The organism is Corynebacterium uropygiale, assembly GCF_021568315.1.
Taxonomy (GTDB): Bacteria; Actinomycetota; Actinomycetes; order Mycobacteriales; family Mycobacteriaceae; genus Corynebacterium; species Corynebacterium uropygiale.
Map to the genome: position 1 here is coordinate 622,612 of NZ_JAKGSI010000001.1, position 113,578 is coordinate 736,189.

At 66.5% G+C, this 113,578-nt stretch carries 104 protein-coding genes, 2 tRNA genes, 1 other RNA gene and 1 pseudogene (1 of these 108 cut by a window edge); 56 read left to right on the top strand and 52 right to left on the bottom strand.

What is annotated here, in order from left to right; translation table 11 throughout:
* Positions 1–350 precede the first annotated feature (350 nt).
* Complete coding sequence (locus L1O03_RS02990; protein ID WP_236117920.1) at positions 351–728, bottom strand: hypothetical protein; 378 nt, start codon at positions 726–728, stop codon at positions 351–353.
* Positions 729–845: 117 nt separating this feature from the next.
* A complete protein-coding gene (locus L1O03_RS02995) occupies positions 846–1,247 on the bottom strand; it encodes a hypothetical protein (protein WP_236117921.1) in 402 nt (133 codons plus the stop codon).
* A 336-nt stretch (positions 1,248–1,583) separates the two neighbouring features.
* On the opposite strand from L1O03_RS02995, the gene L1O03_RS03000 reads away from it, so the two are divergent.
* From L1O03_RS03000 to L1O03_RS03030, 7 genes are all read left to right on the top strand, one after another.
* Positions 1,584–2,495 carry an exonuclease domain-containing protein gene (locus L1O03_RS03000; protein ID WP_236117922.1) on the top strand — a complete coding sequence of 304 codons (912 nt, stop codon included), beginning with the start codon at positions 1,584–1,586 and terminating at the stop codon, positions 2,493–2,495.
* Positions 2,496–2,565: 70 nt separating this feature from the next.
* Positions 2,566–3,162 carry an isopentenyl-diphosphate Delta-isomerase gene (gene idi, locus L1O03_RS03005; RefSeq protein WP_236117923.1) on the top strand — a complete coding sequence of 199 codons (597 nt, stop codon included), beginning with the start codon at positions 2,566–2,568 and terminating at the stop codon, positions 3,160–3,162.
* 215 nt (positions 3,163–3,377) lie between these two features.
* A complete protein-coding gene (locus L1O03_RS03010) occupies positions 3,378–5,030 on the top strand; it encodes an alpha-keto acid decarboxylase family protein (RefSeq protein WP_236117924.1) in 1,653 nt (550 codons plus the stop codon).
* Between the two features lie 213 nt (positions 5,031–5,243).
* Positions 5,244–6,794 (top strand): xylulokinase, encoded by a 1,551-nt coding sequence (locus L1O03_RS03015; protein WP_236117925.1) that lies wholly within the window; start codon positions 5,244–5,246, stop codon positions 6,792–6,794.
* A 3-nt stretch (positions 6,795–6,797) separates the two neighbouring features.
* The gene (locus tag L1O03_RS03020; RefSeq protein ID WP_236117926.1) at positions 6,798–7,400 is read left to right on the top strand and encodes a 1,2-dihydroxy-3-keto-5-methylthiopentene dioxygenase; all 603 of its coding nucleotides are present in this window, start codon (positions 6,798–6,800) and stop codon (positions 7,398–7,400) included.
* A complete protein-coding gene (gene mtnC, locus L1O03_RS03025) occupies positions 7,401–8,123 on the top strand; it encodes an acireductone synthase (RefSeq protein WP_236117927.1) in 723 nt (240 codons plus the stop codon).
* Positions 8,120–9,859, top strand: a complete 1,740-nt coding sequence (locus tag L1O03_RS03030) for a glycerol-3-phosphate dehydrogenase/oxidase (protein WP_236117928.1) — start codon at positions 8,120–8,122, stop codon at positions 9,857–9,859. The genes mtnC and L1O03_RS03030 overlap by 4 nt, the downstream gene beginning before the upstream one ends.
* An 82-nt stretch (positions 9,860–9,941) precedes the next feature.
* Here L1O03_RS03030 and L1O03_RS03035 read toward each other — a convergent pair whose 3' ends face one another.
* Both L1O03_RS03035 and L1O03_RS03040 read right to left on the bottom strand, forming a co-directional pair.
* Positions 9,942–10,133 carry an antitoxin gene (locus L1O03_RS03035; protein WP_236117929.1) on the bottom strand — a complete coding sequence of 64 codons (192 nt, stop codon included), beginning with the start codon at positions 10,131–10,133 and terminating at the stop codon, positions 9,942–9,944.
* An 82-nt stretch (positions 10,134–10,215) separates the two neighbouring features.
* Positions 10,216–11,892, bottom strand: coding sequence for an FUSC family protein (locus tag L1O03_RS03040; protein ID WP_236117930.1), 1,677 nt, complete (start codon positions 11,890–11,892; stop codon positions 10,216–10,218).
* A 235-nt stretch (positions 11,893–12,127) separates the two neighbouring features.
* Here L1O03_RS03040 and L1O03_RS03045 point away from each other — a divergent pair, with 235 nt between their 5' ends.
* Entirely contained in the window at positions 12,128–13,405 is a 1,278-nt protein-coding gene (locus L1O03_RS03045; protein WP_236117931.1) for an alpha/beta fold hydrolase, read from the top strand.
* Positions 13,406–13,554: 149 nt separating this feature from the next.
* Here L1O03_RS03045 and L1O03_RS03050 read toward each other — a convergent pair whose 3' ends face one another.
* The gene (locus L1O03_RS03050) at positions 13,555–14,496 is read right to left on the bottom strand and encodes a ribokinase (protein ID WP_236117932.1); all 942 of its coding nucleotides are present in this window, start codon (positions 14,494–14,496) and stop codon (positions 13,555–13,557) included.
* A gap of 50 nt (positions 14,497–14,546) precedes the next feature.
* Positions 14,547–15,011, bottom strand: a complete 465-nt coding sequence (locus tag L1O03_RS03055) for a CAP domain-containing protein (protein ID WP_236117933.1) — start codon at positions 15,009–15,011, stop codon at positions 14,547–14,549.
* A gap of 47 nt (positions 15,012–15,058) precedes the next feature.
* On the opposite strand from L1O03_RS03055, the gene thpR reads away from it, so the two are divergent.
* Positions 15,059–15,625: an RNA 2',3'-cyclic phosphodiesterase gene (thpR, locus tag L1O03_RS03060; protein ID WP_236117934.1), complete on the top strand. Its 567-nt coding sequence runs from the start codon at positions 15,059–15,061 to the stop codon at positions 15,623–15,625.
* Here the strand turns inward: thpR and L1O03_RS03065 are convergent.
* The 5 genes from L1O03_RS03065 to L1O03_RS03085 form a co-directional block, all read right to left on the bottom strand.
* Positions 15,615–17,129 (bottom strand): dipeptide ABC transporter ATP-binding protein, encoded by a 1,515-nt coding sequence (locus L1O03_RS03065; protein WP_236117935.1) that lies wholly within the window; start codon positions 17,127–17,129, stop codon positions 15,615–15,617. The genes thpR and L1O03_RS03065 overlap by 11 nt on opposite strands.
* Complete coding sequence (locus L1O03_RS03070; protein ID WP_236118057.1) at positions 17,126–17,941, bottom strand: ABC transporter permease; 816 nt, start codon at positions 17,939–17,941, stop codon at positions 17,126–17,128. Before L1O03_RS03070 ends, L1O03_RS03065 begins: the two co-directional genes overlap by 4 nt.
* Before the next feature lie 71 nt (positions 17,942–18,012).
* Entirely contained in the window at positions 18,013–18,969 is a 957-nt protein-coding gene (locus L1O03_RS03075) for an ABC transporter permease (protein ID WP_236117936.1), read from the bottom strand.
* Entirely contained in the window at positions 18,956–20,551 is a 1,596-nt protein-coding gene (locus L1O03_RS03080) for an ABC transporter substrate-binding protein (RefSeq protein WP_236117937.1), read from the bottom strand. Before L1O03_RS03080 ends, L1O03_RS03075 begins: the two co-directional genes overlap by 14 nt.
* 42 nt (positions 20,552–20,593) lie before the next feature.
* Entirely contained in the window at positions 20,594–21,382 is a 789-nt protein-coding gene (locus L1O03_RS03085; RefSeq protein WP_236117938.1) for a GntR family transcriptional regulator, read from the bottom strand.
* A 95-nt stretch (positions 21,383–21,477) separates the two neighbouring features.
* On the opposite strand from L1O03_RS03085, the gene L1O03_RS03090 reads away from it, so the two are divergent.
* Both L1O03_RS03090 and L1O03_RS03095 read left to right on the top strand, forming a co-directional pair.
* Complete coding sequence (locus tag L1O03_RS03090) at positions 21,478–22,830, top strand: TRAP transporter large permease subunit (protein ID WP_236117939.1); 1,353 nt, start codon at positions 21,478–21,480, stop codon at positions 22,828–22,830.
* A 28-nt stretch (positions 22,831–22,858) separates the two neighbouring features.
* Positions 22,859–23,095: a hypothetical protein gene (locus tag L1O03_RS03095; protein ID WP_236117940.1), complete on the top strand. Its 237-nt coding sequence runs from the start codon at positions 22,859–22,861 to the stop codon at positions 23,093–23,095.
* Here the strand turns inward: L1O03_RS03095 and L1O03_RS03100 are convergent.
* The gene (locus L1O03_RS03100; RefSeq protein ID WP_236117941.1) at positions 23,065–23,829 is read right to left on the bottom strand and encodes a GntR family transcriptional regulator; all 765 of its coding nucleotides are present in this window, start codon (positions 23,827–23,829) and stop codon (positions 23,065–23,067) included. The genes L1O03_RS03095 and L1O03_RS03100 overlap by 31 nt on opposite strands.
* 49 nt (positions 23,830–23,878) lie before the next feature.
* On the opposite strand from L1O03_RS03100, the gene L1O03_RS03105 reads away from it, so the two are divergent.
* From L1O03_RS03105 to L1O03_RS03115, 3 genes are all read left to right on the top strand, one after another.
* Positions 23,879–26,773: an FAD-binding and (Fe-S)-binding domain-containing protein gene (locus L1O03_RS03105; protein WP_236117942.1), complete on the top strand. Its 2,895-nt coding sequence runs from the start codon at positions 23,879–23,881 to the stop codon at positions 26,771–26,773.
* Complete coding sequence (locus L1O03_RS03110) at positions 26,770–27,705, top strand: AEC family transporter (protein WP_236117943.1); 936 nt, start codon at positions 26,770–26,772, stop codon at positions 27,703–27,705. The genes L1O03_RS03105 and L1O03_RS03110 overlap by 4 nt, the downstream gene beginning before the upstream one ends.
* 74 nt (positions 27,706–27,779) lie before the next feature.
* The gene (locus L1O03_RS03115; RefSeq protein WP_420830275.1) at positions 27,780–29,678 is read left to right on the top strand and encodes a BCCT family transporter; all 1,899 of its coding nucleotides are present in this window, start codon (positions 27,780–27,782) and stop codon (positions 29,676–29,678) included.
* On the opposite strand, the gene L1O03_RS03120 is transcribed toward L1O03_RS03115, so the two are convergent.
* The 7 genes from L1O03_RS03120 to L1O03_RS03150 all read right to left on the bottom strand — a co-directional run bounded on the left by L1O03_RS03120 (position 29,675) and on the right by L1O03_RS03150 (position 39,549).
* Entirely contained in the window at positions 29,675–30,694 is a 1,020-nt protein-coding gene (locus L1O03_RS03120) for an LLM class flavin-dependent oxidoreductase (RefSeq protein ID WP_236117944.1), read from the bottom strand. The genes L1O03_RS03115 and L1O03_RS03120 overlap by 4 nt on opposite strands.
* Entirely contained in the window at positions 30,666–32,060 is a 1,395-nt protein-coding gene (gene brnQ, locus L1O03_RS03125) for a branched-chain amino acid transport system II carrier protein (protein WP_236117945.1), read from the bottom strand. The genes L1O03_RS03120 and brnQ overlap by 29 nt, the downstream gene beginning before the upstream one ends.
* A 56-nt stretch (positions 32,061–32,116) precedes the next feature.
* Positions 32,117–33,259, bottom strand: a complete 1,143-nt coding sequence (locus L1O03_RS03130; RefSeq protein WP_236117946.1) for a MalY/PatB family protein — start codon at positions 33,257–33,259, stop codon at positions 32,117–32,119.
* A gap of 17 nt (positions 33,260–33,276) precedes the next feature.
* The gene (locus L1O03_RS03135; protein WP_236117947.1) at positions 33,277–35,145 is read right to left on the bottom strand and encodes an ABC transporter ATP-binding protein; all 1,869 of its coding nucleotides are present in this window, start codon (positions 35,143–35,145) and stop codon (positions 33,277–33,279) included.
* A gap of 116 nt (positions 35,146–35,261) precedes the next feature.
* Positions 35,262–36,422, bottom strand: a complete 1,161-nt coding sequence (locus L1O03_RS03140) for a phosphotransferase (RefSeq protein WP_236117948.1) — start codon at positions 36,420–36,422, stop codon at positions 35,262–35,264.
* Between the two features lie 3 nt (positions 36,423–36,425).
* Positions 36,426–38,225, bottom strand: coding sequence for a maltose alpha-D-glucosyltransferase (gene treS / locus L1O03_RS03145; protein ID WP_236117949.1), 1,800 nt, complete (start codon positions 38,223–38,225; stop codon positions 36,426–36,428).
* A gap of 10 nt (positions 38,226–38,235) precedes the next feature.
* Complete coding sequence (locus L1O03_RS03150) at positions 38,236–39,549, bottom strand: carboxylesterase family protein (RefSeq protein WP_236117950.1); 1,314 nt, start codon at positions 39,547–39,549, stop codon at positions 38,236–38,238.
* A gap of 31 nt (positions 39,550–39,580) precedes the next feature.
* Between L1O03_RS03150 and L1O03_RS03155 the strand changes: the two genes are divergently transcribed.
* The 3 genes from L1O03_RS03155 to L1O03_RS03165 are packed head-to-tail and all read left to right on the top strand — an operon-like array spanning position 39,581 to position 41,930.
* On the top strand, positions 39,581–41,629 hold the full coding sequence (locus tag L1O03_RS03155) for a M3 family metallopeptidase (RefSeq protein ID WP_236117951.1): 2,049 nt from the start codon (positions 39,581–39,583) through the stop codon (positions 41,627–41,629).
* Positions 41,630–41,803 carry a hypothetical protein gene (locus L1O03_RS03160; RefSeq protein ID WP_236117952.1) on the top strand — a complete coding sequence of 58 codons (174 nt, stop codon included), beginning with the start codon at positions 41,630–41,632 and terminating at the stop codon, positions 41,801–41,803. It abuts the gene before it with no gap.
* Complete coding sequence (locus L1O03_RS03165) at positions 41,790–41,930, top strand: hypothetical protein (protein ID WP_236117953.1); 141 nt, start codon at positions 41,790–41,792, stop codon at positions 41,928–41,930. The genes L1O03_RS03160 and L1O03_RS03165 overlap by 14 nt, the downstream gene beginning before the upstream one ends.
* Positions 41,931–41,937: 7 nt before the next feature.
* Here L1O03_RS03165 and malQ read toward each other — a convergent pair whose 3' ends face one another.
* Positions 41,938–44,058: a 4-alpha-glucanotransferase gene (gene malQ / locus L1O03_RS03170; RefSeq protein WP_236117954.1), complete on the bottom strand. Its 2,121-nt coding sequence runs from the start codon at positions 44,056–44,058 to the stop codon at positions 41,938–41,940.
* A gap of 202 nt (positions 44,059–44,260) precedes the next feature.
* Here malQ and L1O03_RS03175 point away from each other — a divergent pair, with 202 nt between their 5' ends.
* From L1O03_RS03175 to L1O03_RS03215, 9 genes are all read left to right on the top strand, one after another.
* Complete coding sequence (locus L1O03_RS03175) at positions 44,261–46,030, top strand: AMP-dependent synthetase/ligase (RefSeq protein ID WP_236118059.1); 1,770 nt, start codon at positions 44,261–44,263, stop codon at positions 46,028–46,030.
* 204 nt (positions 46,031–46,234) lie between these two features.
* Entirely contained in the window at positions 46,235–46,927 is a 693-nt protein-coding gene (locus L1O03_RS03180) for a hypothetical protein (protein ID WP_236117955.1), read from the top strand.
* A gap of 2 nt (positions 46,928–46,929) precedes the next feature.
* Positions 46,930–48,108, top strand: a complete 1,179-nt coding sequence (hemW, locus tag L1O03_RS03185) for a radical SAM family heme chaperone HemW (protein ID WP_236117956.1) — start codon at positions 46,930–46,932, stop codon at positions 48,106–48,108.
* Between the two features lie 48 nt (positions 48,109–48,156).
* On the top strand, positions 48,157–49,194 hold the full coding sequence (gene hrcA, locus L1O03_RS03190; protein ID WP_236117957.1) for a heat-inducible transcriptional repressor HrcA: 1,038 nt from the start codon (positions 48,157–48,159) through the stop codon (positions 49,192–49,194).
* Positions 49,195–49,313: 119 nt separating this feature from the next.
* Positions 49,314–50,462, top strand: a complete 1,149-nt coding sequence (gene dnaJ / locus L1O03_RS03195) for a molecular chaperone DnaJ (protein ID WP_236117958.1) — start codon at positions 49,314–49,316, stop codon at positions 50,460–50,462.
* Positions 50,459–51,214, top strand: coding sequence for a 16S rRNA (uracil(1498)-N(3))-methyltransferase (locus L1O03_RS03200; protein ID WP_236117959.1), 756 nt, complete (start codon positions 50,459–50,461; stop codon positions 51,212–51,214). Before dnaJ ends, L1O03_RS03200 begins: the two co-directional genes overlap by 4 nt.
* Positions 51,215–51,262: 48 nt before the next feature.
* The gene (locus L1O03_RS03205) at positions 51,263–52,309 is read left to right on the top strand and encodes a PhoH family protein (protein WP_420830276.1); all 1,047 of its coding nucleotides are present in this window, start codon (positions 51,263–51,265) and stop codon (positions 52,307–52,309) included.
* The gene (gene ybeY, locus L1O03_RS03210; protein ID WP_236117960.1) at positions 52,306–52,872 is read left to right on the top strand and encodes an rRNA maturation RNase YbeY; all 567 of its coding nucleotides are present in this window, start codon (positions 52,306–52,308) and stop codon (positions 52,870–52,872) included. The genes L1O03_RS03205 and ybeY overlap by 4 nt, the downstream gene beginning before the upstream one ends.
* Positions 52,872–54,221, top strand: coding sequence for a hemolysin family protein (locus L1O03_RS03215; RefSeq protein ID WP_236117961.1), 1,350 nt, complete (start codon positions 52,872–52,874; stop codon positions 54,219–54,221). The genes ybeY and L1O03_RS03215 overlap by 1 nt, the downstream gene beginning before the upstream one ends.
* Here L1O03_RS03215 and L1O03_RS03220 read toward each other — a convergent pair.
* Positions 54,218–54,823 (bottom strand): hypothetical protein, encoded by a 606-nt coding sequence (locus L1O03_RS03220; protein WP_236117962.1) that lies wholly within the window; start codon positions 54,821–54,823, stop codon positions 54,218–54,220. The two genes, L1O03_RS03215 and L1O03_RS03220, sit on opposite strands and share 4 nt — an antisense overlap.
* Positions 54,824–54,901: 78 nt before the next feature.
* On the opposite strand from L1O03_RS03220, the gene era reads away from it, so the two are divergent.
* The 4 genes from era to L1O03_RS03240 all read left to right on the top strand — a co-directional run bounded on the left by era (position 54,902) and on the right by L1O03_RS03240 (position 58,426).
* A complete protein-coding gene (gene era / locus L1O03_RS03225; protein ID WP_236118061.1) occupies positions 54,902–55,819 on the top strand; it encodes a GTPase Era in 918 nt (305 codons plus the stop codon).
* The gene (gene recO / locus L1O03_RS03230; protein ID WP_236117963.1) at positions 55,820–56,560 is read left to right on the top strand and encodes a DNA repair protein RecO; all 741 of its coding nucleotides are present in this window, start codon (positions 55,820–55,822) and stop codon (positions 56,558–56,560) included.
* Positions 56,561–56,642: 82 nt separating this feature from the next.
* Positions 56,643–57,314 carry an isoprenyl transferase gene (locus tag L1O03_RS03235; RefSeq protein WP_268913775.1) on the top strand — a complete coding sequence of 224 codons (672 nt, stop codon included), beginning with the start codon at positions 56,643–56,645 and terminating at the stop codon, positions 57,312–57,314.
* Between the two features lie 17 nt (positions 57,315–57,331).
* Positions 57,332–58,426, top strand: coding sequence for a VIT1/CCC1 transporter family protein (locus tag L1O03_RS03240; RefSeq protein WP_236117965.1), 1,095 nt, complete (start codon positions 57,332–57,334; stop codon positions 58,424–58,426).
* 42 nt (positions 58,427–58,468) lie between these two features.
* Here the strand turns inward: L1O03_RS03240 and L1O03_RS03245 are convergent, their stop codons facing one another.
* Positions 58,469–58,912 (bottom strand): Fur family transcriptional regulator, encoded by a 444-nt coding sequence (locus L1O03_RS03245; RefSeq protein WP_236117966.1) that lies wholly within the window; start codon positions 58,910–58,912, stop codon positions 58,469–58,471.
* Between the two features lie 126 nt (positions 58,913–59,038).
* Positions 59,039–59,563, bottom strand: a complete 525-nt coding sequence (locus tag L1O03_RS03250) for an ArsR/SmtB family transcription factor (RefSeq protein ID WP_236117967.1) — start codon at positions 59,561–59,563, stop codon at positions 59,039–59,041.
* A 385-nt stretch (positions 59,564–59,948) separates the two neighbouring features.
* On the opposite strand from L1O03_RS03250, the gene L1O03_RS03255 reads away from it, so the two are divergent.
* Genes L1O03_RS03255 through L1O03_RS03265 form a run of 3 tightly spaced genes read left to right on the top strand, consistent with a single transcriptional unit; the run spans position 59,949 to position 62,349 of the window.
* A complete protein-coding gene (locus L1O03_RS03255) occupies positions 59,949–61,334 on the top strand; it encodes a glycine--tRNA ligase (RefSeq protein WP_236117968.1) in 1,386 nt (461 codons plus the stop codon).
* 1 nt (position 61,335) lies between these two features.
* Positions 61,336–61,866, top strand: coding sequence for a hypothetical protein (locus L1O03_RS03260; RefSeq protein WP_236117969.1), 531 nt, complete (start codon positions 61,336–61,338; stop codon positions 61,864–61,866).
* Positions 61,867–61,875: 9 nt separating this feature from the next.
* Positions 61,876–62,349, top strand: a complete 474-nt coding sequence (locus L1O03_RS03265; RefSeq protein WP_420830277.1) for a hypothetical protein — start codon at positions 61,876–61,878, stop codon at positions 62,347–62,349.
* Here L1O03_RS03265 and L1O03_RS03270 read toward each other — a convergent pair.
* Positions 62,346–64,391: a TPM domain-containing protein gene (locus L1O03_RS03270; RefSeq protein WP_236117970.1), complete on the bottom strand. Its 2,046-nt coding sequence runs from the start codon at positions 64,389–64,391 to the stop codon at positions 62,346–62,348. The genes L1O03_RS03265 and L1O03_RS03270 overlap by 4 nt on opposite strands.
* A 77-nt stretch (positions 64,392–64,468) precedes the next feature.
* Here L1O03_RS03270 and L1O03_RS03275 point away from each other — a divergent pair, with 77 nt between their 5' ends.
* Together L1O03_RS03275 and L1O03_RS03280 are read left to right on the top strand one after the other, a co-directional pair.
* On the top strand, positions 64,469–65,188 hold the full coding sequence (locus tag L1O03_RS03275) for a YdcF family protein (RefSeq protein ID WP_236117971.1): 720 nt from the start codon (positions 64,469–64,471) through the stop codon (positions 65,186–65,188).
* A 12-nt stretch (positions 65,189–65,200) separates the two neighbouring features.
* Positions 65,201–66,490 carry a deoxyguanosinetriphosphate triphosphohydrolase gene (locus L1O03_RS03280; protein WP_236117972.1) on the top strand — a complete coding sequence of 430 codons (1,290 nt, stop codon included), beginning with the start codon at positions 65,201–65,203 and terminating at the stop codon, positions 66,488–66,490.
* On the opposite strand, the gene L1O03_RS03285 is transcribed toward L1O03_RS03280, so the two are convergent.
* Positions 66,487–66,732, bottom strand: a complete 246-nt coding sequence (locus L1O03_RS03285) for a hypothetical protein (RefSeq protein WP_236117973.1) — start codon at positions 66,730–66,732, stop codon at positions 66,487–66,489. The genes L1O03_RS03280 and L1O03_RS03285 overlap by 4 nt on opposite strands.
* Positions 66,719–67,159: a guanyl-specific ribonuclease gene (locus L1O03_RS03290; RefSeq protein ID WP_236117974.1), complete on the bottom strand. Its 441-nt coding sequence runs from the start codon at positions 67,157–67,159 to the stop codon at positions 66,719–66,721. The genes L1O03_RS03285 and L1O03_RS03290 overlap by 14 nt, the downstream gene beginning before the upstream one ends.
* A 41-nt stretch (positions 67,160–67,200) precedes the next feature.
* Here L1O03_RS03290 and dnaG point away from each other — a divergent pair, with 41 nt between their 5' ends.
* Positions 67,201–69,120 carry a DNA primase gene (gene dnaG, locus L1O03_RS03295; RefSeq protein WP_236117975.1) on the top strand — a complete coding sequence of 640 codons (1,920 nt, stop codon included), beginning with the start codon at positions 67,201–67,203 and terminating at the stop codon, positions 69,118–69,120.
* A 26-nt stretch (positions 69,121–69,146) separates the two neighbouring features.
* On the opposite strand, the gene L1O03_RS03300 is transcribed toward dnaG, so the two are convergent.
* Complete coding sequence (locus L1O03_RS03300) at positions 69,147–69,389, bottom strand: hypothetical protein (RefSeq protein ID WP_236117976.1); 243 nt, start codon at positions 69,387–69,389, stop codon at positions 69,147–69,149.
* 173 nt (positions 69,390–69,562) lie between these two features.
* Here L1O03_RS03300 and L1O03_RS03305 point away from each other — a divergent pair, with 173 nt between their 5' ends.
* Positions 69,563–70,396, top strand: a complete 834-nt coding sequence (locus L1O03_RS03305) for a YwiC-like family protein (RefSeq protein WP_236117977.1) — start codon at positions 69,563–69,565, stop codon at positions 70,394–70,396.
* 92 nt (positions 70,397–70,488) lie between these two features.
* On the opposite strand, the gene L1O03_RS03310 is transcribed toward L1O03_RS03305, so the two are convergent.
* Positions 70,489–70,564, bottom strand: a tRNA-Asn gene (locus L1O03_RS03310).
* Positions 70,565–70,676: 112 nt separating this feature from the next.
* On the opposite strand from L1O03_RS03310, the gene L1O03_RS03315 reads away from it, so the two are divergent.
* Positions 70,677–71,498, top strand: coding sequence for a serine hydrolase domain-containing protein (locus tag L1O03_RS03315; protein WP_236117978.1), 822 nt, complete (start codon positions 70,677–70,679; stop codon positions 71,496–71,498).
* Positions 71,499–71,689: 191 nt separating this feature from the next.
* Positions 71,690–72,097, top strand: a complete 408-nt coding sequence (locus L1O03_RS03320; protein WP_236117979.1) for a nucleoside triphosphate pyrophosphohydrolase family protein — start codon at positions 71,690–71,692, stop codon at positions 72,095–72,097.
* On the opposite strand, the gene L1O03_RS03325 is transcribed toward L1O03_RS03320, so the two are convergent.
* Positions 72,094–72,921 (bottom strand): HAD-IIA family hydrolase, encoded by an 828-nt coding sequence (locus L1O03_RS03325; RefSeq protein WP_236117980.1) that lies wholly within the window; start codon positions 72,919–72,921, stop codon positions 72,094–72,096. The genes L1O03_RS03320 and L1O03_RS03325 overlap by 4 nt on opposite strands.
* A gap of 15 nt (positions 72,922–72,936) precedes the next feature.
* The gene (locus L1O03_RS03330) at positions 72,937–73,236 is read right to left on the bottom strand and encodes an acyl carrier protein (protein ID WP_236117981.1); all 300 of its coding nucleotides are present in this window, start codon (positions 73,234–73,236) and stop codon (positions 72,937–72,939) included.
* Between the two features lie 66 nt (positions 73,237–73,302).
* On the opposite strand from L1O03_RS03330, the gene L1O03_RS03335 reads away from it, so the two are divergent.
* Complete coding sequence (locus tag L1O03_RS03335) at positions 73,303–74,343, top strand: alpha/beta fold hydrolase (protein WP_236117982.1); 1,041 nt, start codon at positions 73,303–73,305, stop codon at positions 74,341–74,343.
* An 87-nt stretch (positions 74,344–74,430) separates the two neighbouring features.
* On the opposite strand, the gene aceE is transcribed toward L1O03_RS03335, so the two are convergent.
* Entirely contained in the window at positions 74,431–77,166 is a 2,736-nt protein-coding gene (gene aceE / locus L1O03_RS03340) for a pyruvate dehydrogenase (acetyl-transferring), homodimeric type (RefSeq protein WP_236117983.1), read from the bottom strand.
* Between the two features lie 274 nt (positions 77,167–77,440).
* Between aceE and L1O03_RS03345 the strand changes: the two genes are divergently transcribed.
* Both L1O03_RS03345 and L1O03_RS03350 read left to right on the top strand, forming a co-directional pair.
* Positions 77,441–77,848, top strand: a complete 408-nt coding sequence (locus L1O03_RS03345) for a DUF3052 domain-containing protein (RefSeq protein ID WP_236117984.1) — start codon at positions 77,441–77,443, stop codon at positions 77,846–77,848.
* Between the two features lie 130 nt (positions 77,849–77,978).
* Positions 77,979–78,054, top strand: a tRNA-Val gene (locus L1O03_RS03350).
* Between the two features lie 33 nt (positions 78,055–78,087).
* Here L1O03_RS03350 and L1O03_RS03355 read toward each other — a convergent pair.
* Entirely contained in the window at positions 78,088–79,125 is a 1,038-nt protein-coding gene (locus tag L1O03_RS03355; RefSeq protein ID WP_236117985.1) for an SURF1 family cytochrome oxidase biogenesis protein, read from the bottom strand.
* Positions 79,115–79,615 carry a low molecular weight protein-tyrosine-phosphatase gene (locus L1O03_RS03360; protein WP_236117986.1) on the bottom strand — a complete coding sequence of 167 codons (501 nt, stop codon included), beginning with the start codon at positions 79,613–79,615 and terminating at the stop codon, positions 79,115–79,117. Before L1O03_RS03360 ends, L1O03_RS03355 begins: the two co-directional genes overlap by 11 nt.
* 84 nt (positions 79,616–79,699) lie before the next feature.
* Between L1O03_RS03360 and L1O03_RS03365 the strand changes: the two genes are divergently transcribed.
* The 3 genes from L1O03_RS03365 (at position 79,700) to rnpB (ending at position 81,682) form a co-directional block, all read left to right on the top strand.
* On the top strand, positions 79,700–80,884 hold the full coding sequence (locus L1O03_RS03365) for a Nif3-like dinuclear metal center hexameric protein (RefSeq protein WP_236117987.1): 1,185 nt from the start codon (positions 79,700–79,702) through the stop codon (positions 80,882–80,884).
* A complete protein-coding gene (locus L1O03_RS03370; protein ID WP_236117988.1) occupies positions 80,872–81,210 on the top strand; it encodes a hypothetical protein in 339 nt (112 codons plus the stop codon). Before L1O03_RS03365 ends, L1O03_RS03370 begins: the two co-directional genes overlap by 13 nt.
* A 67-nt stretch (positions 81,211–81,277) precedes the next feature.
* An RNA gene (gene rnpB, locus L1O03_RS03375) (RNase P RNA component class A) lies at positions 81,278–81,682 on the top strand.
* Between the two features lie 27 nt (positions 81,683–81,709).
* Here the strand turns inward: rnpB and L1O03_RS03380 are convergent.
* Positions 81,710–83,023, bottom strand: coding sequence for a galactokinase family protein (locus L1O03_RS03380; protein ID WP_236117989.1), 1,314 nt, complete (start codon positions 83,021–83,023; stop codon positions 81,710–81,712).
* A 138-nt stretch (positions 83,024–83,161) separates the two neighbouring features.
* On the opposite strand from L1O03_RS03380, the gene L1O03_RS03385 reads away from it, so the two are divergent.
* Complete coding sequence (locus tag L1O03_RS03385) at positions 83,162–83,353, top strand: hypothetical protein (RefSeq protein WP_236117990.1); 192 nt, start codon at positions 83,162–83,164, stop codon at positions 83,351–83,353.
* Positions 83,354–83,407: 54 nt separating this feature from the next.
* On the opposite strand, the gene L1O03_RS03390 is transcribed toward L1O03_RS03385, so the two are convergent.
* Together L1O03_RS03390 and L1O03_RS03395 are read right to left on the bottom strand one after the other, a co-directional pair.
* A complete protein-coding gene (locus L1O03_RS03390; RefSeq protein ID WP_236117991.1) occupies positions 83,408–85,108 on the bottom strand; it encodes a CYTH and CHAD domain-containing protein in 1,701 nt (566 codons plus the stop codon).
* A gap of 61 nt (positions 85,109–85,169) precedes the next feature.
* Entirely contained in the window at positions 85,170–86,228 is a 1,059-nt protein-coding gene (locus L1O03_RS03395) for a DUF2786 domain-containing protein (protein WP_236117992.1), read from the bottom strand.
* A 146-nt stretch (positions 86,229–86,374) separates the two neighbouring features.
* On the opposite strand from L1O03_RS03395, the gene glnA (L1O03_RS03400) reads away from it, so the two are divergent.
* From glnA (L1O03_RS03400) to L1O03_RS03410, 3 genes are read left to right on the top strand one after another with little or no spacing between them, the layout of a single operon-like run.
* A complete protein-coding gene (gene glnA / locus L1O03_RS03400; protein WP_236117993.1) occupies positions 86,375–87,715 on the top strand; it encodes a type I glutamate--ammonia ligase in 1,341 nt (446 codons plus the stop codon).
* A 40-nt stretch (positions 87,716–87,755) separates the two neighbouring features.
* The gene (locus L1O03_RS03405) at positions 87,756–90,860 is read left to right on the top strand and encodes a bifunctional [glutamine synthetase] adenylyltransferase/[glutamine synthetase]-adenylyl-L-tyrosine phosphorylase (protein ID WP_236117994.1); all 3,105 of its coding nucleotides are present in this window, start codon (positions 87,756–87,758) and stop codon (positions 90,858–90,860) included.
* 39 nt (positions 90,861–90,899) lie between these two features.
* Positions 90,900–91,238 carry a hypothetical protein gene (locus L1O03_RS03410; RefSeq protein WP_236117995.1) on the top strand — a complete coding sequence of 113 codons (339 nt, stop codon included), beginning with the start codon at positions 90,900–90,902 and terminating at the stop codon, positions 91,236–91,238.
* 81 nt (positions 91,239–91,319) lie between these two features.
* Here L1O03_RS03410 and L1O03_RS03415 read toward each other — a convergent pair whose 3' ends face one another.
* Entirely contained in the window at positions 91,320–91,517 is a 198-nt protein-coding gene (locus tag L1O03_RS03415; protein ID WP_236117996.1) for a hypothetical protein, read from the bottom strand.
* On the opposite strand from L1O03_RS03415, the pseudogene L1O03_RS11655 reads away from it, so the two are divergent.
* Positions 91,426–91,806, top strand: a pseudogene (locus L1O03_RS11655) (AAA family ATPase); the annotation flags it as partial. The gene L1O03_RS03415 and the pseudogene L1O03_RS11655 overlap by 92 nt on opposite strands.
* A 199-nt stretch (positions 91,807–92,005) precedes the next feature.
* Here L1O03_RS11655 and L1O03_RS03420 read toward each other — a convergent pair.
* On the bottom strand, positions 92,006–93,415 hold the full coding sequence (locus L1O03_RS03420; protein WP_236117997.1) for an MFS transporter: 1,410 nt from the start codon (positions 93,413–93,415) through the stop codon (positions 92,006–92,008).
* Between the two features lie 120 nt (positions 93,416–93,535).
* Here L1O03_RS03420 and thrC point away from each other — a divergent pair, with 120 nt between their 5' ends.
* From thrC to L1O03_RS03440, 5 genes are all read left to right on the top strand, one after another.
* Positions 93,536–94,981, top strand: a complete 1,446-nt coding sequence (gene thrC, locus L1O03_RS03425; protein ID WP_236117998.1) for a threonine synthase — start codon at positions 93,536–93,538, stop codon at positions 94,979–94,981.
* A 67-nt stretch (positions 94,982–95,048) separates the two neighbouring features.
* Complete coding sequence (locus L1O03_RS03430; RefSeq protein WP_236117999.1) at positions 95,049–95,213, top strand: hypothetical protein; 165 nt, start codon at positions 95,049–95,051, stop codon at positions 95,211–95,213.
* Complete coding sequence (locus L1O03_RS03435; protein ID WP_236118000.1) at positions 95,210–95,752, top strand: NUDIX hydrolase; 543 nt, start codon at positions 95,210–95,212, stop codon at positions 95,750–95,752. Before L1O03_RS03430 ends, L1O03_RS03435 begins: the two co-directional genes overlap by 4 nt.
* Positions 95,753–95,837: 85 nt before the next feature.
* Positions 95,838–95,948 (top strand): biliverdin-producing heme oxygenase, encoded by a 111-nt coding sequence (locus L1O03_RS11595; RefSeq protein ID WP_338026115.1) that lies wholly within the window; start codon positions 95,838–95,840, stop codon positions 95,946–95,948.
* Positions 95,949–95,966: 18 nt separating this feature from the next.
* Positions 95,967–96,482 (top strand): biliverdin-producing heme oxygenase, encoded by a 516-nt coding sequence (locus L1O03_RS03440; protein ID WP_236118001.1) that lies wholly within the window; start codon positions 95,967–95,969, stop codon positions 96,480–96,482.
* A gap of 32 nt (positions 96,483–96,514) precedes the next feature.
* Here the strand turns inward: L1O03_RS03440 and L1O03_RS03445 are convergent, their stop codons facing one another.
* The 6 genes from L1O03_RS03445 to glnA (L1O03_RS03470) all read right to left on the bottom strand — a co-directional run bounded on the left by L1O03_RS03445 (position 96,515) and on the right by glnA (L1O03_RS03470) (position 103,040).
* Positions 96,515–97,936 carry a mannitol dehydrogenase family protein gene (locus tag L1O03_RS03445; protein WP_236118002.1) on the bottom strand — a complete coding sequence of 474 codons (1,422 nt, stop codon included), beginning with the start codon at positions 97,934–97,936 and terminating at the stop codon, positions 96,515–96,517.
* Positions 97,929–99,206, bottom strand: a complete 1,278-nt coding sequence (locus L1O03_RS03450) for an MFS transporter (RefSeq protein ID WP_236118003.1) — start codon at positions 99,204–99,206, stop codon at positions 97,929–97,931. The genes L1O03_RS03445 and L1O03_RS03450 overlap by 8 nt, the downstream gene beginning before the upstream one ends.
* A gap of 149 nt (positions 99,207–99,355) precedes the next feature.
* On the bottom strand, positions 99,356–100,117 hold the full coding sequence (locus L1O03_RS03455) for a DeoR/GlpR family DNA-binding transcription regulator (RefSeq protein WP_236118004.1): 762 nt from the start codon (positions 100,115–100,117) through the stop codon (positions 99,356–99,358).
* A 44-nt stretch (positions 100,118–100,161) separates the two neighbouring features.
* Positions 100,162–101,001 carry a sulfurtransferase gene (locus L1O03_RS03460; protein ID WP_236118005.1) on the bottom strand — a complete coding sequence of 280 codons (840 nt, stop codon included), beginning with the start codon at positions 100,999–101,001 and terminating at the stop codon, positions 100,162–100,164.
* A gap of 96 nt (positions 101,002–101,097) precedes the next feature.
* Positions 101,098–101,430, bottom strand: coding sequence for a hypothetical protein (locus L1O03_RS03465; RefSeq protein ID WP_236118006.1), 333 nt, complete (start codon positions 101,428–101,430; stop codon positions 101,098–101,100).
* A gap of 173 nt (positions 101,431–101,603) precedes the next feature.
* Positions 101,604–103,040, bottom strand: a complete 1,437-nt coding sequence (glnA, locus tag L1O03_RS03470) for a type I glutamate--ammonia ligase (RefSeq protein ID WP_236118007.1) — start codon at positions 103,038–103,040, stop codon at positions 101,604–101,606.
* Positions 103,041–103,175: 135 nt separating this feature from the next.
* Between glnA (L1O03_RS03470) and L1O03_RS03475 the strand changes: the two genes are divergently transcribed.
* Complete coding sequence (locus L1O03_RS03475; RefSeq protein WP_236118008.1) at positions 103,176–103,652, top strand: RDD family protein; 477 nt, start codon at positions 103,176–103,178, stop codon at positions 103,650–103,652.
* A gap of 135 nt (positions 103,653–103,787) precedes the next feature.
* Here L1O03_RS03475 and L1O03_RS03480 read toward each other — a convergent pair whose 3' ends face one another.
* The 8 genes from L1O03_RS03480 to sucB form a co-directional block, all read right to left on the bottom strand.
* Entirely contained in the window at positions 103,788–105,407 is a 1,620-nt protein-coding gene (locus L1O03_RS03480) for an aspartate:alanine exchanger family transporter (RefSeq protein WP_236118009.1), read from the bottom strand.
* Between the two features lie 109 nt (positions 105,408–105,516).
* On the bottom strand, positions 105,517–106,314 hold the full coding sequence (locus L1O03_RS03485; RefSeq protein WP_236118010.1) for a DUF4191 domain-containing protein: 798 nt from the start codon (positions 106,312–106,314) through the stop codon (positions 105,517–105,519).
* Positions 106,315–106,341: 27 nt separating this feature from the next.
* The gene (gene lipA / locus L1O03_RS03490) at positions 106,342–107,421 is read right to left on the bottom strand and encodes a lipoyl synthase (protein ID WP_236118011.1); all 1,080 of its coding nucleotides are present in this window, start codon (positions 107,419–107,421) and stop codon (positions 106,342–106,344) included.
* Positions 107,422–107,494: 73 nt separating this feature from the next.
* Positions 107,495–108,259, bottom strand: coding sequence for a lipoyl(octanoyl) transferase LipB (gene lipB / locus L1O03_RS03495; RefSeq protein ID WP_236118012.1), 765 nt, complete (start codon positions 108,257–108,259; stop codon positions 107,495–107,497).
* Positions 108,260–108,322: 63 nt separating this feature from the next.
* Positions 108,323–108,715, bottom strand: a complete 393-nt coding sequence (gcvH, locus tag L1O03_RS03500; RefSeq protein WP_236118013.1) for a glycine cleavage system protein GcvH — start codon at positions 108,713–108,715, stop codon at positions 108,323–108,325.
* A gap of 20 nt (positions 108,716–108,735) precedes the next feature.
* Positions 108,736–109,848 (bottom strand): glycine cleavage system aminomethyltransferase GcvT, encoded by a 1,113-nt coding sequence (gene gcvT / locus L1O03_RS03505; protein WP_236118014.1) that lies wholly within the window; start codon positions 109,846–109,848, stop codon positions 108,736–108,738.
* A 14-nt stretch (positions 109,849–109,862) separates the two neighbouring features.
* Positions 109,863–112,745, bottom strand: a complete 2,883-nt coding sequence (gene gcvP / locus L1O03_RS03510) for an aminomethyl-transferring glycine dehydrogenase (protein ID WP_236118015.1) — start codon at positions 112,743–112,745, stop codon at positions 109,863–109,865.
* A 193-nt stretch (positions 112,746–112,938) separates the two neighbouring features.
* Positions 112,939–113,578 carry part of the coding region annotated (gene sucB / locus L1O03_RS03515) for a 2-oxoglutarate dehydrogenase, E2 component, dihydrolipoamide succinyltransferase (RefSeq protein ID WP_236118016.1) on the bottom strand (this coding region is incomplete at its 5' end). Its footprint extends 1,097 nt past the window's final position, so 640 of the 1,737 annotated nt are shown.

The window sequence follows — 113,578 nt, forward strand, 5'->3', positions numbered from 1 at the left end:
GCGTGACGGCCTGACGGCTAGCCGTCGAGACGGCTTGACGGCATGACGGCTCACTAAGGTAAATAAAAAACGCGAGGACGCCAGCCAATAACCCAGAGGTCGTTGGTTCGAATCCAGCCCCCGCTACGAGGTCGTCCCCTTTCACTTCGGTGGAAGGGGACTTTTCCTGTCCCTGGGGGGTAACACGACGGGGGAGAAGGTCCACGACGTCGAGACCGAAGAAGTCGGCCGCTGCATAGAGCTCATCGATGGCCTGGATAGCCCCCGGCTGCATCACCACGAAGCATACGCCCGTTGCAAAGGGAAGGGGTCCCCCTCGTCCCTCGCTGTGAAGTGGTGTTCCTCTCTTTCTAGAAGAGGTATTGCTGTTCTTCGGGTGCCCAGCTGTCGAGGTCGGTGGTGTCTTCCTCGTTCTCCTCGGGCACCCACCTGTCGTCCTCCTCGCCGCCGAACGGCTCGGGATGCTTGGCGTAGTACTCGCGGAGGGGGCCGTTGATGTATTCCTCGCGCGCCCACTCAATCACGATTTCTTGGGCTTTGGTCCACGTTTCCATGGTGCATTCTGGGGTTTGCGTCCCGTGGCGAACCTCGGGGTGCTCCTTCCACCACTTCTCCATAAGGTCAGTGAGAAGTCGATCGAAGTAGTCCCCAATTTCATCTTCATAGTCGAGATACAGTTCCCTTACGGTTTCGTCGTCGTAGGGCTGACCGAGTGTCTTCTGAACCATACGGATATCGGAGGGAAATATCATGATTGTGTTCCTTTCTTAGATAGAGCCGTCATGGGGGCTTGACGTGCCCCTTCTATCTAGGGAATTCGGTTCAGGAAGGGGGTTTCCTGTTTTCTAGAACGGGTGGTCCCGTTCTTCGCGTGCCCAGTTATCGGGGTCGTTGGTGTCTTCCTCGTCGTCCTCGGGCACCCACCTGTCGTCCTCCTCGCCTCCGAAGGGCTCGGGGTGCTTGGCGTAGTACTCACGAAGGGGACCGTTGATGTATTCTTCGCGAGCCCACTCAATAGCGATTTCTCGTGCTTTCGGCCAGGTTTCCATGGTGCATTCTGGGGTCTGCATACCGTGGCGCACCTCCGGGTGTTCTTTCCACCACTTCTCCATCAACTGCAGGTGGACTTCATCGAAGTAGTCACCGAGTTCCTCGTTGATTTCTTGGTAGAGCTCTTCAATTGTCTCGTCATCGTAGGGCTGACCGAGAATCTTCTGGGTCCTGCGGATTTCGGTGGGGCCAATCATGATTGTGTTCCTTTCTTGTAGTGAGCCGTCATGATTCCGCGACGGTCCTGGGATGGGCGAAGAAGATCCTCGAGCAGCTGAGGGCTGATCTCGCTGGTCGTCTTCTTTGTCTGGGGAGCATAGAGGGGAGGCTCGCCATGAAGGTCTGCGTCTGTTCGAATAGTGGGGTTCGAATCGCGCTGTGCAGGCCAGATCGTGTTCCTCGTCCCCGGGTGGCCTGATCCCCTCGTGGCCCCTCATCGAGCTGTATCGTGGCGAAAAGGGTGGTTCTTCGCCACCACGGCAGACGCCTGGTGTCTGAGCCGCCATGTAGTTTTCTCTCCCCGGAGGCACCCCGTGCAGGAATTCGTCGCACTTGATTTCGAGACAGCCAATGAACAGCGTTGTTCGGCGTGCTCAGTTGGCCTTGTGGCCTTTGACACCAATGGTGAGGTCAGTGATCGGTTTGATCAGATTCTCCGCCCTCACCCCGACGTGGACTACTTCAATCCCGTCAATACCTGGGTCCATGGAATGACCGCGGCGGATGTCGCGGATGCGCCGCAGTGGTCAGATATCAAGTCCGCCGTCGATTCCTTCATCGGGGACCGGCCGCTTGTCGCGCACAATATGGCCTTCGATGGCTTTGTTCTTTCGGATCTCAATGCCCTCTATGGGTGTGAGGATTATCCGAATCGGCGCTACTGCACGCTACGTCTGGCTCGGAGGCTTCTGGCGGACAAGCTGCAGCGAAAGAGCCTCGACCGCTTATTTGATTATTACTTCCCGGGTGATTCCTTCGCCCATCATGACGCGAGTTCTGATGCGGAAGTCTGCGGCCGCATTTTCGCTCGCATGCAGTCCCAGTGGGGTATTGATTATCTCTCGGAGCTGTGTCCTCCTACCGGATCGGTGAGAAAGCGCGGCTCGACGTCGGGGCGCTCTGTGACGAAACAAGGGCTTGAAGAACTCATTACCCAATATTCCAACCCTGAGGCCCTCGCCGGTGAGACTGTTGTTTTCACGGGGACGCTTCAGCGCGGGCAGCGTTCGGTGATCCAGGCTCTGGTGAAGGAGCTGGGCGGGACCCCCGATAAGAGCCTCACGAAGAGGACCACCATTCTCGTCGTCGGTATTCCGAATCCGGGGGCGTTTGCGGAGGGGGCAACGGCCTCGCGGAAGCTCACGAAGGCGACGCAGCTGCGTGAGTCGGGATCGCCCATCCAGGTGATGAGCGAAGAGGAGTTCTTCCACCGATTGGAAAAATAACGGCCCGTCGCGCTCTGCTGATAGATTCATGGGGAGAAATCGAACGTCGTGGAGTGGAAGGTGTGCCTGGGTGACTCAGGAATTTGAGCATCGTTTCGCCGATGGTGAGGCCGAGATTCAGGTCGAGGTCGTGGACGGGGAGGGGACCGTCCTGGGAACCGTCGGCAAACTTGAGGCCCACGTGCCCCCGGGGATTCTGCACCGCGCCTTCTCTCTCTTCCTTTTTGATCCCGACGGCCGCATGGTGCTGCAACGCCGGGCCGCCACCAAGTACCACTCACCGCTGCTCCTCACGAACGCAACGTGTTCCCATCCGCGGCCGGGGGAGCCCGTCGAGGATGCGGTTCGACGTCGGGCCGCCGAAGAACTGGGCGCGCACCTGGAGGAGCTGCGGGAGGTGGGGATCGTCGTCTACCAGGTGCATGACGAGCGATCTGGCCTCTCTGAGCACGAGTACAACCACGTCTTCGCGGGCAGGGTGGACGCAAGTGCGCTGCGCCCGGACCCGGAAGAAGTGGATGAGATCGTGCTGGTGACCCCGGAGGAACTGGAAGCCCGGCGAGGATCGGAGCCCTTCACCGAGTGGTTCTCTCACGTCTGGGAGCGCGTGGCGCCCGTGGCCGGGGAATTCGGCTTCCGAGCTGGGGATACGCCCGCCGAGGGCTGAACCTGGCCGGGGTGGGCGCGGGCTGAACGTGGCAGGGGTGGGCGTCGAGAATGCGCGGCGGGCAGGCGGAATGCAGGAATTTTGCCAATTCGTGCGAGGCCGCGCGAAACGGCTGACAATGTCCGTGTGACGGGTCTAACATTGCTGGGAGTGCGGAACACCCACCGCGACAACTGTTGACGATCGGCCTATCCGGCCGTAGAGAGGATCAGCCTGTGTCCCACGGATATCGTGTCGGAGATTATCTTTTGGACCGCATTGCGGAATTCGGGGTCAAGGACGTTTTTGGCGTCCCGGGGGATTACAACCTGGCGTTCATGGACATCATTGATGAGCATGACTCGCTGCGCTGGGTGGGCACGGCCAACGAGCTCAACGCCTCCTACGCCGCTGATGCCTATGCGCGCGCCCGGGGGCTCTCCGCGATGGTGACCACCTACGGCGTCGGGGAGCTCAGCGCGATCAACGGCACGGCCGGCAGCTTTGCGGAGTTTGCGCCGGTGCTGCACATCGTGGGCGCCCCGAAGACGACGCTGCAGAAGGAGCACGGGGTGCTCCACCACTCGCTCGGCGACGGCGACTTTGACCACTTCTACGAGATGGCCCGCCACGTGACCGTCGCGCAGGCCAAGCTCACCGCGCAGAACGCGGCGGCGGAGATCGACCGTGTGCTCCGCGAGGTGGTCCTGGAATCCCGGCCGGGGTACATCATGCTGCCGGCGGACGTCGCCGAGGCGGAGATCTACCGCCCCGCCGGGCCGCTCCAGGGCATTGAGCGCAGCTCCTCCCCGGATGCGCTCGACGCCTTCCAGCGCGCCGCGCGGAAGCAGCTGAAGGACTCCTCCGTGACGATCCTCGCGGACCTCATCGTGGACCGGCTGGGGGCTACCGAGGAGCTGCACTCGCTCATTGAGAACACCGAGGTGCCCTACAGCACCTGCGCCTGGGGCAAGTCGCTGGTGGATGAGTCCTCGCCGCGCTTCGCGGGGATCTACGCCGGGGCGGCCTCCCAGGAGCGTGCGCGCAAGGCTGTCGAGGAGGCGGACACCCTCGTGAAGATTGGCGTCATCTTCAATGACTCCATCACCGCCGGCTTCACCGACAACATCGACCCCGAGCGGGTCATCTCCATCGACTCGGGCGTGGCGACCGTCGGCGACGTCATGTTCGCGCCCATCGCGATGCGCGACGCCATCACGGCGCTCAAGGAGATCGCGGCGGAGGAGCCCTGGACCCCGCAGCCCCTCGACGAGCTCCCCGAACCGGAAGCCACCGACGTCGATCCCAACGCACCGCTCACCCAGGATGAGCTGTGGAATCACGTCGCTGCTGGCTGCACCCGCGGGCAGACCGTCATCGCTGACCAGGGCACGAGCTTCTACGGCATCGCGCCGCACTCCCTGCCCACCGACTCCCTCTTCATCGGGCAGCCCCAGTGGGGCTCCATCGGCTACACGCTGCCGGCGACGCTCGGCGCCTGTCTCGCGCGCCCCGACCAGCGCACGGTCCTCCTCATTGGCGACGGCTCGGCGCAGCTCACCCTCCAGGAGCTCGGCACCATGCTGCGCCTGGGGCTCACCCCGTTCATCATCCTGGTGAACAACGACGGCTACACCGTCGAGCGGGCCATCCGCGGCCCCGAGAAGGGCTACAACGACATCCAGCCCTACAACTGGCAGAAGGTCCTGGAAGCCTTCGGCGGCACCGAGGATCAGTGCCTCACCCTCCGCGCGGAGACCCTCAGCGAGCTGCGCGAGGCACTCCAGACCGCGACGGATACCCAGGACAAGCTCGTCCTCCTCGAGGTGTGCACCGAGCGCCTCGACTACCCGCCGCTCCTCCAGGCGCTCGCCGAGAGCGCCAAGTAGGCGGAGGCTCACGCGGGTGCGCTCGCCGGGCCGCAAGCCCACGCGCGCCCACGCTGCCGCACCCCATCTCACCCCCTGAAGGGCCCAGCACTCAGGGGGTTTTGTTCCGCGGGAAAGGGCCCGCTATAGTGGCCAAAAGAACAAAGCGGTCTATTTTTATGTACCGCTTGGTTCGTGTTGGCGACCATAGATGACGAGCACAGGAGGTGGGGCATGCCGAAGCTTCTCGTCGGTGTTGACGTGGGCACTCAAGGCTCCAAGGCCGCGGTGTACACAACGAGCGGAAAGCTCGTCGGCCGGGCCTATAGCCTGCACGACATCCGTTACCCGGGTGCAGGCCGCGCGGAAATGGATCCGGAGCAGCTTCTCGACGCCGCAGAAACAGCGATCCGCCAGGCCGTCGATCAGGCAGCTGCGCGCGGGATGAACCCCCGCGATATTGCGGCCGTCGGAGTGTCGGGAATCCTCGTGGGCCAGGTGCTTCTTGATCGGGACGGGCGAGTCCTCTACCCGCTCATCACCAGCCTTGATACGCGCGCGGAGGACATCGCAGCCCGGGCCGCCCGGGAGTGCGAACCCCTGTGGGTGGAAGAGTCCGGCACGTCGACGCTCGACGCCTACGCCGCCCCGTTCCTGCTCAGCTGGGTTCGGGAGAATGAGCCCGAGGTCTGGCGGGAGGTCGCGCACACGCAGAGCGTGGGGCCGTTCATCGCGGGCCGCCTTGTCGGGCAGCGGCAGCCGGTCATCGACCACACCCATCTGTCCGGGTGGATGGTGGGCTGGGACGCCCGCTCGCGGAGTTTTTCCCCGCGGCAGCTCGACGCCTTCGGCATCCCGCAGGAGATTCTTCCTGACGTCGTGGCCTCGACGGACGTGATCGGGGACGTGACCAGCGAGGTCTCCCGGCGGACGCATCTCCCCGCGGGGACGCCGGTCATTGCGGGCGCCGGCGATGTCATGCAGTCGAATCTCGCGGCGGGACAGGTGCAGCCAGGCCAAGCCGTCGACGTGGCGGGGACGACGAGCATCCTCGCCGTCGGCGTGGAGGGAATCCTCCCTGAGGCGTCTCGACGCCAGGGGTTGCTCTACTCCCTCGGAACGATCCCGGGGCAGTCCTTGTACTGGGGCTATGTGCGCTCCGGCGGGATGAGTTTGCGCTGGTTCCGGGATGAGGTGGCGCGCGTCGGCGAGAATGACGCGGTCTACGCGGAATTTGATGCGCTCGCTGAGGACGTGCCCCCGGGCTCGCACGGCGTCCTCTTCCTCCCGTACCTTGCGGGAGGAAATCCGGACTCCCCCTATGCGTCGGGGACGTGGCTGGGGATGGAATCGGGGACCGATACCGGGATCCTCTGGCGTTCCGCGCTCGAGTCTGTGGCCTTCGAGTACCACAGCATTCTTGGCGCCGTGCGGGACGCGGGGATGGACCTCAGCGAAGTTCTCGTCACAGGGGGAGGGGCTGCGTCGGGAACGTGGAACCAGGTGAAAGCCGATGTCACGGGCGTTCCTTGGCGCGTTCCTGGCCGCGTGGACGGGCCCGTCCTTGCTGATGCGGTGCTCGCCGGAGTGGGCGTGGGCATCTACCCCTCGGTGGCGGAGCCGTTGGAGCAGTGGAACCTCGGCGGCGCCACGCACATTCCGCGCCGTCGATCGCGAGCCCTCTATGAGAAAGCGGCGTGCATTCGAGCGGAACTCTTGGGCGGCCCCATGCAGGAGGTCTTCGCCCGCACCCGTGAACTACGCAATCTTCAAGTGGAAGGATAAAACATGACTCTGCTGGTGATGTGGAAAGATAGCGACCCCACAACGGAGACGCTCCGAACGACGCAGCCCGAGACGATCGCCGAGGTGCTCGGACGCATCGGTGCGCAGTATGAGCAGTGGGATTCGTCGAAGGACCTCGCCCCCGATGCTGATCAGGCGGCAGTTCTTGAGGCCTATGCCGCCGAGGTGCGCGACATCCGTGAGCGCGAGGGATATGACACCATCGACGTCATGCGCCTGCACAACTACGGCCAGCCGGACTTCTGGGAGCAGGCCGCGGCGGGGCGGAAGAAATTCCTCGACGAACACACCCACTCCGATGATGAGGTCCGCTACTTCGTCGAAGGCTCCGGCACCTTCTACCTGCACGTCGGAGACGACGTCTACGCCGTTGTCTGCGAGAAAGGCGATTATCTCTCCGTCCCGGAGGGCGCGACGCACTGGTTCGACATGGGGGAGAAGAACCCCTCCTTCTGCGCGATCCGCTTCTTCCACGACGAGGAAGGCTGGGTGGGAGAATTCACCGGCGAACCCATCGCCCGGCGCTTCCCGACCCACGATGAGTTGGCCGCATCGCTGCCGGGCTCGAGCAGGCAGGACGCATAGATGGCCATCGCGTATGTGCCGCGGCCTGCGGCGATCGTCATCGATATTGAGGGGACGACGTCCTCCACCTGGTTTGTCCATAGGACGCTCTATCCTTTCTCCCGAGCGCACTTTGAGCCCTATCTGTTGAAGGACGCCCCTGCGATCTGGGAGCTTCGGCGCAGTATCTGCGCGGAAGCGGGCCTCAGCGAGGAGTCCTCAACGCAGGAGCTCGTGGAGGTACTCAATGCCTGGCTTGACCGGGACGAAAAACGCACGCCTTTGAAGACTCTCCAGGGCATGATCTGGCGAGACGGGTTTGACAGCGGAGAGCTCACCTCCCACTTCTTCCCCGACGCCGTCCCCACCCTGAGGCGATGGCGCGGCGAAGGGATCCGCCTGGCGGTGTTTTCCTCCGGATCCATCGATGCCCAGCACGCGTGGTTTGGCCACACCCCGGAGGGAAGCATTCTTCCCCTCATCGAATCCCATCATGACACCCGCACCGCCGGGCCCAAGAAGGTGGCGCGCTCCTACGAGGTCATCCGGCAGCAGCTCGGTCTCCCGGCGCAGCGGATTCTCTTCCTTTCCGACCTGGTGGATGAACTGGATGCCGCTGCCGCCGATGGGTGGCTCACGTGCGGGGTGCGCCGTCGCGGAGACCAATACTGGGAGCGCGGAGTGGCCGGGCACCCGGAGATCACCCGACTCGATGAGCTGCACTGGGAGGGAGGGCACCGATGAGCACGGCCCTGCTGCGTCGAGCGCTTCGCCGGCCAGGAGCGGGGGTGGGATGCTCGGCGGCGGGGTGTCCGCGCGTCGACGTCCTCGTGATCGGCGGGGGGATCTCGGGAGTCCAGATCGCCCGGCACTGCGCTGCGCGTGGACTGGCGACGCTCCTCGTGGAGAAGGAGGACTTCGGCTCCGGCACCTCAGCAGCGACGACGAAGGCCATCCACGGCGGGCTACGCTACCTTGAGCAAGGCGATATTCCGGTGGTGGTGGAGTCGCTTCGGGAGAGGCGCCTCCTTGGGCTTGCTGCTCCGCACCTGGTCCAGCCACGAAGCTTCCTGCTCACGGCCTATGACTGGTCAACTCCGCGGGCCCCGATTCTCGGGGCAGGCGTGGGGCTCTATGAGGCGCTCGCCCTGGGGCGCAACCGGGGAATCCTCCGGGACCTGCGGGCCCGACGCCCGCGCTGGGTCCGTCGTGAGGAGCTTCTCACCCAGGTCCCGTGGCTGAAGCGCGAGGGGCTCGTCGGCGCGTGGCGGCATGATGACAGCCTCAACCTCCACCCCGAGCGCCTCCTCCTCGCGATCCTGCAGAGTGCCGTCGACGACGGCGCAGTGGCGCTCAATCACGCCCGCGTGACAGGGCTGCTCCCCGCGCCGCAGCGCGGAGTGCGCGTGCGCGATGAACTCACGGGGGAGAGCGCCGACATCCAGGCGGAGGTCATCATCAACGCGGCCGGGCCGTGGGCGGCGGAGGCGCTGGGTGTTGAGGCGCAACGCAATGGGGTGGCCGTCGCGCAATCCAAAGGCGTACACCTCATGACGCGGGATCTGGGAAACACCGATGGGGTGTATGTCCGCGGAGCGAATGGGCACCACATTGTTGTGAACCCGTGGGATGGGCGGCAGCTCATCGGACCCACGGACACCCCCATGGACGGCAGCCCCGATGATGCCCGGGCTGAGGTGAGCGACATCGAGCTCCTGCGCGAAACCTTTGATTCCGTGGCCGAGACGCCGCTGCGCCGGGAGGACGTCGTCGATACTCTCGTCGGCGTGCGGCCTCTCCTCATGAGTGGCGATTCCACCTATACATCCTCGCGGCGTTTCGACATCATCCCTGGTCAGCCGGGGGTGTACACGGTTCTTGGCGGGAAGTGGACCACGGGACGGGCGATGGGAGAGAAGGTCAGCGCGGAGATTATCGCGCGAGAGGCGGGGCTCCCGCCCACCAAGCGGATCTCCGCGGAGCTTCCCCTCCACGCCAGCATGCGGGGGTATTCGACGATGAGCGAGGCCCTCGACGCGGCCGTGCGGGCGGCCCCGCATCTCGGGCTGGGAAGGGAGCAGAGGGAGCACCTCGCGCGAATGTATGGCGAGGACCATGTGCGCATCCTCGGGCTCGTGGCGGAGCACCCGGAACTGGGGCAGCCGCTCGAGCCACAGAAGCCTCAGGCGGCGGGCGCGAGCGGGCGCGGGTGCCTGGACTGTGCGGCGCAGGTGGTCTATGCCGTCGAGGCTGAGGGGGCATGCACGCTTCGCGACGTGGTGGACCGACGGCTCTCGCTGGGGACCCGCCGGGCGGTGAGCGCAGAAGCCCTGGATGCCGTGTGCCGTGTGCTCGCAACCGTCCTCGGGTGGAATGGCACGCGGCTGCGCGAGGAACGCGAAGCGTATAGCGCGGCACAGCGAGGCCGCGCGGAGATCCTTGACCAGGGCTTTGCGTGTCCTTCCTCGGCGCTCTCGTGACGGGTTTCGCCCCGCACACACGACATCGCCCGGCAGGACCTCTGCCTACCGGGCGATGGAGTAAGGAGTGAAAGCGTCGAGCTTACTGCTCGGGCTGCGGGTCGCCGCCGCCCACCTGCTCGTCGATCTTGTCGCGAACCTGGTGGATCTGGTCGGCCTTGTCCTCGCCGAACTTGTCCTTGGCGGCCTGCTCGGCGCGGTCGAGAGCCTGGTCGGTGACCTGCTCGCCCTTGTCAGAGTTCAGGAATTCCTTGGCCTTGTCCATGAGACCCATGTCGGTACCTCACTTTCGTTCTAAGTTATATAAGCGTGCGGCGCCTACTGTACCAAGCGCTCGCCCGCAGCGCTAGGGGATTTCAGAATTTCGTGGTGGTGCGCGCCTCGCGGATCTTCGTCGTGAGCTGGGAGAGCTCGGTGAGGCTGAGCTCTTCATCGGCGTGGGCGGTGCAGTAGTCGAGGAGGGCGTAGCCGGCTTCCTGGATGGAGGTGTGCTGCGGCCACGTACTCGTGCGGCTCGCGGGGTGGTTCGCGACGAGGGAGGTCACCGCGCGCCGCTCCGCGAGGAGCTCGTATTGGAGATCCCGCCGCTGGGCGAGGGCCTCGTTGGGCGGCATGGTCATGAGCGCGCCGAGGAGCGAGCCCATGGCGCGGTAGCAGCGGTCGACGAGGCGGGCGTAGTGCTTGGGCTCGGAGTTCGGCATCCACAGCCAGAGGAAGAGGAGGGAGAAGAGGATCGCGAAGAAGACCTCGCACACGCGGGAGGTGACGACGGGCAGGAGCGGTAGCGCGATGGAATTGCCCATGAGGAGGGCGAGCGGCGTCGCGAAGATGACGCAGAGAGCATAGTTGCGGGTCACGAAGATCTCCGCGCAGAACTGGCACACCGCGATCGCGGCGAGCAGCGTCCACCCGTGAACCCCCAGCATGTGGAAGGCGCCGAAGAGGATGATCCCCAGCAGCGAGCCGAGCAGGCGGTGCAGGCCGCGGATCGTGCCGGGAAGCTTATCCGGCCCCCACTGGAGGACGAGCATGGCGGAGACGACGGTCCAGTCCGGGCGGTCAAAGCCCAGCGCGATGGTGATCGTTCCCGCCAAGAGGCTCGCGAGAATCACCTTGCACGTCGTGATTGTCGCGTGCGAATAGGGGTGAATAGAGCGGTAGATCCGGTAGAGATGGGACGGCCGCGAGTGCGGGATGGCATTGCGGCTGAGGTCCACGTAGCTGGGGGTTTCCGTCAGCTGGGACTCCTTCTCCCGCGCTGGGGCCATCGTCGAGGCATTCACGAGCCGGTGGTGGGCCGCGACGGTGCGTCGCACGAGGTCCGCCTGGCTCGCGTCCTGGATGCGCCCGCCGCGCACGACGCCGGCGTCGGAGAGCGTCGCCCACGTGTCCGCGAGGGCCGCCTGGGCCTGGTGATTCTTCGCGATCGCGGGCTGCGGGGCATTGATGAAGTCCTCAACGGCCTTTTCCAGCACCGCGACGGCCCGGTACTGCGGGGCCCGGCGGTGGAAGAGCAGCGGCCCGACCCCCATGACGAGGGCGGAGAGGACACCGAAGATCGCCCAAAAGCCCACGTCCACGGGGTTGAGCCCGAGGCGCGCGACCATCGTCGAGCCGCCGCCCACCATGACGATGAAGAAGCTCCCCGGGGGAGGCAGCCGCAGCGCATTCTGGCAGAAGGTGCCGAGGGCGGCGAGGATCGTCGTGTACACCACGATGAGCAGAAGCCACCAGGACGTCCCGTCGCCTGCGATCTCATTCCACGTCACCGTGCCGACGAACGCCCCCGCCATCGACGCCATGACGATGAACACGCCGGCCGTGAGGATGGAGCGCCAGCGGGTGCGCAGCGGCAGCCCTTCCCCGTACACCACGCTGTATCCGCCTGCCGCGATGAGCAGCATCTCCTGGTCCAGGCCCAGCAGCAGGGCCACCGCCGCCGGGACGACGAGCGCCGCCGCCAATTTCAGAGCCGTTGGCCATCGCGGGGCAGGGGAGTGGAAGTTCGTGAAGAGGCGCCACGCGCCTGACATTGTGGGGAGCAGTTCCGCGGGGACCGCATGCGGGGACGGGCTCGACGTATTCACCTATGCACAGACCTCATTTCGTTTCGCATCGACGGCATGGATACGGCATGGAAGACGCGCTGCATCTCGGGAATGGTTCGTGGCCCTCACCCTGCCCTCGCCCCGAGGCAGCACGCGCGCCGACGATAGTGTACGCCTCAGCGTCTGCGCGCTAATCCTGAGCTCGCCTAAGGTGGCGGGCATGACGACGTCCCTCCTCTTCGGTCATCCGGTCCACTGCCATCGTCTTGAGGTCCCGGAGGATTACGCGCACCCCGAGCGCGGCAGCATCCAGCTCTTCGCCAGGGAGATCGCCCCGGCTGAGGCGAGCCCCGACACCCCGACCCTCCTCTTCCTCCAGGGCGGGCCCGGATTCCCCTCGCCGCGCCCCGCAGCGCTGAGTGGCTGGCTGGGTGAGCTTCTCCTCCGGTATCGCGTCGTCCTCCTTGACCAGCGCGGAACCGGGCACTCCAGCCGGATCGACGCCCACGGCCCCATCCCCACGGCCGAGGAGCTGGCCTGTTACCGGGCGGACAGTATTGTTCGCGACGCCGAGGCCCTACGGGAATACCTGGGCGTTCGGCGGTGGACCCTCTTTGGGCAGAGCTTCGGGGGATTCTGCATTACGCACTATCTGTCGGCGTTCCCGGAGAGCGTCGAGCGCGCATATCTCACGGGTGGGCTCCCGGGCATCCGACAGAGCGCCGAGGAGATCTACCGCCACACCTATGCTGCGCTGGCGCGCCGCCACCAGGAGTTCTACCGCCGCTACCCCTGGTGTGAGGATCGCATCCGCGAGATCTGCCTCCACCTCGAGAACGAGGAGGAGACGCTCCCCACCGGGGAGCGCCTGAGCGCCCGCCGCTTCCGGACGATCGGCATTGAGCTCGGGCGGGGTGCTGGGATGGAGAACCTCGCCTACCTGCTGGAAGACCCCTTCCACCAGCGCGGAGGCGGGCGCCGGCTGCGCGGGGATGTTCTGGCGGAGGTCGGGCGTCGAGTCTCCTTCGTGGAGGCGCCCCTCTACGCCGTGCTCCACGAGAGCATCTACGGCGGCACCGTCCCCGGCCCCACCGCCTGGGCGGCGGCCCGCGTGGCCGAGGAGATCCCCGGCTATTCCCCCTCCGCCGATCCCCGCGCCACCGAGGAGCCCTTCTACCTCTATGGGGAACACATCTTCCCGTGGCTCTTCGAGGAGGACCCCGCACTGAGCCCCTTCGCGGGCGTGGCCGAGGAGCTCGCGCAGCGCACCGACTGGCCCTGCCTCTATGACGAGGAGGCCCTCGCCGAGGGGCCCGCCACCTGCGCGGCGGCGATTTACGTCGACGACGTCTTCGTGCCGCGAGAGCTCTCCCTGGAGACGGCCAGCTGCTTCCGGGACCTCCGGCCGTGGATCACCAACGAGTTCCACCACAACGGGATCCACGTGGACGGGGCGCGCATTCTGCGCCGCTTGATCTCCCTGGCGGAGGATTTTTAAGTCCGCCTCAGCGAGTACTATATGCAAGCATGGAATTCCCGCTGGAGTGGATAGATCTCGCCGACTATGTGGACGAGCTCGTCGAAGTTCCGGAAGAACACCTCATCAGCCCGCATATTCTGCCGCGGGTGTATGCCTCCTAGGAGGTCTTAGGACTCTTTCGCGGAGGGGCTGCCGGGAAGCTCGTCCGTGACGGTGGGGTAGGAGGGCTGGGCGCCCTGCCCAGTCACCGCGAAGGCGCCCACGCGGGAGGCGAAGGCCGCCGCGGTGGGCAGATCATCCCCGGCCACCAGGCGGGCCGCGAAGGCCCCAGCAAACGCATCCCCCGCGCCAGTGGTGTCCACCGCGTGGACGGGGACGGAGGGAACCTCGGTGAGGACGGTGCGCTCGCCGTCGCGCTCCGCCACGAGTGATCCGCGGGATCCCAGAGTGAGGACGACGGAGCGGAAGCCCTCCTCGATGAGGGCGCGCGCCATCTCCTGGGGAGTATCCCCGCTGGGTGCGGCGCCGAGCTGCTCGAGGATGAGGCCGGCCTCGTGCTCATTGGCCATGAGGGGATCCGCCTGGCGCAGCGCCGCGGGATCCATGGGGACCACGGGAGCCAGGTTGATGAGCACGCGGGTGCCCGCCTGGGCCGCGATCTCCACGGCCTTCTCATTGCCCGAGGCGGGGATTTCTCCCTGGAGGATGAGGAGGTCGGCGTCGGCGATGGCCTGCGCGTTCTTTTCTACCGCGGCGGCGTCCACCGTCCGGTTCGCGCCGGGCACGACGATGATGGTGTTCTCCCCGTCCTCCGAGACGGTGATGACGGCGAGCCCCGTGACCTCCTCCGTCTCCGCGATGCCGCGAAGGTCCACCCCCGAGGACCGCAGGATCCGGAGGGCCTCCGCCGCGTTGGGGTCGGTGCCCACGGCCCCGACCATGGCCACCTCCGCGCCAAGGAGCGCGGCGGCAACCGCCTGGTTGGCCCCCTTGCCGCCAGGGCTGATGCCCTCGCTGTGCCCGAGGAGCGTCTCCCCGGGGTGGGGGTGGCGCTCGACCCCCACGTTGAGATCAGCATTAATGGATCCGACGACAATCACTCCGCTCATAGGCCCCAGTTCTACCATCGTGAGGCCATGGGCGGAGTGATTTGTGCTGCTTAGCGGCCAAATTCCTGAACAACGATGATCTGGCCGTCCCAGGCGCGGGCGATGCCGATGCCCACGGAGCGGTGAGCACCCACCATGTTGGCCCGGTGGCCCGGGGAGTTCTCCCAGGCGCCCACCGCGTGCTCGACGGCACCGACCTTGGCGATGTTCTCCGCGGACGCGCCGACGAGCCCGAGGTTGGCGTGCTTGAACTGGTTGGTGAGCGCCAGGTACTCGGCCCACGCAGTGGCCGTCGCGTTGAGGCGGGCGTCCTGGGCCAGCGCGGGAAGCCCCTGGGAGGCGCGGAACGCGTTGGTCTGCGCGATGACGGTGTTGGTTTCCGGGGAGATGATCGAGCTGGAGAGCTCGGAGCTGCCCGGGATGTTCGGGGTGCCGGGTGCCGGGGCGGCCTGGGCCGTGATGGGGGCGAGGAGAACCGAGCCAGCCAGCGCTGAGGCGATGAGCGTCTTCTTCATGATTCTTGAAATGAGAAGTGGGGGAGATCTCCCCTAGGGTGACAAGCATGAGGTTATTTGCCGCGCTGCGTCCCGACGACGCCGCCATCGAGCACCTTGTTCAGACGCTTCGGCCCATCCGCCGGGATCTCCCCACGGAGCTGCGCTGGACGGATCCTGATAACTGGCACCTCACCCTCGCCTTCTATGGCGAGCAGCCCGACGGGGCGGTGGAGGACATTGTCGCCTCCCTGGGCCAGGCCGCGATGGCAGCGGAAAACCCCCTCGACCTGCACCTTCGCGGGGCGGGCGTGTTTTCCCACAAGACCCTCTGGGTGGGTGTTGGGGGCGAGACCCGCCGCCTGCGCGCGCTCGCCGCGGACGCGGGTGCCCTTCTCCCCGACACAGAAAGCGAGTGCCGACGCCACCGCGGTCACCTCACGGTGGCGCGCCTCTCGCGCCGGGGCACGCGCCCGGCCCGCTGGGATCCGGTCCTCGATGACCTGGCCCGCGCCCTCGCCGTCTATGTGGGGCCGACGTTCACCGCCTCGGAAATCATCCTCTACCAGTCCCTCCTCGGGAAGGGGCGCGGGGGTGGGCCGCTCTATGAGCCGCTCGCCACGATCAGCCTCTGAGCGTGGGCACCGCGGCGATGAGCTCCCGGGCGTAGTCGCTGGACGGGTGGCGCATGAGCTCCTCGCTGGGGCCGCGCTCGATGACGCGGCCCTGCCGCATGATGAGCATCTCCTCGCACAGGTACCGGGTCACCGTGAGGTCGTGGGAGACGAACACGAGGGAGAGGTCGAAGTCCTCGCAGAGCTTCTCGAGCAGCTCGATGATCGTGCTGCGCACCGTGACATCGAGCGCCGAGACCGGCTCATCCGCCAGGAGGATATCCGGCTGGAGGGCGAGGGCGCGGGCGATCGAGATCCGCTGCCGCTGGCCGCCAGAGAATTCGTGGGGGAAGCGGCGGAGGGCGTCGTCGCCGATGCCGACGGCGTGGAGTACCTCGCGCACGCGCTCGCGGCGCTCGGCCCGGGAGAGGCGCTGGCCGCGCAGCGGCTCGCCGACGATGCTCTCCACGCGCATCCGCGGGTCGAGGGAGCTCATCGGATCCTGGAAGACCATGTGGATGCGCTGGCCTTCGCTTTCGACGCGCCCCTCGGTGGGGGTGTCGAGGCCCGCGAGAAGCCGCAACAGGGAGGACTTTCCCGAGCCGGACTCGCCGACGATGCCCAGGCGCGCGCCGCGCCGGAGCTCGAGGTCCACCCCGTCGAGGGCCGTGACGGGCCCGCCCCGCCGCGCCGGGCGGGGATGCACCTTGCGCAGGCCCTCGGCGCGGAGGACCACCGGGGCGTCCTCGGTGGAGCGCGGCGGGCTGATGCGAGGCTGGGAATGCGCGACGAGGCTGCGGGTGTACTCGTGCTGGGGATCGCGGAGGACCGTCTCGGTGGGGCCGGTCTCCACGATGCGCCCGCGCTGCATGACCACGACCTTCTCGCACGTGCGCTGGACGAGCCCCAGGTCATGAGTGATGAAGAGCAGCCCGGTGCCCTTGCGCTCGACGAGGGTGAGGATGAGGTCCACGATGTGCTTTTGCACCGTGACGTCGAGGGCGGTCGTCGGCTCATCGCAGATGAGGAGGTCGGGGTCGTGAGCCAGGGCCATCGCGATGAGCACGCGCTGGCGCTGCCCGCCGGAGAGCTGGTGGGGGTAGGCGTGCCAGCGGTCCTCGCGAAGCCCCACGTCCTCCCAGAGGGAGCGGGCTCGACGCGAGGCCTCGGCGCCATGCACCCCGTGCACGTGGAGGGCCTCGAGGATTTGGTCGCTCGCCTTCATGAGCGGGTCGAGGGCGGTCATCGGCTCCTGGAATACCATGGCGACGCGCGTCCCGCGGAGCTTCTGCATGGCGGCGTCGGAGCGGGGGAGCTCCTCCCCGGCCAGCCGGATCGTGCCCCGAGCATCGAGGTTCTCGGGGAGAAGGCGCGTGACGGAGAGCGCCGTGAGGGACTTGCCGGAGCCGGATTCGCCGATGAGGCCGACGCGCTCGCCGGGGCCGATGTCGAAGCTGACGTCGTCGAGAATGCCGGGGATGCTGAGCCCGGAGACGCTGAGGGTGGGTGGGGTGCTCGTCGTCATTGTGCACTCCTTCGGGTCATCGTGGAGCGGGGGTCGACGAGGTCGCGGACGCCGTCGCCGAGCAGGGAGAATCCGAGGACAGTGAGGGCGATCGCGAGGCCCGGCCACAGCACGAGGTGCGGGGCCGTCGCCAGGGAGGCCTGCGCATCCTGCAGCATGCGCCCCCAGGAGGGTTGCGGCGGCGGGGTGCCGAGGCCCAGGAAGCTCAAGGCCGCCTCCGCGAGGATCGCGAGGGCAAAGCCGACGGAGATCTGCACGAGCACCAGCCCCGCGATGTTCGGGAGGACGTGGCGCGCAGCGATTTCGACGCCCGGGCGCCCCGCCTGGCGTGCCGCGAGGATGAAGTCCTGCGCCATGACGCGCAGGGTGCCTGAGCGGGCCACCCGCGCGAAGGAGGGGGAGCCGGCGAGGCCGAGCGCGGCCATCGCCGTCCACGTGGAGGGGCCGACGATGGCGGTGGCGATGATCGCCATGAGGAGACCGGGGAAGGCGAGGACGAGGTCCGCGCCGCGCATGACGAGGCTTTCCACCCAGCCGCCGCGCATACCCGCGAGGATACCGAGCGGGGTGCCGATGAGCAGCGAAATCCCGACTGCTACGAGCCCCACGCCGATGCTCGTCTGCGCGCCCACCAGGATCCGGGAGAAGACATCCCGGCCGTAGCGGTCGGTGCCCATAAGGTGCTCGGCGGAGCTGCCGAGGAGCCGGTTCGCCGGGTCCACGTGGGTGGGATCCCACGGGGTCCAGAAGAAGGACACGAGGGCCCCGAGCAGGACCAGCCCAATAATGATCGCCCCAATCCAGGCGGAGATGGGGAGGCCGCGGCGCTGCTGGCGCGGGCGGTGCGCGCTCTGCGGCTGCGCTATCTGAGTGTGCTGAGAGGTCACGACAGTTCACTCCTCACGCGGGGGTCGATGAGGGTGGCCGTCGCGTCGACGAGGAAGTTCACGATGAGAGTGAACGCCACGAGGCACATGACGACGGCCTGGACGAGCGGGAGATCGCGGGTGGACACAGCGTCAACGAGCAAGGAGCCCAGCCCCGGGACCATGAAGACCCGCTCGATGACGACGGCGCCGATGACGAGGCTCGTGAGCTGCACGCCCGCCACCGTGAGCACCGGCAGTGCGGCGTGGCGCAGGCCGTGGCGGCGCAGGGCCGCGCCGAGCGACAGGCCCGTCATCCGGGCGGTGCGAATGTGGTCCTCCGCGATGACGTCGAGAATGGCGCTGCGGATATAGCGGGCGAGGATCGCGCTCTGCACGAGCGTGAGGGAGACCACCGGCAACACGAGGTGCGCGAGGAAAGCTCCGGGGCGATCGCCCGGCACCACCCAGCCCATCGCGGGGAGCAGGCGCCAGTGCAGCGCGAGGATCGCGACGAGCAGCAGCGCGGCGAGGAAATTCGGGATGGCCATGCCCACCTGGCTGGCGGCGGAGACGAGCAGCCCGTCGACGTGGTGTTGGCGTCGGGCCGCCCACATGCCCACGGGGATCGCGATGAGCAGGGAGAGGATCATCGCGCAGCCGCACATGATGGCGCTGACCTGCGCGCGGTCAGCGATCATGGGGCCGATGTCATGCTTGCTGCTCAGGGAGACGCCGAAGTCTCCGCGGAGCATCCCGAGGAACCAGTCGGCGAACTGGGTGAGAAGGGGGCGGTCGGTGCCGAGCTCGTGGGAGAGCTTCGCGACGGCCTCCGGGGTGGCGCTCACGCCGAGGGAGATCGCCGCTGGGTTGCCGGGGATGATGCGCAAAGCGATGAAGATGATGATGCTCGCGGCGATGAGCCCCGCCACCAGCCGGGCGCAGATATGGAGAAGCGGTCTAAGAATCCTCATTGTTCTCCCTGGTCATGCGGAAAAGTTGGAGAGAGTCCGTCGTGATGGTCGGGTGGATGCCGCCGACGCCCGGCCTGCTCAGCACGATGTTCGGCACGTTCATGAGCGTGATCCCGTAGGCGTGGTCCATGATGCGGTCGACGGCGGTGCGCATCGTGGGGACCTCGGCGTCGGCGCTGCCGCGGTCGGCCTTCGTGAAGAGCTCCTGGAGCTGCGGGTCATTGACGCCGAGGTAGTAGGTGGGATCGCCGAAGATGCGGGAGATATCGCGCGGTTCCACGTGAGCGATGAGCGACATGTCATAGTCGTGCTGCTTGTGCACCTCAGAGAGCCACACGGCGGGGAACTCCGTCTTCTTCAGATGCACGCGGAAGCCGACGTCCACCAGCTGGGAGTAGACCACCTCGCTGGCCGCCTGCGCATAGGGGAGGGAGGGCACGGAGATGGTGATCTCCGGGCCGGGATTCGCCTCGGTGCCGTAGCCGGCCTCGCGCAGCAGGTCCCGGGCTTTCTCGGGGTTGTGCTCGTAGTACTCGTGGGGGTCGTACCAGGGGTCGGTTGGCGCGACCGGGGTCCCGCCGGTATCCGTGCCATAGCCCTCCCAAGCTGTGTCGAGGACCGCGCGCCGATCCACCGCATAGGAGACGGCTTTGCGCACGCGCTCGTCGTTAAAGGGGGCGCGCTGGTTGTTCATGCTGAGGAGGAATTCGCCGTTGCTCGTCCCCACGGAGACCTTGGGGGAGGGGTCGATGGAGTCGAGCATCTCCGGGTTCGTGTGACCCCAAATGACGTCGAGGTCCCCGGTGCTTAAGGCGTTGGTCGCGGAGATGGCGTCCGTGAAGAACTGGATGGATGCCTCGTGGAACTCCGGGGCTGTGCCCCAGTAGTCGTCCCGGGCGCGGAAGTGGATGCCCGTGCCGGGGGAGAAGAAGGTCACCCGGTAGGGGCCGGTGCCCAGTGGGTCCGTGCCGATCCGCTCAATCCCCTGGGGTGCCATCATGGCGCCGACGAAGGTCGTCATCCGCCAGAGCCACTGCGTTGAGCGGTGGGAGAGCGTGATGGTGAGCGTGTGCGGGTCCGGGGTAGCGATGTCCGAGATGACGTCGAGCTGGCGGGCGGAGGTGTTGATCCACTCCTCCCGGGCGCGGCGCAGGGAGAAGGCTGCCGTCTCCGAGGTGAAGGGGCTGCCGTCCGAGAACGTGACCTCGGGACGCAGGCGGAAGGTGTAGGTGAGCTCATCGGGGCTCACCTCCCAGGAGCTGGCCAGGCATGGGGCGAGGTGGCCGTCGTCATCGATGGTGATGAGCGTTTCGTACACGTTTCCCATGAGCGCCTGGGGGATGGCGGCCCCGGAGTCCCGGGTGAAGTCCATGCTCATCATCGCTGTGGTTGTCCCGACGCGCACCGTGTCCTCCGCCGAGGCGCTGCCGACAGGGACGGCAGTGTGCCCCGCGGCGCAGCCACCGAGGCTGAGCGCGAGGCAGAGCGCGAAGCCCGCCGCGGCGACCCGGCGGCTGGGGCTCGGGGTGCGACGGCGGGAGGGCGGTTGGGCACGATGGTCGGGGATCCGGAACGGCCTCATGGGGCCTGAGCCTAGAGAGGGCTCAGAGGAGGGGAAGAATCGCTAAACCTGAGAATGTCCGGACAAGTTTCCTGGGGCTGGGGCCGGGGACGCGGCGGCCTTGCGGAGGGAGAGCCGCAGCGGGGAGGCCGTGTGCCGGTGCGTGCTCACGGAAAAACTCACGGCATCCGCGCGATAGTGATAGCTCGAGCTCTCCAGGGGGCGACGGCGCCGATCCCACGCCTGAACCCGCACGCACAGGAGGGGCTCGCCGGGCTGAAGCCCCAGGAGTGGCGCCTCCTCGGCGGGGCAGGGGAGCGCCTCGAGGTGACGCTCAACCTCCTGGTAGTCCACGCCATCGGCGAGGAGCCGGGCATGAAGATCCTCGGCCTCGGGCGGGAGGTCGAGCAGCGGGCGCCCGATCTCCCAGGGGAAGTGAAGGTGCTCGACGAGCACCGGCCGCCCATTCGCCGTGCGCACCCGGCTGATCGCGATGATGTTCTCCCCCTCGCGCACGTCCAGCTCGCGGGCGAGCTCCCCCTCGGCCGGGGCGGGCTCGGCGCGGAGGAGCTCATGCCCGGGCCGGTGCCCGAGCCGCCGGAGGACGGCGCCTGCAGAGATGACCCCTTCGAAGGACTCGTGCGGGGTGGTGTCCACGACGCGCGAGCGGCGCCCCTGGCCGGAGCGGATGAGCCCCTCGTGGCGCAGCGTGTCGAGGGCCTTCCGAGCCGACCATCGCGAGCACCCAAAATGCGCTGTGAGCTCGGCTTCTGTGGGCAGTGGTGCTCCCGGGCGGGAGCTCAAGATGATCTCGCGGAGATACGCGGTGATCTGTTCGTGAATGGCGGGCACAGCAGGCCAGTCTAGCGCCGCTATGTTTTCCCCACAGTGACATGTTACTGTTGCTCGCACCACCCTGAGGACAGACTATGAATGGGGACACCTTTATGGGCATTATTGCACTCCTGGTGTTTATCGCCGTGACCGTCGTGATCAACGTCGGCCTTCGCCGCGATATCGCCGAAGCCCTGCTCGTGGGGCTCATCGCTACCGCCCTCGTCGGCGGAACCCGCGCTCCCGAGCTTCTACTCACCGCGATCGTCAAAGGAGCCCAGTCGGAGGTGACCTTCGCGGGCATGGCCTTCGTCTTCATGGGGGTGGTGGTGCAGGCCACGGGCCTCATCGACCGCCTCATCGGCATCCTCAACTCCCTCTTCGGGAAGATGCGCGGCGGACCCGCATATGTCTCGACGCTCGGCTCCGCGCTCATCGGCCTCATCGCGGGCTCGACGGCCGGAAACACCGCCACCGTCGGGTCGGTGACGATCCCGTGGATGGAGCGGACCGGCTGGAAGCCGGAGCGGGCGGCCACCCTCGTCGCCGGGAACTCGGGACTCGGCGTGGCCCTGCCGCCCAACAGCACGATGTTCATCCTGCTCGCCATGCCCGTTGCGGCCGCCGTTTCCTCCTCGAGCGTCTACGTGGCGCTGGCTTGCGCGGGAGCGTACGCGGTGCTCTACCGGCTCGTCGTCGTGTGGTGGTGGGTGCGCCGTGATGGTGTCCCGCCCACCCCGGAGTCCGAGCGCCAACCGCTCCGCGAGTCCTGGGCGCAGGGGTGGCGCTCGCCGTCGATCTTCCTCGGCATCCTCATCCCGGTGATCCTCACGATCGGGCCGGTCTCCCAGTGGCTCCAATCCGAGGTGCGCATCGGCGCCGACGGGGTCAAGGCGATCTCCATCATCGTGTGGGTTCCGATCCTCATCACGCTTATCGCGCTCGCCGAGGGCTACCGCCGCATCCGCCAGAACAACGCGCACTTCCGCGTCCAGATCAAAAAGGACATGGCCCAGTTCGCGACCGTGGGCATCTCCCTCTTCTCCGCCCTCGGCGCGGCCACCATCATGGAGGAGCTCGGGGTCGGCCCGCAGCTGTCGAACTTCCTCGGCTCCCTTGACCTGCCGCGCTCGCTCATGGTGCTCATCGTCGGGGTGATGGCGGTCATCGTCGCCACGCCGTTGAGCTCGACGGCCACCGCGGCCGCCGTCGGGGCGCCTGCCGTCGCGGCCCTCAGCGCGGTGGGGATCGACCCCGTCGTTGCGATCATCGTTGTGCTGCTGTGCACCTCGACGGAGGGGGCGTCTCCGCCAGTCGGGGCGCCGATCTACCTGGCTGCCGGCATGGCCTCGGCGGATCCCAAGAAGATGTTCATCCCCCTCATCCTCTACTTCGTCCTGCCCATGATTGCGCTGTCCTGGCTGATCGGGATGGGCATTCTCCCGCTGTACGTCCCGGCCGGCTAGGCCCTTGCACCATGAGAAAGGATCTCCGATGACCCGCGTCTTTTCCCTTGTCCGCGTCCTCTTCTTCGTCTTCCTCGCACTCTTCCTTCTCGGCGGGGTGGCCATTGTGGGCGCCCAGGCCCTCGGCGTGCTGCTCCTCAACGGCGGCATGGTGACCGGGGTAAGCAAGACCCTCGCCCCGTGGGTGTTTAGCGCCGCAACGGTGTGCTCGGTGTGCGCCTTCGTCCTGCGCTATCAGCCCTCCGCGGAGAAGCCGCAGACGTAGGCGTTCCAGATGGCCGGCACCGCGGAATCCGGGTCGGGGTGCCCTGCGCGGCGCAGCGCCTGCCGGAGAAGGAGGCGCCCGGTGTTCTCGACGTGCGCGGCCATCGCCTGGCGGGCGCCGGGGGCATCCCCGGCGAGGATGGCCTCAATGACGGGCAGGTGCTCCCGGCGAATGTCCTCCAGAGAACGGGATGTCCCGGCCGTCGAGGGGCCGAGTATGCGCGTGTGGGTGCGCAGCTGCTCGACGAAGCGCCAGCCCCTCTCCGAGCGGCCGGTGAGCACAATGAGCCGGTGCAGCTCGGTGTCGAGGCGGAAGAAAAGCTCGGTGTCATCGGCGGAGGCGGCCGCGTCGAGGTCCTCAAGGAGCGTCTGGGTGGCGGTGCGGAAGGCGTCGAGGGCCTCGGCATCGGCTGCGAGGAGACGCGCGGCCCGGAAAGCGGCGGGGGCTTCGATTCCCAAGCGCAGAGCGAAGATCTCCGCGACATCCTCGGGGTGGGTGGGGACAATCTGGAAGCCGCGATTCTTCGTGAAGCGCACGAGCCCGGCCTCCTCAAGGCGAAGGAGGGCATCGCGGACCGGGGAGCGCGAGACCCCCAGCTGCTCAGAGAGCTGGTAGACGCTGTACCACGTGTCGCAGGGCATGGCGCCGCTGTGGACGGCGTCGCGGACGTACACCATGACTTTCTCGGTGAGAGTGAGCTCCGTGCCGGAGCGATTCACGGGCCAGTGATCCATAGCGATGATCATGCCAGGATGCCCACTCCTGAGTGCTAACATGTTACCCATGTGTTGCGGAGATCACGATCGCGCGGAAACCCAGAGCACGGCCGCGCTCCACGCGCGAACCCGCCTGCGCACGGACATGGGAACGCGGGCGGCCTACACCTCGGATGCCTCCATTTTCCGACGGGTGCCGGCCGCCATCCTCGAGCCCCGCACGGTTCAGGACATCCGCGATGGCCTCGCTATTGCCCGGGCTAAGGGCTGGTCGGTGGTCGGCCGCGGCGGCGGGACCTCCGTCGCGGGCAATGCGATCGGGGAGGGGCTCATCATTGATACCTCCCGCCACTTCCACCGCATCCTGGACATCGACCCCGAGGCGCGCACGGCCACCGTCGAGCCCGGCGTCGTCTGCGATCAGCTCCGCGAGGCAGTGGCGGAGTACGGCCTTACCTACGGGCCGGACCCCTCCACCCATAGCCGCTGCACCATCGGCGGAATGGTGGCCAACAACGCCTGCGGCTCGCACTCCGTGGCGTGGGGGACCGCGGCGGAGAACCTCCTTGAGGTCACGCTCATGCTGGCCGACGGTCGCGAGGTCACCATCGGTGACAAAGGCTGCGATGACCCGGAGATCGACGCCGCCCTCCGCGCGCTCGCCGAGGAGAACGCGGAGATCATCGAGGCGGAGCTCGGCCGCTTCCCGCGGCAGGTCTCTGGCTATGGCCTCCACTACCTGCGCACGCACCCGGCGCGGGCGCTCGCCGGGACGGAGGGCACCGTCGGCATCATGACGCGGCTGAAGGTGAGCCTCGTGCCGGTGCCGCGGGCCACGGCCCTCGCGGTCCTTGCCTTTGACACGGTCTTTGATGCCGCGGCGGCCGCCCCGCAGCTGCGCCTGCCGGGGGTGACCACCATCGAGGGGATGGGAGGGGACCTGCTCGCGGCGCTGCGCTCGAAGAATGGGCAGGATCGGGCGGGGGAGAACCTGCCCGGGGTGGGGCCCGAGGGGGCCGAGGCCGGCGGGTGGCTCTTTTGTGAGGTCGGCGCCGAGACGGCGGAGGAGGCCTGGCGGCAGGCGGCGGCGCTCGTCGAGAAGGTGCCGGTAATGGATTCTGTCGTCGTCGATGATGCCCCGGCCATGCGGGCTTTGTGGCACATTCGGGAGTCGGCGGCAGGGATCGTTACCCGCCTTCCCGACGGCGGGGAGGCCTGGCCCAACTGGGAGGACTCCGCGGTGCCCCCGGAGAATCTGGCCGACTACCTGCGTGATCTCTACGCCCTCATGGCGAAGCATGAGTATGAGGGGATCCCCTTCGGGCACTTCGGCGAGGGCTGCGTCCACGTGCGCATCAGCTTTGACTTTGCCTCCGAGGCGGGCATCGAGCGCTTTCGCACCTTCATGGTGGAGGCCGCCCAGCTGGTGAGCCGCCACGGGGGCTCGCTCTCCGGGGAGCACGGGGATGGGCGCGCCCGCTCCGCGCTGCTCAGCGAGATGTATTCCCCCGAGATGCGCCGCCTCTTCGAGCGCTTCAGCCTCATCTTCGACCCCGATCGCATCTTCAACCCCGGCGTCCTCGTGTGGGCGGAGCCCGTGACCCAGGGGCTGCGCATGGACCCTGGCCAGGCCGCCCACGTCCCCGAGCCGCGCCACCTCTTTCCCACGGACGAGGGCAGCCTGCGCCGCGCCATCAACCGCTGCGTCGGGGTGGGGGCCTGCCGCTCGATGAGCGGGGCCATGTGCCCCTCCTTCCAGATCACCCACGACGAGGTCCACTCCACACGCGGCCGGGCGCGCATCCTCTCCGAGGTGATGCGCGGGGAGACCCTCGACGGCTTCTCCTCGACGGAAGCCCGGGAGGCCCTCGACCTCTGCCTGAGCTGCCGGGCCTGCGCTCACGAGTGCCCGGTGAACGTCGACATGGCGAGCCTCAAAGCCGAGTTCCTCTCCCACCACTACCAGGGGAAACTCCGCCCCCGCGCCCACTACCTCATGGGCCTGCTGCCCTTCTCCATGGCGATCCTTCACCGCATCCCCGGGGCGCCGCGCGTAGTGGACGCGCTCATGCGATCCCAGCGCCTGGCGCCGATCATCGCCCGGGTGAGCGGCCTCGATCACCGGCGACCGCTCATCCGCGTGAGCCCGGTGAGCCTGCGCCGCTGGTGGCGCCGGGACGGCCGGTCCGCCGAGGCAGCGGAGGGGACGCGGCGCGTCGTGCTCTGGCCGGACTCCTTCTCCGCCTCGCTGGACACCCGGCCCGCCCAGGCGGCGGTCTCGGTGCTGCGCACACTGGGGGTTGATCCGGTCCTGCCTTCGGAGTTCGTGTGCTGCGGGCTGACCCTCCACTCGACGGGTCAGGTCGACGGCGCGCGGGCGATCCTCGAGCGCAGCGCACGCGTCATGGCCCCCTACCTCGACGAGGGGCTGCAGGTCATCGGCCTGGAGCCCTCCTGCACCGTCATGCTCCGCAAGGAGGCGACGGGCCTCAGCACCTCCCCGGAGGTAGCACGCCTGGCGAAGGCCACGACGAGCTTCGGCGAGTTCATCGCTCCCCTGGTGGAGGAGGCCCTCCAGCGCGGGGAGGTCGCCGTCGCGAAGGAGCACGTCGCGGCGCTCACCCAGGTGCACTGCCACGAGCGCTCGCTGGGGGACCCCTCGGCCTCCCGGCGGCTCCTCGAGGCGCTGGGTGTGGAGGAATCCCAGATCGAGACGGGCTGCTGCGGCCTCGCCGGCAACTGGGGCTTCGAGCCCGGGCACGCGGAACTCTCCCGCCAGCTGGGGGAGCGGGAGCTCTTCCCGCGCGTGCGGGCGGCCAGGGAGAGCGCCGAGCGCGAGGGGACGCGCGTCGAGATCATTGCCGACGGCTTCTCCTGCCGCACCCAGGTGGAGCAGGGAACCGGAGAGCGGGCGCGGCACATCGCGGAGGTCCTCGACACGATTCTGAGGCCCGCGCCGTGACCCAGGTTCTGAGCGGATTCGCGATCATCCTCGTCGTCATCGGGGTGGGGTGGGTGCTGGCCGCGCGGGGAACCCTCGGCCCGGGCGGGCAGCGGGCGCTCGCGAGCCTCGTCTACGCGGTCGCCACCCCCTGCCTGCTCTTCGACACCATGACGCACTCCGACCCGGCGGTGCTCTTCTCCAGCATCCTCGGGGTGGTGGCGCTCTCGGCGCTGCTCGTGGGGGCGTTCTTCTTTCTGCTCTGCCGTTTTGTGCTGCGGCGCAGCGCGGCGGAGTCGATCATCGGGATGCTGTCGAGCTCCTATGCCAACGGGGGAAACCTGGGGATCCCGCTGGCCGCCTACGTGTTGGGGGACGCGAGCGTCGTCATCCCGGTCATGCTCTTTCAGATCGCCTTCTATGCCCCGCTGAGCCTCAGCGCTCTGGAGGTGTGCACCTCCTCCGGGCGGACCCGCTGGCAGTCGCAGGTGAGGACCGTTCTGGGCAATCCGATGCTGCTGTCCTCGGTGTTCGGATGCGTGGTGACGCTCAGCGGGTGGCGGGTGCCGGCGGTGATTGCGCAGCCGGTGAGCATTCTCGGTGGGGCGTCGGTGCCCCTTGCGCTGCTCGTGTTTGGGATGTCGCTGCGCGGGGCGCGGGTGCTCGGGGAGGAAGGGCGGCGCGTCGACGTCCTGCTGGCCTCAGCGGCGAAAAACCTCCTCCAGCCGTTGCTCAGTGCGGCGCTGGGGGCCTGGGTTTTTGGGATGAGCGGGGAGATGCTGCGGGCCGTCGTCGTCCTGGGGGCGCTGCCCACCGCCCAAAATGTCTATACCTATGCGGTGAAGTTCCGCGTGGGGGAGGAGCAGGCGCGCGATGCCGGGGTGGTGAGCACCCTCGTGAGCGTGCCGGTGATTATGGTGATCGCGCTCCTTTCCCACGGAGTACCCACCTGATCGGGTGGGTCCTGGGGCTCCTGAACTGGGATAATGATGAGACCCCCAAAATCACCCTGCTATGATCATCCTTTATGGGTATTCCCAGACAACCGAACACTGATCAACACGAGCCGCAGGCTCCTACCGACAGAAAGGATCACGACGGGGGGAGCGGCGCCCAGCGACCATTTCTGGGGATCAAATCGGATCCCTTCATTTTCCTGAGCGCCAGCATTTTCATTATCGCGTTCGTCATCCTCACGATTGTGCTGGGGGACAGGGCGCGCACCACGTTCACGACCATCGCCCAGGGACTCCTCAAGAACCTGGGGTGGATGTACATCGGCGGCGTGAGCCTCATGTTCATCTTCCTCATCGGGATCTTCGCCTCCCGCTACGGCCGGGTGAAGCTGGGGGATGATGACGACGAGCCAGAGCACTCCCTGCCCGCCTGGTTCGCCATGCTCTTCGCGGGTGGCGTCGGCGCCGTCCTCATGTTCTGGGGTGTGGCCGAGCCCATCAACCACGTGTACAACGTGCCCCGGGCGGACGTCGAGCCCCTCTCCGAGGCCGCCATCCAGGAGGCTTTCGGCTTCACCTTCTACCACTTCTGCATCCACATGTGGGTCATCCTGGCGCTGCCGGGACTGGCCCTGGGCTACTTCATTTACAAGCGGAAGCTGCCGCCGCGCCTGTCGAGCGTCTTCGCCCCGGTGCTGGGCGGCAAGATTTACTCGACGCCCGGCAAGCTCATCGACACGCTCTCCATCATCGGTACGACGTTCGGCATCGCGGTGTCCGTCGGCCTTGGCGTGCTGCAGATCAACGCGGGCATGCACAAGCTGTGGGGCGTGCCCGAGGTGAGCTGGGTGCAGCTGCTCATCATCCTCGTCATCACGGCGGTCTCCTGCCTCTCCGTCGCGTCAGGGCTGGATAAGGGCATCAAGCTGCTGTCGAACATCAACATTGCGATGGCAGTCCTGCTCCTCATCTTCATCCTCGTGACGGGGCCGACGCTCACCCTCCTGCGCCACACCGTGGAGTCCTTCGGTATCTACGCGGACTTCCTGCCCAAGAACATGTTCTGGTCGGATTCCTTCAACAACAACCCCGGCTGGTTGGGCAAGTGGACGGTGTTCTACTGGGCGTGGACCATCTGCTGGTCGCCCTATGTGGGCATGTTCGTCGCCCGTATCTCGCGGGGCCGCAGCGTCCGCGAGTACATCGCGGGCGTCCTCGCCCTGCCGACGCTCTTCGGCATCATCTGGTTTGCCATCTTGGGGCGCGCAGGCATTGAGATGGAGCTCAACCACCCGGGCTCGCTCACGCAGCCGGTCGTCGTCGAGGAGGACGTGCCGGCGGCACTCTTCAACCTGCTGGCGGAGTACCCGTGGACGGGCGTGGTCTCGGCGTTCTCGCTCATCGTGGTGGTGATCTTCTTCATTACCTCGATTGACTCGGCGGCGCTGGTCAACGACATGTTCGCCACCGGGGAGGAAAACAAGTCCCCGACGTCCTACCGCGTGCTGTGGGCCGTCGTCATCGGCGCGGTGGCCGGAGCGCTGCTGCTCATCTCCCCGGATACGGGGATCGTGACGCTGCAGGAAGTGGTCATTATCGTGGCCTTCCCGTTCTTCCTCATCCAGTTCGTCATGATGTACTCGCTGGTGAAGGGCATGAGCGATGACGCGGCGGCAGGGCGGCAGATCCGCACCCGCCGCTGGGAGAAGACGGACTCCCCGGAGAAACTTGAGGAGCACGAGTCTCGCCCGGCCCCCGGCTACGACGAGGACGGCAACCCGCTGCCCACGCCGGTCCTCGAGCACGATGAGGACGGCAATATCGTCATCCCGGGCAACGTCGTCATCGGCGGTGACCTGGGCGTCAAGGGGGACATGACCGACGACCCCGAGGAGGCCGAGGACATGGCTCGACGCTTCAAGGTCGTCGAGCAATCCCGCCCGCAGACCCGCGAGGAGTGGGACTCCTAGTCCGACTCGGGTCTGCTCAACCCGCTCAACCCGCAGGCGCTCGCCACCATTTCGAGTGAGCGCATGCGGGTCTCATGGCCGGTGGCCTGGAGAGACACCATGATCTCCTGGACGCCGGCCTTTTCTGCGAACTCCTCGCAGCCGCGGCGCAGGTCCTCCTCCGTGCCCAGCACCGAGTAGCGGAACATCTCCCGCACGTTCTCCCCGATGTGGGAGTTCATGAAGGCGTCGAGCTGCGCCTCCGAGACCGGCTGCCCGCGGCCCACCTGCGCGCGCACGCGGGCGCGGATGACCCGCTCGAGTTCCGCCTCGGATTCCTCCCGGCTGGGCGCGCCGATCATCGTGAGCCCGGCGATGGCATAGGGCTCGGGGTAGCGCTCGGAGGGGTGGTAGTTGTTCCGGTAGTAGGAGAGCGCGCCCTCCAGGTGCGTCGGCGCGAAGTGCGAGGCGAAGGCGTAGGGCAGCCCCAGTTGCGCCGCGAGGCTCGCCCCGAAGAGGGAGGATCCCAGCACATAGAGCGGCACCTGGGTGCCCTCCCCGGGGATCGCGCGGACGCCGGGGATGGGGGCGTCGTGGGGGTCGTCGGAGAGATAGCCCTGGAGCTCACGGACATCCTCGGGGAAGGAATCCGCGGCATGAGGGGAACGACGCACAGCCCGGAGCGTATTCATATCCGTCCCCGGAGCCCGCCCGATGCCGAGGTCAATACGGCCCGGATACATCTCCGCGAGCATCCCGAACTGCTCGGCCACAATATAGGGGGCGTGGTTGGGGAGCATGACGCCGCCGGCGCCGAGGCGGATCCGCGAGGTTTGCGCCCCAATATGGGCGATGAGCACCGCCGGTGCGGAGGAGGAAATCCGGGGCATGTTGTGGTGCTCGGCGTACCAGATACGCGAATAGCCCAAGCGCTCGGCGGCTTGGGCTATCTCGACCGAGCGGGCAATAGAGTTTCCAATGCTCTCACCCGGGTCAACGGTGCAGAAATCAATGAGCGACAGCGGCATCCTGGTCATGCTCCGAGGCTACCGCCTCATCCTGGGGATCCCGCGGATGCGCGCGGGAGAGCACGATATCGACGACGAGCATGATGACAAACACCACCGAGACCGGCAGCAGCCAGCCGAGGGATTGGGCGGTGAGTGGGGACCAGCCGATGATCGCATCCCAGAAGGAACCCCAGCCGAGGTCATTGAAGGAGGTCATGGCGGACCACACGACGGCCAGCCACACCGGGGCGTAGATGGCGTAGCGGAAGCGCAGGGAGCCCGGCAACAGGGACTCGATGAGGCTGATGATGATGAGCGTCACGGCCGGCGGGTAGAGGAAGCCGATGACCGGCGCCGCGATGTCCAGCACGGTCTGCAGGCCCATCGTCGCCATGGCCCAGGACATCACGGCGAAGATCACCGCCCACGCGTGGTAGCGCACGCCCGGAAGCAGGCTCTCGAAGAACTCGGAGGTCGCCGCGATGAGCCCGACGGCCGTCGTCATGCACGCGAGCAGGACGATGAGGCCAAAGACCACCTGGCCGGGCAGGCCCATCGTGAGGCGGGCGGCGTCGGTGAGGAGGGCGGCGCCGTCGGCGTACTGGCTCGGTTGGTCGATGATCTGGCCGATATAGCCCAGCCCCAGGTAGATCACCGCGAGGATGACACCTGCGATGAGGCCAGCGCGGATCGTCCCGTGGACGAGCTGGTGGCCCTCTTTGAGACCCCGCATCCGCAGCGAGGAAATCACGACGATGCCGAACGCCAGTGCCGCGAGGGCGTCCATGGTGAGGTAGCCCTCGACGAGGCCCACCGCCGCGGGGGCGGAGGCGAACTTCTCGCTCGGCTCGCCGGGGGTGCCGTGGAACATGCCCATCGAGCAGCAGACGAGCACGACGAGGAGCACGAGCAGCGCCGGGGTGAGGATCTTCCCCAGCTTGTCGACGAGCTTCGTCGGGTTATAGGCGAGGAAGAGGGCGATGCCAAAGAACACCGCGTTGAAGAGCGCCGAGGCGAGCGTCGAGTCCCATCCCGTGATGGGCTGGAGGGCCGTCGAGAAGCTCACCGCGCCCGTGCGCGGGAGGGCATAAAAGGCCCCGATGGAGAGGTAGGCGAGGATCGGAAAGATCAGACCAAAGACGGGGCCGGCGCGGCGGGCGAGGTCCGTCACGCTGCTGCCCGAATTGGCGATGGCGATGATCGCGAGGACAGGCAGCAGCACCGAGGTTCCCAGGAAGCCGAGGATGGCCGGGAGGAAGCTCGTGCCGGACTGTGCGCCCAGCATAGGCGGGAAAATGAGGTTCCCCGCACCGAAGAACATAGAGAAGAGGGTGAAGGAGGTGAACAGGATGATGGCGAAACCGGCGCGGCGCGGTTGGCTCTCAGAAGTCATGCGTCAGCCTTTCTAAAAATGAGATCGGTTGACACTGTACTCCCACCCTGTGAGACTCACGCGCTGGGGGTCAGCGCCGCCTCCAGACGATCCACCGCCTCCTCGAGGATCTCCCGCGAGGTAGCGAAGTTGAGCCGGGCATGGCCCTCGCCCGGGAGCCCAAAGGCGAGCCCCTCATTCATGGCCACCTTCGCGTGCTCGAGGCACCAGGCCGCCGGGTTGCGCCGCGCCTCCTCGGGGAGGGAAGTCTCCCGGAAGTCGAGCCACATGAGGTACGTGGCCTCCGGGCAGCTCACCCGAAGCCCCGGGATCCGGCGGGGAAGCTCCGCGGCCAGCCAATCCCGGTTCTCCCGGAGGTAGGCCAACTGCTCCTCGCGGTGGTCCGAGCGATCGCGATAACAGGCCTCCGCAGCGAAGATGCCCAGGGTCCCCACCCCGTCCGTCACCGGGCCCGGCAGGGTGCTCCAGATCTTAAAGTCCTCCGGGTTGCTGAAGATCATCTGCGCGCACTTCAGCCCCGCGATGTTCCACGCCTTGGAGGTGGCCATCGCCGTTATCGTCACCGCGGCGGCGGTCTCCGAGACCGAGGCCGTGGGCAGGTGCTGGCCCTCGTACACGAGCGGGGCGTGAATCTCATCCGAGATGATCCGGGCCCCGTAGCGATTTGCCAGGTTCGCCAACTCGACGAGGAACTCCCTGCTGAACGTGTACCCCAGCGGGTTATGCGGGTTGCACAGCAGGATCGAGCCCGCACCCTGCTGGAAAGCCCGCTCGATGTCCCCCAGATCCAGGCCGCCCTCCGCGGAGATCTCGATCATGTCCCGGCCCGTGGCCGTGGGCAGGGCGAGGAAGGGCGGGTAGGCCGGCGTCGGGACAATGACGGCGGAATCGGGCGTCGTGAAGTAGGTGATCGCCAGGAAGAGGGAACGCACGACGTCCGGGGTGAGAACAATGTGCTCCGGGTTGGGATGCCAGCCGAACTCCTCCGCGCAGAACTCGGCGAGGGCCTGCTCCAGGTGGTCATTCGCGGGGGAGTAGCCGAAGGACTCGGCCTCCACCCGGTCCCGAAGACACTCCATGACCGCCGGTGAAGTGGCGAAATCCGATTCCGCAATCCACAGGGGAAGCACATCCTCCCCGTACACCGTCCACTTGCGGGTCTGCCTATTCTTCAGTTGCTCAAGAGTAGGGAAATCCATGTCCTGGAGTGTAGTAGTTAGGAGGTGGCGTCCCCCTCATCGTGGCGGCCAAAGCCGAAGGCCCGCAGCCGCTGCCGGTCCGCCTCCGAGGAGCTCGCCGTCAGCTGGAGGAGCTGAGAATAAATGCCGCCCGAGGTGGCGAGTTCCGCGGGGGAGCCGATCTCATCGATCCGGCCGTGGTCGAGGGTGATGATGCGGTCGACGGAGGCGATCGTCGAGAGCCGGTGGGCGATGATGAGCGTCGTGCGGTCGGCCATGAGGTCCTCGAGGCCCGCCTGGACGGTGCGCTCGGAACGGTTGTCGAGGGCCGAGGTGGCCTCGTCGAGAACGAGGATCGGCGCATCCTTGAGCATCGCGCGCGCGACGGCGACGCGCTGCTGCTGGCCACCCGAGAGCCGGAGGCCCCGCTCGCCGATGATCGTGTCATAGCCCTGAGGGAAGGACATGATGAAGTCGTGGGCATTGGCGCGCCGGGCCACCGCCTCGATGTCCTCCTGCGTGGCGCCCGGGCGGCCATAGGCGATGTTCTCGCGCACCGTCCCGGAAAAGAGGCTCGCGTCCTGAAAAACGACGCCGATGCAGGCGCGCAGCTGCGCGGAGCTGAGCTCCTCGACCGGGCGGCCGCATACCTCGAGCGAACCATGCTGCGGGGAATAAAGCCCCAACAGCAGGTTGACCAGGGTGCTCTTCCCGCCGCCGGACTCTCCCACCAGCGCGATCTTCTCCCCGCGCCGGGCCTCAAAGCTCACCCCGCGGACCACCGGATCCTCCTCCGGGCTGTAACTGAAGGTCACGTCATCGAAGCGCACCACGGGGGCAGCCGGGGCGAGCGCCGGGGGCACCGAGTCCTCCAGGTCCGGGGCATCCGAGGCGCGGGTGGCCGCGACGAGCTGCGGATCCGCGGTGGCCTCGAGGGGCTCCGCCATGACCTCGAAGTAGTCGCGGGATCCCGCCACGGCCCGCTGGGCAGAATCGACGATCCAGCTCATCATCGCGACCGGCTGCTTCGTCATCCCCAGCAGCTGGATGAGCATGACCATGTCACCCAAGGAGAAGTGCCCCGCGGCCGTGCGATAAAATAGCAGCAGGTAGAGGCCAAAGAACACGAGGTTCGCCGCCCCGCCGCGCACCACATCCATGGAGTGCCACCAGCGAGACTGCACCGTCGTGGTATCCACCGTGCTGCGGAAACGCTGGCTGAATGAGCCGAGCTCACGAATCTCCGCGACGAAGGACTTGGCTACCTTCACCTGACCCACGACCTCCGCGAAGCGGCCGCCCGCCAGGTCTATCTGGTGGTTCTTGTCCTTCTCCCAGACCAGCCAGCGCCGGGATGTGAGCGTCGTGACCCAAAAATAGATGGGGAAGAGGAGGAAGAGGAGCACCGCGAGCGGCCAATAGTAATAGCCCGTAATCCCCAGGATGGCCACGAGCGTGATGACCATGGGGAAGAAGTTGTTCGAGAAGGAGCGGAGGAACTGGGTCACCTCCGTGATCGAACGGTTGAGCCGCGCGATGATCGTGCCCGTCACCTGCGTGTCGAAGTAGCGCTGGGGGAGGGCGAGCAGCGTCGCGTAGTAGCGGGTGGAGAGGATCTGCCGCATCCGCGCGGCCATGAGATCGCCCAGCCAGCCGCCTGCGTTGCTCATGAGGGTGCGGGCCACATCCGCGGCGAGAAGGCCCAGCCCCAGGAGCAGCAGCGTGCCCATGACCGCGCCCGCCTCACGCTCACCGCTCACCACGGAGACGATGGTGTTCGTCGCCTCGCGGACGAGGAAGGGCGACACGAGAGTGAGCAGCGCCGTCACCACGGAGCTTGCGACCACGCCCAGGTAGTACGGCCACAGCGCGGAGACGCTCCGAAGGATCCGCAGGATAGAGGACACGAGGAAAGACCCTCCTTCAGGAGAAAGTGAGGTGAGTGTGCGCGGGGCGGGGCAGCGCGTGAGGTGGGAACAGCGCGTAAGGCCGCAGGTCGCGCCGGGCTGGGCGCGGGCCCGCGCTAGCCGAGAGCCTTCTCGACCGCCGCGCGCGGAATGTGCGCCCAATCGGGGCGGTTATCCACCTCGTAGGCCACCTCATAGAGCGCCTTGTCCAGGACATAGGCGGTGAGGAAGGGGTCCGCCGGGTCGGCGCCATAGCCCTCGAGCAGCGCGGAGGTGGTCTCCTCCGCCCAGGTGGACGGGGCCTCGACGCTCTGGGACGCATAGTCGATCGAGCGCACGAGCCCCGCCACGTCGCGCACTGCGGCGTCGGGCTGGCGGCGCTCGGCGAGGGGCCGGGCCGGCTCCCCCTCGAAGTCGATGAGCACGTAGCGCTCGGGAGTGCGCAGCACCTGCCCAAGGTGAAGATCACCGTGGACGCGGTGCGCCGGGGTGCTCCCTTCCAGCGAGCGATAGCGCTCCTCCACGCCGGTGGCGAAGCGCTCAAGGTAGGGCACCCGATCCGCGAGGGAGCGGAAGCGCCCCATCAGCTTCGTGGCCACCTCCTCCCCGGTGAGCGCCGGGGCGGGGAAGCCTTCTGCGAGGGCCCGGTGGACGTCGGCCGTGGCCTCGCCCAGCAGCCGCGCGTCCTCGGCGAAGGACTGCCCGGCCTCAGCCCAGCGCAGGGCGCGCTTCCAGCCATCCTCGGAGTCGGCGATGAACTCCTGGGCCACCGCCGTGACATAGGTCTGCCCCTGGAACTCGGTGTCCACCCAGCCGTAGACGGGGGCGACGTGCTCCGTCGGCCCCATCCCGGCCAGTAGCTCGACCTCCGGGTTGATCCCCGGCTCGAGCTTGCGGAAGTACTTGAGGACCACGCGGTCGCGCTGGCCGTCGGAGAAGATGAGCGAGGTGTTGGACTGCTCCCCGGAGAGCTGCCGCCCGTGGAGCCCCGCGGGGAAGGGGCGCAGCTCGTGCCAGGTGCCCCAGCCGGCGGGGGTGCCGGAGCTCAGGGCCTCGCCGAGTTCCGTGGCGCGCGCCCCCAGGACGTCCTCCTCCTTGTCGTTGAGGAGGAGCTGGTAGAGGTCGCAGCTGCCGCCGTGGTGCACGGCCACGAGGCTCAGCTGCTCGCCCTCGGCAGTGGCCGGAGCGCTGAGGAGCACCTCCGTCTCATCGATGGCTTCGGACTTCGCGCCATAGAAGCGCGCGGTGGCGAGAGTGTGGGCGAGCGACTGAGTCACGGTTTAGTCCTCCTCGGACAGGCTGAACCAGAAGAATCCGTAGGGCGGCAGGGTGACGGTCCACTCCCGGTCATACTCGATGACCGGGAAGGACTCCCCACCGGAGAGCTCCCGCGGCGTGGCCCCCGCGAAAGCGCTGAGGTCAAGGGACACCGCCTGCGGCCGCTCGGAGAGGTTGTTGACGCAGAGGAGCGTCTCCCCCTGATATTCGCGAAGGAAGCTCAAGACCGCCTCATTCGCGGAGTCCACCTCCCGGTAGCTGCCCAGGCCGAAGGCCCGGTACTGCTTGCGCACGTGGATGAAGGAGCGCGTCCACTGGAGCAGGGAGTTCCCCATCTGCATTTGGTTCTCGACGTTCACCGTCGCGTAGCCATACTGGTCGTTTTGGATGGCCGGGAGGTAGAGGCGCTCGGGATCGGCCTTGGAGAAGCCTCCGTTACGGTCCGAGGACCACTGCATGGGCGTGCGCACCCCGTCGCGATCGGGCAGCCAGATGTTGTCCCCCATGCCGATCTCATCACCGTAGTAGAGGACGGGGGAGCCGGGGAGGGAGAGCAGCAGCCCGGTGAAGAGCTCGAGCTGATTCCGGTCCCCGCCGAGAAGCGGGGCAAGGCGGCGTCGAATCCCCACGTTGGCGCGCATGCGCGGGTCCTTGGCGTATTGGCCGTACATGTAGGAGCGCTCGGCCTCGGTGACCATCTCGAGGGTGAGCTCGTCGTGATTGCGCAGGAAGATGCCCCATTGCGCGGAGGAGGGGATGTCCGGGGTGTTCGCGAGGATGTCGGAGATCGGCACCCGAGACTGCTGCCGCGCGGCCATGAAGATCCGCGGCATGAGCGGGAAGTGGAAGGCCATGTGGCACTCGTCGCCGACCTCCGGCTCGCCAAAGTACTCGACGACGTCCTGCGGCCATTGGTTTGCCTCGGCGAGGAGCACGCGGCCGGGGTACTCCTCGTCGATCACCTGGCGGACCCGCTTGAGGAAGCCGTGGGTTTCGGGGAGGTTCTCCCCATTGGTGCCCTCGCGCTCGAAGAGGTAGGGCACGGCGTCGAGGCGGAAGCCGTCGAGTCCCAGGTCCAACCAGAAGCGCATGACGTCGAGCATGGCTTCCTGGACGGCGGGGTTGTCATAGTTGAGGTCGGGCTGGTGGGAGAAGAAGCGGTGCCAGAAGTACTGCTTGCGCACTGGGTCCCACGTCCAATTGGACTCCTCGGTGTCGATGAAGATGATGCGGGCTTCGGAGTAGAGCTCCGGATCATCGGACCACACGTAGAAGTCCCCGTAGGGGGAATCCGGGTCCCGACGGGACTCCTGGAACCACGGATGCTGGTCGCTGGTGTGGTTCATGACGAGGTCCGTGATCACGCGCAGCCCTCGACGGTGGGCGTGGTCGATGAGCTCGACGAAGTCCTCGACCGTGCCGAACTCCGGCAGGATCTCACGGAAGTTGCGGATGTCATAGCCGCCGTCGCGCAGCGGGGAGTCGTAGAAGGGCGGAAGCCAGATGCAATCCACGCCCAGCCACTGGAGGTAGTCGAGTTTCTCCGTCAGACCCTTGATGGAGCCAGAGCCGGAGTTCTTCGGATCGTAGAAGGCCCGGACGAGGACCTCATAAAAGACCGCGTCCTTATACCACTCGGGGTCGCTGCGTTCCCAGGGGTTATCGCCGGGGGCAGGGGCCGGGGTGTCATAGTCCTCCGACTCGTGCTCGACGAGGTAGCCTTCCTCGTCAACATGAGGCCGGGGCGCAGTCTTTGCTGGCTTCGGGGTCGTGTTGTCACCGGGATAGAGGCTCTGGGTCATAGCAACAACTTTAGCGGGTGACCCCATAGGCGCCCCGGATGTGGCCGAGGGGATCCTTTCGCAACGTGCTCCTCGCGTGGCCTTCCTCCCGGCCCGCTCCGTGGACCTCGAGGACCGCCCGGTCCCTCTCCGCCTCATAGGGCGTCCAGGGGAGGGAGTCCGACGCGATGAAGCGGGCGAGCATGCGTCGAGCCCACACGCTTGGCTCGGCCTCGAAGTACCAGGGGAGATCATCGCAGTGGGTGATGATCTCCCCGGCCGCCGGGTCGCTGCGGTGCTGGAGGACCCAGGTGGGGCAGGGGGAGAGCTCGGCGCCCGCTGCGACGTAGCGGCGGATCGTGCCATCGCCGATGACCTCGCCGATCTCGTGGCCCTCGGGCAGCTGCGCGGTGTAGGAGGAGAGCGCGTCCGGGTCGCAGCCCAGATGCCGCGCGAGCCCCCGGGCAAGCGGGCGGGCAGCGGCCCTCCCATCGAGGCGCCGCGCCACCGGGTGCCGCCAGAATTCCGCATCCGTGCAGGTGAGAAGCAGCGGGACGGAGCTCACCCACTCCGAAGGCTCGAGGGGATAGGGCCCGAAGGGCACATCGGTGGGGAAGAAGTAGCGCACGCGGGGCAGCCGCCGCGCAAGCCGCTCCGGGTGCTCCCTGGCTAGGTCATTGAGCTCGCGGCGAAGAAGCGGCGTGCCGAGGGCGGTGCGCACCGCGCCGTGGCGCTGGGCAGAGGAGCCGCGCGGATAGGCCGGGGAGAGCGCGATGGCTCGACGGAAGCCCCCGCGGAAATGGTCCTTGCGCAGAAGCCACAGCACAATCCCGCCCCCGGCGGACTGGCCCATGAGCGTGACGTTGGTGGGATCCCCGCCGAAGGACTCCACGCAGCGCTGGATCCACTCGAGCCCCAGGAGGCAATCCTCGATGCCGCGGTAGTGGCTGGGCCCGTCGCCGCGCAGCTGGGTGAAGCCGGGGGCACTCAGCCGATAGCCCAGGCACACGCAGACGTAGCCCTCGCGGGCGAGCGCCCGGCCCTGGGTTTCTGGGTCGGCATGGGTGCCATGGATATAGGAGCCGCCGTGGATATAGGCGATGACCGGCGCATCCGCGCCGGGCGCGCTCCCCGCCGGGGCGTAGACGCTGAGGGCGGTGCGGTCTTTGTGCGTGCGCGTCGCGTCGAAGGGGGAGCCGGCGGAGCACAAGGAGGTGGCGAGGGAGGGGTCGTCAAAGGGGGCCTCGTAGTGGACGTGGGGGAGGGAGAGGAAGCAGCGGATGCCGTCGTCCTCCTCCGTGCCGGTGATCGCTCCGACGGGTGTGTCCACGGTGATCGTCCTCATGCCCGCCAGCCTAACGCTACGATCAACAAGCATGACGCAGAACATAGAGAACAACCCGCTCCTCCAGCCCTCCCCCCTGGAGTACGAGCTTCCCGATTTCGCCGCCATCCGCACGGAGCATTTCCTCCCCGCCTTCGAGGAGGCCTTCCGGCGCCACGACGCCGAGATCCGCGCCATCACCGAGGTGACGGAACCCACCTGGGAGAATGTCGTGGAGGCGATGGAACGCAGCGGCCGGGACCTCCACCGGGTGGCCTCGGTGTTCTTTAATCTGCAGGGCACGGACGCGGATGAGGAGATCGACGCCATCGCGGAGGAGATCGCCCCGAAGCTTGCTGCCCACAGCGACGCGATCTACCAGAATTCCGCCCTCTACCAGCTCATTGAGCAGGTCACCCCGCCGGGCGACGAGGAATCCGAGCGCCTCCACGCCTACCTCCTGCGCCAGTTCCGCCGCGCCGGGGCGGACCTTACTGAGGAGGAGAAGACGCGGCTCAGCGCGATCAACCAGCGGCTCTCCACCCTCAGCGAGAGCTTCGGGCGCAACCTCCTGGCCGACACCCAGGCGCACGCCGTGCACATCGAGAACGAAGAGGAGCTCGACGGAATGAGCGAGGCGGACAAGCAGGCCGCCCGCGAATACGCCGCCGGGCTGGGAACGGACGGCTGGGTCCTGCCGATCGAGCTCCCGACGGTGCAGTCCGCCCAGGGCAGCCTCGCCCGCCCGGAGACCCGCGCCCGACTGTGGACGGAGGCCGGGGAGCGCGGCCGCACGAGCAACCCGGAGGTGCTCGTGGAGATGGTCCGCCTGCGCGCCGAGAAGGCGGAGCTGCTCGGGTATCGCTCGCACGCCGAGTACGTCGTCGAGGAAGAAACCGCCGACGTGGACGCCGTGCGTGAGCTCCTGGAGAACCTCGCCCCCACGGCGGCGGCGAACACCGCGGGGGAGGACAAGATCATCGCGGAGGCCGCCGGGGTGCCGAGCATCGATCCCGCGGATCGCCCCTACTTTGACAACGTCGTCCGCGAGCGCGACTACCACCTCAACACCGCCGAGCTGCGCTGTTACTTCCCCCTGCAATCCGTCCTCCGCGAGGGCGTCTTCCGCGCAGCGCAGCGCCTCTACGGCATCACCGTGCATCCGCGCCCTGACCTGCGGGGATACGCCGAGGGCGTGGATGTGTGGGAGGTCAAGGAGGCCGACGGCACCGGCATCGGCCTCTTCCTCACCGACTACTTCGCCCGCCCCTCCAAGCGCGGCGGGGCGTGGATGAGCAGCTTCGTCGACCAGTCGGAGCTGCTCGGCACGAAGCCCGTCATCATCAACGTCATGGGGCTGCCCGCCACGGAGGATAAGAACCCGCTCCTCAGCATCGACGACGTCCGGACCGTCTTCCACGAGTTCGGCCACGCCCTGCACGGCCTGCTCTCCGCGGTGCGCTATCCCAGCTTCTCCGGGACGAACGTGCCCCGGGACTACGTGGAGTTCCCCTCCCAGATCAATGAGAATTGGGCCTTCGACCCCTCCATCGTCCGCCACTATGCGCGCCACTACGAGACCGGCGAGCCCATCCCGCAGAACTACCTCGACGCCATCGCCGCAGCGCAGGAGTGGGGCCAGGGCTATGGCACCGCCGAGTACCTGGGCGCCGCCATCCTCGACTTCGCGTGGCACTCCCTCAGCCGCGCGGAGGCCGCGGAGATCCCCGCCACCCCGGAGGGCGTCGCAGAGTTTGAGAAGAAGGTCCTCGCGGAGGTGGGGCTGAGCGACGTGCCCCCGCGCTACCGCTCCACCTACTTCAACCACATCTTCGCCGGCGGCTACTCCGCGGGCTACTACTCCTACCTGTGGGCGGAGGCCCTCGACGCCGACGGCTTCGACTGGTTCACCGAGTCCCACGCCGCCGGGCCCGACGCCCAGGAGGACGCGGCCCGGGCCGCCGGCCAGCGCTTCCGCGACCTCGTCCTCTCCCGGGGCGCATCCCGCGACTTCACGGCCTCCTTCGAGACCCTCCGCGGCCGGGGCCGGGATCTGGGGCCGCTCCTGCGCCGCCGCGGCCTGGCGGGGGCGGAGGCCTAAATGGACGGGCTCAGCCAGTTCCTCGTGGACCTACCCCTGTGGGCCCAGGCGCCCCTCGTCGTCCTCCTCGCCGTGCTCGTGTGCGTGGGGGTGGCCTCGCTCCTCCTCCGGGTGATCGACATCATCAATGCCTGGCTAAGGCGCGGGTATCATAACCCCCATGGCCAATCCTGAGGAGCTTCGTAAGCGCGATCGCCAACTGCCCAAGAACAAGCGCCGCTACCCGCAGTCGCGGGTCACGCAGGTGCTTGTTCTTCTCATCGTCGTCGTGATCGTCGCGTGGCTCGTGTCCCTGCTGTAGAGGGGCGCTAGGGGCGCTGCGCGGCCTCGAGGATCCGCTGGGCCAGGGGGTGCTCCGTGAGGTCCTCGATGAGCACCGGCGTGCCCGCCTCATCGCAGAGGGGGATACACCAGTTGGGGTACTGCTCCCGGACCGTGCCCGGCTGGTTCTGCGTGCGACGATCTCCCACGAGGTCGACGATCGAGGTGCAGGTGAGCAGCGCCGGGGTGCGGGCGATGAAGCGGTGGAGTCCCACCAGCTGATCGGCCAGATCGCCGCGCTCGGTGCGGCCGGAGCCTTCGAAGGCGTGGCCCTCCAGCGGCGTGTCGTGGAAGCAGCCGCTGCGCTGGGCTTCGTCGAGAATGCGATTCTGCCAGGCGCAATCGGAGGCGTCCTCGGTGGCCTCGTCGGCATCGAGGAGATCGAGCTCGGCGCGAAGCCGGACGTGGCTGCCGTCGAGCTGCCCGGCGCAGGGCGGCATGTCGTGGGTGGTGACGGAGGCGAGGCAGAGCTCGCGGTAGTGCTCGTTGGGCTTCGGGGTGTTCTCGCCCTCCGATTCGAACCACAACACCGAGGTGCCCAGCAGGCCGCGCTGGGAGAGGACGTCTTGCACCCACGGCTCAAAGGTCCCGAGGTCCTCGCCGATGACGATCGCGCCCGCGCGCTCCGCCTCGAGGGCGACGATGCCAAGCAGCGCCTGGAAGTCATAGGAGACGTAGGTGCCGGTGGCCGGGGGCTGGCAGCGCGGCATCCAGAAGAGACGGAAGAGGCCGAGGACGTGGTCGATGCGGATGCCGCCCGCGTGGCGGAGCACGGTGCGCAGGAGGTCGCGCCAGGGCCTGTAGCCCGCCTCGGCGAGAGCGAGCGGGTTGAGCGGGGGCTGGGACCAGTCCTGCCCGCGCGTGTTGTAGGGGTCCGGCGGGGCGCCCACGGAGGCGTCGGGGGCCAGGACCTCGGCGAGGTTGTGCGCGTCGGCCCCACCGGGATGCACGCCCACCGCGAGGTCGGCGACGATCCCGATGCTCATGCCCGCGTCGAGCGCCGCCTGCTGCGCTGCGGCCCACTGCTCATCACAGAGGAATTGGAGCCACATGTAGAAGTCGACGGCCACCTCGGCGTCTGGCTCGACGGCGTGCTGCCCGCGCAGCCCCTCGCGCTCGAGGTCCTGCTGGGCGCACCAGGTGGCAAAGTCGCGCAGGCCGGGGCCCTCCGCGTCAACATAGGTGCGGAAGGCGGCGCGGCGCTCGGGGACGAAGGGCTGGGCATAGAGCTCCCGCAGCACCTGGAGCTTGGCCTCGAAGATGGGGTTGCGCTCGATGATCTCGGGCGTGCTGTTGAGCGGGAGGAAGCGCTGCGCGATGGCGTCGATCTCCGCGCGGATGTCCTCGGGGAGCTGCTGGTACTCGGGGATGTCCTCGATGTGCAGGTAGATGGGGTTGGTGAAGCGCCGCGAGGTAGGAAGATACGGCGAATCCTCGACGGGCGGGAAGGGCTCCCCGGCGTGCATCGGGTTGATGAGGAGGAAGTCCGCCTGCGGGGCCAGGCTCGCCGCGAGCGTGCCGAGGTCGTGGAAGTCGCCCATCCCCCAGGACGTGCGGGAGCGCACGGAGTAGAGCTGAGCCATCACGCCGTGGCGCCGGGTGCGCTCGACGCTGATGCTCTGCGGGGTGATGACGAGGGTGCAGCGGGCGCCGTCGGCCGGCCCCTCGCTGTGGAGGAGGAGCTCGTGCCAGCCGAGGGGGAGATCCTCAGGGAGGTAGAAACTTGCTTCGCCCCACGTGATGTCGCCCACCTGCGTGGGCGGAGTCCAATTCTCGCCCTGGTAGGCCTGGCGGGTGGATCCGTCCTCGAGGAGGATGTCGACGTGGGCGGGGGCTCCGTCGGGAACATGCACGAGGACTTCTGTTGGCTGCCCGGCGGCGCTCACCACGCAGGGCGGAAGGGGGCGGGAGGCGTGCTCCTCGTGATGGCGTCGGAGAGCGGCGCCGAGGGCCTCCTCCGAGCCATCCCCGAGGTCCACACCCATGGCGCGCAGGAGGTGCTCCAGGGTTTCCGCAGGTGCATAGACCTTTTCCCCGGAGTTGGACCAGTATTCCGTGGCGATCCCGTAAACGGAGGACAGTTCGTTCAGAAGTTCGTGATGCGTCACGCTCATTTATTGTGCCATTGATCGATGCCGGGCGTGCACGTGGCTGGGCGCAAACTCGGCGCGAGTGCAGGGGGAGGAGAGTGTACCGTTAAACGAGGCTTGGGAAGCAACTGAGTTTGAGAACGAGGAGAGTGACGTCGTGCAGGAAAACAGCACCCCCGCTGCCTTCGATATTCACGAAGGGGAAACCCCGCTGACCGCCATGCTGGATTCGGCTCGGGCGCGGCCCTACGGGATCGTCTTTACCCGGCCCAAGAATTATGAGTGGGTCAACGTCACCGCCGAGGAGTTCGTGCGGGAGGTGTATGACGTCGCGAAGGGCTTCATCGCCGCCGGCGTCGAGCAGGGGGACCGCGTGGCGCTGTGCTCGACGACGCGCTACGAGTGGACCGTCCTCGACTTCGCAATCTGGGCCGCCGGCGCCGTGAGCGTCCCGATCTACCCCTCCTCCTCGCTCAGCCAGGTGCAGTGGATCATTGAGGACTCCGAGGCCGTCTTCGCCGTGACGGAGACGCAGGAGCACACGGCCCTCATGCGCCACCTCGTGGTGGGGGACGACGGCCGCCCGGCGCTGAGCGACTCCTCCTCGCGCCTGCGCCGGATCCTGGAGATCAACTCCTCCGCCCTGCACACCCTGAAGTTCGAGGGGCGCCCGGTGGATGACAGCGAGGTGGACGCCCGCATCAAGGCGACGTCGACGGATGACCTCGCGAGCCTCGTCTACACCTCGGGCACGACGGGCCGCCCGAAGGGCTGCGAGCTCACCCACCGCAACTGGATCACGCAGATCCGTGCCCTGCTCACGCACCCGATTGGGGCGATTGCCGTGCCGGGCACCCGGGTGCTCACGTTCCTGCCGCTGGCTCACGTCCTGGCCCGGGCGGTGTCGCTCGCCGTGATCATCGGCGGCTGTACTCAGGCACACTGGTCGGATACGTCCATGCTCACCGCCCAGTTCCAGCGCTTCCGCCCGAACCTCATCCTCGGTGTGCCGCGCGTCTTTGAGAAGGTACGCAATGCGGCGTCGGCGAAGGCGATGGACAGCGGCCCCGTGCAAGCGGTGGCCTTCCAGCGCGCCGAGCGCAGCGCCATTGAGTACTCGCGGGCGCTCGACACGGAGGAGGGGCCCTCGCGGATGCTGCGCGCCCGGCACGCCCTCTATGACAAGGCCGTGTACTCGAAGATCCGCGAGGTCATGGGCGGCTCGGTGCGCTATTGCATCACGGGTGGCTCCTCGATGAGCGATGAGATCGGCCACTTCTTCCGCGGGCTGGGGGTTCCGGTGTATGAGGGCTATGGCCTCACCGAGTCCTGCGCCGCGGCGTGCGTGGACTTCGAGGATCAACTCATCGGCTCCGTCGGCAAGCCGCTGCCCGGCTACGCGGTGCGCATCAATGAGGACGGGGAAATCCTCCTGCGCGGCGATGGCATGTTCCGCGGCTACTGGCACAACGAGGAGGCCACGCGGGAGGCCTATGACGACGACGGCTGGTACAACACCGGTGACCTGGGCGAACTCCAGGACTCCGGGCACCTCGTCATCACGGGACGCAAGAAGGACCTCATCGTCACGGCCGGTGGGAAGAATGTGTCCCCGGGTCCGCTGGAGGACATCCTGCGGGCGCACCCGCTCATCAGCCAGGCGATGGTTGTGGGAGACGGGAAGCCTTTCATCGCGGTGCTCATCGCTCTCGATGACAACGCGCTCACCCGGTGGAAGCTGGATCGCAACATCCCGATGAACCGAGCGGTGAAGGAGCTGGCCACCGAGCCCACCCTGCGCGCCGAGATTCAGGACGCCATCAACACGGCGAACCAGACGGTCTCCCATGCGGAGGCGATCAAGAAGTTCTACATCCTTGACCGCGATCTCAGCGAGGAGGAAAACGAGCTCACCCCGACGATGAAGGTCAAGCGCAACGTCGTGGTTCGCCGCTTCAGCGATGCGATCGATCACATCTACGGGCACTAGGCTCGGAATGCCATGCCCCGCGCGGCGCGGCCAGTTCAGCTCTGGCTGAGAAAGTGGTGAGTTTCTTTTTAACGACACTCCGGCGTCGTACCCCGGTATGGCGCCGGTTTTCGCGTACTGTCACCAGGTGTCAGCCCAAAGTCTCAACTAGTACTTGAGGGGACGTCGCCCGGGTCGCCGGAGAATCGGAAGGAGTATCGCCACATGCAGATGAGCGCCGCTGAGCTCCGTCACCGGGAATTGACGCAGGAGCTCTACGACATTGGCGATGAAGTGGCCGGCTACCTGGAGAACCTCATTGAAGCGGTGGAGGACTGGGACGGAGAGCTCGTGGCGGATTGCCTCGCGGAGCTCGAGGAGATCTGCGAGGACGCGGCCCGCGACTCCCGCACGTGCACCGCGGAGCTCGACGGCCTCCGCCGCGCCCTCACCTCGGGCCTGAAGAAGGGGCGCTTCTCCGTCCGGGGGCACGTCCCCACGGTGGATCACCCGGGTTTCTGGGAGGCCCCTGGTTTGGAGGCCCGCCACCCGCTGACCTCCTCACCGCTGTCGGTGCCGGACTTGGCGCGCACCCTCCAGGCCCGCACGGCCACGACGGCCGAGACCCTGCGGGCCTACGTGGACTACTGCCTGGATCAGACGGCCTATGGCATCGAGGAGCTCGGCCAGCTGGACCTTCCCCGCTTCTACCGCGAGCTGGAGCGGGAGACCCGCACCGTGGCCTGCGCGTGGCTCGCTGCCGTCGCGGAAGCCCACCCTGGCTACACCCGCACGATGCGCGGCCAGCACCCACCGGAGTTCCTCTCTGAGCGGGCGCGGATTGACGCTGTCGTCGCGCGAGTGGCGGCCCGGAGGGGGCATGCGGCCACTGCCTCGGGCGGCCACTACGCTTCCTAGGTATGACTTCTGAGGGCCCCGCTGCGCCGCCCTTCGGCGTGTATATTCACGTTCCCTTCTGCGCGACGCGCTGCGGCTATTGCGACTTCAACACCTACACCCCCGGCGAGCTCGGCACGGCTGCCGGCCCGGACAGCTACCTCGACGCTCTCGAGGAGGAGCTGCGGCTCGGCCGCGCGGAGGTGGGCGATCGCCCGGCGGAGACGGTGTTCATCGGCGGGGGCACGCCCTCCCTGCTGGGGGCGGAGGGCCTCGCCCGCATTCTCGACGCCATCCGCTCCACCTTCGGCCTCGCCCCCGGGGCGGAGGTCACGACGGAGTCCAACCCGGAGTCCACCTCCCCGGCCTTCTTCGCCGGCCTGAGGGAGGCGGGCTATACGCGGATCTCGCTGGGGATGCAGTCGGTCTCTCCGCACGTGCTGCAGGTGCTGCAGCGCCGGCACACCCCGGGCCGGGCCCTGGCGGCGGCGCGCGAGGCCCGCGAGGCCGGATTTGCCCATGTCAACCTCGACGTTATTTACGGCACCCCGGGGGAGAGGGACGAGGACGTCGTCGAGACCATCGAGGCGGCGCTGGCAGCGGGCGTCGACCACGTCTCCGCCTACTCGCTCATCCTCGAGGACGGGACGGCCATGGCGCGCAAGGTGCGCCGCGGGGAGCTCCCGGCCCCGGACCCGGATGTGCAGGCGGATCGCTACGGGATCATCGACGGGCTGCTCAGCGATGCCGGATTTCGCTGGTATGAGGTCTCCAACTGGGCTCTCCCCGGCGGGGAGTGCCGCCACAACCTCATCTATTGGACCGACGGCGACTGGTGGGGCGCCGGCCCCGGCGCGCACTCCCACGTTGGCGGGCGGCGTTTCGCGAATGTCAAGCACCCGGCGCGCTATGCCCGGGAGCTCGGCGAGGGGCGCCTGCCGATCGCGATGAGCGAGGAGCTGAGCGCGGAGGATCGGCACACTGAGCGCATCATGCTGGGGCTTCGGCTGCGTCAGGGGGTGGCGGAGAGCCAGCTCTCGCCCGCGGCGGCGGGGGTGATTGAGCCCTATGAGCAGCGCGGATTGCTGCGTCGCGAGGGGGGACGGATCCGGGTGAGCGGCGAGGGGAGGCTCCTGGCGGACGGCATTATCGCGGACCTGCTTTTAGCAGAGGAGGGGCGAGTCTGCCAGAATGGGGCGTGAGCCGCGGTCCGCGCACACACTGATCACCACGGAGGAGGTGCCTGCGAGATGGCTGGAGAGACTGCCCGCCGCCGCCAGGAGGTGTTGAGGGCGATCGTTGCTGATTACATCGCCTCGCAGGAGCCGGTGGGTTCGAAGGCGCTGCTGGAGCGGCACCACATGCCGGTGTCCTCGGCGACGATCCGCAATGACATGGCGGTGTTGGAGTCGGAGGGCTACATCGTGCAGGAGCACGCCTCCTCAGGCCGGATCCCCACGGAGAAGGGGTATCGGCGCTTCGTGGATGATCTGCACGAGATCAAGCCGCTCAGCCGCGCCGAGCGCCATGCCATCATGAGCTTCCTCGAGGAGGGCGTGGATCTGGAGGATGTGCTGCGCCGCAGTGTGCAGCTGCTCAGCCAGCTCACTCGGCAGGCGGCGGTGGTGCAGCTGCCCACGCTCACGGTCTCCCGGGTGAAGCACTGTGAGGTGGTGGCGCTCACCCCGGTGCGGCTGCTCCTCGTGCTCATCACGGACACGGGCCGCGTGGATCAGCGCAACGTGGAGTTGCCGGCCCCGCTCGACGCTGACTCCGTCCACCGCGTGCGCGACCTCCTCAACTCCGCGCTCGTGGGCAAGACGCTGCAGGATGCCTCCAGCTCCCTCGCGGATCTGGCCGCCAGCGCCCCCGCGGAGCTGCGCGCGGCCGTCGTCTCGGCGTGCACGGTGCTCATTGAGACTCTCGTGGAGCAGCCGAGTGATCGGATCATCCTCGCCGGCGCTTCGAATCTCACCCGCGGGGCGCGCAGCCTTCCCTCGGGTTTGCCGACGGTGATCCAGGCCCTCGAGGAGCAGGTTGTGGTGCTTAAGCTGCTGGCGAATGTGCGGGACCCGGGCGATGTCACGGTGCTCATCGGGGAAGAGAACGCGGCCGAGCAGTTGCACGGGGCATCCGTGGTCACCTCCGCTTATGGCGCGGGGGCGGGCTCGGGCGCGGCCCTGGGCGGCATGGGTGTTGTGGGCCCCACATTTATGGACTACACGGGAACAATCGCGCGGGTGTCCGTTGTTGCGAGGTATGTGAGCCGAGTCCTCGCCGGGGAGTGAGGCGGGGAGTGGAGCGGGAGCAATGTCTGTTCCCGCGGTCCCTGCCGGTAAACTGTTCCGGCGATCGGGGTGCGAAGGTTCGTCTTTGACCTGTTGAAGGAAGGAAGTTTAGTCAGACTGTGGCGCGTGACTATTACGGAATCCTTGGCGTGGATAAGTCCGCGACTGACCAAGAGATTAAGAAGGCCTACCGGAGGCTTGCCCGGAAATACCATCCGGATGTGAACCCTTCGGAAGAGGCGGCGGAAAAGTTCCGGGAGGCCACCGAGGCACACGAGGTGTTAACTGACCCGGAAAAACGCCGGATCGTCGATATGGGGGGAGACCCCCTGGACCACGGAGGTCGTGGGGCGCCCGGTGGCGCCGGCGGCTTCGGAGGCTTCGGCGGCGGTTTTGGCGACATATTCGAAGCCTTCTTCGGCGAGCACGCCGGAGGTTCTCGTGGTCCGCGCTCTCGCGTTCAGCCCGGAAACGACGCTTTGCTGCGAGAAAGCATCACGTTGGAGGACGCGTTCCAAGGGGTGCGCAAGGACATCGTCGTGGACACCGCCGTGTTATGTGACCACTGCGGTGGAACCGGCTCGGAGTCCCGCGCCAAGCCGGTGACCTGTGACCAGTGCGGCGGCACCGGCGAGATCCGGGAGATGCAGCGCTCCTTCCTGGGGAACGTCATGACGACGCGCCCCTGCCCGAAGTGCCAGGGCTTCGGCGAAATCATCCCGGATCCCTGTTCCCGCTGCGGCGGGGCGGGCCGGGTGAAGAAGCGCCGCACCCTCGTGTGCAACATCCCGGCCGGCATCCGCGACGGCATGCGCATCCGCATGGCCGGGCAGGGCGAGGTCGGCCACGGCGGCGGCCCTGCCGGCGACCTCTACGTCGAGGTCGCTATCCAGCAGCACCCGGTCTTTAGCCGCGACGGCGATGACCTCCACATGACCGTCCGCGTCCCCATGGTTGACGCCGCGCTGGGCACGGACCTCTCCGTGGACGGCCTGGGCGGGGAGAGCATCAACCTCACCATCGACCCCGGCACGCAGCCCGCCGATCACATTCGCCTCCCCGAGGCCGGCATGCCGCATGTTCGCTCGGGTCAGCGCGGGGATCTCATTGCCACGGTGGACGTCGTCGTGCCCCGGGAACTCGACCAGCGCTCGCGCGAGCTCCTGGAGAAGGTGCGCGAGCACCGCAGGGAGGAGGTCGCCGTCAACAGCGCCGACGACGGCGAGGAGTCCCTCTTCAGCCGCCTGAGGAATAAGTTCCGCCGATGAGCCTGGCCACGTATTGCGTCGAGGACCTCGCGGAGCAGCTGGCCGCGGGCGGGTCGCTGCGCCTGCGCGGGCCGGAGGGTCGCCACGCGATCACCGTGAAGCGGGTGCGCGAGGGCGAGGAGATCATGCTCATCTCCGGGACGGGAACGTGGGCGCGCGCCCGCGTCGACTCCCTGCTGGGCAAGGAGGAGGCGCTGCTCAGCGCCCTCGATCACGGGGAGGCCCCCGAGCCGCGGCCGCGTGTCACCGTGGCTCAGGCCCTGCCGAAGTCGGAGCGCTCGGAGCTCGCGATTGACCTGGGAACCCAGGCTGGGGCGGATGCCTTCCTGCCCTGGCAGGCCGAGCACTGCGTGGCCAAGTGGTCCGGTGCGAAGAAGGTCGAGCGAGGCTTAAGCAAGTGGCGGCACGCGGCCCTCGCCGCCGCCAAGCAGTCTCGACGCCTCCGCGTCCCCACCATCAGTGACGTGCACTCCACCGCGCAGCTCGTGGAAGCGATCCGGGATCTCCGCTCTCGCGGGGGCGTGGCCCTGCTCCTCGAGGGCGATGCGGGGCAACCGATTGCGGAGTGCGATCTCGACGTCCCCGAGGTGCTGCTCGTCGTCGGCCCCGAGGGCGGGATCAGCCCCGCGGAGCGGGCGGAGCTCGGTGCGGCAGGTGCACAGGAGGTGCGCCTGGGCCCGGAGGTGCTGCGTACCGCGAGCGCAAGCATGGTGGCGCTCGCTGCGATCGGCGTTTTAACGCAGCGCTGGTAAGGTGACCGGCAGTAATACTCTCGAGGAGAAGGTAGGCGCAGGAGCTAGGTGACTACTACGGGACGCTTTCGGGCGGCACGCCGTCGGGTGGATGTCGTGACGAAGACGGTGGATATTGCAGAGGACGCCGCGCCGGAGGTCTTCGGCATTCATGATGGGCACCTCGCGATCATCGAGGACATGGTCGGGGTGGACTGTCGGGCGAGGGGGGCAACGCTCACGCTCCGCGGGCCGGGGAATCGGGTGGCCCACGCGCTGCGCGTCGTGTCGGAGCTGGAGGCGCTGGCGGAGCGCGGGCACGCCGTGAGTCCGGACGCCGTGCGCCACACCATCTCGCTTGTCGCGGCGGAGGATCCGGCCTCGGTGGCGGATGCCCTCGGGCATGAGATTCTTTCGTGCCGCGGCAAGGTCATTGCGCCGAAGACGGTGGGGCAGCGCAGGTACGTCGATGCCATTGATGAGAACACCATCGTTTTCGGCCTCGGACCTGCGGGAACCGGGAAGACCTACCTGGCGATGGCCAAGGCCGTCCAGGCGCTCCAGGCCAAGGAGGTCTCACGGATCATCCTCACCCGGCCGGCCGTCGAAGCGGGGGAGAAGCTCGGCTTCCTCCCCGGCACCCTCAATGACAAGATTGACCCCTACCTCCGCCCCCTCCACGATGCCCTGCGCGACATGGTGGATCCGGAGACGATCCCGCGCCTCATGGACTCCGGGATCATCGAGGTGGCCCCGCTGGCCTACATGCGCGGGCGGACGCTCAACGACGCCTTCGTCATCCTCGACGAAGCCCAGAACACCACCCCCGCCCAGATGAAGATGTTCCTCACCCGCCTGGGCTTCGGCTCGACGATGGTCGTCACCGGCGACATCACGCAGGTGGACCTTCCGCACGGGCAGCTCTCGGGCCTGCGGGTGGCCCGTCGAATCCTCCGCGACGTCGAGGGCATCCACATCGCGGAGCTTGGCAGCGCCGATGTGGTGCGCCACCACCTCGTGACCCGCATCATCAACGCCTACGAGGAGCATGATCGGCTCCGCGCGGTGGGCTGGGAGAAAGAAGAAGAGGCAGAGATTCCTGGGAGTGAACGATGAGCATCGAGGTCTTTAATGAATCCGGCGAGGCCAGCGTCAATGAGTCCATGCTCATCGACGTCATGAGCTACGCCCTCCGCCGCCTCGACGTCCACCCGGACGCCGAGGCCAGCATCCACATCGTGGACCTAGAAACCATTGCTGACCTCCACGTTCGCTGGCTCGATCTGGAGGGCCCCACCGACGTCATGAGCTTCCCCATGGACGAGCTCACCCCGGGCTCCGCCATGGGCGGGCGCCCCGATGCCCCCGACGCCGGCCCCGCGATGCTCGGCGATATCGTCCTCTGCCCCGCCTTCGCCGTCAACCAGGCCAAGGCCGCGGGCCACGACCTCGGCCACGAGCTCGCCCTCCTCACCGTCCACGGCACCCTCCACCTCCTCGGCTATGATCACGCGACCCCCGCCGAGGAGCGTGAGATGTTCGCCCTCCAGAATGAGATCCTCGCCGATTGGTACGACGACCTCGCCCGCCGCGAGGTTTCCTACCAGCCCCGACCCACCGGTCCGGCGGCCTTCCCCGAGGCCTCCCAGCGCAGCGACATCTTCGCGGATGGTGAATAGTGCTCCACTATCCCATTGCCGTCCTCGTCCTCGTCACGGTGCTCGCCCTGGGCTTCGCGGGGCTCGTCGGCACCCTGGAGTCCGCGGTCTCCTCGATTTCGCGCGCCCGCGTCGAGCAGCTCGTCAAGGATGAGCGCCGCGGCGCCCGCGCTCTCCTCCACGTCGTCGACGAACGCGCCGTTCACATCAACCTCCTCGTCCTCCTGCGCACCCTTCTCGACGCCACCGCCGCGATCTTTGCCGCCGCGGTGGCCTCCCGGCTGTGGCATGACTCGGGCTGGGTGATCGTCGCCGCGATCGTCGCCGTCGGCCTGGTCTCCTTCGCGATCATCGGCGTCTTCGGCCGGACACTGGGCCGCAAGAACCCGTACACGATCTGCCTCTCCTCGGCGGTGGTGTTGCAGATGGCGGCCCGGATCTTCGGGCCGATCACGAAGATGCTCATCTGGGTGGGCAACATCCTCGCGCCGGGGCCGGGCTTCCGCGATGGCCCCTATGCCACGGAGGTGGAGCTCCGTGAGATGGTGGACATCGCCCAGGAGCACGGCGTCGTCGAGATCGAGGAACGCAAGATGATCCAGAACGTCTTCGACCTCGCATCGACCACCGCCCGCATGGTCATGGTCCCGCGCCCGGAGATGATCTGGATCGAGGCCGATAAAACCGCTGGTCAGGCCACCTCGCTGTGTGTGCGATCGGGACACTCGCGGATCCCGGTCATCGGGGAGAATACCGATGACCTCGTGGGCGTGATCTACCTCAAGGACCTCGTAGAAAAGACGTATCACCTGGCCGACGGCGGGCGCTCCGTCACTGTCGCGGAGGTCATGCGCGAGCCCGTCTTTGTCCCGGATTCCAAGCCCCTCGACGCGCTCCTCCACGAGATGCAGGTGGCCCGCAACCACATTGCCATCCTCGTCGACGAGTACGGGGCGATCTCCGGCCTCGTCACCATCGAGGACATCCTGGAGGAGATCGTGGGGGAGATCAGCGACGAGTATGACGCCCTCGAGCTCGCCCCCGTTGAGCGGGTGGGGGAGCGCCAGTGGCGCTGCGTGGCCCGGCTGAGCCTCGATGACCTGCGCGAGGCGCTGGAAGAGGACATCGAGGAGGAGATCAGCTTCAGCGAGGACACCCTCGACCAGGTGGATACCGTCGCCGGCCTCGTGGCCTATGGCATGGGCCGGGTCCCGCTGCCCGGAACCTCCGTCACAGTGGAGGGGCTGACACTTACCGCGGAGGGAGGCACGGACCGGCGCGGACGGCTCCGCGTCAACACGGTTCTGGTTGAGCTGCCGGAGCGCTCGCCCCAGGATCCCCGGGGCGAGGGCGAGGACGGGGCCCGCTAGGATCCGGAGGCCGTCGTCACCACCGTCATGAGCTGGCTTTCCTTCTTCAGCTGGTGGAGGTCCACGGCGATCGCCACGCCGACGCAGAGCAGACGCTCCTCCTCCCCGAGCCCCTCGCGGAAGCTCAGCACGTAGGAGGCGGCGTCCACCATCTCCGCGCGCACCCCGGACCACTGGCGCGACATGCTCATCCACGTGGCCGTGGGGTCCTTCTCATCAGAGCTCAGGCGAAACTCCCGGTCAGAGAGCGAACCGATGACGTCGAGCTCCTCCTCGCCCGCGCAGGTGACGTGAAGTGAGGTGCCCTTCCACCCGTGGCGGCTGATGACGCGGGCGAGCTCCGTGCCCTCGGGGCTGAGGATCTCGAAGGAGTCGCGCAGGACGTTGACGGGGTCGGTGATGGTGAGGAGATGATCGCCGTCTGGCTCGCTGACGAGGTGCACCCGGCGGTTCCCCATGAGGAGGCGGCGGGCCGTCGAGCCCTGGGCCTCACTCCGCGCAATAGTGCGACCCTGCGGGGTGGCGAGGACGAGGCCCTCGCGACGACGCTTCCGAGGCCGCGTGAGGTGAAGAGTGGAGAGGGATCGGAGTGCGTCAGTCATGGTGCCATTTGTACACGACTATGATCACCCACTAGAACCTCTTCCGACACAGTCCCAGCGAATATCCAGGAGATAATCATCAACTTCACTGACACGCCGGACGGCTTCCGCTCCGGCTTCATGAGCTTTGTCGGCCGCCCGAATACCGGCAAGTCCACCCTCACGAATGCGCTCGTGGGGCACAAGATCGCCATCACGGCGAACCAGCCCGAAACGACACGCCACCCCATCCGCGGGATCGTGCACCGGGAGGACGCGCAGATCGTCGTCGTGGACACGCCGGGGCTGCACCGCCCGCGCACTCTCCTGGGGGAGCGGCTCAACGAGATCGTCAAGGACACCTACTCGGACGTCGATGTCATCGGGCTCTGCGTGCCGGCGGATGAGAAGATCGGGCCGGGAGATCGCTGGATCCTCGAGGCCGTCCGCAAGGTCGCCCCGCGGACCCCGCTCCTGGGGATCGTGACGAAGATCGACAAGGCCAGTCGTGACGAGGTGGCCGCCCAGCTCGTCGCGCTCCATGAGCTCCTCGGCGAGAACGCGGAGGTCGTCCCCGTCTCCGCGCGTTCCCACGAGCAGCTCGACGTCCTCCTCGACGTCGTCACCTCGCTGCTGCCCGAGGGGCCGCGCTTCTACCCGGAGGATCACCTCACGGACGAGGACGTGGAGACCCGCATCGCCGAGCTCATCCGCGAGGCCGCTCTCTCGGGCCTGCGCGACGAGCTCCCGCACTCCGTTGCGGTGGAGGTGGACGAGATCCTGCCGGACCCGGAGCGGGAGGGCGTCCAGAATGTCCACGCCGTGATCTACGTGGAGCGCCCGGGCCAGCGGCGCATCCTCGCAGGCCCTGATAATCGACGGCTGCGGCGCATCGTTTATCAGGCGCGCCCCGCCATCATGGAGCTTCTCGGCACGAACGTCTACCTTGACCTGCGGATGAAGGTGCTAAAGAACTGGCAGTCCGATCCGAAGTCCCTCGGCCGGTTGGGCTTCTAGGTGGCCCGCCGCGGCAGCTACCGGGACCGGGCGGTCGTCGTCCGCACCTATGATTTCGCGGAGGCCGATCGGGTGGTGGTCCTGCTCACCCGCGAGCACGGGGTTGTGCGAGCGGTGGCGCGCGGGGTGCGGCGGGCGAAGTCGCGCTTCGGCTCGCGGGTGCAGCTGTTCGTCGACCTCGACGTCCTCCTCTACCCGGGCGCCAACCTTGCCACGCTGAGCGGCGCGGACACGGTGCACTTCTATGGCTCGGGGATTATCGAGGACTACGAGCGCTACACGGCGGCGTGCGCGATCCTGGAGATCGCCGAGGGACTCGCCCACGCGGACCCGGACCCCCGACTCTACGAGGCCGTGGTGGACGCCCTGGCCCGCATGCAGCACAGCCCGGAGCCGGTCCTCGAGCTCGACGCCTTCGCGCTCACCGTGATGAGGGTGTCCGGCTGGGCCCCGCAGCTTTTCGCCTGCGCCCAGTGCAATGCCCCGGGCCCCCACCACTCCTTTCACCCGGCCTCGGGCGGGGCGGTGTGCTCCCACTGCCGCCCGCCCGGCTCCTTCGATGTGGACCCGGAAGTCCTCCACCTTATGTGGTTGCTCTCCGAGGGGCACCGCGGGATGGTCCTTGGTGCCGCCCGCGCGCATCCCGAGTACCTCCACCAGATTCATCGTCTCACGGTGAGCCACCTCCGCTGGCACGCTGAGGTGCGCCTGCCGAGCCTCGCTATTTTCGACCGGGGTTAGGGATGGCACAATAGTCCCCGTGACTGCTCTAGAACCGCCGAACATTCCTGCCGAATTCCTGCCCCGCCACATCGCCCTCGTCATGGACGGCAACGGGCGCTGGGCCCAGGAACGTGGCTTGCCGCGCACCGAGGGGCACAAGCGCGGGGAGGCCGTGCTCATGGAAGCGGTCGACGCCTGCCTCGCGATGGGCGTCCCGTACCTGTCTGCTTATGCCTTTTCGACGGAAAACTGGCGCCGCTCCACCGATGAAGTGCGATTCCTCATGGGCTTCTCCCGGGACGTGCTGCGCCGCGAGCGGGACATCCTCCACGAGAAGGGCGTCCGGGTGCGCTGGGCAGGGCGCCGCCCCCGACTGTGGCGCTCCGTCATCCGTGAACTCGAGGCCGCCGAGGAACTTACCGCCGGCAACACTCGCATGACGCTGGCGATGTGCGTGAACTATGGCGGGCGGGCGGAGATCGTCGACGCGGCCCGCGCGATCGCCGCCGCCGCGGCGAAGGGGGAGATCCGGCCCGAGCGGATCACCGAGAAGAACTTCCACGAGTGGCTCGATGAGCCGGACATGCCGGATGTCGACCTCTTCCTCCGCCCGAGCGGGGAGAAGCGCATCTCGAACTTCCTGCTGTGGCAGTCCGCCTATGCGGAGATGGTCTACCAGGATAAACTCTTCCCGGACTTCGGCGCGGAGGACCTCTTCGATGCGGTCCGCGAGTACGCGCGTCGGGATCGTCGATTCGGGGGGACGCGCTGATGGAGGAGGAGCAGCAGATGACGGACGTGTCCCCGCCCTCGAAGCGGCAGATTGCCCGCTGGCGTCGCTATCTTGCCAACGAGCGAGCAGAGGCCGCGGTGTACCGCGAGCTCGCGCACCGCAAGACGGGGGAGGAGCGGGAGATTCTCCTCGCCCTCGCGAACTCCGAGTCCCGCCACGAGCAATTCTGGCGCGCGAAGCTCGGCGACTACGTGGGCATGCCTCGGCAGCCCGATTTGTCCACCCGATTCATGGGCTTCCTCGCCCAGCGTTTTGGCTCGGTGTTCGTGTTGGCGCTCATGCAGACCGCCGAGTCGCGCAGCGCTTACCTCGACGACGCCGACGCCCCGGAGCAAATCGCCGCCGATGAGCGCATCCACGCCGAGGTCGTCCGCGGCCTCGCCGCCCGCGGCCGCGAGCAAATGTCGGGCGCTTTCCGCGCCGCGGTCTTCGGCGCGAACGATGGCCTCGTCTCCAACCTTGCGCTCGTCATGGGCGTGATGGGCAGTGGCGTGTCGAGCACCGTCGTCCTCATCACGGGTGTGTCGGGCCTCCTCTCCGGCGCGCTGTCCATGGCGGCCGGCGAGTACGTCTCGGTGAAGTCCCAGCAGGAGCTCCTCGAGGCCTCCGAGCCGGACGAAGAGGCCGATGATGCCCTCCCCATGCTCGACGTCGACGCCAACGAGCTCGCCCTCGTCTACCGCGCCCGCGGCCTCAGCCAGGAGGAAGCGGAGCACAAGGCCCAGGATGTGCTGGCCTCCCTTCACACGACGACGGAGCCCCCGCGCAAGAGCGAGGCCTTCGGCCGTGGCGGCCAGTCGATCACGGGGGTGGGCGGCGCCTGGCAGGCGGCCATCTCAAGCTTCCTCTGCTTCGGAAGCGGGGCGCTCCTGCCCGTGCTGCCCTTCTTCTTCGGCCTCAGCACGACGACGGCCGGCATCGTGGCGATCATCCTCGTCGCGATCGCCCTCCTGTGCACCGGTGGGACGACAGGCATCCTCTCCGGGAAGCCGCCGCTGGGGCGGGCGCTGCGCCAGCTGGCGATTGGCTTGGGCGCGGCGCTGGTCACGTGGGGGCTGGGGAGCCTCTTCGGGCAGATCACCGGGGGATAGGGGCCGGGGCTTCGGGGACCGCGGATTGTGGGCCCTGCGGCCTTAAGCGGCGGGGGAGTCGGGGTGCTCGTCGGATTGGCACGAGGGGCAGAGTCCGTAGATTTCCGCGTCGTGTCCCGTGAGCTGGTAGCCGAACTGCTGGGCCACGCTCTGCGCCCATTGCTCGACGGGCCCGCCCTCGATCTCCTCGGCCTGCCCGCAGCGGGTGCACACGAGGTGGTGGTGATGGGCGTCGCTGTCGCAGCGGCGGTAGAGGGTTTCCCCGCCGGCCATGTGGAGGACGTCGACGGCCTTCATCTCAGACAGAGACTGAAGGGTGCGGTACACCGTGGTGAGCCCCACCTTCTTGTCCCGACGGACAAGCTCGGTGTAGATGTCCTTGGCGGAGCTAAACGTCTCGAGGTCGTGCAGGACGTGGATGATGGCATTGCGCTGCCAGGTGTTGCGCGGCCCGAGTTTGGGTACGGATGGTGACGTCGTAACCATGTGACTCCCCTCAAAAGCGATAACGATGTCGTGTACTCAAGTGTAATCCGCAGTCCGCTTTATTGGAAATGTATTGGAAAAGCGGTGTGTGGTGAGACTGGGAGGGGCGTCGGGATGGCGGCCCTCTTAGCTCGGATCCATGGGGGACATCCCGGGGACCGGCCGGGGGGAGGGGTTGGGGATGGTGTCCATGACGGCGTGCGGGCGGACGATCGCCGCGGCGCCGAGGGCGTTCTCCCCGCCACTCGCCTCGGTGGATTCGGCGGAGGATTCCTTCTTGGCCCGGCGATCGGCGAGCTCGTCGACCTCCCCGGGCTGTCGCCCGCTGAGCTCCGTGCCACCGTCCGGGCCCGGGTTGTGCCCGGCGACCCAGGAGATGAGCGCGGGGATGTCGGTGCGAATGAGGCGGTAGATGACCTGCTTGCCCTTGCGAGTGGGGGCGACGATGCCGGCCTGCTTGAGAACGCGGAGGTGCTGGCTCACCAAAGGCTGGCTTTGGTCGAGCGAGGTGACAATCTGGTGAACATATAAGGGGCCCTCGGCGAGCATCAATATGATCTGGGTGCGGAGGGGTGAGTTGAGCGCGCTGATGATTGTTGCTGCGCGACTCAGGTCGTCCTTGCTGAGCGTCTCCTCTTTGTTCTGTATCACGCTGTTAGCCACCATTCATCTCGGTTGCCAAATCGTTAATGAATAATAGACATGGGGAGTGTGATCCCCCTAGGTCATATTAACGGAATTTTGCATGAAACCGTTTGTATCATTCCTTCAGGGCTGAAATCTGGGGCGTGAGCAGGGTATATGCCAGAGGTCTTATATTCCGGGAGTGGTGGGAAACTGCGCCCACTTCTGTGGCGAGCGTCTCACGATGTGGGATGCCCGGGGGAGGGGCTGCGGGGCGAGGGTCGGCTCGCCCTTAGCCCGGCCCGCCGTACGGCCCCTTGCCTCGACCGTTAGAATGAGGTGAGTTTCCCCCACTGGGGATATCCCTGTCTGGTGCTCCGTCGCAGAGTTGAAGAGGAGAACGAACGTCACCATGGCGAATAAGTCCGTCATCGATACAGTAGTGAACTTGTGCAAGCGCCGCGGGCTCGTCTACCCGGGCGGTGAGATTTACGGCGGAACCCGCTCGTCCTGGGACTACGGCCCCCTCGGTGTGGAGCTCAAGGAGAACATCAAGCGGCAGTGGTGGCGCCACATGGTGACCTCGCGTCCCGACGTCGTCGGCGTCGACACCTCCGTCATCCTGCCCCGCCAGGTGTGGGTCTCCTCTGGGCACGTGGAGGTCTTCACGGATCCGCTCGTCGAGTCCCTTCACACACACAAGCGCTATCGCGCTGACCACCTCATCGAGGCCTACGAGGAGAAGCACGGGCACCCGCCGGCAAACGGCCTGGCGGACATTCCGGACCCGGAGACCGGGCAGCCGGGCAAGTGGACCGAGCCGAAAGCCTTCTCTGGCCTGCTCAAGACGTTCCTGGGGCCCGTCGACGACGAAGAGGGCCTGCACTACCTCCGCCCGGAGACCGCCCAGGGCATCTTCGTGAACTTCAAGAACGTGCTCACCTCCGCGCGGATGAAGCCGCCCTTCGGTATCGCGAACATCGGGAAGTCCTTCCGCAACGAGATCACCCCGGGCAACTTCATCTTCCGCACCCGCGAGTTCGAGCAGATGGAGATGGAGTTCTTCGTCAAGCCGGGGGAGGACGAGGAATGGCACCAGTATTGGATCGATGACCGCCTGCAGTGGTACATCGACCTGGGCATCAAGCCGGAGAACCTCCGCCTCTACGAGCACCCGAAGGAGAAGCTCTCCCACTACTCCAAGCGGACTGTCGACGTCGAGTACGCCTTCGGTTTCGCTGGCTCCACGTGGGGCGAGCTCGAGGGCGTGGCCAACCGCACCGACTACGACCTCCGCGTGCACTCGGAGGGTTCGGGTGAGGACCTCAGCTACTTCGACCAGAACGACAACGAGCGCTGGATCCCCTACGTCATCGAGCCGGCGGCCGGGCTTGGCCGTGCGATGATGGCCTTCCTCGTGGACGCCTATCACGAGGATGAGGCCCCCAACGCCAAGGGTGGCGTCGACAAGCGCGTGGTCCTCAAGCTCGACTACCGCCTCTCCCCGGTGAAGGTGGCCGTGCTGCCGCTGTCGAAGAAGCCAGAGCTCAAGGGCGTGGCGGAGAAGATCGCCAATGAGCTGCGCGGCTACTGGAACGTCGACTATGACGTGTCCGGCGCGATCGGCCGCCGCTACCGCCGCCAGGATGAGATCGGCACGCCCTTCTGCGTGACAGTCGACTTCGACACCCTGGAGGACGACGCCGTCACCGTCCGCGAGCGCGACACCATGGACCAGGAGCGCGTGAAGGTCGCCGACCTGCCCTCCTACCTGGCCCAGCGACTGATTGGGTGCTGACATGCATTACACCTCCTGGACCCGCCGCACCGAGCACGGCGCTGACCTGCTCGTTGAGGATGGTCCCGACGTTCTGGCCCACTTCAGCCACGACGGCGTGAATGGGACGGCCCTGGTGCAAGGGGAAACGTGGACGAGCGTCCACGATCCCGAGAAGGGGGCGAGCCTCACTCGCCCCTCCGGGGAGACCTATGAGTTGATTGGACAGCTCACCAAGGACCACGAGTTCCAGGCCTCCCTCCGCGGCACCCCGCTGCGGCTCATCAACGAGCAGCGCAATGACTGGATCATCGAGGACGCCAGCGGAACCAAGATTGCCCAGTTCTCGGGCGGAAACAACGGCGTGCGCCGCGCGATCCTCGAGTTCGAGTCCGATCATGAGGGTGACCTGGAGACGGACCAGACCATCGCTCTGAGCTGGTTTGTCCGGCTGCTCCTCGAGCACCGCCTGGACAAGTCGAGCTGGGCGATCCTCGGGACGGTCCTCCTCTTCGCCATCGTCGGGATCATCGCGATCCTCTTCATCGTCTAAGGGGGCGCCGTGGCGGGGCGAGACCGATTCATGCATGAGCGCGAGGGCATCTGGACCTGGTCCGGCAATGACCTCATCGATCAGCAGGGCGGCATCGTCGCCTCCGTCATTTCCGACGTCATCTACCTCGGCGAGGAGCGCCTCCTCATCGAGTCCAGCCCCGGCCCCTGGCACTTCCGGGCGCGTGCTACCACCGGGGAGGGTGAGGTCTACACCCTCATCCAGAACTCTCTCAGCGTCGCCCGGCTGAGCGCCGACTGTGTGGGCCGGCGCTACACCCTGGAGCGCACCTCCCCGTGGCGAAAGGAGCGAAGGATCCTTGACGCCTCGGGCGCCCCGTGCGCGGTTGTCACCCCACGGGTCTCGGGGAAAGTGGAGGTGAGCGACGCGGTGGATTATGCGCCCCTGCCCCTCATTGATGCGGTCTTCCTCAGTTGGGGGTGCGTCCTCGTGGACTCACCGGTGCGTCGGCCGCGGGTCTAGAAGCGCCCGCCGGTGGAGCTCCCACCGCCGCCGCCGAAGCCTCCTCCGAAGCCTCCGCCTCCCCCGAAACCTCGGCCAAAGCCACCCCGCCCGCCCTGGAGGAGGGCGTTGGCGACCATTCCGGCGACGATAGCCCCGGAGACATCCGGCGTGCGCTGGCTGCGCTCATACTCTTCCACAGCGGACTGCATGAGGGTGAACGCCCGGCGGGCGGTGTTTCCCGCTTCCGTGGCTTTTGCCGTGGCCGCGGCCGTGTCCTGGGTGCGCAGCGTCAGAGATTCGGCGAGGAGCCGCTGGGCTTCGCGCAGCCGCGTCCGCGCTTCCGTGCCGATGAGCGGCCCGCGGCTGGCGAGGAGGTCTTCTGCCTGGCGGATGAGCGCCTGGGCGGAGTCCGTGGCCTGGCTGTGGAGCGCTAGGCGGCGCTCCTGGTCCGTGGTGATGGCGCGGACGCGGTCGAGGGCATCGTCGAGTCGGGCGTCGAGAGCCGTGAGGCGGGAGTACACGCCGAGGGGGTCGTTCTTCGCTTCCTCCGCCGTGGAGCTGAGCTCGGATTCGGCCTCCTGGAGGAGGGAGTCGAGGGCATCCCAATCCGCCGGGGCGCCGTGCTGGCGCCCGCTCTCCGCGAGCTGACGGGCCTCAGCGATCTCTCCGTCGATTTCGGTGCGAAGGTCGCCAAGGTGGGCAGTCGCGCGGCGGAGGTCATCGTCGGCGTTCTCGATGGCGCGCAGCTGGGCGTCGGTCACGGCGAGGGCCTCATCGACCTCGTGAATCATGTCGACGAGGGAGCGCTGCTGGCCGGCGGGCTTGTCGCTCACGGCGCGGGCCTCATTGAGTACGCTCTCGGCGCGGCTGAGCGCCTCCTTCGCGGTGGCGGGGTTGTCCTCGAGGGATCGGAGCAGTTCAGCAGGATGGCGCTCGTGCAGGCCGGACAGGATGCCTTTTGCGGCATCGAGGCGGCGGTGTTCCTCGACCGTCCGGGCGAAGAGGGCATCGATGGTGTGCGGCGCCTCGATGAGCTCCCGGCGTAGGGCGGCGAAGTTCTCTGATTCCTCATCGAGGGCCTGATCGGCCTGCCCGCAGGAGGAGATGATCTCCGCGAGGATTCGGCGCTGCTCCTCCTCGGTCTCGGGGATGGCATCGTAGAGCTGTTCGCGCAGGTGGAAGGCCCTCTGGAGGGTCGTGGTGGAGTGGTTCAGCGCGCGGATGAAGGGGCGGGTGCGCTCTGCGCCGAATTCTTCTTGGGCGCGGTCGAGCTCTTCGCGGGCCCGCCGGACGGACAGATCGGTGCTGGTGAGCTCTTCCTCGGCGCGGGAGCGCAGGGTTTCCGTGGGGAGCATGCTGATGCTCCGGAGATCGGCGGGGTCAAGACCGCGGGCATCCGCGAGGAGTGCCTCCTGCTTCTTCTTCCGGGAGCGTCGCGCGAGGAGCACCCCGCCGCCCACCCCGAGCACCAGGACGGGCACCGCCACGCCGGCCCCCACCCCGAGGATCTTCCCGGCTGACTGAGATGAGGAGGAGGCGCTGGCCTCGGCAGCGGCCGTTGCTGCCTGGGCCCACTCACTCGCCGCGAGGTGCGGGTAGGCGGCATCCCAGATGCGCTTCTCCGAGCCGGAAGGCCACCCACTGCCCGTCCATATCCCGCCGTCGCGCGTGCTCGGCACGATGGCCAGCACCGCGGCCTCATCGCTGCGAAGGGCCTGGCCGGCCTGGCGCGCCCACTGCTCCGCCGAGATCCCGCCGGTGTCCTGGAGGAAGACGATGTAGAGCGGCCGATGAGTCTCGGCAACACGGCTGGAGAGCGTGGAGCGCAGCGCCTCGGCCTCGGAGGGACTCAGCGCGCCCGCCTCATCGGTGAGGAGGTCCTCAAATCCGGCCTGCGGGGCCGCGAGCACCACGGGGCTCCCAGCGGCGAGTGCGTGCGTGCTGGGCTCGGCAGCCTGCGCAGGGCTGAGCCCAGCAATGGCCAGGAGAGAGCAGATGCCCACGCTGGAGAGGCCGAGGGAGAGAGCGGCGGGGAGGCGTCGAGAACGCAGCGAAGTCATGACCCCAGGATAGTGGTGGGGTCGGACATGACCCCTCCGTGTGCTCTGAGCTGGGGCATTCTGGTAGAGCTGGGGGAGTGAGAACGCGTCGTGTGCTGAGGGGAGTGCTGGGGGCGGTGGGCCTCGTGCCGGCGGTGGCCGTCCTTCATTCGGGGCGGATCCTGTGGGGCGGCCGCCTGCGGGAGAGCGCTCCTGCCGTGGACGCCGCGCTGGTGCTCGGCATGGCCCACCACAATGGCGTGCCGGGGCGCTATTTTGCGGGGAGGCTCCGCCACGCCGCTGAGCGCGCGCTCGAGGACCCCTCGCTCGACGTCTGGGTCCTGGGCGGCACCGCGGTGGGGGAGGAGCTCTCGGAGGCGGAGGTCGGCTGCCGCGAGCTGCAGCGACTGGGCGTTCCGGAGGCGCAGATCCATCCGAGCCCGGAGGGCTGCGACACGCGCGGTTCGCTCCTCGCGCTCCTTCGCGCGCAGCCGGAGATCCAGCACAACAGGCTCAGTATCATCACCGACCCGCACCACATGGTGCGCGCACGGATGCTCGCGCGGGAGTGCGGGCTGCGCTGCGCGGCCGATCCCACCCCGTATTGCCCCGTCACGGTGAGGGAGAAGTCCTGGTGGGTGTTTCTTAGCCACGAGGTGGGAGGGCTCGTCGTCGCGGACTGCGCCCAGCTGGCGGGGCGCCGGGTGGCGCGACGCTGCGAGGACATCCTCCGAGCCATCGACGGCTGCATTCGCCCGCATCGGCGCCTGCGGCACGCCCAGATCAGATCGGCAGACTCCGCAGCTCAGCGGGACTAAACTGAGCTCATTATGTACGAGTACCAGGCTTGCGACCGGGAGCGTCGCTGTGCAGAACACGTGAAGGGCAGCGCCTGGGCGGGGAGCGTCGAGGAACAGCGGGGGGCTTTTTCGCGTGACCGCGCGCGGGTGCTGCACTCGGCGGCGCTGCGTCGGCTGGCGGATAAGACGCAGGTCGTGGGCCCGCGCGATGGGGATAACCCGCGCACCCGGCTCACGCACTCCCTCGAGGTCGCCCAGATTGCGCGCAGCCTCGGCGAAGCCCTCGGGCTCGACGCCGACCTCTGCGAACTCGCCGGCCTCTGCCACGACATCGGCCACCCGCCCTATGGGCACAACGGGGAGACGGCCCTCAACGAGGTTGCCGCCCAGTGCGGCGGCTTCGAGGGCAATGCCCAAACGCTGCGCATTCTCACTCGCCTGGAGCCGAAGATCCTGGGCCCCCACGGCGAGTCCTTTGGCCTCAACCTCAGCCGCGCGGCCCTCGACGCCTCCTGCAAATACCCGAAGACCGCGATCGCGGAGGATGGGACGCTCCGCCGCAAGTATGGCTGCTACGAGGAGGATCGCCCCATCCTCGAGTGGATTCGCCGCGGGCGCACTCCCGGCGACCTCCGCCCCTCCATGGAAGCCCAGGTCATGGATTGGTCGGACGATATCGCGTACTCCGTCCACGATGTGGAGGACGGCATCGTCTCCGGGCGCGTCCGCCTCGGCGTCCTCTGGGACCTCGTCGAGCTCGCTGCCCTCGCAGAGAAAGGCGCCCGCGCTTTCGGCGGCACCCCGGAGGAGTTGCTCGATGCCGCCGGCCGCCTCCGCGAACTGCCCATCATGAATGCTGCTTCTGACTTCGACGGCAGCCTCGCGGGCTTTGTCGCGCTGAAGACGATGACCTCGGAACTCGTCGGCCGCTATATCGGCGCCACGCTGAGTGCCACGGCGTCGGAGCATGATGGCCCGGTAGGCCGGCAGCACGGCAAGCTCGTCGTCCCGCCGGATGCGGAGGCGGAGGTGCGCCTGCTCAAGACCATCGCGGTCCTCTACGTTATGGACGCGCCGCAGCACCTGGACCGGCAGGATCGCCAGCGGGAGCGGATCCACCGGGTTTTCCACTACCTTCAGGCGGGCGCGCCAGGAGCGCTGGACCCCATGTTTGGCGCCTGGTGGGAGCAGGCAGAGAGCGAGAGTGCCGCGCACCGGGTGATTATCGACCAGATGGCGTCGATGACAGAATCCCGGCTGGAACGGGTGGACCGGATTGCGGCGCAGTACTCGCCGAGGATCGAGGGGCTCTGCTTCTAGCGGAGGAGCGCGATACCGAGGTCCTGGATGACAGCAAGGATCCGGCGTTCCTCCGCCTCCGTGAGGCACCAGTGGGCGCAGATGATCTGCTCGACGTGGAACTCGCGGAGGAGGTCGGCGAGGCCGTCGAGGTTCGTCGGGGCCGGGCGCTCGTCGTGGCAGAGGGCGTCTCCCACGGCGGCGAAGAAGTCTGGGCAGGTGCGGATGGCCGAGGTGATGAGGATGGGGTTAGCTGTCAGCATCGGGAATTTCGCAGAAGGACTCGTAGTGATCGTCGGTGTAATACCAGTGCTCAGGCGAGGAGGCCGGATCACCTCCGGTCACGATACGCCGGGCGCCTCGGTGAGAAACCCCGGGTGTCTCGACCGTGTACTCGCGGTAATAGTTCCGCGATTGCTCGGGGAGCCGCCCCTCGTAGTTTCCGAAGCGTACCCCATCGTTATCGGGATGAGGAAAAGGGCCGCCATGATGAATGAGCTCGACGGTGTCCTGCGCTTCCTGGGGGAGCGTGGAGACAGCGCAGGTGCTCGTGGACTCGGCGGAGCTGCGGGCGGACTGCGTCGCGGCGTCGTGATCGAGGACGTCGTAACCAATCCACCCTCCGCCGCCAAGGAGAACGACGGCTCCCAGCGCCAGCGCGCTGAGGCGGGAACGTGAGGGTCCGGTCATAGGGGGATTGTCCCACGCGCCCCTCGCGGCAGATTACAGTGGTGGCCATGGCCAAGGGAAGGATACCCCAGAGCGACATCGACGCGATCCGCGAGCGCACCCCCATCGAGGAGATCGTGGGCGAATATGTGCAGCTCAAGCCGGGTGGCGCTGATTCCTTGAAGGGTTTGTCCCCCTTCAAGGAGGAACGCACCCCCTCCTTCCACGTGCGGCCCAACCACGGCTACTACCGCTGCTTCTCCACCGATCAGGGCGGGGACGTCTTTGACTTCCTCATGAAGATGGAGCACGTGACGTTCCCCGAAGCGGTGGAGATGTGCGCGGACAAGATCGGCTACCGCATTTCCTATCAGGGCGGCGGCCCCGGCAGGCGCGAGGACGCAGGAACCCGCCACCGCCTCATCACCGCGAACAAGGCGGCGCATGAGTTTTATCAGGAGCAGCTGGAGACGGCGGAGGCCAAACCGGCCCGGGACTTCCTCCTCCAGCGGGGTTTTTCCTCTGAGCACGCCCATCACTTCGGCTGCGGCTACGCGCCCGGCGGCTGGGATGCCCTGCTCAAGCACCTCGTGCGCAAGGGTTTCGAGCCGAAGGAGCTGGAGGCCGCGGGGCTCATCCGCATGGGCCGTCGTGGTCCCATCGACCAGTTCCACCGGCGCCTGCTCTGGCCCATCCGGAACATCGCCGGCGATGTCATCGGCTTCGGCGCGCGCAAGCTCTTCGAGGATGACAAGCTCGGCAAGTACCTCAACACCCGGGAGACGATGCTCTACAAGAAGTCCTCGGTCCTCTTCGGGCTGGACCTCGCGAAAAAGAGCATCGCGTCGAAGCACCGGGCGGTCGTCGTCGAGGGCTACACCGACGTCATGGCGATGCACGCCGCCGGGGAGACGACGGCCGTCGCGGCCTGCGGCACGGCCTTCGGCGAGGACCACCTGCAGATTCTTCGCCGCCTCATGCTCGACGACAACTTCTTCCGCGGCGAGCTCATCTACACCTTCGACGGGGACGAGGCCGGGCAGAAGGCCGCCATGCGCGCCTTCTCCGGTGAACAGAAGTTCACGGGCCAGTCCTTCGTGGCGGTGGCCCCGGAGGGGATGGACCCCTGTGACCTGCGCCTGGCCAAGGGAGATACGGCGCTGCGCGACCTCATTGCGGATCGCCACCCGATGTTCGAGTTCGTCATCCGCTCCATGCTCAACGACTTCTCCCTCACCACCGTCGAGGGGCGCCTCCAGGCGCTCAATCGCACGGTTCCCGTCGTCGCGGGTATTCGTGACCAGGCTCTGCGCAAGGAGTACGCGCGGATGCTCTCCGGCTGGGTGGGTTGGGGTGATCCCGACGAGGTCGTGGCGCGGGTCATGCAGGAAGCGCGGCATCCTTCCCAGCCGGAGGGACCGCGGCGGCGTGTGCGTCGGGAGGAGACTCAGAGCCAGGCCTCCAGCCCGCGGGAGCACGCCCTGCCACGCCCCAATCCGCGCGACCCGGTGCTCTGGCCCCAGCGGGAGAGCCTCAAGGCGGCGCTCCAATACCCGGAGCTCGCGAGCAGCTACTTCGATGGGATCCCCGAGGATGCCTTCACCCACCCGGCTTACCGGGCGATTCGGCATGCGATGGGGGAGGCCGGCGGCTGTGCCTCTGCGCAGGGGGAGCCCGGCGTCGATTTTCCGTCCCGCGTCGCGCAGAACCTGCGGGATGAGACGGCCTCCTCGCTCATCAGCGAGCTCGTTGTGGAGGAGATCCGGGTGGAGGCGGACAGCCTCGAGGCCTACATTGACTCCGCGCTCTCGCGGCTCCAAGAGGTGCAGGTGGGCAACCAGATTGCGGAGCTCAAAGCGCAGCTCCAGCGCATGCGCATGTCCGATGACCAGGAGGCCTATAACGCGATCTTCGCGGACATCATCGCCCTCGAGGAGGCGCGGCGCTCGCTCAATGATCGCGCCTTCCGCCGGCGCTTCTAGAAGGCCGGGGCCCTTCGGCTGCTGGCCTAGTCCTCGTCGGGCTCGAGCACGCTGTGGCCGTCGGCGGTCTTGAGGTTGCGGACTTCCTTCATTCGCGGCTGGGGGTCGAGTTTCTCCGCGATGGCTTTGCGGGTGGCCTTCATCGCCTTCTTGGCGACGGGGGAGTTGATCGCCGCGGAGGACGCCTTCTTGATCTGTTCATAACGGCGGCGGCCGGCTTTGGTCCCGAATACGTATCCTGCGGCAGCGCCAACGACGAACTGGATCATAGTGAAAGAATCATCCTTCCCTGAGGCCGAACTTCAGGTCCACCTTAACGCAGAATCCGGGCTCGGTGCGAAGGCCGCTGCACCCTCCATCCATCGAAAGTTTTAGACTGGTGGGCGGGCCGCGGCACAAGGAAGGCGTGGCTAACCATATGCGCGCGAAAGGAGTGCTGTTCATGGGTCGCCGTCGAGGCATTAACCCCTGGATCCCCAACCAGCATGGAGCCTGGCCGATGGTCACCATCCCGCCCCTCCTCGGTCTCATCCTCGGCTTCTGCGGGCCGGGCGAGCGCACGGCGATCTCCCTCCTCGCGACTCTCCTGGTCCTCCTCTCCTGGATGAGCGGTTATTTCTGCTTCTTCGCCGGTGGGCTCCTCTTTAAGGCTCGACGACGCCAGCACCGCGGAACCTTCCTGGCGCCCACCCTCACCTATGGCGGGGTGGCGGCGCTCTGCGCGGTGGTGGCTCTGCTGCTTCGCCCCTCGTTGCTGTGGTGGGCGATCCTCTTCGTCCCGCTCGTCGGCATCGCGGTGGAGGAGATCCTCATGAACCGCCCCCGCTCGACGTTCTCCGGGTGCGCCACGACGTGCGCCTCGGGCGCGGTCCTCGCGGTGATGGACACAGTGGGGCGGGGCGACGGCGGGCCCGCGGGCACCTCCACGGTGGGGATCATCTCGGCGATCGTCATGGCGCTGTACTTCTCCGGCACGGTGCCCTATGTGAAGTCGATGATCCGGAAGAAGGGCAATCGGCGCTATCTCATCGGCTCCGTGACGTACCAGGTGGTGGCGGCCCTCGTCGTGGCGGTGCTGGCGCTGAAGTGGGTGCCGATCCTCGCCGCGATCATCATGGTGGCCGTCATGGTGTGGAGCATTGGGCGGGCGATCCTCGTGCCGTATTCCGCGCAGAAAGGAACCGTGTGGACTCCCAAGAGGGTGGGGCGCGCGGAGGTGCCGGCCACCATCGTCATGGCGATCGCGGTGATTCTCGCCGGGGTGCTCGCGGCCTAGGGGCTTGAGGGCGCCCGGAGCAGGGTCTGTGCGGACCCGGAGCGAGGCGCGGGGAGCATAACAAAAAACCCGCAAGCGGTGCTTGCGGGATGTGGCTCCCCCAGCTGGGCTCGAACCAGCGACCCTTCGATTAACAGTCGAATGCTCTGCCAACTGAGCTATGGGGGATCAGGCTGCTGCGGATGCTTCCGTGCAACGAGAAGATACTATATCGAGCACCGCGAATGCTTGGCAAATCTGCAGGTCAACGGGGATCTCTGCACTCGCTAAGATGGCAGTCATGGACTCTCTCGACGCGCTGACAACCTTCCCCGCCCCGACGGTCGCCGCGGCCGTCCTTGATCACTCCGAGCAGTGGACGCTCGGCGATGAGGAGCACGTCTTCGCCCTGGCCAGTGTGACCAAGCTGCTCACCGCCTATGCGGTGCTCCTCGCGGTCGAGGAGGGAGCGATGGAGCTCGATGACCCCCTGGGTCCGGAGGGCTCCACGGTGCGCCACCTCCTTGCCCACGCCTCGGGGGTGGGTTTCGATAGCCGCCGGGCGCAGAAGCCGGTGGGTGAGCGTCGTATCTACTCCTCGGCGGGCTACGAGATCCTCGCGGAGGCGGTGGCAGAGGCCACGGGCATCGACTTCCCCGAGTACCTCCGGGAGGGGGTGTGCGAGCCGCTGGGGATGAGCGCGACGCGCCTGGAGAGATCGGCGGGGCACGGCGCGGTATCGACGGTGCGGGACCTCGCGGTTTTTGCGCGCGAGTGGCTCACGCCGACGCTGCTGCACCCCGACACGGTCGCGGAGGCCCTGCACCCGCAGTTCCCGGAGCTGCGCGGTGTGGTGCCGGGCTATGGGATGCAGAAGCCGTGCCTGTGGGGGCTGGGCCCGGAGATTCGAGGGGAGAAGGAGCCGCACTGGACGGGGGCGAACATGCCGGAGGATACGGCGGGGCACTTCGGTATGAGCGGGACGTACCTGTGGTTCCATCGGCCGACGCAGCGGGCGATGGTCATGCTCAGTGATCGGGACTTTGGGCCGTGGGCGAAGCCGCTGTGGTCGGAGACGAATGCGGCGATCTGGGCTGAACTCTCAAGCTCCACTCGAGAGTGAATAACTGGGGGATGAAGTGGGGGTTGAGAGTTGCTGATGTGACGCGTGGTGCCGGAAAATTGGCCCCCACAGGCATGGAAACCATGACACGCAGGCCGTAGGGGAAGACGAGCCTCGTCTTGCATGCCGGGCCATGGGCATCCGCGCGCGTGGGCCGGCATGATCACTCATCATGGAAAAGGACCGTGATTGTGCCTGACTTTGCATCACCACGCACGACGTGCCGGCGCGGGGACGCAGGACACGACGCAGGAATCGCGGAGAGCCCGCGGGCAGCTGCGCGCCCGTCGCGCCGCGCGCAGACCGCCGTGCTCCACATCAGCGGGCTGACGCGGCGGCTGCGCCCTGCCGTCGAGTCTGCCCTGTGCCTCTGTGTGCCGAGCCCCTCTGTGCTCTCGCCGCACCCGGGCGAGGACATCTGGGATACCCGCTGGTTCACCCGCTGGCAGCGGGACACGACGGGGAGCTTGCGCTGCCGGGAGCTCCTCAGCGGCTCCGAGGAGGAGCTGACGGACCTGGCGGAGGTCCTCGGCGCGCTCGCCCGCGAGCACGGATTCAGCGCCCGCGTCGAGAGGGTCGGGGAGTACGTCGAGGCCTAGGACTCCGGGTCGGTAGGGTCCTCGGGCTCGAAGGCGCCGTCCTCGAAGGGGTCGAGGATGTTCTCGGCGACGTCGGCGATGGAATCGAGCACCCGGGTCGGCCGGTAGGGGTAGCGCTCGATCTCGTTCTCGTCACTGATACCGGAGCGCACGAGGATGGTGCGCATGCCGGCCTCCAGGCCGGACTTCACGTCGGTATCCATGCGATCACCGATCATGACGGTGCGCTCCGAGTGGGCACCGATGGTGTTGAGAGCGGAGCGCATCATCACCGGGTTCGGCTTGCCGATGTAATAGGGCTCCTTGCCCGTCGCGGAGGTAATGAGGGCGGCGATGGCGCCGGTCGCGGGGAGGATGCCCTGCGGGGCGGGGCCGGTGACGTCCGGGTTCGTCGCGATGAAGCGGGCGCCGGCGTTAATGAGGTTGATGGCCTTGGTGATGGCCTCGAAGGAATAGGTGCGGGTCTCGCCGAGGACAACGAAGTCCGGCTCGGAGTCGCTGAGCACCCAGCCGATCTCGTGGAGGCCCGTGGTCAGCCCCGACTCGCCGACGACGTACGCCGTGCCCTCCTTGAGCTGGGAGGCGAGGAAGTGCGCGGTGGCCGTCGCGGAGGTCCAGATGCGCTCCGGGGGAATGAGAAGACCCTGGGAGCGCAGGCGCGCGGAGAGATCCCGCGGGGTGTGAATGGAATTGTTGGTGAGGACCATGAACTCAATGCCGTGGGAATCCAGGGCATGGAGGAAGCGATCGGCACCGGGGATCATCTCACCTTCACGGATGAGGACGCCATCCATGTCGGTGAGGTAGGAGATAGAGGCAGTCATACTCCCTATTGTGCGTTACTTCTCCCCGTTTTGACGAGCATTGGTCATCCGTATCCCATCGACGTGGTCGAGGAAATCGCCGACCGTGTTGAAGCTGAGGACATGTTCGTCTTCGAGCTGGACGCCCAAGGCCTCCTCCGCGCGGACCGTCGTCTCGATGAGAGAGAGCGAGGAAATGTGCAGGTCATCGAGGAGATGGGTCTCCGGGGTGATGTCCTCGATCTCGGTGCCCGTGGTGTCGCGGAGGATCTCAGCGAGGATGCGTACATCCGCAGCGCGCCGGGCAGCGCCATTGTCCTGTTCACTGCTGCTCATACGGTTGAGCTTAAACGTTCCCTTTGCCCTTCCTGGCAGCCGGGTCCTGGACTAGCATGAGTGCTCATGAAACATGCTGCCCGAGCCGTATTTTTGCGCCTGACGCCGTCGGGCCGTCGTCGACTGGCACTCGAACACGGCGCTCTCCACTCGCAGTCGCGCGAGCCGGGCCTTCAGGACCTTGATGACACCGGCACCGTGAACTCCGATGGGATCGACGTCGCCTATTACGTGGCCGGCCCGGATGCCGCTGTCGCGGAGCCGCGCGCCACGGTCGTCTACGTGCACGGATTCACCCTCGCCGCCGAGGCCTACTTCCTCCAAGTCAAGCACGTCCGGCGCAGCCACCCTGAGGTGCGCAACGTCCTCCTCGACCTCCGCGGGCACGGCCAAACCGGCGCCGTGGACCCGGATCTGTGCACCATGGATGGCATCGCCGACGACGTCCGCGCCGTCATCCACCACTGCGCCCCCACGGGCCCCATCATCCTCGTGGGGCACTCGATGGGCGGCCTCTGCATCCTCGATCTTCTTCGCCGCTGTGAGAACGACGAGCCGGAGCTCTACGCGCGGATCGCCGGGCTCATCCTCGTGTCCACCTCCATCGAGGCGCTCTCTGACCAGGGGATCCCCCAGGTCCTCGCGCTGCCCGCGGCCGATAGCATCTACAAGGCCGTGGACAGTTCCGCCACGGAGGTCAAGAAGTTCCGGGAGAAGGCGGCGGCGCTGCTTGCGCCCTCGCTGGCCGTCGGGGTCTTCAAACGCCCGACGAACTACGAGCTCGTCGAGTTCCACGCGGCGATGATCCACGAGACTCCGCTGGAGTCCTTCGTCGGATTCTTCCGGGACCTCCAGCAGCACGACGAGCTCGCGGCCGCCGGGGCGCTCGCCTCGAAGCCGGGATTCGTCATCGTGGGGGACCGGGATGACGTCACCCCCGAGGAGCAGGCCGATCGCATCTGCGAGGTCTGGCCGCGCGCCTGGCGGCTGCTCGTCCACGGGGCGGGGCACATGGTGAACCTCGAAGCCCCGGAGGTGCTCAACGCGGCGATCGACCGCCTCATTGACGCCATCCCCGAGGAGGCCGCGCCGCCGGCAACGGCCTAGAGGCGCCGAGGCGCCCGGAGAACGTGTGCTCTCCGGGCGCCTCGAACTGTCTCCCGGGGGCGAGGGGCTCGTCCCGGGGTATGCGGGCTAGGCCTGCGTCGGATCCGTGATGTGGTATTTCTCCGCCGCGTCGACGGCCACCTGGCGGTCGATCTCCCCAGCCCGGGCGAGGGCGGCGAGGACGGCCACCACGACGGACACGCCGTCGATGTTGAAGTAGCGGCGGGCGGCTTCACGGGTGTCGGAGAAGCCGAACCCGTCGGCGCCGAGCGTGGTGTAGTCGCCGGGCACGAGGCCGCGGATAGACTCCGGCAGCTCGGTGGTGAAGTCGGAGACCGCCACGTACGGGCCGGAGGCCTTCTTCAGCTGGCGGGTAGCGAAGGCCTCGTCCTGGTCCTCGCCCGGGTTGCGCAGCTGAGCAAGGTTGCGGGCCGCGCCATCGCGGGCCAGCTCGGTCCACGAGGTGACCGAGAAGATGGAGGCCTTGACGTCGTACTCCTCGGCGAGGATCTTCTGTGCCTCGAGCGCCGCCTGCATCCCAATGCCGGAGGCCAGGATGGAGGCCTCGTGGCTGCCCGTCTCCGGGGTGTCGTAGAGGTAAATGCCCTTGTGGAGGCCCTCGACGTCGAGGTTCTCGGGAGCCTTCGGCTGGTGGGTCGGCTGGTTGTAGACGGTGAGGTAGTAGATGACGTTCTCCGCGCGGGAGCCGTACATCCGGTCTACGCCCTCTCGGATGAGGTGGGCGACCTCGTAGGCGAAGGCCGGGTCGTAGGACTTCACGGCGGGGTTCGTCGCCGCCAGCACCGGGGAGTGGCCGTCCATGTGCTGGAGGCCCTCGCCGGTGAGGGTGGTGCGGCCGGCGGTCGCGCCGATGAGGAAGCCGCGGGCCATCTGGTCGCCGGCAGCCCAGGCGGAGTCGCCGGTGCGCTGGAAGCCGAACATCGAGTAGAAGATGTACAGCGGGATCATCGGCTCGCAGTGGGTGGCGTAGCTCGTACCAGCGGCGATGAAGGAGGCCATGGAGCCGGCCTCGCTGATGCCCTCGTGGAGAATCTGGCCGTCGGTGGCCTCACGGTAGGAGAGCATGAGGTCATGGTCGACGGGCACGTAGTTCTGGCCGTGCGGGTTGTAGATCTTCAGGGTCGGGAACCAGGAGTCCATGCCGAAGGTGCGGGCCTCGTCGGGGATGATCGGCACGATGCGCTTGCCGATCTCCTTGTCCCGCATGAGCTCCTTGAAGGTGCGGACCAGGGCCATCGTCGTGGCCACTTCCTGCTTACCCGAGCCCTTGAGGATGCTCTTGAACTTCTCCACCGGCGGGACGTCGAGCGGGGTGTAGGACTCGCGCCGCTCGGGGAGGTAACCGCCCAGCTCACGACGGCGCTCCTTGAGGTACTTGATCTCCTCGGAGTCCTCGCCCGGGTGGTAGTAGGGAGGCATCTTCGGGTCCTTCTCGAGCTCCTCATCGGAGATCGGGATGCCCTGCTTGTCGCGGAAGAGCTTGAGGTCATCGAGGGTCAGCTTCTTCATCTGGTGGGTCGCGTTGCGGCCCTCGAAGTTGTGGCCCAGGCCGTAGCCCTTGATGGTGTGGGCGAGGATGACCGTCGGGCGATCCTTGGTCTGCATCGCGCGCTGGTAGGCGGCGTAGATCTTGCGGTAGTCGTGGCCGCCGCGGCGCAGACGCCAGATCTCATCATCCGTCATGTCCTCAACCAGCTTGAGGGTGCGCTCATCGCGGCCGAAGAAGTGCTCGCGGACGTAGGCGCCGTCGTTGGCCTTGAAGGTCTGGTAGTCACCGTCCGGCGTCGTGTTCATGATGTGAACGAGGGCGCCGTCCTTGTCCTTTTCGAGCAGTTCATCCCACTCGCGGCCCCACACGACCTTGATGACGGACCAGCCGGCGCCGCGGAAGAAGGACTCCAGCTCCTGGATGATCTGGGTGTTGCCGCGCACCGGGCCGTCGAGGCGCTGCAGGTTGCAGTTGATGACGAAGGTGAGGTTGTCGAGGTTGTTGAGCGCCGCCTGGTGGATGAGGCCGCGGGACTCGGGCTCGTCCATCTCGCCGTCGCCGAGGAACGCCCAGACGTGCTGCTGGGAGGTGTCCTTGATGCCGCGGTCGTGGAGGTAGCGGTTAAAGCGCGCCTGGTAGATCGCGTCCATCGGGCCGAGGCCCATGGAGACCGTCGGGAACTCCCAGAAATCGGGCATGCCGTGCGGGTGCGGGTAGGAGGGGAGACCGCCCTGGGAGCGGGAGACCTCCTGGCGGAAGCCGTCGAGGTCATCCTCGGTCAGGCGGCCCTCGAAGAAGGCGCGGGCGTACATGCCGGGGGAGGCGTGACCCTGGAAGAAGACCTGGTCGCCGCCGCCCGGGTGATCCTTTCCGCGGAAGAAGTGGTTGAAGCCGACCTCGTAGAGCGGGGCGGCGCCAGCATAGGTGGAGATGTGGCCACCGACGCCAATACCCGGGCGCTGCGCCCGGTGGACCATGATGGCAGCATTCCAGCGCATCCAGCGCCGGTAACGCTTTTCGATCTCCTCATCACCGGGGAATTCCGGCTCCATGGACGTCGGAATGGTGTTGACGTAATCGGTGGACAGCAGCGGGGGGAGAGCCACTCGCTTAGCAGATGCGCGCTCGAGGAGGCGCAGCATCAGGTAGCGGGCACGGTCGTTGGACGATTCCTCCAGCAGTCCGTCCAGGGATTCCATCCACTCGCGAGTCTCTTCCGGGTCGCTGTCATTGAGATAGGACGCGACGCCATCCCGAATCAGGGGAAAGTTGCTGTCCTCACGGGAGCGGCCGGCAGACGTGGAGTCAGCCATACAAAGACCTCCTTTGAAAAGAATTACCTAAGCGAGATGCTCCCACTAGAATACGTCCCTTCCCCCGCGTCGCGCGCGCGGGCGGACATCAAGTTTTCCTGTATGGACGCAGGACCCCCGAATCCCACCCCAAAAGTGGCAGAAAAAGCGAGAGGTAACGAGACCTTCGTGTGCTGACCTTGTATCCTACGGGGGAGAACGAAATCCGTGTGACCCGAAACGGGCACGTTAATCTCCGAGGAGGAACATCACAGTGGACGAGGCTCTGGGCGAAATGAGCGAGCGTGCGCGAGGGTATGCGCAGCTTTTAGGCCTGAAGCCAGGACAGACAGTCCAGGAAATAGGGTGGGACGAGGACTGTGACAGCTCCATCTCTGAGGCCATTGAGGACATCATCGGGGAGGAACTCCTCGACGAGGACACGGATGAAATCTGCGACACGGTTCTGATGTGGTGGCGCGCCGAGGACGGCGACCTCGTCGACGGCCTCGTGGACGTCCTCCGCAATCTCGCCGATAACGGCAGCATCTGGCTCCTCACCCCCGGCGCGGGCAAGCCCGGCACGATCGCCCCGGGGGAGATCAACGAGGCCGCGCAGCTGGCTGGCCTCGTCCAGACGAGCGCCGAGCGCCTCGGCGAGTGGCAGGGATCCTGCCTCGTCCAGCGGGGCTACCGTCGTTAACCTGCCCCCATTACCCTCCCGGGGGAGTGACGACGACGCCCACCCCTCGGCCTCCCCGCCACGCGCAGGCGAGGGGCCAAGGGATTATTGAACTCCGATCCCTCATGCTAGTGTTGGGGATCGTGCTTTTGCGCTCCTAGCTCAGCTGGAAGAGCAGCTGGTTTACACCCAGCAGGTCGGCGGTTCGAGCCCGTCGGAGCGCACCACCACGGCCTGCGAACGCCCCGCCGCTGCGGGATTTAGCGTTCGCGGGCCTTCTTTTCTGCGCGGCGGCGCCAGGGGTTGCGGTGCTGATCGCCATAGCGCTGGTGGAAGGTTTGGGCGGTGGGGTCCTGGGACGTGTCGGGGGATGTGGGGGATGCAGGCGGTGCGTCGGGCGCGGCCTCGGAGGAGACGTTGGCGGACGTACTGGCGGAGGCTTCGGCGGCGGTATCGGCAGTGGGGCGGGGGGAGTCTGCAGGCTGCTTCTCCGCCTCGTCTGTGCGGCTGGCCTTCATCTCTGCTTCTTCCTCGCGGACGCGGCGTCGCTCGCGAACCTCCGCGTAGATGAAGTAGCCCAAGCCCAGCGGGGCCATGATGCCGAAGGCGATCCACTGCAGCCCATAGGAAAGGTGGGAACCGCGGTCGAGCTTGGGGACGGGGATGGCCATGAGCTCGCCCGGGGAGCCCGCGGTGAGCTGGATGTAATCGCGGCCGAGGGGGAGGTGGATGAGGTCCGACACCTGCCCGGTATTGATGCCATAGACCTGGAGGCGCCCGCCCTCGTTGAGCGGCTCAGAGGAGGGGAGCGCCTCGTTGACGCGCACGACGCCAGAGAGCGTGACGCTCTCGGAGGGCGCCGGGGTGATGGGCGGGATGCCCTCCGTGGCCTGGACGTAGCCGCGGTTGATGAGGAGCGTCAGGCCGTCGTCGCTACGAAAGGGGGTGAGGGCCTGGTACGCGGGGTGGCCATCGACGGATCGGAGGCGCAGGAGAACCTCCTGCTCCGGGAGGTAATGCCCGATCAGTGAGACGCGCGTCCACTCCTCGCCGGGCTCGATGCCGCCGCTTGCGGGGTCGATGACATCGGCGGCGGGCACCGGGTCCCGGTGGAAGGCCTGCTCGATTTGGTCATTGCGCTGGACGATGGCCGTGTTCTTATGCAGCTGCCACGGGGCGAGCACCGTGAACGCGAAGTAGGAGAACGCAATGATGAGAAGGGTTCCGATGACCCACCCGGGGGTGAGAAAAGTCCGCCACGAGAAGGACGTGGATGACGTCGTGCTCTCACTGCTCACGGTTGTCTGCTCCCGACTCCTGCCGAATCCACTCGAGGATGCCTGGCACTGCGGCCTCAATCTGCTCCCGCGTCGTGCGGAAACCATCCCGGCCCCCATAATAGGGGTCCTCGACGCTCGCCTGGTCCGGGGCCGCCGGATCAAAACTGCGGAGCAATCGCACCTTCTCCTCCGGGACCCCACTAGCGATGAGTCGGGAGACATGGCCCGTATCCATCGCGATGAGCAGGTCCGCGTCCGCATCCATCTGCCCGAACTGGCTGGCCCGGTGCTGGCTGCCGTCGTACCCATGCGCCGCGAGCTCCTCGAGGGCGCGATGATCCGCCCCATCACCGACGTGCCAGCCGCCCAGGCCGCAGGAGGTCACGACGGCATGGTCGGCGAGGCCGGCCTCATCAATGTAGTGGCGGAGGATGATCTCACCCATCGGAGAACGGCAGATGTTTCCGGTACACACAACATCCAGGTGGAGGCGTCGCTGAACAGTCATGAACTCCAGACTAATGATCGACGGCGGACGGGAACAGTACACTCGGGCAGGACCGTGACTGGATGCATCGACGGAAGGAAACCGGTGAGCAGCACCGTTGGAGAGATTCGCACGCTGTTGGAGAAGGCCTACCCGCCCGCGCTAGCGGAAAGCTGGGACAAGGTGGGGCTCATCTGCGGTGACCCGGCGGAGCCCGTGGACACCGTGGCTTTCGCCCTCGACTGCACCCAGGAGGTCGCGGAGCGGGCTGTGGCGCTCGGGGCGCAGATGCTCGTTGTTCACCACCCCTTGCTCCTGCGTGGTGTCCATTCCGTCGCCGCGGACACCCCGAAGGGGCGCGTCCTCCACACGCTCATCCGCGGGGGCGTCGCCCTCTTCGCCGCGCACACCAATGCGGATTCCGCCCGGCCGGGGGTCAACGACAAGTTGGCGGAGCTCGTGGGGATCACACCCGGTGCGCCGATCGTCGCGCAGCCCGCTCCCGCCAAGGACCATTGGGGCGTGCACATTCCCGCGGAGGCGGTGGAGAGCGTCAAATCTGCCCTGTTCAGCGCGGGGGCCGGGGAGATCGGCGATTACCGGGAGTGCAGCTTCGACATCGACGGCACCGGGCAGTTCCGGCCCGTCGAGGGCGCGAACCCAGCCGAGGGGAGCGTCGGGGAGCTTCACCGCGGGCCCGAGGTGAGGGTCGAGTTTGTTGCGGCGCGACGCCGGCGCGCGGCCATTCTCAGCGCCCTGCGCTACACGCACCCCTATGAGGAGCCGGCCTTTGACATCGTGGCCCTCGAGGATGACACGCCCGCCGACCAGGCCACCGGCCTGGGGCGCATCGGGGAGCTGCCCGAACCGATGACCCTGCGGGAGTTCACCCAGCATGTTGCCGACGTCCTCCCCGAGACCGCGTGGGGTGTGCGCTGCGCCGGGGACCCGGAGCAGATCGTGCAGCGTGTGGCCGTCTCCTCAGGGGCGGGAGATAGCTTCCTTGACGCGGTGCGGGGACTGGGCGTCGACGTCTACGTGACCTCTGACCTGCGTCATCACCCCGTCGACGAGTACCTCCGCGCGGGTGGGCCGGCCGTCATCGACACCGCGCACTGGGCAAGCGAATTCCCGTGGACGAGCCAGGCCGCAGAGGTCGTGGCCGCGGGCGCGGAGGTGAGGACGGAGATCATCGACATCAGGACGGACCCCTGGACCCTCGGGGCACGGCGCTCCGGTGCCCAGGATCGCAGCAGCGAAGGACAGGAGAAGAACTCATGGGACAGCTGAACGAGAACGCAGTGGAACGAGCAGAACGCGCCCTCGCCGCCGCGCAGAAGGCGGTCCAGGACATCGAGGATGACATCCTCCGCATCCAGGACGAGGAGCGTGAGCTTCGCCGCCGCGAGCGAGAGCTCCGCGAGATTGTGCGCAATGAGAACACCCCCGAGGACGAGGCCCAGGAGGCTCGCGACGAGCGGTACGTCGTGAAGTGTCGGATCGCTGACCTCGCCAGCGAGCTTCAAGAGGCCCACAACGAGGTGCACGCGCTGCGGAATAATCGCGACGCGCGGGAAGCCGACCTGCGCCGGGCACAGGAAGAGCAGGGGAGTTAAGGGGTGCTCTGGGGTGCTCTAGGGTGCTCATGCCCGGGGCGGCCAGTGGTACACTAAGCTCCGCGAATGAGCCGACCGGGCGGCCGCGATCCCCGAACTTCTCTCGTCGTGGGAGGAAGCGGAGGTCGAGGAAAGTCCGGACTCCACAGAGCACGGTGGTTGCTAACGGCAACCCGGGGTGACCCGCGGGCTAGTGCCACAGAAAGGAAACCGCTGGTCTCCTGCAGGCCAGTAAGGGTGAAAGGGTGCGGTAAGAGCGCACCGGCAGGTCGGGTGACCGGCTTGGCCAGGTAAACCCCACCGGGAGCAAGGCATGAAGTTGCACTGTGAGGTGCGGCGGAACGGATGTTTGAGGGCTGCTCGCCTGAGTCCGGAGGTAGCTGCTTGAGGCGCCAGTGGGCGTCCTAGATGGATGGTCGCCACCCCGCCCGAGGGCGGGGGACAGAATCCGGCTTATAGGTCGGCTCATTCGCCCACACGTGTGCGGGGGTGGTGGGGTTTAGTCTCCCTCGGCGGAGACCTGCCTGGGGGAGAGCACGGTGACGCTACTGGGGTGGCCTTCGTGCAGCTCAAGGACGTCGAGCCCGTGGGCGCTGAGAGTGCTCAGCACCTCAGGGGTCTCCACGGGGGACGAGGGAGTTGTATAGGCGATACATGCGGTGCTGAGCCCAGCCAGAACGGGGCGTGCGGCCACCGCGCCTGCCCGGAGGCACAGCTGCGCGAGGGCGGCGTCGGGGGTGGACAGGCCATAGTTTTCGCGCAGGGCACGGGCCGAATCGTTGATGAGCGTCCACGCGGTGCTGTGGTGTTGGGCATGGAGGGCGCTGTTGAGCTTCGCGGCGCGCTGGGTTTCCGCTTCCCAGAAGCCCAGCCAGGTGGCGGCCTCGTCGGGAGAGGGTTGGCCCTCGAGGCCATGAACGTGGCGATAGGCGGCGAGCCACTCCGGGACGCGTGTCGGCGCGTGGGGGAGAAGCCGCAGGTGGGCGGTGCCGAAATCGTGGGCTGCACGCTGAGCGAGTGCGAAGCGCTGTGCGAGGCTGGCTCGCACCTCCTCCGTAGGGGCCGGAGCGGCCCCGGCGGGAGCAGGGCGGACAAGCCAGGCCTGGGTGCCAGGCGTGAGAATGCTGGGGCTGCGGGTGACGGCTCCGTCGGCGTGATCGACGACGCCATGCCCGCTGTCCTGGGCGCGAAGGAGCGCGTGGAGCCGGGAGAGCGCAGGGCGGGCGGGGGCGATGACTGCCGCCGAGTGCGCCAGCACGTCGGCGAGCCGCGCCCGGGTGGGGACGTCGACACCCTCCTCGGAGCAGGTCGCGGCGAGGGCGAAGGCCACATGAATGGAGCTCAGCAGGCCGAGGCCCGCCTGGTGAGGAATGGTGGAGCGGATGAGAATGTCGGCCCCGTGGACGCTTCGGCTGAGCATCTGGCGCTGGTGGAGGGAGGACATGGTGAGGGCCAGCAGGGATGCCAGCTCCTCGTCGTCCGTGCCGGGCTGGTGATCCTCTGAGCCCTCCTGGAGGGACTGCACGAGTGTGTTGATGTCAGCGTCAATGTGGAGCGCCGGGGCATCGGCTTCCTCCCATCGAATGCGCAGTTGTGCCGTGCGGGTGGGGGATAAACTCAGGCGGGTGTCCGCATCGCAGAGGACGTGGAGTGAGATGCCCCCAAAGGGGTCGCTGTGCTCTCCGATGAGGGGCCAGGATCCCGGGACTCGAGCAATGCTCTGCGGGGGAACGCCGAAGTGCTCCTGGTGGGCTTCACGCAGGTCGGTGAGCCACGTGTCGTGTTCGGGCTGCTGGTCTGCGCGTGGGGGCACGGTGTCTCCTTGGAGTCGTCGATCAGAGGGGGCGAAGTCTCACTGTAGTCGGGGAGTGGTCGCGGTATCGCTGGTACTGTGGCTTTCCAAGTATGGGTCAGGCAGCATCTGCCTCGAGGGAAAGATGAAGGAGTACCAATGGCTGACACGGACACGCAATGGTTTTATGACCTCGCTACAGGTGAGGTGAGCCAGGGGAAGACGAGCGGGTGGGAAAACCGCATGGGCCCCTATTCCTCGGAGGCTGAGGCGCGGGAGGCGCTGGCCACCGCGGCTCGCCGCAATGAGGAAGCGGAGGCGCAGGATCGCGAGGATGAGGACTGGTCCTAGCCCTGGCCGACGAACCGTCAGCAGGTGAGCGGGAATCCCCGCTCACCGTTTTTTTTATTTCTTGCGGCGCAGCTTGCTATGGGCCTTTCGGATGTCCTCGGCCACGCGGTCATAGTCGCGGAGAGCCTCGAGCCCGTGCATTCTTTCGCGCTGGTAGAGCATCCCATAGCCGAAGGTGCTCTCGCCGCGCCGCTGGGCCTTGGCCGCCGCACGCTGGATGATCTCGCGGGAGGTGACGGCGTCCTGGAAGTCCCCCAGCAGCGACTGCATCTCCTTGCACGCTTTGGCGAGCTTCTTGGTTTTCAGCCCGGTGGCTGCACCGACTGCCTCGGCGGAGTAGCGCAGTCGCTTTGCGGCCTTGCGCATGTCATGCAGGTGTTCTTCGCGTTCGGTGAGGGGAATGCTGCGGTCATTGCGCGTGGCGATGACTGCTTTATGACGCTTGCGAAGCTTCTTGTAGGCCTGCTCGACGTGCTCGAGGAGGGTGTCCTCAGCGGAAAGCGGAGCCGCAGCCGACGTGTCGTTGTCCTCCTTCTGAGGATCGGACTCTGAGCCAGCCGACTCGCCGGCCTCTGCAGCGGACTCCGGAACGGACTCCGTGGCGGGCTCCGCATTGTGCTCAGCTGTCTCCTCTGCGGGGGCCCCGAGCGGCGGGTGGAGGATGAGCTCGTCGAGGGCGTCGAGGAGGTCGAGGTAGCGATCGGAGTCGAGGGTCTTCACCACGCGCCGGTGCGCACGGCGGTATTCCTCGGCCATGTCGTGGCCGATGTGCTGCCGGGTGACGTCGTCGAGGGCGTCGGAGTCTTCCTCTTCCAGGAGGGAGCGGAAGCGCTCTTCGACGACCTCGGCATCGCGCGCCTGGCCGAGTACTCCGGCGAGGAGCTTCAATTCGCTTTCGATGTGGGTGACCGTCTCGCCGCGGAGAATGCCCTCGAAGGTTTGGAGGTGGCTGCGCAGCTCCCGGGTGGCCACGCGCATCTGGTGGACAGAGTCCCACTCGTCTCGGCGAACCCGCGGGTCATAATCGACAAGCTTGTCGCGGTTCGCTTCGAGGGCAGCCAGCACACCGGCGGCGGGGGAGTCCTCATCAATCTCGGGTTCGCTGGGCGGAGTGGGGGCATTCGCAATGCTCTCGCCCAGGGCACTCATGAGCTTCGACGGACTCTTGGAGGCGCGGGCGCCCGCACCGATGAGAAGAGCGGTGGCAGTGCGCATGATGGTGAGCTGCTCCTTCTCATCCCCATCCGGCTGGGCGAGCTCGACCTCCCACTCCCGCCACGAGCTCTGCTTGCCTCCGGGGAGGAAGGACCAGGCGGTCACGTGGTCATCGCAGAATTCCGCGAGGGGAGAACCGGCGGCATCGCCGAGGAGATACTCGGTCCGCTCATTGTCCACTTGGGCAATGGGGACGAGTTCCTTGCGTCTGATGAGAGCTCGGACGTGAGCGCGGATCTCCTCGGGCACGCGGATTTCCCCATCCACTGGTTCGCCGAGCTCAGCACGGATTTCGATGCGCCCGCGCTCTCCGGGGAGCTTGATATGCCAGCCGGCGTCGGTACCGCCCTCGCGGCGGCGAAGCGTGATGCGCGCTCGGGTGAGGCGAAGATCCTCGGTGTCGTAGTAGACCGCCGAGAGGCTGTGAGACTGCTTCTCGAGGATCGTGTCGACGGAATGAATGCGTGTGAGATCGGGAACTGCGGCGCTCTCCGTGACAGAAAACTTGGACTCGATTTCCACGAAACTCCGTGTGCCCACCGTGCTGTCTCCTTAAAGAAGTGAGGAATGAAGGTCTAGAAGGTCCTGGTGCTTACCCTACCTACCTCGTGTGGGCTGAGCATGAGGACGAAGCCCCCTGATCGAGAGCCCGGAATCGGGTGCGACGGTACGCCTTCTCCGCGGCGGTTCGACCAGCATCGAAGCCGGCCCAGCTGTTCCCACTCACCCGGGTGTAGGAGAGGGAGGGGTAGAGGAGGGAGACCGTGGTCTCGACGGCCTTGGCTCGTTGACGAAGGACAGGCAGCATGGACTGCTTATGCTCGGGGCTCTCCCAGGCTTCCTCGTTGGCTTCCTCGAGGAGCTCGCCGATTCGTGCGGCATACGCCAGGCAGAAACTCCGCCGGAAAGAGTTGGTGTCCTTTCTTCTCGCCGCCTCGCGGGCGGCGTCGGAATTCCGCATGAAGTGATCGCGCAGATGGTTGAGACAGGAAAAGAGGTGCAAGGTGGCATCGAGGTCCTCCGGGGCGCCAAGGACTGTGACAATGCCCTGGGAATGAACAAGGATGGCGCGGCAGCTATTCGGCCGAGCAATGGCCCCGAGGAGGAGGAACTGGTGCTTGATCCACGGCGCGTGAAGGTAGACGCGGCGGGCACGGACGCGGGTGCCGGGCGATGAGGAGTTCTTCTCCTCGGTGAGATGAGAGATGCGATAGCGCTGCTGAAGCTCTTGAGCTTTGGCAATGAGGCTTTCTGCCTCCTCGCTGAAGGAGGTGGACTGCGCCTTGGCGAGGAGCTTCTCGATCTTTGCCCGATGCTTCGCCTCCTGCTCGTCGCGCGGGCCCTCGCGTCGCAGGGTTGCCGAATGGAGATACTCTGACCCCTCCATGGGAGGCAGAGAGAGCAGGCGAGAGGTGAGGCGAAGATCAAAAGAGGGCATCGTCGGGGGAGATGGCGGAAGGCTGCCCAGCTCCTCCGCCCATGTGTCCCGGTGGGGTGGGTTCAGCGATCCCAGGATGGTCTCGCCCTCGCGATGCAAGAGAGCGAGCATGGGCTCCCCAAAAAGGTGACAGAGGTCGCGGGGCGTCCAGCCCTTCTGCGCTGCGAGGGTCGTGGTGACGAGGAGGCGGGCGAAGAGCGGGGTGTGATACGTCGTGGTCATGGAAACTCCTGTATGCGAATACGTGTTCGATCTGTGTGTCCACTGCACCACAGAGGGCGGACATGACTACCCCCGTGGCTAGGTGAGAGATCCTCGACCTGCGGATTTGGCCCGGCTGGACTACCCCCGTCCGCTAGCATGGGGCCATGGATAGTCAGCAGGAATTCGTGCTTCGCACAGTTGAAGAGCGTGATATCAAGTTCATCCGCCTGTGGTTTACCGATATTTTGGGTTATCTCAAATCGGTGGTCATGGCCCCCGTCGAGTTGGAATCTGCCTTTGAAGAAGGGGTGGGTTTTGACGGGTCCAGTATTGAGGGATTCTCCCGGGTATCTGAGGCTGACACGATCGCCATGCCTGATCCCTCGACCTTCCAAATCGTTCCCTTCGATGGGGAGGATTCCCCGCTCCAGGCGGCCCGCATGTTCTGCGATATCAGCATGCCCGATGGGCAGCCGTCGTGGGCGGACCCCCGCCAAGTCCTTCGCCGCCAGGTGCATTCCGCGGCGGCGGACGGCTTTGAGTGCATGGTCTCCCCGGAAATTGAGTTTTATCTTCTGCGCTCTGTGCTGACGTCCGGGCAGAGTCCCGCCCCGACCGATAATGGCGGGTATTTTGATCAGGCCTCGCATAATGAGGCCCCGTCCTTCCGTCGAGAAGCCATGCTCGCCCTGGAATCCATGGGAATCCCGGTGGAATTCTCCCACCATGAGACGGCGCCGGGGCAGCAGGAAATTGATTTGCGCCACGCGGATGTGCTCACGATGGCTGACTCGATTATGACGTTCCGCTACATCATTAAGCAGGTGGCGCAGCGCAATGGGGTGGCGGCCTCGTTTATGCCCAAGCCTTTCCCGGGCTATGCGGGTTCTGCCATGCACTCGCATTTCTCGCTCTTCGAGGGGGAGAGTAATGCCTTCCACGACCCGGATGATGAGTTCAGCCTCTCGACGACGGGCCGCCAATTCATCGCCGGCGTCTTGCACCACGCGCGGGAAATCTCCGCGGTGACGAATCAGTGGGTGAACTCGTATAAGCGCATTATGTTCGGCCACGAGGCGCCGACGGCCGTCACCTGGGGCGTGTCGAATCGCTCGGCGCTCATCCGGGTGCCCACGTACCGGCTGGGAAAGGAGGAGTCGCGCCGGGTGGAGATCCGCAGCATTGATTCTGCCTGCAACCCGTATTTGGCATATTCCGTTCTTCTGGGGGCCGGGCTCAAAGGTATCCGCGAGGGCTATGAGCTGGATGACCCTGCCGAGGATGATGTGTCGCTTCTCTCCCGGAGGGAGCGCCGGGCCATGGGGTATATTGATCTTCCTCATAGCCTGGACCAGGCTCTCCGAGAATTGGAGAAGTCAGAATTGATGGCCGAGATTCTAGGGGAGCACGTCTTTGAGTTCTTCCTCCGCAGTAAGTGGGAGGAATGGCATCGCTATGAGCAGCAGATCACGCCGTGGGAATTGGAAACCATCCTTGACTACTAAGTCGATCATCGACTCGCTCATCGACTAAGGAGACGTTGTTGTGACCAGATCGGTACGCGTGCCTTCGCCGGCGGTGTTGGGGCTGAAAGGCGCCCGCGCCCAGGACGATCTTGAATGGCTGGGCTGGAACCGTCCCGAGTGCGCCGATATCCTCTGGGCGCTCTCGGGCGCCGGGGACCCGGACCTCGCCCTCAACACGGTGCATCGTCTCGTGGAAGCCCTCGTGGAGAAGGAGGGAGAGTCCGGGCGCGAGTCGCTGACCGCCGCACTCATTGATTCCCCGGAGCTCCGCGTGAGGCTCTTCTCGCTGGTCGGAGGCTCGACGGCGCTGGGCGATCACCTCGTCGCCCACCCAGAGCTCTGGTCGGAGCTCCAGGCGCCGCTTCCCAGCAGGGAAGAGATGATGCGCGGCATGCTCGGCGCCGTAGACGCGCAGCCAGCGCACATTGAGCCCAAGGAGGATGGCCTCCCCCTCACCTCCTATGAGGATGGCGCCCGGGATGATCTCAGCTCCGCCGGCACATACTGGGCGGCGTGCACGGGCGCGGATGCCCTCGCCCCGCTGCGGGACACGTATCGGACTTTCGTCATGCGGATCGCGGCGCATGACCTCGCGGGAACTTATCCGGGGAATCGGCGCCGCCCCAGCCAGCCGGAGATCCCTTTCCGCGACATCACGGGGCTGCTCTCGCACCTCGCGGACGCGGCCCTCACGGCGGCCCTGTCCGTCGCCGTGGCGGGGGTGTACGGGGAGAATCCGGTGGACACGCAGCTGGCGGTCCTCGCGATGGGCAAGTGCGGCGCTCGGGAGCTCAATTACATTTCTGACGTCGACGTCATTTTCGTCGCCGAACCGGTCACCCCCAAAGCCACCCGGCTGGCTGGCGAGTTCAACCGGATCGGCAGCAGGTGCTTCTTCGAGGTCGACGCCGCCCTGCGCCCCGAGGGTAAGAGTGGTGCCCTCGTGCGCACGCTCGACAGCCACATCGCCTATTACAAGCGGTGGGCGGAAACCTGGGAGTTCCAGGCGCAGCTGAAGTCGCGCCCCATGACGGGGAATATTTCGCTGGGCAAGGCGTACATCGGGAAGCTGGCGCCGCGCGTCTGGGCCGCGAGCCAGCGCGAGTCCTTCGTCGACGACGTCCAGGCGATGCGCCGCCGGGTCATCGACAACGTGCCGAAGGACTTGCGCGAACGCGAGCTCAAGCTGGGCGAAGGTGGTCTGCGCGACGTGGAGTTCGCCGTGCAGCTGCTCCAGCTGGTGCACGGTCGCTCCGATGAGTCGCTCCGCGTGCTCGCGACGGTCGACGCACTCGAGGCCCTCGCCGCCGGGGGCTATGTCGGCCGCGATGATGCGTACAGCCTCAGCCAGGCCTATGCCTTCCTCCGCCTGCTTGAGCACCGCCTTCAGCTGCAGCGCCTCAAGCGCACGCACGCCCTCCCTGCGGAGGACGATGAGGACAACCGCCACTGGCTCGCCCGCACCTCGGGTTTCACGGGGGTGGGGAAGAAGTCCGCCACGGAACTGCTGGACAAGGAGATTCGCCGCGTCCGTCTCCTTGTCTCGACGCTGCACCGTCGCCTCTTCTACCGGCCGCTGCTGCACTCGATCGTGAACCTGAGTGTCGACACGCTGAAGCTCACGCCGGAGGCGGCGAAGCTGCAGCTCAGCGCCCTGGGATACAAGTTCCCGGACCGCGCCTTTGAACATCTCACGGCGCTGGCCTCTGGGGTCTCGCGGCGGGCGAAGATCCAGGCCCTGCTCCTGCCCAGCCTCATGGATTGGCTCGCGAAGACCGCCGACCCGGATGCCGGCCTCCTCAACTATCGCAAGCTCTCGGAGACGGCCTATCACCGCACGTGGTTCCTCCGGATGCTGCGCGACGAGGGGATTGTGGGCCAGCGCCTCATGAAGGTGCTCGGCACATCGCCCTATACCTCGGACCTCATCATTTCCGTGCCCGATGTCATCCGCCAATTCGGTGATGGCGCGGGAGGGCCGAAGCTGCTCGCGACGGGCCCGGACACCGTGAAGTCCTCCCTCGTCGCCGCCGCGGGACGCCACGAGGACCCCGACAAAGCCATCGCCGTCGCCCGCTCCCTGCGCCGCACGGAGCTGGCGCGCATTGCCTCTGCCGATCTCCTCGGCATGATGAGTGTTCCCGACGTCTGCCTCGCGCTGTCCACGGTGTGGGACGCCGTCCTCGAGGCGGCGCTCCGGGCAGAAATCCGCCACAGCCTCCGCGTCGATGGCTACCTGGAGCCGCCCGCGCGGATCGCCGTCATCGGCATGGGGCGCCTGGGTGGGGCGGAGCTCGGTTATGGCTCGGATGCGGACGTCATGCTCGTCGCGGACCCGGCGGAGGGGGTGGATGAGAACGAGGCCATCAAGTGGGCGATCAAGATCTGCGACCAGATGCGCTCGCGCTTGAACAAGCCCTCGGGGGATCCTCCCCTGGAGGTGGACCTCGGCCTGCGCCCAGAGGGGCGCAACGGGGCGAGCGTGCGCACGATCGGCTCCTATGAGAATTACTATCGCCGCTGGGGCGAGACCTGGGAGATGCAGGCCCTCCTCCGCGCGACCGTCATCGCTGGCGACGAGGAGGTCGGAACCCGCTTCCTCCACGCCATTGACCCCCTGCGCTACCCAGAGAATGGGGTGAAGCAGTCGACCATCCGCGAGGTCCGCCGCATGAAGGCGAGGGTGGACAATGAGCGCCTGCCTCGCGGCGCCGACCGCAACACCCACACCAAGCTGGGGCGCGGCGCGCTCACCGATATCGAGTGGACCGTGCAGCTCCTCACCATGGAGAATGTTCATCTCCACCCGGAGCTGCGCAACACCTCCACCCTGGAGCTGCTTGATGTCTTCGAGAAGAAGGAGATCCTCCCTGCTGAGAGCGTCGAGACCCTTCGCACGGCGTGGCTCGAGGCCACTCGCGCGCGCAATGCCCTCGTCCTCGTGCGGGGCCGGCGCACCGATCAGCTGCCTGGGGCGGGCCTCTACCTCATGCAGGTCGCGGCGGCCGCGGGATGGAAGCCCACGCAGTACCAGGAGTTCCTCGAGCACTATCTGCGGGTGACGCGCCGGGCGCGGCGGGTGGTCGACGAGGTCTTCTGGGGAGAACCCAGCATGGAACCCTGAGGAGTTCCTCGGGGTGGGCGGTGCTCGTAGACTGGGGCCATGAAGATCACCATGACCCTTGACCTTGAGAACCTTTCCTTCGCTGATCTCTCCGAGTTTTCCCAGGCTGCCGCCCGAAATGGCGTGCGCCCCGAGACGGAGATTCACTATGACCCAGAGGCCCGGGTGCTCACGCTGAGCTTCGACTCCGCGGAGACCACCGTCGGGGATATCCCGCCGGAGTCCGCGGACAATGCGGACTCACCCGGCGCGGCCGCCGGGGCGGGGGAGAAGCAGATTCCGCGGGACGTCGGCGAGCAGGTGGTGAACGGCGTTATTGAGTTTCTCACCGGCAGGCGTCGTCCGCCGGAAGGCGGCTACGGCTCCTTCCTCTCCTAGGGGGTGAGGCGCGGACGTGGTTGCTCCTTTTCTCTCACAGATACGCATCGAGCTTCACCCCGAGCGGCCCGTCCCCCAGGGCTATGCGCTGCGGCTGCCCGTGATCCGGCAGCTCATGGTGGAGCCCTGGCACATCGAGGGGGCGGTGACCATCCTGACCGGCGAGAACGGGACGGGGAAGTCCACGGTGCTCGAGGCCCTCGCCAGCGCCCTGCGCTTCAGCGCCACCGGCGGCGTGCGCAGCGAGGACTCCATGGAGGTTCGCAAGCGTTCCGTCAAGGATTCCGCAGGCCTGGGTGGGCATTGCCGAGTGCGGATGCATCGCACTCCGCGCAATGGCGTGTACCTGCGGGCGGAGTCACACGAGGCGTATGTCGGCGAGGCCATCCCGTCGCGCCACTCGCATGGGGAGGGGGTCTTCGAGATCATCGATGAATTCTCCCTCGGCGGGGGCATCATTATTCTCGACGAGCCCGAGGCCGGCGTATCCCCCACGCGCCAGATGGCCTTGCTCGCGACGATCACCGAGGCCGCGCGCCGGGGATCACAATTCTTCATTGTCACCCATTCGCCCATTCTGGCCGGCATCCCCGGGGCCGCCGTATGGGAGTGCAATGATGAGGGCCTCCACCGGACATCCTGGCAGCGCACCGAGTGCTTCCGCGCGATGGCGGAATTCATCGGCGATCCCGAGGGGACCATTCGCTTCCTCGTTGGTGGCACCGGGGGTACTGGGGGCACCGGGGGTACTGGGGCACCGGGGGCTTCTAGTCCTCCTCGCTCTGCTCGACGTAGCGAACGGCAGGGCGCGCGGTGGCGAGGCGCCTGCGTCGGGCGAAGAAGAGGCCCACCATGCCCAGCCCCCACATGCCGAGCACACCCAGCCACGCGATGCGGAAGTCTCCCCACTGGTACTCGGTGGTCTCGGAGGAGAAGTCGAGCAGGAAGCCCATGAGCTGCGCCGTCACCATTCCGGCGAGGAAGCCGCCCATGTTGCCCAGGCCGGTTCCCGTGGCGACGATGGCCGGCTGGAGGTCCTCCCGGACGTAGTCGAAACCGTAGTTGGAGATCGGCGCGCAGCCGGCGGTCACGACGTTGATCACGAGGGCGGCGAGGAATCCGCGCGGCTGGCTGGGGAGGAAGAAGATCACCCAGGCCGCGGCGAGGAAGACGACGATGACAACGCCCGCGAGGTCACGCTTCTGCCCCAACCGGGCGGAGATGATGCCCATGAGGGGACCGCAGACCACGGAGCTCACCGTGTTCACCGTGAGCAGCAGCCCGACCTGCGCGGTGCTCAGCCCCATGCCCATCGTCATGAGGGGCACACCCCACAGCATGGTGAAGATGAGCTGGGGAAGCATGGCGGTGCCGTGGGTGAAGAAGGCCTGCCAGCACACCGCCTGGGAGCCCACCTTGCGGATCTGGGTGCGAAGCCCCATGCGGAGACGAATCCTGCGGCCCCAGTGGAGGTGGGGGAGGTGGATCGTCGTCGGGTGGAGGATCGGCTGGAGAATCCGCGTGCGCAGCTTCGCCTTGGCATTGCGCTGGGAGCTGGGCACGTACTCGGGGCTATCGGCCACGAGCACCGCCGCCGCGATGGCGATGAGAATGCCCACAGCCCCGAGGCTCACGAAAGCCCACGTCCAGCCCGCACCCTGAAGGAGGGCGAGGAAGGGCACGGCGGAGATGAACTGGCCCATCTGCCCAATCGACGCAGACAGCTGAGTGAAGATGGGGGTCTTTTTCAGCGGGAACCAATAGGGGAGAAGGCGCATGACGGCGAGGAATGCCGTCGCATCCCCCGCCCCGATGAGGACGCGCGCGCCAATCGCGACCCCATACGACGTGGTGAGCCCCAGGAGGATCTGACCCACGCCCATAATGACCGCGCCGATGAGGAGGAGCTTGCGCGGCCCGAAGCGGTCGATGAGCATGCCCATCGGGATCTGCGCGAAGGCGTAGACGCCCAGCTGCACGGCCGTGAACACGGCGATGCGTGAGGCATCGACCTGGAAGCGGAGGATCGCGTCGTGCCCGGCGACTCCGAAGCTGGTCCGGCCGGTGATGGCGATCATGTAGAGAATCGCTGCGGCAGACCAGACGATCAACGCTCGGGTGGTGACAACATCCTGTGGGTGAGGCGAGTTGTTCCGGGATGGTGGCGTGGATCTCATGTGAAAAAGCTTAATTTGCTGAAGGAAACGCCCCAAATGTACCCGCCCTTATTCGGGTCTGCCGGCGCCGCGAGGAGAGCGCAATGCGGTGATGCGCGTCCCAACTTGTAATCTGGACCCGTGCAGTATTTTTCGACTCGTGACGCGTCCGCAACCCCCATGGCCTTTACAGATATCCTTCTCGGCGGCCTTGCGCCGGATGGCGGACTCTATCTTCCTGAAAACTATCCACACGTTACATCCGCCACGTTGGAGGAATGGCGTGGAATTCTGCACGAGGGCGGATATCACGCTCTAGCGGCAGAGATTCTCCGCCTTTTTATTGACGACATCCCGGCCGAGGATCTCCGCGCGATCACCGCGAGGGCGTATCGCACCCCCACGTTTGCTGATCCGGCAATCGTCCCCGTGACGGAGCTTGGGGAGGGCCTTTTTATCGGGCACCTGTCGGAGGGGCCGACGGCCGCGTTCAAAGATATGGCCATGCAGTTGCTTGGCCAGCTCTTCGAGTATGAGCTCGACCGCCGCGGGGAAACCATGAATATCCTCGGCGCGACGAGCGGGGACACGGGGTCTTCCGCGGAATACGCGATGCGCGGGCGCCGGGGTATCCGCGTGTTCATGCTCACCCCCGCGGGGCGCATGACCCCCTTCCAGCAGGCGCAGATGTTCGGTCTCGATGATGCACACATCTACAACATCGCCCTCGACGGTGTCTTCGACGACTGCCAGGATGTAGTCAAGGCAGTCTCCGCGGACGCCGACTTCAAGCGCGAGTATCGTATCGGCGCGGTGAATTCGATCAACTGGGCCCGACTGCTCGCCCAGGTCGTCTACTACGTCGCCTGCTGGCTGCGGGTGAGCCGCTCCAACGAGGAGAAGGTGAGTTTCTCCGTCCCTACGGGCAACTTTGGCGACATCTGCGCTGGGCACATTGCCCGCTGCATGGGTGTTCCCATCGATCGGCTAATCGTCGCGACCAACGAAAACGACGTCCTTGATGAGTTCTTCCGCACCGGTCACTATCGGCCGCGCTCCGCGGCGGAAACCCAGGCAACGTCCAGCCCCTCCATGGACATTTCTCGGGCCTCCAACTTTGAGCGCTTCATTTTCGACGTGCTGGGCCGCGATGCCGACCGGACCCGCGACCTCTTCGGCACGCAGGTGCCGCAGGGCGGCTTTAGCCTTGCGGAGGATCCCGTCTTCCCGGAGATTGCCGAGCACTGGGGTTTCCTCTCGGCGCGCTCGACCCACGAGGATCGCCTGGCGACCATCCGCGACATTCGGGAACGCTACGGCGTTCTTGTGGATCCGCATACCGCGGATGGCATCATGGCCGCTCGCACCTGGTCCGCGGAGATCGATTCTCCGATCGTGTGCCTGGAGACCGCGCTGCCCGTGAAGTTCGCGGAGACGATCAAGGAGGCCACCGGCACTGAACCGCACGTTCCCGAGCGCTTCGCCGGGATCCTCGACGCGCCGCGCAAGGTCAAGGATCTGCCGAATGACGCTGACACCGTCAAGTCCTACATTCGGGAGTGTATCGAGCAGACCGAGGTGCGCTAGGCAGCCTGGCCATCGGCATCGGTGCCGCAGGCTCCTGTCCCGACACGCCACGAGAGGAGATCACATCATGGCGCAGGAAACGTTCTCTCCCTACCAGAATGGGGAGGAGTTTGATCCGGCAGCTTTTGCAGCAGCTATCCGTCGTGAAGCTGCCGCTCAGGTCGCAGCGAAGAAGGAGGCTGAGGAGGCGGCGTCGCTCTCCCCGGAGTCCGAGGGCGAGGATGCCTCATGACGACGCCGGAGTTCGTGCTCGCCCTTCGGGAAAAGGTGGGGCATGATCCGCTCTACATGGGTGGGGTGACGGCCGTTGTGGTCCGCGATGTGCCGCCGGGCGCTGCGGTGTGGGAAGTTCCCGACGTGCTCCTCGTGAAGAGGAAGGACTCGGAGGAGTGGACTCCGATCACGGGGATCATCGAGCCGGGGGACGAGCCCGACGACACCGCCGTGCGCGAGGTCTGGGAGGAGGCGGGGATCGATGCCCGCGTGGAGGCGCTGCTCGGTGTTGGGCAGGTGGGGCCGGTGACCTTCCCTAATGGTGACCAGGCGTATTTCCTGGACACCTCCATGCGGCTGAGCCAGATCGGCGACGCCCGCCCCCGCGTCAACGACGACGAGAACATCGACGTCGGCTGGTTCACTATTTCGCAGCTGCCGCCGATGAAGCCGCGCTTCCGGCTCATCATTGCTGACGCTGTTGCGCAGATGAAGCGTCCCGCGGGTTACCGGCCGCGCATGGGCTACCACAAGAGATCGACTCATCCAAAGGATTGATTTTTTGCCATACCTCTTCCCTCTCAGGTAAGGCTGCACTACATTGCGGGGTAGAAGCCCGTGATTAAAGGAGAGGGAGTACCCCATGAGCATTAGCTGCCGTCCGTTATCCGTTGCCCTCCGCGAGGAGACGGCCAACGCCCACCGCGAGGCCGAGCATTCTTCCTTTATGAATCAGCTCCTCGCCGGGGATTAAGACGCCGACGCGATCATCGTGCTCCAGCAGCAGATGCTCCACGTGTACACGACCCTGGAGAGGGCCGTGGAGCTTCTCAGCGATGACCCGCGAGTGGCAGCCATCGGGGATCCGGCGCTGAGCCGCGTGCAGCGGTTGCGTGCCGACCTCGCGGCGCTCGGGGCGGAGGCTGATGTTGCCCCGTGTGCCGCGACGCTGCGGTACATCCTGACGGTGGACAAGGCCGCCAATGAGGCGGATGCGGCGAGTATTATCGCCCACCACTATGTGCGCTACCTGGGGGACCTTGCGGGCGGGCAGGTCATTGCCCGCAAGATGGAACAACTCTACGGGGTGCCCCGCTCGGCCCTGACGTTCTACGACTTCTCCGACATCGGTGCCATCAAGCCCTACCGGGATCGTTACCGGGAGGCGCTCGACTCGCTGAAGCTCACCCAGGAGGAGCGGGAGCGCATGCTGTCCGCCGCAGCTGAGGCATTCCGCTTCAACATCGACGTTTTCCGCGCGGTGGGGGAGCGGATTTGTAGCCGCTGAGTCCCAGGCGCCGGCCATGGCTGGCGCCGAGGCTATGCGGAGGGGCGGGAAACGGCCTCGCTGAAGCTGCGGATCCAGGCGCGCATGCCGAGGGTCTGTAGGCTCTCGTAGGCGTCGGTATAGGCCGCGCTGAATGCTGGGTCAACGGCTAGATCACCGAAAACCGAGCTGATGTGCGCGAACGCGAGAGTTTCTCCATGGTCGGCGGCTTTCGCGGCTGATACCAGTTCTTCGGCATGGGAGTCCTCGACGGGGAGTTCCTCTCCATTCTCTGTCATCCCCCGGCATCCGTATGCCCACGCTGCGCAGACGCCGGCACCAAGGTCAATAGCGCGCCCAGCGTCAATGTTGTCCCGAATGGTGCCGAGTATGAACTTCGGCATACGATCCGAGGCATCCTGAGCAAGGCGGGCCAATGTATCGGCGATGGCGGCATTGGCAAAGCGTTCAAAGAGAGTGTCGATGTATGCCTCAACGTCACATCCTGGAAGGGTGGCTAAGGTGGGGCAGGCCTCACGTTTCAGATAGAGGCGGGTGAAAGCGACGATATCGGGATCGGTGGCAGCCTCGTGAGCAAAGGTGAGCCCGAGGGGGCGGCCAAGGTGAGCAAGGATCTGGTGGGAGGCGTTAAGCAGACGCAGCTTCATGAGCTCATAAGGCTGAACATCCTTGACCAGATCTGCGCCGACATGCTCGAAAGCCGGCCGCTCATGGCAGAAATTGTCCTCGATGACCCATTGACAGAAAGGTTCGGCGCTGACAGGCCACTGCTCCTCGATGCCGTAGCGGGTAGTGATTTCCTCCCTCACCTGGGAGGTTGTGACTGGGGTAATCCGGTCCACCATGGAGTTCGGAAACGCAACGTGGTTGGCGATCCACTCGGCCAGCTCGGGGTCACTCATTTCAGCCTGCGCGAGGACCGCCGAACGCACAATAGCTCCATTGCCGGGGAGATTGTCGCAGGACAACACGGTAAAAGGTGGCAAGCCAGTGGTGCGACGCCGGCGGAGAGCCTGAACGATGTACCCGAAGACGGTGGTGGGGTGCTCGGGGTCCTCGGCATCCCTCATGGCTGCGGGGGAATGACGACGGAACTCACCCGTCTCATCGTTGATGTTGTAGCCGCCTTCGGTAATGGTGAGGGTGACGAGAGCAGTCTCGGGGGAGGCCAGGAGGTCGCGGACTGCTTGTGGTTCATCAGGGGCGACGAGCATATCGGTGATACTGCGGATTTCCCGGCGCGTCCATTCTCCAGAGGGCGCCTTGAGAACAAGGGAGTAGCGGTAACCATGTGCCGCTAAGGCATCTTTCATTGCGCGGTCGTGATCGAGCACACCGACACCAATGATGCGCCACTCCTGGGCTTCACCCTTGTCGTGAAGGTCTTGTAGATAGACGGCCTGGTGAGCACGATGGAAATTCCCGACACCGAAATGAACAATATTCTTAGACATGAGAAGTCCTTTCCGTATTGGTTTTCTGGTAGTAGGGGTCTGCTGGGTGCTTCACAAAGAAGAGCAGAAAGAATGACAAGACATAGAGCGCGGCGAGAGAATAAGCAACGGCGCCATAGCCCGCGCGGTCAACAAGGACGGTGACAATGGCGGGGCCGACAAAAGCACCGAGGCCTGCACCGAGATTGAGAATCGACAGGGCATTAGCGGACTCGGTGTCGGAGTGAGCCATGACCAAGGGGGTCGTGGGGACGTGAGCGGAGAGCCCAATACCCATAGTGATCATGCCGAGTGCCACGAGGAAGGCATTCGGCCCCGCCCAGTGGGGAATCAGGTAGAGGTACACCAAAGCGATGGCGCACAGTGGGGTAGCGGCGCGCTGCAGGGTGCGCTGCCACCCGAAGCGATCGCCCACGATGCCCCACACGACGTCACCGATAATGCAGGCCACGCCGAAGATAGTGAATTGGGTGATCGCGGTTCCTTCTGGCATGTGGTGGACCCGTTGGATATAGACCAGATAATAGGCCTGAAGTCCGTATTGACCGGAGAGGTTAATAATCTTAATGATGCCGCCAATGCCGACCTTCGGACGCCGCCACACAATAGATACAGCGGAGCTCAGCGCGCTGACGACGTGAACGCCCTTGCTCTGGTAGGAGGAGGGCTGATGCCTCAAGAACCACATAGTTCCTATGCCACCGATAACCGCAAGTCCAAAACCGAACCACAGCGTCATGATGGCACCAAACCCTGGAAGCAATATGGAAGAAAGCCAAGCACCGATGGTTTGCATACCCAGGGAGAACGCAAACCAGAACCACCCGGATGCGGAGGACTGGCGCGCCTTTGGCGTAATAAGCATCATCCAGGTGAGAAATCCGTAGGCGAGCATCGGGTAGCCGAAACCGCGCATGCCATAAAGGATCATCAAGAGGACGATGTTTCCGGAGGGGATACCGACGACGATAAAGAGGGCGTCAAAAATCAGGAAGGATGCGAGCCCCATGAACATAACGCGCCGGGGGCTGATAGCGTCACAGAGGGCTCCCGAGAGAAAAGCTGCAAACGCTACGATGATGCCATAACAGGTGTAAATGGCTGAAGACTGTCCGACGCTAAAGCCAACTTCAGTGTGGAAGAAGTCGGTGATCCAGACAGCTTCGATGCCGTCGCCAATGACGAAGAGCACCACAAAGAACAACCCGACGCCAGCCTCGAGAGGGAACCGGGTCTTCTGTGCGAACTCGGAAAGAGTGTGTGAGGTCATGCTGCGCTCCTGAGCACTCTATGAAAGCGGACACTGTGATTATGACTCTGTGTCCTAGATAGCAGCATGACTATTATCTGCCCGGTTGTGACCGGTTAGTGACTGTTGTGGACGTGGGGCCAGAGCTGGAGTAAGGCAGCAGAGAGCGGCTATTGCTCTACCCGGTGGAGGGGTACGTCCCAGCGACTATACCGGCGAGCAGTAGATTCCCGCAGCTCAGCGCCAGTAATGATGCGGTGGAAGCTCGAGATATGCGCGAAGCGGACGAAAGATCGGGCATCAAATTTCGAGTGATCGCCAATGAAAACCCGCCGTCGGGCTTGTTCGATCGCTTTCTTCTTCACGCTGGCAACTTGTGGATTTGGTGTGGACAGCCAGCCATCGCTGTCGATTCCATTGGCCCCGATGAACGCGACGTCAATGTTCATGCTCTCTAACATGGTGACTGCCCAGTGGTCGATCACCCCAAAAGAGATCCCGCGGACAACCCCGCCTAGCACAATGGACGTCACCTTCGGCAGGGTAGCCAGTGCCTGGGCTGTGGGCAGGGAGGAGGTGACGGCTGTTAGTTCGCGTTCCCGTGGTAAAGCGAGGGCCAGCAAATAGGGCAGGTGTCCCTCGTCGATGAAGATGGTGGAGGCATCGTCAAGAGCATCAAGGGCCGCCGTCGCGATCCGCCTCTTTTCTCCGATGTTGCGGTCTTGGCGGAGGGTGTGAGGGATCTCGAACAGGGAGGATCCGACGGCCCGCACGCGGCCATAAGTGCGTTCAATGTCGCCGCGCTCTTCAAGAACACGCAGGTCGCGACGGATCGTCTCCATGGACACCCCGAATTGTGGGCCCAGCTCGGCAACGCTGACCTCGGTGTTGCTGCGAATGAATGCGAGTACATCCTGTTGTCTCTTCCTCATGTCCACACCTTTATGAGGTATCCAACAGCTGGGCTGGATGCAAACTACTGCACCACTGGTAGTTCGCCGGGGCGCCCCCACTCGCTCCAGGAGCCGTCGTACACCGCGATATCTTCTCGGCCAGCGAGTGTGGCCGCCAGTGCGAGTACACACGCCGTGACTCCGGAGCCACAGCTGGTGATGGTGCGTGGCGCACCGTCGGCTTTCTCATCAAACAGTGCGGAGAGCTGATCGGGGGATAGCATGATGCCGTCCTGCTGAACCTCTGTGAACGGGAGGTTCACGGCCCCTGACATGTGTCCTGAGCGTAGTCCCTCGCGAGGTTCGGGATCGGTGCCGGCGAAGCGGCCGGCGGAGCGGGCGTCGAGGACCACGGTGTGGTCGTCCTTAAGCGCCGCTAGGACGTCCTGGGCGGAGACGAAGAACTCCGGGTGGTACTGGGCGTGGAAGGTGCCCTCGGGGGTGCCGTCTTCCCGCTCGGTGCGGGGAGCGCCGCTGGTGGTCGGTAGGCCGGCGGCCTTCCAGGTGGGGAAGCCGCCGTCGAGGACGGCGACGGTGGTGCACCCCATGGACTTCCACATCCACCATCCCCGCGCGGCGGAGAACATTCCTTGGGTGTCGTAGATGACGATGGTGGAATCATCCGTGACGCCGAGGGCGCGGGCGAGTTCTTGGAAGGCCTCCGCGGAGATCATGGTGTGGGGGACGTCGGTGGAGTGGTCGGAGAACTCGCCGTCGATGTCCATGGCGAGTGCGCCGGGAATTTTCTCTGAAGCATGTCGGAAATCGCCGATGCTGGCGTCGAGGATGATGAGGTTGTCGTCGTGGAGGTGGTCGTGCAGCCAGGAGACGGTGACGAGGGGTGTCATGGTGGAGGAAGTCATGGCTGCAGGATACCGAAAGGATTTCGAAACCCCCGCCCACTAGTGTGAGAGGCGGGGGTGGGGTGGGCTGCGGTGTCCGTGTTGTCCGTGGGATCGTTAGCTTTCCAGCTCCTTTTTCACGCGTGCGTCATTGGACGCAGCAACCAGCAGGGCAGCCAGAGCTTGGAGCACGGTGTCGACGTTGTCCATGTCCGAGGACAAGGCGGTGTAGACCTCTTGGGACTCTTGCGCGGATCCCAGCAAGGCCAGGAGGCCCTTTTGCTGGAAAGCTGATGCGGCTGCCAGTTGGTGTGCGTCGTTTTCACTGGCGATGTCTTGGATCCGTTTGTCTTCGATGAGCTTGCCGTAGCAGGCGCGGATGGCGCTCTTTTGGGCTTCATCGGATGCGCTGATACCGGCGGCGCTGAGGATCTCGTTGACTTTCTCCACCGCCTCGGCGAAGGCGGTTGTGACGGGCGAGTGTTCGGAGATGGGCCGGTTAGCGGGCAGGGTGGACCTTGATCCCAGCACAGCCCGCGGCCGCGAACACGGCTGCGAACACCACGACACCCCGCACTGGCGCAAACACCAGGCGGGGTGTGATCTCTACCGAGTCGCGGGAATTAGCAGTCGAAGTACATCTCGAACTCCTGCGGGGTCGGGCGCAGGCGGTTCGGCATGATCTCGTTATCCCACTTGAGCTGGACGTAGGTGTCGATGAGGTCCTCGGTGAAGACGTCGCCTTCGGTGAGGAACTCGTTGTCCTTGGCCAGGGCGTCGAGGGAGGCCTCCAGGGTGGTGGGGGCCTGCGGGATCGACTTGGCCTCCTCCGGCGGAAGCTCGTAGAGGTCCTTGTCCACCGGGGCGTGCGGCTCGATGCGGTTCTTGATGCCGTCGAGGCCAGCCATCATCATGGCGGCGAAGCCGAGGTAGGGGTTGCCCGAGGGGTCCGGGGCGCGGAACTCGATGCGCTTGGCCTTCGGGTTGGAGCCCGTGATCGGGATGCGGACCGCGGCGGAGCGGTTGCGCTGCGAGTAGACGAGGTTGATCGGGGCCTCGAAGCCCGGGACCAGGCGGTGGTAGGAGTTCAGGGTCGGGTTGGTGAACGCCAGGACCGCGCCCGCGTGCTCGAGGAGGCCGCCGATGAAGTAGCGGGCCAGGTCGGAGAGTCCGCCGTAGCCGGCCTCATCGTGGAAGAGGGGCTGCCCGTCCTTCCAGAGGGACATGTGGGCGTGCATGCCGGAGCCGTTGTCGCCGGCCAGCGGCTTCGGCATGAAGGTCGCGACCTTGCCGGCCTGGGCGGCAGTGTTCTTGATGATGTACTTGAAGGACTGGAGATCATCCGCGGCGTGGAGCAGCGTGTTGAACTTGTAGTTGATCTCCTGCTGGCCGCCGGTGCCCACCTCGTGGTGGAAGCGCTCGATGTCGAAGCCAGCGTTGGCGAGGTTGCGCGCCATGTCATCGCGCAGGTTCATCGTCTTGTCATAGGGCGGGACCGGGAAGTAGCCGCCCTTGAGGCGGGTCTTGTACCCCAGGTTGGGGGAGCCGTCGACGGTGGTCTCCTTGCCGCGGTTCCACCAGCCCTCGTCGGAGTCGACGTGGTAGAAGCCCTCGTTAATGTCGGCGGAGTAGCGGACGGAATCGAAGAGGTAGAACTCCGCCTCCGGGCCAAAGAAGCAGGTGTCGGCGATCCCAGTGGAGGCGAGGTACTCCTCGGCCTTGCGGGCGACGTTGCGCGGGTCGCGGGAGAAGGGCTCACGGGTGAACGGATCATGAACGAAGAACTTGATGTTCAAGGTCTTCGCCTTGCGGAAGGGATCCAGACGGGCCGTGGCCAGGTCGGGAAGAAGGTTCATGTCGGATTCATCAATGGTGGTGAATCCGCGCACCGAAGAGCCGTCGAACGCGAGGCCTTCTTCCAGGGTGTCCTCGTCGAGGGAGGAAGCAGGAATAGAGAAGTGCTGCTCGATGCCGGGGACGTCGGTGAAACGAACGTCGACGAACTCGACGTCTTCATCCTTGATGAACTGAAGTACATCTTCGGCGCTGCTAAAGGCCATGATCTCTCCTAAACGGGCGAGTAGTATGAAGTACGGTTCCTAGTGTAACCCTTTTTCTATCGTTCTATCAATATTTGGTGTCTGAGTGATTTCAGATGCCTCCACCGACGTCATCGCAGATGAGATGGGCAGGATATGGCACAACCCAAGCGCAGTTGGATCGAAGGGCCGCAGATTCCCGGTGAGCGAGACGATCCTGATGCTCCCGGCCGCTGGCCCGGCGAGAAGCTCGGGCTCCCCAAGAGCGGGCCGGGCTCCCTGGCCTCGGTCATGCGCCGCGTGGGAGGCATGCTGGTGGATTGGTGGATTTGCTGGGCCATCGCCTTCCTCATCACCCGGATGACCCACATGTTCGGGGACATCGCCACCACCACCTGGCTACTCTTCCCGATCCTCGGCACCATCACGGGCTGGCTCTTTGCCCGCACCCCCGGCCAGGCCCTCTTCAAGATGGGCATCGCGCGCACCGACGTGCCGGGCACCCGCGTCGGATTCGTTCGAGCGCTCCTGCGCTCCGTCTTTACCGCCCTCCTCTTCCCGCCGGTCATCATGGATTCCGACGGCCGCGGCCTCCACGACCGCGCCACCGGAACCAGCGTCATCCTGGGCTAGGCCGGCCGGGCGTCGACTCGGCCCACCCAGACCACAACACGAACACACCCCGCGAAGCATGTGCGTCGCGGGGTGTTGTGTGTGCTAAGGACGCCGGGGTCTGGGTCGACGGGGTCGAAGCGCCGAGACCACCGGCTAGAAGAGGAGGAATACGAGGATCTGCGCCGCGATGATCTTGCCGATCATCGAGATCGGATAGACCGACGTGTACCCGCGCGCCGGCAGCTCATTACGCGCGGCATCGGCCACGTAGCTGAGTACCGCCGGCTGGGTTTGCGTTCCGGCGAGGATGCCGGCCACCTCCCCATAGGGGATCTTGAGCACGCGGTGCCCGATGAGCACCGTGAGCACGGAGACAAGCAGCGTGATGATCGCGCCCACCGCGATGATGGAGAGCGAGGAGGAGTCGGAGAGGGCCTGGCGGAATCCGGCGCCGGCCGTCGTACCAATGGCGGCGAGGAAGAGCGTCATGCCGAGCTGTTGGATTGTGAGGCTCGCGCCATAGGGGATCTGCCAGACAAACTTGCCCGTCCGGGTGAGGGCGCCGAGGATCAACCCCACAACGAGAGGGCCGCCTGCGTTGCCAAGCTTCAGCGCGGCCCCACCCGGAAGGGGGATAGCGATCATGCCGAGCATGATGCCCAGCACCAAACCAAGCACGAGGGGAAGCAGGTTGACGTCCGAGAGCCGCTTGTAGGAGTCACCGAAGAACTTCGTGATTTCCTTGATCTGGTTGTGCTCCGCGACGACGCGGACCCGGTCCCCAAGCTGAAGGGTCATGTCCGAGCTCGCCACGAGGTCATCATCCCCGCGGCGGACACGGGTGATGAGCATCCCCGGCTTCATCCGGCTGAGAACCTGGAGGGGGATCCCCACGACCTCGGGGGAGGAGACGAAGATGCGCCGATAATCCAGGGACCCATCGTGGTAGGGGTTGCCGTCGACAATGATGCCGAGCTCCTGCTCCGCGGCCTGGAGGTCGGCCTGGGGGCCCACGATGGTGACGATGTCACCGACGTCGAGGCGCTCCCCAGCCCCGGGTACAAACTGGACCCCGTTGCGCTCGATACGGGAGATGATGACCTCCACGCCGAGGACCTTCGGGATGTCAAAGACCGACGGGGGCGTGGGATGCGTGATCTTGAGGAGATGGCTGTAGAGCGTTTGCTCCGCGACGCCGGCCTCCTGTGCCTCCTTGCGGTGATCGACCTTGAAGATCTTGGCCCCCGCCGCGATGACGAGGATGACCACGAAGACACCCAGCGGGTAGGCCAGCGAATAGGCGATGACCGGCACCTCGGAGACGAGCGTGAGCTGCTCGGAGTCCTTGATGAGGGAGGGGAGGGTATCGACGATGGCGGCCATCGCGGGGGTGTTGGTGGTGGCGCCTGTGAAGGCGCCGGCGCCGGCGGCGGCGTCGAGATCGAAGAGTTTGACCAGGCCAAACGTCGCGGCTGCGGTGAGGAAAATGACCGAGAGCGCGAGGGCGTTGTTCCTCAGGCCGCTGGACTTCAGCGAGGTGAAGAACGCCGGCCCGCTAGCGAGGCCAATCGCGTAGACGAAGAGGGCAAGGCCGATGACGTAGACGATGGGCGGGATGGAAATCTGCGGTTCGATCGTGGAGAGCCCGAGGCCCACGAAGAGAACTGCGGCCGCCCCAAGACGAAGGCCGAAGATCTTTATCCGGCCAAGAAGAAGCCCCACCGCCATGACCGCGGCGAGGGCGAGCAATTCATTGTTAATGAGGACGTGCACACACTTTATTGTGCTGAAATTTTTCCCCGTCCTCAATTCCACAAAGAAGGTTCGAAAAAAGCCCGTACCCACGCCTTTTAGGGGGGTACGGGCTGCAGAACGCGGGGCCTTAGGAGTGGCCTCCTCGGCGCTGATTCATCCGGCGCGCGCGGCGGTTCATCCCGGACATCTTGGCGCCCTTGGGGAGCGGTCCCTTGGGCAGGCCGGCCGGGCTCGTGGGGCTCGCACCCACGCCGTCCATGGCCTCCACCTTGGCGGCGATGCTGTACACATCGTCCTTGCGGTAGACGCGGGGCAACTTCACCAGCGCGGTCTGGAGCTTCTTCACGGGCACCTGGCCTTCGCCGTCACCGACGTAAATCTCGTGGATCGGAACATCCGCGAGGAGCCGGTTGAGGCGCTTGTGCTGCTGGCGCATGAGCGGCTTGAGGCGGTGCGGGGAGCCCTCGCCCACGAGGACGATGCCGGGGATACCGATCACCCGGTGCACGGCATCCATGTGGGTGGTGGCGGCGACGCCCGTCTTGGTGCGCCAGACCACGCCCATGCTGTTACGCAGGTTCTCGAGGCGCCAGGCGGCGGCGCCGGGCTCGTTGCCCACCCGCTCGTACATCGAGTTCTCGAGGCGGCGGGTGAAGATGAACATCGCCAGGAGAACACCGAGCGCAATGCCCATGATGAGCATCCACCACTGGCCACCCCAGAAGGAACCAATGATGAAGAAGATCAGTGCCACACTCACGACGGAGAGCAGCATGAGGGGGATGAGCGCCTTATCGTGCTCCTTTTGGAGCTTGAACGCCTGCCACAGTTGCGAGCGGGTCTGCTTCCGCTTCGCGCGCTTGGCGGCGCGCTCCTCTTGACGAGCGGCCTTCTCAGCCGCCTTTGCCTTCTTCGCGTCTGCCATGATCCTAAGAATAAGTGATGAGGTTTTTTAGGGACGAACAGCCCCACGGCCGGCGGGTCCAACGGGCGTATCGGCGGAGGGGCCGTACTTGTCCAGGAGGGTGGAGGCCTCCTGCGCCGTCGTCCCCTGCTGGGAGGTCTCCTCCAAGTGCTTGAGGTTCTCCGGCAGCGGGCGACCGTGGAATGCCATGGCCTCGGCATAGAGGCGGCCGGCCCGGTAGGAGGAGCGGACCAGAGGCCCGGACATGACCGCCGCGAAGCCGATCTCCTTGGCGTAGTCGCGGTGCTCGATGAACTCCTCCGGCTTCACCCAGCGGTCGATCGGGTGGTAGAGGGGGCCGGGGCGCAGGTACTGCGTGATGGTGATGATGTCGCAGCCGGCGTCGTGAAGATCGTCGAGGGCGGAGCGGATTTCCTCCGGGGTTTCGCCCATCCCGAGGATGAGGTTGGACTTGGTGATGAGCCCGTAGTCGCGCGCCTGCCGGATGACGTCGAGGGAGCGCTCATAGCGGAACGCCGGCCGAATCCGGCGGAAGATGCGCGGCACCGTCTCAAGGTTGTGGGCGAAGACCTCCGGCTCGGACTCGAAGACCTCCTGCAGGAGGTCGGGCTTGCCGGAGAAGTCCGGAACGAGGTTCTCGACGCCCGTATGCGGGTTGAGCTCGTGGATCTGGCGGACCACTTCCGCGTAGAGCCAGGCGCCCTCGTCCTCGAGGTCGTCGCGGGTCACGCCGGTGATGGTGGAGTAGTTGAGGCCCATCTCGCGAACGCTCTCCGCCACGCGGCGCGGCTCCTCCCGGTCGAGCGGCTCGGGGCGCGCGGAGTTGATCTGGCAGAAGTCACACCGGCGGGAGCAGTTCGCGCCACCGATGAGGAAGGTCGCCTCGCGGGACTCCCAGCACTCGTGAATGTTGGGGCAGCCGGCCTCCTGGCACACCGTGTGAAGGGAGGCGCCGGAGACACGATTCTTCATGTCCCGATACTCCGGGCCAGTGCGCACGGCAGTCTTGATCCACCGCGGTTTGCTCTCGATGGGGGTTTGAGAGTTGCGCGCCTCGATGCGCAGCAGACGGCGTCCTTGCTTGCGTCGTTCCGGTGCAGTAGTCACGTGTGACAGCCTACCTAGGGTCGGGTGAATGGATGGGAGTGGGGATGGGGTGCGGTCCGCGTGCCGACGACGGCTAGCTCCGGCGGGATCGGCCCAGTCCCCGGCAGGGATCGGGCGCGGAACCGAAGGTGTGGTCCGCCACGGTCATGCGGCCACTGAGGACCTCCTCGAGGGCGTGGAGGAAGGGCTCTTCCATGTCCTCCACGGTGACGGTCCGGGCGAGTTCCTGGCTGAGGGTGCTCACGCCGGCGTCGTCGATGCCACAGGGCACGATGTAATCATAAAACTCCAGCGTGTTGCAGCAATTGAGGGCGATGCCGTGCATGGTGACCCCGCGGGTAATGCGGATACCAATGGCGGCAATTTTTCGGTCGGGGCGCTCTCCCTCGGCGGGAACCCACACGCCCGAGCGCCCGTCGATGCGCCCCGCGCGCGTGACCCCGACCTCCCGGGACACGTGGATGAGTGCTTCCTCGAGGCGGCGGACATAGTCGACGACGTCCACCGGGTCCGCCAGCTTGATGATGGGGTAAGCCACGAGCTGCCCGGGCCCGTGCCAGGTGATCCGGCCGCCGCGATCGACGTCGATGACGGGCAGGCCGTTCGTGGGTCGGTCCTCGGGCTGGGTGCGCTTCCCGGCGGTGTAGATGCTGGGGTGCTGAAGGAGGAGGACGGTGTCCGGAATCTCCCCGCGGGCCCGCTGGGCCGCGAGCTCCGCCTGGAGATCCCAGGCCTCGAGGTAGTCGACCTCGCCGAGGCGGCGGACGTCGAGGAGCCCGTCAGCGTCGGCGCGGATGGAGCGATCTGCAGGGAAGAATGGTTGTCGCGGTGCAGTCATGGTGTGCACCACAGTACGCCACCACCCGGGGAGCTGGCTCCCCGGGTGGCAGGTGGTGTGTGACTAGTCGACGCCGTTGGCCTCGGCGTAGTCATCGGCGTCCATGAGCGGGCCGGGCTCGTCGACCTCAACCTCGAAGAGCCACCCCTCCTCGTAGGGGTCGGAGTTGATGACGGAGTAGTCATCGTGGACCGCGTCGTTGACGGCGGTGACGGTGCCGGTCACCGGGGAGTAGAGGTCCGAGACGGACTTCGTGGACTCCACCTCGCCGCACGGTTCGCCGGCCGTGACCTCGTCGCCCACCTCGGGCAGCTCGGCAAAGACCACTTCGCCGAGGCGCTCCGTCGCCACGGAGGTGATTCCGACCTTGACGGTGGCGCCCGCTGCATCATCCGCGAGGGCGTTGATCCACTCGTGATCCTCAGAATACGAGTAGTTCTCGGGCAGAGTAGCCATGATCTTAAACCTTCCTGATCTTATTTTTCACGGCGGTAGAAGGGCGTCGCGCAAACCGCGTACGGGTAACGCTTACCACGAATATCGGCCTCGAGCTCAGTTCCCACGTCGGAATACTCCTTTTCCAGGTAGGCCAGCGCGACGGGATACCCCAGAGTGGGGGAGAGCTGCCCCGATGTCACCTGGCCAACCTCCTGGCCATCGGCGGTGTAGAGCACCGCGCCTTCGCGAGCGGCCCGGCGTCCTTCGCCTCGAAGACCAGCGAGAACACGGCTCGGGGCCGGCTTCTTCTCCAGCGCCTCCTTGCCGACGAAGGCCTCCTCCTTCTTCTTCCCGATGAGCACGGCCAGCCCGGCGTCGGCGGGGCTGAGCTCGGTGCTCAGCTCGTGGCCATAGAGCGGCATTCCCGCTTCGAGCCGGAGGGAGTCACGCGCTGCGAGCCCGCAGGGGGTTGCCCCTGCCTCGCGGCAGAGCGTCCACACCCGGCGGGAGGCCTCTGGGTTATCGGAAATGTAGAGCTCGAAGCCGTCTTCGCCGGTGTAGCCGGTGCGGGCGGCGATGATGGGAATGTCTGTGAGCTCGGGATCGGTGAAGGTGACCGTCGTCCAGGCGTAGTAGCGAAGCTCCGAGGCTGCGGTGGCGCTCTCCTCGGTGAGCAGGCTCGTGAGGAGGGCGGCGGAGCGCGGACCCTGCACCGCGATGAGGGTGGTGGTGTCGGTGGCGTCCTCGATGCTGACGTCGAGTCCCTCCGCCGTCCGGCGGAAGGATTCTAGGACGGTGTCCTTGTTGCTGGCGTTCGGGATGACGAGGAAGTCCTCCTCGCCCAGGCGGTAGGTGATGAGATCGTCGATAATGCCGCCCTCGTCGTTGAGCGCCATGGAGTACTTCGCGCGGCCCACCGCGAGGGAGGAGAGCGCGGAGATGAGGGCGCGGTCGAGGAATCGGGCGGCTTCGGGGCCGCGCACGCGCAGCTCACCCATGTGGGAGAGGTCGAAGAGCCCGGCGTCGCCGCGGACGGCGCGGTGCTCCTCCAGCTCGTTCTTGTACTTCAGCGGCATGGTCCAGCCGCCGAAGTCGGTGAAGCTGGCGCCGAGGGACTCGTGCTCCGGGTAGAGGGCAGTGGTCTTGCTCATGGTTCTCCTTTCGATTAGTGCTGCTCTGGGCTCTCGTCGAGGTCAAAAGCCTCCGGCGGTGGGCAGGAGCAGACGAGGTTGCGGTCACCATAGGCCTCGTCGATACGACGGACGGCGGGGAAGTACTTGGCCCGACGCAGGCCGCTCACGGGCCAGGCCGCCTGGGTCCGGCTGAAGGAATAGGGCCACTCGTCGGCGCTCACCGCGGCGGCGGTGAAGGGCGCGTGGTGGATGACGGAGTCCTCGTAGGCGACCGTGCCGTCGATGATGTCCTGGATCTCCCCGCGGATGGTGTGCATGGCCTCGATGAAGCGGTCGAGCTCCGCGAGGTCCTCGGACTCGGTGGGCTCCACCATGAGCGTGCCTGCGACGGGGAAGGCGAGGGTCGGCGCGTGGAATCCAAAGTCGATGAGGCGCTTGGCCACATCCGCGGCCGTGACCCCGGACTGCTTGGTGAGCTCGCGCAGATCGAGAATGCACTCATGGGCCACGAGCCCGCCCTGCCCGGTGTAGAGGACGGGGAAGTCCTCGTGGAGCCGCGCGGCCACATAGTTGGCCCCGAGGATCGCGTGGGCGGTGGCCTGGGCCAGGCCGTCGGCACCCATCATCGCGAGGTACGCCCACGTGATCGGCAGGACGCCGGCACTGCCGAAGCGCGCCGCCGTGATGGCGCCGGAATCCTTCTCGTTGGGGTCGCCGGGGAGGAAGGGGATGAGGTGCTCGGCCACGCACACGGGGCCCACGCCCGGCCCGCCGCCACCGTGCGGGATGGTGAAGGTCTTGTGCAGGTTGAGGTGGGAGACGTCGCCACCGAAGACGCCGGGCCGGGCCACACCGGCCAACGCGTTGAGGTTCGCCCCATCGATGTACACCTGCCCGCCAACCTCATGGATCCGCCGGCACACCGTGCTCACGGTGTCCTCAAACACGCCGTGCGTGGAGGGGTACGTGATCATCGCCGCGGCGACATGATCCCCATGCTTCTCCAGCTTGGCCTCCAGATCCTCCAGGTCAATCGAGCCATCCTCCGCAGTGGCGACGACGACCACCCGGAGGTTCGCCAGCGCGGCGGAGGCCGCATTCGTGCCGTGGGCGGACTGGGGGATGATGCAGATGTCGCGCTGGGTATCGCCCCGGGAGACGTGGTAGGCGCGGATGGCGAGCAGCCCGGCGAGCTCTCCCTGCGCGCCGGAGTTCGGCTGCACGGAGACCTTGGCATAGCCCGTGATCTGGGCGAGCCACCCTTCGAGCTCCTCGATGAGCTGGCGCCACCCCTCCGTGAACTCATCGGGGGCGTAGGGGTGGATGTCGGCAAAGCCCGGCCAGCTGATGGGCTCCATGCCGGCGGTGGGGTTGAGCTTCATCGTGCAGGAGCCGAGCGGGATCATCGTGCGATCCAGTGCCAGATCCTTGTCCGCGAGCACCCGCATGTAGCGCATCATCTGGGTCTCGGAGTGGATGGAGGAGAAGATCGGGTGCTCGAGCGTCGGGCTCTGCCGGCGCAGAGACTCAGGGATGCGCTCCTCGTGCGCCTCCTTCGCTTCCTCCACACTCTCCTCGAAGGGAGCGAGCGCGCCGGGGCGGCAGGCGTCGGCGAGCACGTGGGCGTCACCGAGGGTGGCGGACTCGCCGAAGGACACCGAGAGGGAGTCCCCGTCGAGCACGCGCACGAGGTAGCCGGCCTCCGCGAGGCGCCGGCGAATCGTCTCCGCCTCACCCGGGACGCGGATGCTCACCGTGTCGAAGAAGTGCTCGTGCAGGAGCTCGACGCCATCCAGCGAGCTCACCGCCGAGGCGAAGGCGCTTGCTGCCTGATGGATCCGCGAGGCAATCGCCTTGAGCCCCGTCGGGCCGTGATAGACGGCATACATGGAGGCCGTCACGGCAAGCAGCGCCTGGGCAGTGCAAATATTGGAGGTTGCCCGCTCCCGCCGAATGTGCTGCTCACGGGTCTGTAGAGCGAGCCGGTAAGCGGGGGCTCCGTCGGCGTCGACGGACACCCCGACAATCCTGCCCGGCATCTGGCGCTTGAGCTTGTCCGTCACGGCCATGAACGCGGCGTGCGGGCCCCCGTAGAAGAGCGGAACGCCGAAGCGCTGCGAGGAACCCACCGCGATGTCCGCCCCCAGCGTGCCGGGGGACTCGATGAGCTGCAGAGCCATGAGGTCTGTGACGACGGCGGCGAGGCCACCACGGTCATGGGCGGCGTCGATGTACGGGCGGAGGTCGGTGAGCTCGCCCTCGGTTCCCACCTGGGCGAGGAGCACACCCACAAGGTCCTCGCCGACGAGCCCCGCGGAGAGATCCTCGGTGCTGACCTCGAGGCCCAGCGCGCTCGCCCGCTTGGTGGCGACGTTGAGCACCTGCGGGTGCAGCCTGGCGTCGAGAAGAACGCGGCGCCCCTTCTTCTTCGCGCGGGACATGAGACCCACGGCCTCCGCGGCGGCGGATGCCTCGTCGAGGAGGGAGGCGTTCGCGATGGGAAGGCCCGTCAGCTCGCTCACCATGGTCTGGAAGTTGAGGAGCGCCTCCAGGCGGCCCTGGGAGATTTCCGGCTGGTAGGGCGTGTAGGCGGTGTACCAGGCGGGGTTTTCGAGGATGCCGCGGCGGATCACCGGCGGGGTCACCGTGTCGTGGTAGCCCTGGCCGTAGAAGGCCTTGAGGATGGTGTTCTTTTCCGCGTAGGCGCGAAGTTTCAGCTGGGCATCAGCTTCGCTGAGCGCACCAGGGAGGGAGGGCTGCCCGTTGGCGCGGAGTCCATGGGGGACCGTGGCGTCGAGGAGGGCGTCCAGGTCCGGATACCCGACGGCGGCGAGCATCGTCTTTTCTTCTTCACGATTGGGTCCGAGATGCCGCGCGAGGTAAGACGCAGGATCCTGGATGGGGGCAAGTGACATGAAAGTAGGTGCTCCTTAGGGGGCTGTGTCGACTAATCCGCCTCCACTTTAATGGTGGCGATCACCACTGCCGAGGGGCGGCGGACGGGCTTTCACGAATGGGGGTACTGCGGTGAAAAATATCGCCGGCACGCACCCGCTGCAGGGTGAGTGCCGGCGATATCAGGCGTCTGTCATGACGTCGGTGTCGGACTTAGAGGTCGAGGTCGCCCTCGAAGTTCGCGGTCTCCAGGCGGTCCTTGATGGTGGTCATGAACCGGCCAGCGTCCGCGCCGTCCACGATCTGGTGATCGTAGGTGAGCGGCAGGTAGACCATCTGGCGGATCGCGATGGAGTCAATGCCATCGTCGGTGACGACGACGGGGCGCTTGACGATCGCGCCGGTGCCCATGATCCCGGCCTGCGGCGGGACGAGGATCGGGGTATCAGAGAGCGCGCCCTCGGAGCCGATGTTGGTGATGGTGAAGGTGCCACCAGCCAGGTCGTTCGGCTTCAGCTTGTTGTTGCGGGCGCGGTCCGCGAGGTCCACGATGGCCTGGGCCAGCTCGGGCAGGCTCTTGTCCTGCGCGTCGTGGATAACCGGGCTGAGAAGGCCGGCGGGGGTGTCCACCGCGATGGCGATGTTCACCGACTCGTGGTAGGTCATCTCCTTCGTCTTCGCGTTGTAGGACGCGTTGACGTTCGGGTGGGAGACCAGCGCCTCAACCGCTGCCTTCACGAAGAAAGGCAGGTAGGTGAGGTTCACGCTGTACTTCTCCTTGAAGGCCGGCTTGTTGGCCTTGCGCAGTTCGGCGATCCGGGTCATGTCCACCTCGTGGAGCTGGGTCAGCTGC

What these genes read in the sequence shown, in the direction of transcription:
- L1O03_RS03165 (WP_236117953.1), top strand. Translation starts at nt 41,790, where the DNA reads ATGGCCAATCCTGAGGAGCTTCGTAAGCGCGATCGCCAACTGCCCAAG.
- L1O03_RS03030 (WP_236117928.1), top strand. Translation starts at nt 8,120, where the DNA reads ATGAGCACGGCCCTGCTGCGTCGAGCGCTTCGCCGGCCAGGAGCGGGG.
- ybeY (WP_236117960.1), top strand. Translation starts at nt 52,306, where the DNA reads ATGAGCATCGAGGTCTTTAATGAATCCGGCGAGGCCAGCGTCAATGAG.
- L1O03_RS03050 (WP_236117932.1), bottom strand. Translation starts at nt 14,496, where the DNA reads ATGAGCGGAGTGATTGTCGTCGGATCCATTAATGCTGATCTCAACGTG.
- L1O03_RS03420 (WP_236117997.1), bottom strand. Translation starts at nt 93,415, where the DNA reads ATGAGATCCACGCCACCATCCCGGAACAACTCGCCTCACCCACAGGAT.
- aceE (WP_236117983.1), bottom strand. Translation starts at nt 77,166, where the DNA reads ATGGCTGACTCCACGTCTGCCGGCCGCTCCCGTGAGGACAGCAACTTT.
- L1O03_RS03450 (WP_236118003.1), bottom strand. Translation starts at nt 99,206, where the DNA reads ATGACCTCACACACTCTTTCCGAGTTCGCACAGAAGACCCGGTTCCCT.
- L1O03_RS02990 (WP_236117920.1), bottom strand. Translation starts at nt 728, where the DNA reads ATGGTTCAGAAGACACTCGGTCAGCCCTACGACGACGAAACCGTAAGG.
- L1O03_RS03305 (WP_236117977.1), top strand. Translation starts at nt 69,563, where the DNA reads ATGGGTCGCCGTCGAGGCATTAACCCCTGGATCCCCAACCAGCATGGA.
- gcvP (WP_236118015.1), bottom strand. Translation starts at nt 112,745, where the DNA reads ATGTCACTTGCCCCCATCCAGGATCCTGCGTCTTACCTCGCGCGGCAT.
- L1O03_RS03445 (WP_236118002.1), bottom strand. Translation starts at nt 97,936, where the DNA reads ATGTCTAAGAATATTGTTCATTTCGGTGTCGGGAATTTCCATCGTGCT.
- L1O03_RS03235 (WP_268913775.1), top strand. Translation starts at nt 56,643, where the DNA reads ATGGACGGCAACGGGCGCTGGGCCCAGGAACGTGGCTTGCCGCGCACC.
- L1O03_RS03105 (WP_236117942.1), top strand. Translation starts at nt 23,879, where the DNA reads ATGTGTTGCGGAGATCACGATCGCGCGGAAACCCAGAGCACGGCCGCG.
- L1O03_RS03370 (WP_236117988.1), top strand. Translation starts at nt 80,872, where the DNA reads ATGGGACAGCTGAACGAGAACGCAGTGGAACGAGCAGAACGCGCCCTC.
- L1O03_RS03280 (WP_236117972.1), top strand. Translation starts at nt 65,201, where the DNA reads ATGTACGAGTACCAGGCTTGCGACCGGGAGCGTCGCTGTGCAGAACAC.
- L1O03_RS03255 (WP_236117968.1), top strand. Translation starts at nt 59,949, where the DNA reads ATGGCGAATAAGTCCGTCATCGATACAGTAGTGAACTTGTGCAAGCGC.
- L1O03_RS03080 (WP_236117937.1), bottom strand. Translation starts at nt 20,551, where the DNA reads ATGAGGCCGTTCCGGATCCCCGACCATCGTGCCCAACCGCCCTCCCGC.
- L1O03_RS03260 (WP_236117969.1), top strand. Translation starts at nt 61,336, where the DNA reads ATGCATTACACCTCCTGGACCCGCCGCACCGAGCACGGCGCTGACCTG.
- L1O03_RS03075 (WP_236117936.1), bottom strand. Translation starts at nt 18,969, where the DNA reads ATGAGGATTCTTAGACCGCTTCTCCATATCTGCGCCCGGCTGGTGGCG.
- L1O03_RS03315 (WP_236117978.1), top strand. Translation starts at nt 70,677, where the DNA reads ATGGACTCTCTCGACGCGCTGACAACCTTCCCCGCCCCGACGGTCGCC.
- L1O03_RS03335 (WP_236117982.1), top strand. Translation starts at nt 73,303, where the DNA reads ATGAAACATGCTGCCCGAGCCGTATTTTTGCGCCTGACGCCGTCGGGC.
- L1O03_RS03130 (WP_236117946.1), bottom strand. Translation starts at nt 33,259, where the DNA reads ATGGATTTCCCTACTCTTGAGCAACTGAAGAATAGGCAGACCCGCAAG.
- L1O03_RS03055 (WP_236117933.1), bottom strand. Translation starts at nt 15,011, where the DNA reads ATGAAGAAGACGCTCATCGCCTCAGCGCTGGCTGGCTCGGTTCTCCTC.
- L1O03_RS03115 (WP_420830275.1), top strand. Translation starts at nt 27,780, where the DNA reads ATGGGTATTCCCAGACAACCGAACACTGATCAACACGAGCCGCAGGCT.
- hemW (WP_236117956.1), top strand. Translation starts at nt 46,930, where the DNA reads ATGACTTCTGAGGGCCCCGCTGCGCCGCCCTTCGGCGTGTATATTCAC.
- L1O03_RS03120 (WP_236117944.1), bottom strand. Translation starts at nt 30,694, where the DNA reads ATGACCAGGATGCCGCTGTCGCTCATTGATTTCTGCACCGTTGACCCG.
- L1O03_RS03395 (WP_236117992.1), bottom strand. Translation starts at nt 86,228, where the DNA reads ATGACCACGACGTATCACACCCCGCTCTTCGCCCGCCTCCTCGTCACC.
- L1O03_RS03035 (WP_236117929.1), bottom strand. Translation starts at nt 10,133, where the DNA reads ATGGGTCTCATGGACAAGGCCAAGGAATTCCTGAACTCTGACAAGGGC.
- L1O03_RS03285 (WP_236117973.1), bottom strand. Translation starts at nt 66,732, where the DNA reads ATGCTGACAGCTAACCCCATCCTCATCACCTCGGCCATCCGCACCTGC.
- L1O03_RS03435 (WP_236118000.1), top strand. Translation starts at nt 95,210, where the DNA reads ATGACGACGCCGGAGTTCGTGCTCGCCCTTCGGGAAAAGGTGGGGCAT.
- L1O03_RS03345 (WP_236117984.1), top strand. Translation starts at nt 77,441, where the DNA reads ATGAGCGAGCGTGCGCGAGGGTATGCGCAGCTTTTAGGCCTGAAGCCA.
- L1O03_RS03220 (WP_236117962.1), bottom strand. Translation starts at nt 54,823, where the DNA reads ATGACTGACGCACTCCGATCCCTCTCCACTCTTCACCTCACGCGGCCT.
- L1O03_RS03485 (WP_236118010.1), bottom strand. Translation starts at nt 106,314, where the DNA reads ATGGCAGACGCGAAGAAGGCAAAGGCGGCTGAGAAGGCCGCTCGTCAA.
- lipB (WP_236118012.1), bottom strand. Translation starts at nt 108,259, where the DNA reads ATGACTGCACCGCGACAACCATTCTTCCCTGCAGATCGCTCCATCCGC.
- hrcA (WP_236117957.1), top strand. Translation starts at nt 48,157, where the DNA reads ATGGCTGGAGAGACTGCCCGCCGCCGCCAGGAGGTGTTGAGGGCGATC.
- glnA (WP_236118007.1), bottom strand. Translation starts at nt 103,040, where the DNA reads ATGGCCTTTAGCAGCGCCGAAGATGTACTTCAGTTCATCAAGGATGAA.
- L1O03_RS03270 (WP_236117970.1), bottom strand. Translation starts at nt 64,391, where the DNA reads ATGACTTCGCTGCGTTCTCGACGCCTCCCCGCCGCTCTCTCCCTCGGC.
- L1O03_RS03385 (WP_236117990.1), top strand. Translation starts at nt 83,162, where the DNA reads ATGGCTGACACGGACACGCAATGGTTTTATGACCTCGCTACAGGTGAG.
- L1O03_RS03015 (WP_236117925.1), top strand. Translation starts at nt 5,244, where the DNA reads ATGCCGAAGCTTCTCGTCGGTGTTGACGTGGGCACTCAAGGCTCCAAG.
- L1O03_RS03245 (WP_236117966.1), bottom strand. Translation starts at nt 58,912, where the DNA reads ATGGTTACGACGTCACCATCCGTACCCAAACTCGGGCCGCGCAACACC.
- L1O03_RS11595 (WP_338026115.1), top strand. Translation starts at nt 95,838, where the DNA reads ATGAGCATTAGCTGCCGTCCGTTATCCGTTGCCCTCCGCGAGGAGACG.
- L1O03_RS03200 (WP_236117959.1), top strand. Translation starts at nt 50,459, where the DNA reads ATGAGCCTGGCCACGTATTGCGTCGAGGACCTCGCGGAGCAGCTGGCC.
- L1O03_RS03455 (WP_236118004.1), bottom strand. Translation starts at nt 100,117, where the DNA reads ATGAGGAAGAGACAACAGGATGTACTCGCATTCATTCGCAGCAACACC.
- L1O03_RS02995 (WP_236117921.1), bottom strand. Translation starts at nt 1,247, where the DNA reads ATGATTGGCCCCACCGAAATCCGCAGGACCCAGAAGATTCTCGGTCAG.
- L1O03_RS03325 (WP_236117980.1), bottom strand. Translation starts at nt 72,921, where the DNA reads ATGACTGCCTCTATCTCCTACCTCACCGACATGGATGGCGTCCTCATC.
- L1O03_RS03155 (WP_236117951.1), top strand. Translation starts at nt 39,581, where the DNA reads ATGACGCAGAACATAGAGAACAACCCGCTCCTCCAGCCCTCCCCCCTG.
- L1O03_RS03240 (WP_236117965.1), top strand. Translation starts at nt 57,332, where the DNA reads ATGACGGACGTGTCCCCGCCCTCGAAGCGGCAGATTGCCCGCTGGCGT.
- brnQ (WP_236117945.1), bottom strand. Translation starts at nt 32,060, where the DNA reads ATGACTTCTGAGAGCCAACCGCGCCGCGCCGGTTTCGCCATCATCCTG.
- L1O03_RS03160 (WP_236117952.1), top strand. Translation starts at nt 41,630, where the DNA reads ATGGACGGGCTCAGCCAGTTCCTCGTGGACCTACCCCTGTGGGCCCAG.
- L1O03_RS03180 (WP_236117955.1), top strand. Translation starts at nt 46,235, where the DNA reads ATGCAGATGAGCGCCGCTGAGCTCCGTCACCGGGAATTGACGCAGGAG.
- L1O03_RS03045 (WP_236117931.1), top strand. Translation starts at nt 12,128, where the DNA reads ATGACGACGTCCCTCCTCTTCGGTCATCCGGTCCACTGCCATCGTCTT.
- gcvT (WP_236118014.1), bottom strand. Translation starts at nt 109,848, where the DNA reads ATGAGCAAGACCACTGCCCTCTACCCGGAGCACGAGTCCCTCGGCGCC.
- glnA (WP_236117993.1), top strand. Translation starts at nt 86,375, where the DNA reads ATGGATAGTCAGCAGGAATTCGTGCTTCGCACAGTTGAAGAGCGTGAT.
- L1O03_RS03150 (WP_236117950.1), bottom strand. Translation starts at nt 39,549, where the DNA reads ATGAGGACGATCACCGTGGACACACCCGTCGGAGCGATCACCGGCACG.
- L1O03_RS03330 (WP_236117981.1), bottom strand. Translation starts at nt 73,236, where the DNA reads ATGAGCAGCAGTGAACAGGACAATGGCGCTGCCCGGCGCGCTGCGGAT.
- L1O03_RS03360 (WP_236117986.1), bottom strand. Translation starts at nt 79,615, where the DNA reads ATGACTGTTCAGCGACGCCTCCACCTGGATGTTGTGTGTACCGGAAAC.
- L1O03_RS03090 (WP_236117939.1), top strand. Translation starts at nt 21,478, where the DNA reads ATGGGCATTATTGCACTCCTGGTGTTTATCGCCGTGACCGTCGTGATC.
- L1O03_RS03095 (WP_236117940.1), top strand. Translation starts at nt 22,859, where the DNA reads ATGACCCGCGTCTTTTCCCTTGTCCGCGTCCTCTTCTTCGTCTTCCTC.
- L1O03_RS03300 (WP_236117976.1), bottom strand. Translation starts at nt 69,389, where the DNA reads ATGATCCAGTTCGTCGTTGGCGCTGCCGCAGGATACGTATTCGGGACC.
- L1O03_RS03065 (WP_236117935.1), bottom strand. Translation starts at nt 17,129, where the DNA reads ATGACGACGAGCACCCCACCCACCCTCAGCGTCTCCGGGCTCAGCATC.
- L1O03_RS03460 (WP_236118005.1), bottom strand. Translation starts at nt 101,001, where the DNA reads ATGACTTCCTCCACCATGACACCCCTCGTCACCGTCTCCTGGCTGCAC.
- thpR (WP_236117934.1), top strand. Translation starts at nt 15,059, where the DNA reads ATGAGGTTATTTGCCGCGCTGCGTCCCGACGACGCCGCCATCGAGCAC.
- gcvH (WP_236118013.1), bottom strand. Translation starts at nt 108,715, where the DNA reads ATGGCTACTCTGCCCGAGAACTACTCGTATTCTGAGGATCACGAGTGG.
- treS (WP_236117949.1), bottom strand. Translation starts at nt 38,225, where the DNA reads ATGACCCAGAGCCTCTATCCCGGTGACAACACGACCCCGAAGCCAGCA.
- L1O03_RS03430 (WP_236117999.1), top strand. Translation starts at nt 95,049, where the DNA reads ATGGCGCAGGAAACGTTCTCTCCCTACCAGAATGGGGAGGAGTTTGAT.
- L1O03_RS03040 (WP_236117930.1), bottom strand. Translation starts at nt 11,892, where the DNA reads ATGTCAGGCGCGTGGCGCCTCTTCACGAACTTCCACTCCCCTGCCCCG.
- L1O03_RS03175 (WP_236118059.1), top strand. Translation starts at nt 44,261, where the DNA reads ATGCTGGATTCGGCTCGGGCGCGGCCCTACGGGATCGTCTTTACCCGG.
- L1O03_RS03290 (WP_236117974.1), bottom strand. Translation starts at nt 67,159, where the DNA reads ATGACCGGACCCTCACGTTCCCGCCTCAGCGCGCTGGCGCTGGGAGCC.
- L1O03_RS03475 (WP_236118008.1), top strand. Translation starts at nt 103,176, where the DNA reads ATGGCACAACCCAAGCGCAGTTGGATCGAAGGGCCGCAGATTCCCGGT.
- L1O03_RS03100 (WP_236117941.1), bottom strand. Translation starts at nt 23,829, where the DNA reads ATGGATCACTGGCCCGTGAATCGCTCCGGCACGGAGCTCACTCTCACC.
- L1O03_RS03410 (WP_236117995.1), top strand. Translation starts at nt 90,900, where the DNA reads ATGAAGATCACCATGACCCTTGACCTTGAGAACCTTTCCTTCGCTGAT.
- mtnC (WP_236117927.1), top strand. Translation starts at nt 7,401, where the DNA reads ATGGCCATCGCGTATGTGCCGCGGCCTGCGGCGATCGTCATCGATATT.
- L1O03_RS03020 (WP_236117926.1), top strand. Translation starts at nt 6,798, where the DNA reads ATGACTCTGCTGGTGATGTGGAAAGATAGCGACCCCACAACGGAGACG.